We start from the raw sequence: 86,371 nt of genomic DNA, 5'->3' as shown, positions 1-86,371 counted from the left end.
GAGCGACACACGAGGTTCGAACTCGTGACCTCAACCTTGGCAAGGTTGCGCTCTACCAACTGAGCTAGTGTCGCAATCAACAACGTTTTACGTCGTTCAGGGCTGCGAATTATAAGAGCATTTTTTTGTGATGCAAGTCCTTCGTGGAAAAAATCCTTAAATTTTTTCCGTTCGATGAAAAAGCGCACAAAGCAGCTAAAAATTCATCGCCCTAGCGCGTGAAATCAATACTAAATCTTAAAAATGGTTTGGCGATAGAACTTAAGTTCTGCAATAGATTCCCGAATATCATCGAGTGCGAGGTGAGTTCCCTGCTTAGAAAAACCTTTCAACACTTCTGGACTCCATCTTCTGGTCAATTCTTTCAAAGTACTGACGTCGATATAACGGTAGTGAAAATAGCCTTCAAGCTCAGGCATATGGCGGTACAAAAAACGACGATCTTGCCCAATGCTGTTACCGCAGATTGGCGATACTCCTTTAGGTACCCACTTTTCTAAGAAAGCGATGGTTTGTTCAACCGCCTCTTGCTCAGTAATTTGACTACCACGCACTCGCTCTACGAGACCACTACCCGTGTGTGTATTGGTACACCACTCATCCATTTTTGCGAGTTCCTCTTCTGACTGATGAATCGCAAGTACCGGTCCTTCGGCTAAAATGTTTAGCTCGCTATCGGTGACGATAGACGCTATTTCAATAATTTTATGAACGTCAGGATCCAAGCCTGTCATCTCAAGATCGATCCAAATTAAGTTCTGATCGCTAAAGGACATAGATGAGTTGCCTATTTGTTTGCTGCTAAAAGAGGTACTATACCTCAAAATAGTGATAACAAGATACTTCGATAATGTAGCGAAAGTCGTCATACTTAGCTCGTTATCAGCGAACAAATAAAGTAGATATCGTGGCAAAAAAGAAGAAGTTAACTCAGGGTCAAGTACGTCGTGTACGCGACAACCAACAAAAAAGACTGAAGAAACAAGCCGACACCATTCAATGGGATGAAGCAATGTTGGGTGATAGCCGTAGAGGGCTAGTGATCACACGTTTCGGTCAACACGCAGATATTGAAGATGCCGAAACAGGGCTGATTGAGCGCTGTAATTTGCGTCGTGGTATTGAATCACTGGTTTCCGGTGACAAGGTCATTTGGCGCAAAGGCTTAGAGTCAATGGCCGGAATTTCAGGCGTGGTTGAAGCTGTAGAGCCGCGTACTTCAGTGTTAACTCGACCTGACTATTATGATGGTTTAAAACCCGTTGCGGCCAATATTGATCAAATGGTTATTGTCTCATCGGTGCTGCCAGAGTTGTCACTCAATATCATTGATCGCTACTTGATTGCGGCAGAGACCCTTGGTATCGAGCCGCTGTTGGTGTTAAACAAAATCGATTTGTTGCAAGAAGCCGAGCTCGCTACGTATCGTGAGTGGTTGGCTGACTATGAGAAAATTGGCTACAAGATCCTTTATGTGAGCAAACGCTCTGGCGCTGGCATTGCAGAGCTCGAAGCGCAATTGCAAGATCGCATCAATATCTTCGTCGGACAATCAGGCGTGGGGAAATCGAGCTTGGTGAATGCGCTCATTCCTGAGCTGGATATTGAAGAAGGGGAAATCTCCGAGCTATCCGGTTTGGGCCAACATACGACAACAGCAGCACGCCTCTATCACATTCCGTCAGGTGGTAACTTGATCGACTCTCCAGGGGTTCGTGAGTTTGGGCTCTGGCACTTGGAGCCAGAAGAAATCACCAAAGCCTATCTTGAGTTTCGTCCTTACTTGGGCGGCTGCAAGTTCCGAGATTGCAAGCACGCGGATGATCCAGGCTGTATCATTCGTGAGGCTGTAGAAAATGGTGAGATCAGCGAAGTACGCTACGATAATTACCATCGCATTATTGAAAGCATGGCGGAGAACAAAGCCAATCGCCAATATTCGCGCAATAAGAAAGCGGACTTATAACGCGTATTGTTGTGTAAGTTTTCGTCACCGATTACTGACAAGTGGAATAATTTTCAGTAACATCACGCGCCCGAAACAAGAATCAAACAGACATCATCGGTATTTATAATGGATAAGATTAAAGTTGGACTGCAGTATTGGATCCCACAACATGGCCTGACTCGCCTAGTGGGTAAATTGGCTTCCGCCAAAGCAGGCAGCCTGACCACAGCGATCATTCGCTGGTTTATCAAGCAGTACAACGTCAATATGGACGAAGCGAAACACGCCGATCCTAAACACTACAAGACGTTCAATGAGTTCTTTGTGCGTGAGCTAAAAGAAGGCGCACGTCCAATTGCTGAAGGTGATGCGATCATTACCCACCCAGCGGATGCTTGTGTCAGCCAGTTTGGCCCTATTACCAACGGCCAATTGATTCAAGCGAAAGGGCATGACTTCTCCGCTCAAGAGCTGTTAGGCGGTGATGCTGCTCTTGCTGAAGAATTTAAAGACGGTAGCTTCGCGACGTTGTATCTGTCACCTCGTGATTACCACCGTGTACACATGCCATGCGATGGTACTCTGCGCCAAATGATTTACGTTCCTGGTGATCTTTTCTCGGTGAATCCTCTGACAGCAGAGAATGTACCCAACCTATTTGCTCGCAATGAGCGCGTGGTATGTATCTTTGATACTGAGTTTGGTCCTATGGCTCAAGTGCTTGTTGGTGCGACTATTGTTGGTAGTATTGAACAAGTATGGGCGGGTACCATTACCCCACCTCGTGGCAATACGGTATACAAATGGGATTATCCAGCTTCTGGTAACCATGCGGTTATCTTGAAGAAGGGCGAAGAAATGGGTCGCTTCAAACTCGGATCAACCGTCATTAACCTTTTTGCCAAAGACGCGATTCGCTTTGATGAGTCGATGGCCAATGGCCAACCAACGGTAATGGGCACCCCATACGCCCACCAGCAATAAGTTTATTTTTAGCCCCAACAACCGTTGGGGCTTTTTCTTGACGAAAAACAAAACTCTTCATAAAAAATCAACGGAATTCAGAAACTTCAACCCGCCTCTAAGATGTTCTTTGCACAATGAATTAACCTAAGTTTTCACGTGAAATCTTGAGGTGTGATGAATGCAGAAATTGAACATGACTGTGGTATGGAAGCTGCTGGTTTGTTTTGCGCTCCCTATCGGCATTTTGTTAATGCCCATCGATGCGATTCCTATCGATGATTTGACGCTCATTCAGCATCGACTACTGGCCATCTTTCTACTTGCAGCCTTACTTTGGGTTTTAGAGCCCGTGCCCGTTTTTGCCACTTCAATTCTGATCATCGCCCTCGAGCTGATCATGATTTCCGATAAAGGATTACATCTGTTCCGTACCCCGCCCGCCGGACACGATCTCGGTGAGTTGATTGGTTATACCGACATTTTTTCTGCGTTTTCCTCGCCAATCATCATCCTTTTCATGGGCGGATTTGCACTCGCCATTGCCGCATCAAAATACGAGTTAGATAACAACCTCGCTCGGGTACTGCTCAAGCCTTTTGGCCAGCAACCCAAATTCATTATGTTGGGATTGATGCTGATTACCGCCGTGTTTTCGATGTTTATGTCCAATACCGCGACTACGGTCATGATGCTGGCGTTATTGGGGCCCATCGTTGCCTCGGCACCGAAAGGCGATTTGGGCATTAAAGCGCTAGTATTGTGCATCCCAATTGCGGCGAACACGGGTGGTATTGCGACCCCGATTGGTACCCCGCCCAACGCCATTGCATTGCAATATTTAACTGGAGAAAACAGCATCGACTTTCTCAGCTGGATGGCAATGGGTTTACCCTTTGTTCTTGTTCAGTTGACCATTGCTTGGCTTTTATTACAGAAACTCTTTCCTTCTAGCGAAGCGAAAATGACGCTGAAATTAGACGGCAAGTTCAAGAAAAGCTGGCGTGCCGTAGTGGTGTATGTCACGTTTGCCGCCACGATTTTGCTATGGATGACCACGCAATTGCACGGCATGAATACCTATGTAGTGGCCATCATTCCGCTGGCAGTGTTTACATTGACGGGCATTATGGGCAAAGAAGAACTCAAGCTGATCAACTGGGACGTACTTTGGCTGGTCGCGGGGGGGATTGCCATTGGTATCGGCTTGGAAAAAACCGGGCTGGCGAAAGCCTTAGCGCATGCGATCAATTATGAAGCTTTGTCGCCTTTTGCCATCATCGTATCGCTCTCCTTAGTCTGCTGGCTCATGGCGAACTTTATGTCCAATACCGCGACCGCCAACTTGTTGATGCCAATCGCGGCCGCCATCGGTACCTCAATGAGCAGTTTAGAAGCCGTCGGAGGCTTACAAGGCTTGCTGGTGGTGGTGGCATTCTCAGCCTCGCTCGGGATGATTCTTCCTGTGTCAACGCCTCCCAACTCTCTGGCTTACTCTACCGGCCTAATCGAGAGCAAGGACATGGCAAAAGTGGGCTTGCTGATCGGTGTGATTGGCTTAGCCATCGTCTATGGGGCCGTTTTGATTCTCGCTTAATTGAGAGAGGATAATGAGAAAGCACGACCACAAGGCGGAGAAAGTCACGTCTGTGCTTTGCCAAGATGATAACTTGAGGCATATTGTCGATCTCTTCAATTAGGGATCACACAATCAATGGGATTTGAATGGCTTGCACTGGCCGCAGCACTACTGTGGGCGATCGCCAGTTTACTTTCGGTCACGCCGGCTCAACATTTGGGGTCGTTTGCTTACAGTCGTTGGCGAATGGGATGCACGGCGGTCATGCTCTCCAGTATGGCTCTGTTTACCGGAGGCTGGTCGAGTGTCATGGCAGAGCACATCACGCCCATGATGTTTTCAGGCTTAATTGGCATCTTTATTGGCGATACCGCGCTATTTGCTTGCTTAAATCGTATGGGACCTCGCCAAGCGGGCTTGCTCTTCTCTTGCCATGCCGTCTTTTCCGCCATTCTCGGTTACTTTCTATTTAGCGAAAGCATGACGTCAATAGAGCTACTCGGATCGCTGCTGGTGTTTTCCGGCGTTGTTCTGGCGATCTTTTTTGGCCGACGTGGACAAAGTCAGAATGCACTGGAAACCGTCAAAGGTGCAGCTTGGATCGGCATCGCCTTGGGGTTACTGGCGGCTCTATGCCAAGCACTAGGGGGCATTATTGCCAAGCCAGTGATGCAGACTGACATCGATCCTGTCGCAGCATCGGCGATTCGTATGATCAGCGCTTTTGTGGCACATTGCCTCCTACGAGCCACCGGCGCAAAAATTTCTCGGGCAACACAAAAAATGAATGGGCGCATCTTTACCATTACCGCCATTAACGGCTTTCTCGCCATGGCGGTTGGTATGACGTTGATCCTGTACGCTTTGCGCGATGGGAATGTCGGAATGGTCGCCTTGCTCTCCTCGACAACCCCAATCATGTTATTGCCAATACTGTGGATCTACACCAAACAACGCCCCAATCGTTACGCGTGGCTTGGTGCCTTCGTCGCGGTGGCGGGGACAGCCATCTTAGTTCAGTGACGCACAGAGACAAAAAAGCCCGAGTCATGCTCGGGCTTTCATTTAGCTGTTTAGGCTTACTTAACCAATACTTGGCCAGTCATCTCTGCTGGAATCTCTAGACCCGCTAGAGACAGCATGGTTGGTGCTAAGTCAGACAGTTTACCGCCTTCCTTGAACTCAACCGCTTTGTCACCGACGTAGATAAGTGGTACTGGTAGGCTAGTGTGAGCGGTGTGGATACCGCCGGTTTCTGGGTCAACCATCATTTCTGCGTTACCGTGGTCTGCAGTGATCAATAGCTGACCACCCACTTCTTTGATCGCTTCAACCACTTGGCCAACGCTTGCATCCAGCGCTTCAATCGCTTTTTCTGCAGCTTCATAAACGCCAGTGTGGCCAACCATGTCCGCATTCGGGTAGTTACAGATAATGGTGTCGTACTTACCAGATTTGATCGCCGCCACCATTTTCTCAGTCAGCTCAGTTGAGCTCATTTCTGGTTGAAGGTCATAAGTCGCCACTTTAGGAGAAGCGACAAGCTGACGCTCTTCACCTGCAAATTCCGTTTCCACACCACCGTTGAAGAAGAAGGTCACGTGTGCGTATTTCTCAGTTTCAGAAATACGTAGCTGCGTTTGACCCTGCTTAGACAACCACTCACCGTAGGTGTTTTCTAGCGATGCAGGTGGGAATGCGATAGCAAGAGGAATGTCGGCTGCGTATTGAGTCAGCATCACAAAGTTCACTGCTGGGAATGCTGCACGTTCAAAGCCAGCGAAATCAGCGACGAAGGTACGGGTGATTTGACGTGCACGGTCTGCACGGTAATTCATGAAGATCACCGCATCGCCATCTTGCATTGCTGCACTTTCTTGGCCTTCCGTTTTGATTTCTGTCGCTTTAACGAACTCATCGTTTTCACCACGCTCATACGCGGCAGCAAGACCTGCTACTGCTGAGTCATAAGTGAAGTCTGCCTTCGCTTGAGTAAGAAGATCGTAAGCCACTTGAACGCGATCCCAGTTGTTGTCACGGTCCATGGCGTAGTAACGACCCACCAAAGATGCCACGCGGCCTTTACCTAGCTTAGCGAATAGATCTTGGAAGCGTTGTAGAGAACCTTCTGCACTACGTGGTGGTGTATCACGACCATCAAGGAAGCAGTGTAGGTAAATCTTCTCAGCGCCACGCTCTGCTGCCATTTCTACCGCAGCAAGAATGTGGTCTTCGTGTGAGTGAACACCACCAGGAGACATCAGACCCATGATGTGAACCGCTTTTTCCGCTTTCACTGCAGTATCAATCGCTTCAACAAGCGCTGCCGTTTGCTGGAATTCACCATCTAGGATTGATTTCGTGATACGAGTGAGATCTTGGTAAACCACGCGACCTGCGCCAATGTTGGTGTGACCCACTTCAGAGTTACCCATTTGGCCGTCAGGCAGACCGACATCCATGCCAGAAGCAGAGATAAGCGTGTTTGGTTGATTCGCAATCAGCGCGTCCATAACTGGGGTTTTTGCGTTTGCGATAGCGTTGCTTGCTGTGTCTTCACGGTAACCGTAACCGTCAAGGATAACTAGAGCCAAAGGCTTCTTAGCAGACATAGTGATGACCTCGTCAAATTTCAGTAACTTTCGGCACTTAGGGCTCATTCCCTGTTTGCCTTGAAACAAAACTAGCGTAATTTTACTACACTTTTTAAGCAAAACTGTAGGGTAAGATCAAATTATGTTGGCGAACCCCCGTTGTATTCTTACAGGCCATAAAGAAAAAGGCGCTTAACCAACCACCAATTATAGTTTCGCTTGGGCAGAAAGATTTCATTGCCATTATAATCCACCACTTCGACTCTTTTCTAAAGTCGATATCGCCAATCACTTCGATAGCCCAAACCGACATGAGGCGAGATAAGATCCCATTTATTGGTTAGAAAGTTTTAACTCACTCGCCACTCGCGACTAACCTCGTTATACTCCTTGCCACTTTATTTTTCCGCTTATGGTTCGAGAGCAAACAAGATGCAAGAGTACATCGACTTTATTCAGCAAAATATGATCATGTTTTTGGCATGGGTTGGCCTAGTGATCGCCGTGATAATGAGCTTCGTGAAATCGGCTACCGCCGCGTACAAGATCATTACTGTCAACGAACTTACCGCATTGGTAAACCGTGAAAACGGCCAAGTGATCGATATTCGTGCGAAAGACGAGTTCAAAAAAGGTCACATCACCGACGCAGTTCACATTTTGCCATCAGACATCAAGAACGGTAACTTCGGTAGCCTTGAAAACCGTAAATCTGACCCAATCATCGTAGTATGCAAAACAGGCCAAACCGCGCAAGAAAGCGCTAACCTGTTGGCTAAAGCGGGTTTTGAAAACGTCAGCGTATTGAAAAACGGTCTGATTTCGTGGAGCGAAGCGAACTTACCTTTGGTACGTAGCAAACGTTAATCCCCACTAAAACCCGTCAGATAACTGGTTATTATCAAAGCAGTTAATCATCTAAGTTGTGATACTTGGCACGTAATGACGGGTTGATCTGGTCATTGATGAATGGCTCGGTTAGTCTCAGGGCAGACACATTCAAGACTTGAAGCGACAAGTCTGATTTAACGAATATTGAAGGATTTAAAAATGGCTGAAGCAGCACCACAAGATACCCAACAACACTTTGCTATCCAACGTATCTTCCTAAAAGATGTTTCTTTCGAAGCGCCAAACTCACCAGTCATGTTCCAAAAAGAGTGGAACCCAGATGTGAAACTGGATCTCGATACGCAAAGCCGTGAGCTAGGTGAAGGCGTTTACGAAGTCATTCTACGTTTGACGGTCACCGTGAAAAACGCAGAAGAAACGGCATTCCTATGTGAAGTGCAACAAGGCGGTATCTTCACAGCAGAGAAGATGGAAGCAGGTCAATTGGCTCACTGCCTAGGTGCATTCTGTCCAAACATCCTATTCCCATATGCGCGTGAAACCATTTCAAGCCTAGTGGTGAAAGGTACGTTCCCTCAACTGAACCTAGCGCCAGTAAACTTTGATGCGCTGTTCATGAACTACCTACAACAGCAAGCTGCACAACAAGGTGCAGAACAAGCTTAATTCCGTATGGAATTCCCCTCTCACTGGCCACAGTGAAAGGCATTAAAAGAAATGCACATGCATCCTAAAACACGATGTTATGTGCATTTTTTATTGGATCTAACTTAGGTAAGCGATACCCAAGCTCGCTTTAATGAGGGTATACTCTGCCAATCATCATGAAACCAACCATCAGGTAAACGCATGACTCAAACACTGGTTAATAACGCCTACGGCAAAGAGATTTCAATGACTGTGATCGGCGCAGGTTCGTACGGCACATCATTAGCAATCTCACTTTCACGTAACGGTGCCAACGTTGTCCTTTGGGGACATGAACCAGAGCATATGGCTAAGCTCGAGGCGGATCGCGCAAACCACGAATTCCTGCCCGGTATTGAGTTCCCACCGAGCCTGATTGTGGAATCCGATTTAGCAAAAGCCGTGCAAGCGAGCCGAGATCTGTTGGTTGTCGTACCAAGCCATGTGTTTGGTATTGTGCTCAATAGCTTAAAACCCTATCTGCGTGATGATTCTCGTATCTGCTGGGCCACCAAAGGTCTTGAACCTGAAACCGGTCGCCTTCTAAAAGACGTCGCGTTTGATGTACTGGGTGAACACTACTCCTTGGCCGTGTTGTCAGGCCCAACCTTTGCCAAAGAGCTGGCTGCAGGCATGCCAACTGCGATTTCAGTCGCCTCACCAGATGCGCAGTTTGTCGCAGACCTACAGGAAAAAATCCACTGCAGCAAAACCTTCCGTGTTTATGCCAACAGTGATTTCACTGGCATGCAACTCGGTGGCGCGGTGAAAAACGTCATCGCCATTGGTGCAGGGATGTCTGACGGAATTGGCTTCGGTGCCAATGCTCGTACCGCATTAATCACTCGTGGTTTGGCGGAAATGTGTCGTTTGGGGGCTGCGCTTGGAGCACAACCAGAAACCTTTATGGGCATGGCAGGTTTGGGCGATCTGGTGCTGACGTGTACCGACAACCAATCACGTAACCGCCGCTTTGGTCTTGCACTTGGGCAAGGAAAAGACGTCGATACGGCGCAAGCGGATATTGGCCAAGTGGTCGAAGGCTACCGCAACACCAAAGAGGTGTGGATGCTGGCACAACGTATGGGCGTTGAGATGCCTATTGTTGACCAAATCTATCAAGTATTATATCAAGGAAAGGATGCGCGCCTGGCAGCGCAAGATCTGCTGGCTCGCGATAAGAAATCCGAAGGAAAATAAGGACACTTTGGCCCCATTCCAAAGTAGTGAGAATACGCCATGAAACACTGTGAAAAACAAAAAGTCTGGCAGAGCATTGTCAAAGAAGCCCGTGAGCTATCGGAGCAAGAGCCGATGCTTGCCAGTTTTTATCACGCCACCATCATCAAGCATGAAAGCTTGTGTGCTGCGTTGAGCTACATTTTAGCCAATAAGCTGAACACAGCCTCCATGCCGGCGATGGCAGTGCGTGAAGTGGTTGAAGAAGCCTTTGCGGCTGACCCTAACATCACCGATTCTGCCGCCTGCGATATCTGTGCGACGGTGAATCGTGACCCGGCTGTTTCTATGTATTCTATCCCACTGCTTTACCTAAAGGGTTACCATGCCTTGCAAGGCTATCGCGTGGCAAATTGGTTGTGGAAACAAGGCCGCTACGCGCTGGCGACCTATCTGCAGAACCAAATCTCGGTGGCATGCCAAGTGGATATTCACCCTGCTGCTCGTATCGGCAAAGGCATCATGCTGGATCACGCAACAGGTATCGTGATCGGGGAAACCGCTGTCGTCGAAAATGATGTATCCATCCTGCAAGACGTGACGTTAGGTGGTACTGGTAAAGAGTGCGGCGACCGACATCCTAAGATCCGCGAAGGGGTGATGATCGGAGCTGGTGCAAAAATCCTTGGCAATATCGAAGTTGGAGAAGGTGCAAAAATTGGCTCCTGCTCCGTTGTACTTCAACCCGTTCCACCGCATACTACCGTCGCTGGTGTACCCGCACGAATTGTAGGGAGACCGCAATCCGACAAGCCTTCTCTCGATATGGATCAAGGCTTTAACGGGAAATACCCTAACTTCATTGACGGTGACGGCATCTAACAGCGCGCCTAACAAGCGCAATGCTTATTTCATTGATAGCTCAGGAAAGAACGTACGTGGCAAAACAGAAAACCAACAAATCAGGCTTTTTTTTCCTTTCCACCTGCGTTCTTCTTACTTTTCTGAGCTTCCCGACCAATGCGGCGAGTCCAAGTGAGCTACAAGGGGTCAAAAATGAAATTTCTCGCCAGCAAAAAGCCTTATCGAATCAAGAGAAGCAGCTCGACGAGTTGCAAAAATCGCTGCGCAGCCAAGAGACAAGCATCGCGCAATTAGAGAAAGAGATTAAGCAAACTAAGCAAGCGTTGGCCACGGCAAAAGCGAATGTGGGGCAGTTGCAACGCAAAATGGATGAACTTGAAGGTCAAAAGAAAGCGCAAACTGAACGCTTAGAAACCCTAATCCAGACCTACTATGTCACCCAAAGAGCCAATGCCTCTGCCTCATTACTGCAACAGGGCGTCGAAGAAGATCGCATTAGCCAATATTTCCAGCATCTCGCCAAAGCGAGAGCGGAAACCATCAACGAGTTAGAATCCACCAAGAAACAACTTAAACAAAGTCAGCAGCAGTTGCTGAATGAGCAAAGTCAGATCGAATCTTTACTCAAGCAACAATCGACGAAACACGAACAACTGGCGAAAACTCAAGGCCAGCGTAAAAAGACACTCGGTAACATCAAACAAAGTATTTCCAGCGACAAAAACTACCTCGCAGAGCTGCAGCGTAATGAAACTCGTCTGAAAGCAGAAATTGCTAAAGCGGCTAAACGCAATGCCATTCCTATGGACGGTTTGGCCAAACAAGCCGGGAAGCTCCCTTGGCCATTAAAAGGCTCAATACTGCACCAATTCGGAACCAAACAGACAGGACAAATCAACTGGAAAGGCATTGTTATCGCAGCTCGCTATGGTGAACAAGTCAAGTCGGTTTACCCAGGTACGGTGGTATTTGCTGAGTATTTAAGAGGCTATGGCCTCGTGGTGTTGATAGACCACGGCAAAGGCGACATGACCTTGTATGGCTACAACCAAGCATTGTTGAAAAAAGAAGGCGACAAAGTCACCGCTGGCGAAGTGATCGCCCTTGCTGGCGACACGGGAGGGCAAGATCGAGCTTCACTCTATTTCGAAATTCGCCGCAATAGTGAAGCGCAAAACCCGCGTAACTGGCTGGTCCGTTGAGGTGTGAACCTCAATCCTCGCCAGCAAAATAGGAGCCAAGGCTCCCATTTTTCGTTCGCGTTGCCACCTAGTAGTAGGCTTCCACCACCTCAATAAAACGAGGCAATTCTTCTGCGGTTAAGGCATTAATGCCTGCTGCTGCTGCTCGCCCCCCACCCGTGGCAAACGAGCTGCAAATATCACCCGCCCCTTGTTTATTGGTTAACGGAGCACGTAGAGAAACAGTGTAAGTGTCATCTTGATTGCGCGTCAGAACCGCATGAGCTCGCTCTGGTGTCTGATTTGCCAATAAATTACCAAACACCCCACTGATTCGGCGCGACGCTGGCGTATCTGGCAGCTCTATCAAAGCCAACTTGTCACTTTGATGCTTTGGTAACACAGCTTGCGCTACATATAAATCGTGCTCATAGGCTTGTTTTAATCGATGGTAAGGCGAGCTGGCATCGGCAATCACATCGAAAGGAGATGAGTAGGCGAGCAAACTCAAGAACAGCTCAGCGGGGTCAAAATGCAAATCAGCCAACTTCTCGCCATAACCGTTGTAATTGATTAACGTGCCCAACTCGCACAACTGCGCTCTCTGTTGTTCATTCAAACCTGCCTTGATGGCGAGCTCATCAGCGCGCGCGATCAAGTTGTCGCCATACGCGGCGGTAATAGCCCAGTGATGAAAACGTCCGTCCAAAAGCTTATCCACAATCAATGCTGTACAAATGTTGGCATCCAAATCGATATGAGCATCGAGATGGGGGTGAGCCGGAATCTCTCCCGCTTTGTGGTGATCGGCATAAAACAGCTGCGCCCCGGCCACTAAGGCGGCTTGCACTCCAGCAATGTTTTTCTCCATCGAAATATCGAGGATCGTCAAATGATCGCCCGCCTGTGCTGCCACTTTCTCCACCAGCTTGATATCGCGTTTTACACCAGTGACCAACGTCGCGGATCTCGGCTCGGCGAGTCTCAGTTGCAACAAGGCAATAATGCCATCAGCATCGCCATTAAAGATGTCGTAATTCATCGGGGAAGATATCCATATCTGTTTGATTATTTATTGGATATTTTCCGATGTGAGGGAGATAAGTCAACGACCATAAAGTCATGAATGATGCTTTATGGTCATATATAAGAGGGATGTCTTGAATGTGAGATGTTTAGCCGTGCAAGGCGCGCACGCCATCTTCGAGCAGCAGTAACTGCTCCATACCTTGCTCCGTCGCAATCGGCTTCACCACGGCAATCATTTGCAACATGCCTTGCTGTACCATTTGCTCGGTGATCGCAACTTTGGGCGACATAGCGGACTGATACGCTAACCAACTGCACGCAATCAGGTGCAAAGTTCGCACTAAGGACTTGAGTTCATCTTCATTTAATTCAAGTAGTTGAAGGGAAACAAACTCGCGCATAATCGCCACTAGGTTGGCTTGTAGCTTATCTTGAACTTCAATGTATTGTTGATGCAACTCTTCATCGCGAGAGAGGATTTCAGGCAAATTGGCGTAGAAAAAACGGTACTTCCACATCAAGGTGAAGATCGAATCAAGATAGCGCTTCAACAACACCAAACTTTCTTGGTTTTCTTGAACTGGAGTAAAGCGCTCAATCAGTTCTTGCGCATACAAAGCAAAAATTTCGCGCACAATCTCTTGTTTGTTGCGAAAGTGGTAGTAAAGGTTACCTGGGCTAATATCAATATGATCAGCAATATGGTTAGTGGTGATGCTGCGCTCACCGTGCTGATTAAACAGCTCAAGGGCAGCATGCACGATCTTCTCACGTGTTTTCATTATTGTGGTGTAATCCCTTTCTTAGAAAGATAAAACTTGCTCACTGGGCTCGCCTATCTTCCCCTGCTAACCGATCCTATTCCGTGAATAAAATCGTATATTAGGAAAAAGAGAAAAACGACCTAGTCATTGGAGTATATCGATTTCACATTTCGAGATCGATAAACGCAATAGAGCTTATACGTTAGTAAGCCTAGTATAATCCCAGATAAGTTCGCCAACAGATCAAACCACGAGCTTTCCCTACCGACGTAAGCTTGTGCCAATTCGATCCCTCCGCTAAAGAGCAAAATAGCGAAAGCAGCCACACCACGTTGCCACCAATGCCTTACACTGACTGCTGCGAGCAGCGAGAAACAGCTGTACGCCATGAAATGCTGCAGCTTATCTAGGTTCGGAATGTCGCCCCAATCTTGTAATCCGCTCGAAGAACGTAATGATAAAAATGCGATTAAGGACGCATAAATAAGCAACAAATACCGTTTTTTCATAGCGATTCTCACGCAATAGGAAAAGGAAAAGCGGTGATCTCATCAATGTGAGTACAACCAAGCGACAACATAATCAAGCGATCAACGCCCAATGCCACTCCCGCGCAAGCCGGTAAGCCCGACTCCAATGCCGCAATCAGATGGTAATCTATCGGTTGTGGAGTCAGCCCCATGTCAATACGCTTCGCGTTGTCTTGCTCAAATCGTGTCAGCTGTTCTTGTGGGTTGTCGAGCTCATGGAAACCATTGGCTAGCTCAATGCCCTTAAAGTACACCTCAAAACGATCTGCAACACGAGGATCATTCGGGTTAATCTTTGCCAATGCTGCTTGAGAGGCAGGAAAATCATAAACAAATGCCGGCACCTGCTGACCAATCTTTGCTTCCACACCGATGCTAAAGAGCAGTTGTAGCAAGGTATCGCGATCCTCTTCTGGTTCTGCGATATCACTCAAACCCAACCTTGCCGCAACGCTTTTCAGCTCCGCCATGGAGCCTTCTAGCGGACAAACACCCAGCACAGTTAGAAACGCTTGCTGATACGTCATGCGCTCAGCAGTGCCACATTTGAGTATCAGTTGCAGTAAATCATCCATTTCATCCATCAGTTGGTGGTGATCAAAGCCAACGCGATACCACTCCAGCATGGTGAACTCAGGATTGTGGTGACGGCCATTCTCTTCATTACGAAATGCCTTGGCCATTTGGTAAATACAGCCACTTCCAGCCGCCAATAAGCGCTTCATATGGAATTCTGGGCTGGTCATCAAGTGAAGGTGGCGACCTTGAGCATAACCGGGCCCCACAAACTCGGTTTGAAACGTATGCAGATGGATATCGGTAACCGTGGCGTGGCTCATCGCTGGCGTATCCACTTCCAACACCCCTCTCTGGGCAAAAAATTGACGGATATTGGCAATCAAAACGGCGCGTTGACGCAGTTGTTCGATTGATGCGGTCGGTTTCCAATCGGCTTGCATTTTTGACTCTCAACTCAATAACTCTGCGGTGGAACTTACCACCTTCTTCAGCCTTTGCAAGCAACTTCTCAAGCGCCATTGAGCACAAAAACAACGTTGTACAAGCTAAAAACAGCAACAAATTGGTTGCGATTATTGATGATAAAAATCATCGGCAACATCCAATTAACACCTTGCCGCTCAAGCAGTTGAATCCTCAAGACAAGCTGCCGTGACAGTTATCACATAACCTATAAATTCTATGCTCATATTTGCATTTCCGAAGCAAAAACCTAAATACATCAATTTTTCTATCACAAAGCTCTTCTACACTGTCACTACTACTTTTGGGGAGTATGCGTTTGCCTACGCCCCTATCTCACAATAACAAGCGGATTTCCGCACTCACACACTGGAGGATAACTGTGCAAACTATCATCACAGATATCGCAGTCATCGGCGCAGGCGGCGCTGGTCTTCGTACTGCTATTGCAGCGGCTGAAGCAAACCCGGATCTGGAAGTAGCCTTAATTTCTAAGGTTTACCCAATGCGTTCCCATACGGTCGCAGCAGAGGGTGGCTCAGCAGCAGTTATCAAGGATGAGGATAGCCTAGACAATCACTTCAACGATACCGTTGGTGGTGGTGACTGGCTTTGTGAACAGGATGTTGTTGAATACTTTGTTGAAAACGCGACGCGCGAAATGATCCAAATGGAGCAATGGGGGTGCCCATGGAGCCGTAAGGAGAATGGCGAAGTCAACGTTCGTCGCTTTGGCGGTATGAAAGTTGAGCGTACGTGGTTTGCGGCAGACAAAACTGGCTTCCACATGCTACACACCCTATTCCAAACTTCGATGAAGTACTCAAACATCAAACGCTTTGATGAGTACTTTGTGGTGGATCTGCTTGTTGATGAAGGTGAAGTTCAAGGCCTGATCGCCATCCATATGGCAGAAGGTGAGTTGGTCACCATCAAAGCAAAATCAGTGGTACTTGCCACAGGTGGTGCTGGTCGTGTTTACCACTGCAATACCAACGGCGGTATCGTAACGGGCGATGGTATGGCCATGGCTTACCGTCACGGCGTTCCTCTACGTGATATGGAATTCGTGCAATACCACCCAACGGGCCTACCAGGCACTGGTATCCTGATGACCGAAGGTTGTCGTGGTGAAGGCGGTATCATTGTCAACAAAAATGGCTACCGTTACTTGCAAGACTACGGCATGGGCCCAGAAACACCGGTTGGCCAGCCGAAGAACAAATACATGGAACTTGGTCCACGTGACAAAGTTTCTCAAGCATTCTGGCATGAGCAGCAGAAAGGCAACACCATCAAGCACCCACTCGGTGACGTGGTACACCTAGACTTGCGCCACCTAGGCGAAGAGTATCTGCAAGAGCGTCTACCGTTCATTTGTGAACTCGCCAAAGCGTATGTCAACGTTGACCCAGCAAAAGAGCCGATTCCAATTCGTCCAACCGTTCACTACACCATGGGTGGTATTGAAACGGACAAACAGTGTGAAACACGCATTAAAGGCCTGTTCGCGGTGGGTGAATGTGCTTCTGTTGGCCTGCACGGTGCAAACCGCCTTGGTTCGAACTCACTAGCAGAATTTGTGGTGTTTGGCCGCGTTGCGGGTGAGCAAGCGGTGAAACGCGCAGCGGAATTCAAGGGCTGGAACGAAGCGTCTATCGCTGCACAAGTGAAAGCGGTTGAAGAGCGCATCGCAGCACTGATGAACCAAGAAGGTGATGAAAACTGGGCTGATATCCGCACGGAAATGGGTCACACCATGGAAGCAGGCTGTGGTATCTACCGCCAAGAAGATCTGATGCAAGCAACGATCGAGAAAATCACTGAACTGAAAGAGCGTTACAAGAAAATCAGCATCAAAGACAAAGGCAAGGTATTCAATACTGACCTTCTCTACGCAATCGAAGTGGGTTACGGCCTAGAAGTGGCGGAAGCAATGGTTCACTCCGCGATTCTACGTAAAGAATCTCGTGGTGCTCACCAACGTCTTGACGACGGCTGTACCGATCGTGATGACGTGAACTTCCTCAAGCACTCTTTGGCTTTCTTCCAAGAAGATCAAGCACCAAACATCAGCTACAGCGACGTGACCATCACTAAGTCTCAGCCTAAAGCACGTTTGTATGGTGAAGCAGCAGAGAAAGCTGCCGCTGAAGAAGCCGCTAAGGCCGCAGAGAAAAACGCAGAGGAGCAAGCATAATGTCGGCAAACCGCATTCAAAAAGTAGACATTCTGCGTTACGACCCAGCAACAGACGCAGAACCTCGTTTTCAGGCTTTCGAAGTCCCGTTTGATGAAACCATGTCGGTACTTGATGCTCTGGGCTACGTCAAAGATCATCTCGACAAAAACCTCTCTTACCGTTGGTCTTGTCGTATGGCGATTTGTGGCTCGTGCGGCATCATGGTCAACGGCGTGCCAAAACTGGCGTGTAAGAGCTTCCTGCGCGACTACCCAGATGGCGTGAAAATTGAGCCATTAGCAAACTTCCCAATCGAGAAAGATTTGATTGTCGATATGACGCCGTTCATCGAGCGCCTAGAAGCGATCAAACCTTACATCATTGGCAACGACCGCAAGCCAGAAGATGGTACTAACCTACAAACCCCTGAACAGCTGGCAAAATACAAGCAGTTCGCGGGTTGTATTAACTGTGGTCTTTGCTACGCAGCGTGTCCGCAGTTCGGTTTGAACCCAGAGTTCATTGGTCCAGCAGCACTGACTTTGGCACACCGCTACAACCTAGATAGCCGTGACAATGGTAAAGCAGAGCGTATGAAGCTAATCAATGGCGAAAACGGTGCGTGGGGCTGTACGTTTGTTGGCTATTGTTCTGAAGTTTGTCCGAAGAATGTTGATCCTGCTGCCGCGGTTAACCAAGGCAAAGTCGAGTCATCAATGGACTTCGTCATTGCAATGCTGAAACCTGATGGTTCACCAAAGAAAGTGGAGGCATAAGAATGAGCAATCGTAAACCTTACGTTCGTGAAGTAAAACGCACTTGGTGGAAAGATCACCCATTCTACCGCTTCTACATGCTACGTGAAGCCACTGTGCTGCCATTGATTCTCTTCACCTTGTTCCTGACTGTCGGTTTGGGTTCTCTGGTGAAAGGGCCAGAAGCTTGGCAAACGTGGTTGAACTTTATGGCGAACCCAGTGGTGATCGCGATTAACATCGTCGCCTTACTCGGCAGCCTACTGCATGCTCACACCTTCTTCAGTATGATGCCTCAGGTCATGCCAATTCGTTTGAAGGGCAAACCTGTTGATAAGAAAATCATCGTGCTCGCTCAGTGGGCGGCGGTGGCATTTATCTCACTGATTGTACTTATCGTGGTGTAAGGAGCTTTAACGATGAAACCGAATTACAACGTAGATAGAGCGCCAAAACGTTCTGATGAGCCAGTTTGGTGGAGCTTGTTTGGTGCAGGTGGTACTTGGTTTGCCATGATCACACCAGTTACTGTTTTGGTGCTGGGTATTCTCGTGCCAATGGGCGTGATCAATGCAGAAGCACTGAGTTACGACCGAGTGGTGAGCTTTGCCACCAGCATCATTGGCGCATTGTTTATCATCGCGACACTGGCCTTACCAATGTGGCATGCGATGCACCGTGTTCACCACGGCATGCATGATCTCAAATTCCACACTGGCGTGGTCGGCAAAATTGCCTGTTACGCGATTGCTGGATTGATTTCAGCATTGGCGGTGGTGTTCATTTTCATGCTGTAAGCATGGCGCACTGAAAAAGAAAAAGCTGGCTTGTCGCCAGCTTTTTTATTGTCATTGCTTCAAGTGGTTTATTTATTGACCACTTTCTTGGTTTGGTCCATCAAACCAAGTGCGCCGAACCCTGTAATGACGTCTAAGTTTGTTTTCAAACCCGTTTCATCGCTACCACCAATGTAGTTCTGTGGCATCTGCACTTGGAAGTTTTGCAGATTATTGTACAGCGAATTGGCCACATCTCGGTTTAGCTCAGCCAAATACACTTCTCGGTTGGCCCCTAATGCCGCGTATTTCGCTTTAAGCACTTCCGCTTCAGCACGACCTTTTTCTAAAATCGCTTTCGCTTCAAACTCAGCAGAAAGTGAGTTGGCTTTTTGAATCGCAAGGTTGGCTTCCGCTATCGCCAGCTCTTTCTCTTTTTCCACTTCCGCAAGACGCTTGGTCTTCTCCACTTCGACGATCTCTCGTTCAGCGATTTGGCGCGCAACTTCCACCTCTTTCTGCTGAGAAATGATCGCCAACTCTTTTTGACGCTGAGCGTCTTGTACTTCACGAGTACGCTGAATTTCTTTACGAAGTTGTTCAGTTTCCGCCTGCGCTTTCGATGTTTCTTGCTCTTGAATGGCTCGAATACGATCAGCCACTAAGCGCTTCTTATCCGCCAGCAATTGGTCCAGCTGCTTTTCAGGCTGAGGATCGCCAATGGTGACCTGAGTCACCTGAATACCGTATTGCTGTAGTGGATTATCTTGGCGAATTGGCTGACCTGTACTATCCAATACTGGTACCGTTTTCCACACTAATTGGTTGGTACGTTGCAATTGGTTGGCATTTGACTGGTCAACGCCAACCGGAGCCAAATCCAACTCTTCCACTTCGACTTGGCGACGCTCGGTCAGATAAATCCCTTCACGTAATTGATCACCCAGTTTCGACTTGAACTGGTTTAAGCCACCTTGGAAAAACTCTTCACCCGTGTACTGGGTAGCGGTTATCACGGTGACGTTACGCGCGTTTTTCACCAACAGTGCATCAATCAGGTTGCTATTGTTGCGAAACTCGCGGTGCATTTTGATTAACGCCTCCGGATCGGTGCTCAACTTAAAGCGGAACGTCACTGGAATTTGCCCTATATACGTATCGGCAAATCGCACTTGCACCGGGTCCAAACGCTGATAGAAATCCTCACCTGCGTTGTTGCCAAACGACACCGTGATCACCTGATCATACTGGGTGATTTTCGATAAAAATGGCATGCGGAAATGAATACCGGGCTCGGTAAACACATCCAACTCACCAGTAATATTGTTCTGGTGCACGTAGCTATAGCCCGCATCGGTCATTAACACCGAGCTATTGATGGTAAGCCCTAGCGCCAACAACGGCACACCAATAATCGCCGTTTTGATGCCACGACGAAGCAACTGACGTCTTTCTTCCACTTTCAAACTTTGTCCTAGGTTTGAGTTGTTCATTATTATTCTCCTTTGCATGGTTGTTTATGAGATAAAACTAAATAAACCAAGGTGTTATCTACCTCATCAACAACAGGTACAAATGTAACAATTTAAGACAGGAAGGAATAGTCGAAAGATTCACCAAAATAATTAACTTTTTCCGAATATTGGACGGAGTTATTATTTTGAACAAAACGCAAAAAAGGTCGCCAAGGCGACCTTTTTAGAAACTATCAGGCTGATATTACTTCACGCGACCCACGTACTCTGAGCTACGTGTGTCAACTTTGATCACTTCACCGATTTGGATGAATAACGGTACACGAACAACAGCACCGGTTGATAGTGTTGCAGGCTTACCACCTGTACCCTGAGTATCACCCTTTAGACCAGGATCGGTTTCAATCACTTCTAACTCAACAAAGTTTGGTGGTGTTACCGCGATAGGGTTACCGTTCCAAAGTGTCAACATACAAGTGTTGTTCTCAACCAACCACTTAACGTTCTCACCAACAGCTTTTGCGTCTGCTGCAATTTGCTCGAACGTTTCGTTGTTCATAAAGTGGTAGAATTCGCCGTCTGAATATAGATAATCTAGGTCGATATCCATTACGTCTGCCACTTCACAAGTGTCACCAGACTTGAATGTTTTCTCTAGCACTTTACCAGAAAGAAGTTTACGAATTTTAACGCGGTTGAACGCTTGGCCTTTACCCGGTTTTACGTACTCATTTTCCAAGATAACGCAAGGCTCGCTATCGATCATGAGTTTTAGGCCGCCTTTAAATTCATTAGTGCTAACTGTAGCCATTTTGTCCTCTTACATTCTTAGAGCTAAATTCAATGCCGCACATAATAACCCGAAAAGTCGAATCTGTTGAGCAAAACTGGCTCAAACAGCTAGCGAATGGGATCTCTGATCCTGCAACCTTGCTCAAAATGTTGGAAATCGATCCAACACCTTGGCAAGACGGGTTCTCAGCTCGTGGATTGTTCGCACAACGCGTGCCGCAAAGTTTTGTCGAAAGAATGGAAAAACGTAATCCGAATGATCCACTCTTGCGCCAAGTGTTACCCGTTAGCGAAGAGCATGAAATCCATCCGGGTTATTCTGTCGATCCCCTTGAGGAGCAAGACAATGCGATTCCTGGCTTACTCCACAAGTACCACAATCGTGCGCTGATGATCGTCAAAGGAGGATGCGCGATTAACTGCCGCTATTGTTTCCGCCGTCACTTTCCTTATCAAGACAACAAAGGCAGCAAAACGGTTTGGCAGCAAAGCCTCGATTACATTGCACAAAATAGCGCACTGAATGAAGTGATCTTTTCCGGTGGCGATCCCTTGATGGCCAAAGATGATGAGTTACAGTGGTTAATCGAACGTATTGCTGACATTCCCCACATCAAGCGACTACGCATTCACTCGCGTTTACCTGTGGTGATACCCGCGCGCATCACTACAGAACTGTGCCAGCTGCTAGAACAAACGCGTTTGCAAGTCATTTTGGTCACGCACATCAACCATGCCAATGAGATCAACGCCGAATTAACCTCGCAACTGCATCGGTTAAAACGCATAGGTGTGACATTATTGAATCAAGGTGTGCTGCTGAAAGGAGTAAATGATAGCGTCGAGGCGCAAGTGCATCTTAGCGAAGCACTGTTTGACGCTGGCATTTTGCCCTATTACTTACATGTGTTGGATAAGGTTCAAGGCGCGGCACATTTTTATGTTTCCGATCAAGAGGCTAAAGCAATTATGCGCGGCTTGATCACGCAAGTGTCTGGCTATCTTGTCCCAACCCTGACTCGAGAAATCGGTGGCCGTCCAAGTAAAACCCCACTGGATCTCTATCTTGAATAACTCACGCTTGTTCATTGCGTTTTCTCTGTTCTTATTTTAGGAAGCCTTTATGTCATTAACCTTAGATTCCCTACTCAATATTGAGCCGTTTAGTTGGGTCGCCTTATTGTGCTGTGCGGTCAATGGGCTCTTAATCGGTGCCGAGCGGCAAACTCGTGGCAAGCCAGTGGGTATTCGAACTTCTATTTTGATTATTTCTGGTACCTACTTTTTTATGTCTATGGCGGTCTACCTCTCGCCGAATACTCTTGATCAAGCCCGTGTGCTTGGACAAATCATTACCGGTGTGGGCTTTTTAGGTGCAGGTGTGATGATGACTCAAGATGGGAAAATTCACGGAGTGACATCCGCCGCCGTTATCTGGGTGTTGGCGTCGATGGGGATGATGATTGGTTTAGGATTGATGCAGCAATCTGTGATCATGACGGTGCTTGCCCTGACAGTGTTGCTCGGCGTCGACAAAGCAGAAAACCGTATTCAAGCGCTGCGCCGAGGCGTTCATCAAAAAATTCAGCAGCGCCGCAGTTCACGCCTGATTAAATAAACCAGTATATGGCTATCTTTGCTCACTGCTAAAAACAAAAACCCCAGACCGTTATTGGCTGGGGTTTCTTTATGCAATCGAGAACTTAACTCTCGATTGAGCTTACTTCGCAAAGTTAATGATTGGGAAGCAAGGGAAGAAACCGTTGTCCGCACAGTTGATTAGGCCAATTTGCACGCCTTCAATTTTTGCGGTTTTGTTGAATACGCCCACCTGAACAGTCGAAGTATCCGAGAAGTTTGCCGCACCCACATCGACCATGGTGTTGCCTTCCGAGTAGTTCACAAAACTCACGTTTGCGCCTTTAACATCATTGGTCAAGTTCACTGCACCAAGGTTAACACCTGTGGTTTGGCCAGTATTCCAGTTGAAGAAACCCAATGACGCACCAGTCATTTCTTGGTTTACTTTCGATGCACCAAAGATACCTAAGTTAACACCTGTTGTTGTGTCGGTTTCAGAGAGACCAACCACCGCTAGATCAACACCTTTCAAGTTATCGACTTTACCGTAGAGTGCGGCAACACGAACACCCGCCACAGCGCTGTCATCTGGCGCGTTAAAGTTATTGATTGAAGAAAACATTACAGGCGTTGCTGCCATTGCCGCTGTTGACGTTAACGCGGTTACCACTGCTGCTGTTAAGATTTTTTTCATTGGTTGAGTCTCCACTGACTATGAGTTGTTAAGTACCGGCGGCGCGATGCCGACTCCCGTACCCATCGACTTATTATGTACGCCGTTCAATTTTGCCAAGTCATTGTTTTGTCAAATGTCTGAATATTTTTTCATCCATTTGACAAAACCATTTTAAAACATTCTATTTTTCATGTACTTACCAAGTTGCATTCATATGCATCTCAGTAGCAGTGTAGAATATGAATCTCATCTTATATCGGATATTGTTCATATTCTTGAATAAACGACACATTCTCAGCGATAAAAAAAAGCTGAGGATCGCTCCTCAGCTTTTTCAAATATTGACAGCGGGTAGGCTGATTACATCATGCCCATGCCACCCATACCGCCCATACCACCCATATCTGGCATACCAGAGTCTTTCTGTGGTAGGTCAGTCACCATTGCTTCAGTGGTGATCATTAGGCCAGCAACCGATGCCGCAAACTGCAGCGCAGAGCGCGTTACTTTTGTTGGGTCTAGGATACCCATCTCTAGCATATCGCCGTATACACCCGTTGCTGCGTTGTAGCCGTATGAACCTTCACCAGCGCGAACATTGTTCGCAACCACGGACTCTTCATCGCCCGCATTCTTGGTAATTTGACGAAGTGGCGCTTCCATAGCACGCAGTGCTACACGGATACCGACGTTTTGCTCTTCGTTGTCGCCTTGTAGGTCTACAATCTTAGAAGCCGCACGGATGAGGGCAACACCACCACCAGCAACAATACCTTCTTCAACCGCTGCGCGAGTTGCGTGTAGTGCATCTTCTACGCGGTCTTTCTTCTCTTTCATCTCAACTTCAGTCGCAGCGCCAACTTTGATAACGGCAACGCCGCCAGCCAGTTTAGCCACACGCTCTTGCAGTTTCTCTTTGTCGTAATCTGACGTTGCATCTTCGATTTGCTGACGAATTTGAGCAACACGGCCTTGAATCATCGCTTCTTCACCCACGCCATCAATGATGGTGGTGTTTTCTTTGGTGATAGAAACACGCTTCGCCTGACCTAGATCTTCTAGAGTTGCTTTTTCAAGCTCAAGACCCACTTCTTCAGAAATCACCGTACCACCTGTTAGGATAGCAATGTCTTGTAGCATAGCTTTACGACGATCACCAAAGCCAGGCGCTTTCACCGCCGCCACTTTCACGATGCCGCGCATGTTGTTCACAACCAGTGTAGCGAGCGCTTCACCTTCCACATCTTCTGCGATGATCAGCAGTGGACGAGAGGCTTTTGCTACCGCTTCAAGTGCTGGTAGAAGTTCGCGAATGTTCGAGATCTTCTTATCAACCAATAGGATGAATGGGCTCTCTAGTTCAACGCTGCCAGACTCTTGATTGTTGATGAAGTATGGTGATAGGTAACCACGGTCAAACTGCATACCTTCAACAACGTCTAGCTCATCGTGCAGCGCTTGACCTTCTTCTACCGTGATAACACCGTCACGGCCCACTTTTTCCATTGCTTCCGCAATGATTTTACCCACGCTTGAATCGGAGTTCGCAGAGATGGTGCCTACTTGCTCGATTTCAGTGCTGGTTGAGCAATCTTTGGATAGCGCTTTCAGTTCTTCAACTGCAGCCGCCACAGCTTTGTCGATACCACGCTTAAGGTCCATTGGGTTCATACCCGCAGCAACCGCTTTAAGACCTTCATTTACGATAGCTTGCGCAAGTACCGTCGCCGTTGTCGTACCGTCACCCGCGACGTCGTTTGCTTGTGAAGCCACTTGCTTCACCATTTGTGCGCCCATGTTTTGGAACTTGTCTTCAAGTTCAATTTCACGCGCGACCGATACACCATCTTTTGTAATCGTTGGTGCACCGAAAGATTTGTCGAGTACCACGTTACGGCCTTTAGGGCCCAGTGTTACTTTTACTGCGTCAGCTAGAATGTTGACACCTTCTAGCATTTTTACGCGAGCGTCATTACCAAATTTAACGTCTTTAGCAGCCATCTTTGATTTCCTTTCTAAATTCTGTTTTGGATTTCGTTTTGAATCAGAGCAAAAAATTACTCAACGATTGCTATTAGTCGACAATAGCCATAATGTCGTTTTCAGACATGATAAGAACTTCTTTACCGTCGATCTTTTCAGTCTTAGTGCCGTAGCTCTCTGCAAAGATAACAGTATCACCAACTTTAACGTCCAGCGGCTGAACAGTGCCGTTTTCTAGAATGCGGCCTTTACCTACAGCTAGAACAACACCGCGAGTTGATTTTTCCGCAGCAGAACCAGTTAAAACGATGCCACCAGCAGATTTAGATTCAACTTCTTGGCGCTCTACGATAACTCGATCATGTAATGGACGAATGTTCATCGGTCGTCTCTCCTGAAAAATTCCATGTTTATTTGATAATTACCCTGAAGCAGGGCTTCTAGGCCTAGTGCTAACTATATAGGGGGTGATCATGACGATCCCAAGGGGGCGTGAGGATTTTTTTGTGACTAAGTTAAAAGTTCCGAGGCTTTGGCAAAGGATTGCTTAAAAACAGCTCGCTCGCCCCTCGCACACATTTCTTGTATCCTAGCGCTTTTGCACCTTCTGGTGATGCCTTCTGGTGATGATTGATGCTTGATAAACATGGCTTGCTGAGCGCGCCCATCGCGGAAACGCTACGAAAAATGACCGTCCCCATGATATTTGGCATGGTGGCGATCCTGATGTTTAACTTGGTCGACACCTTTTTCATCTCACTACTTGGCACCGAAGCACTGGCGGCGATCAGCTATACCTTCCCCGTCACCTTCGCCGTTAACTGCATTACGATGGGCATCGGGGTCGGACTATCGACCAGCATCGGTCGTCTATTAGGTCAAGGAGAAGCGCATCAAGCCGCACGTTTTACTACCCATGGCTTGCTATTGGCGGTTGTGCTGGTTGCGCTCGCTTCCACACTCGGCTTCTTTACCGTCACCCCCTTATTTACCTTACTTGGTGCGAAAGAGGAACTGATTCCCCTCATCGGTCAATACATGCATGTCTGGTACCTCACCATTCCATTACTGGTGATTCCAATGGCAGGAAACAGTGCCATTCGTGCCACCGGTGATACGAAGACCCCAGCCAAAATCATGATGCTCGCAGGGCTTATCAATGGCGTGCTCGACCCGCTGCTGATTTTTGGTATCGGCCCATTTCCTGAGCTCGGTATTCAAGGCGCTGCGATTGCGAGTGCGTTGAGTTGGCTCGGTGCGCTGATTGGATCTTTCTACGTTTTGATTCAGCGTGAGCGGCTGCTCGGCCTGCCACAATGGCAACGCTTAAAAGAGGATTGGCAGCAGATTCTCAAGGTCGGCACTCCGGCTGCGCTGTCCAACGCAATGAACCCTCTCTCTGGCGCCATTTTAATGATGATGCTGTCCAGCCACGGCACCGCTGCTGTTGCCGCTTATGGGGCGGCACAACGCATTGAATCGATTTTGATTTTGGTCCTCATGGCACTCACCTCTGCTCTGACGCCTTTTATGGCGCAAAACTTTGGCGCGAAAAATCCGCAACGAGCGTTCCAAGGATTGTTCGTCAGCATGCGCTTTTCGGTGCTGTTTCAAGGTTTGGTGTTTTTAATGATGGTGCCACTCAGTATTCCGCTCGCCGCTCTATTCTCCCAAGAGCAAGCGGTAAGAGATTTGCTTTGGCATTACCTACTGGTAGTACCGATCAGCTATGGCTTTTTAGGTATTGTGATGATGCTGGTCAGCGGTTTAAATGCCATGCACCAACCACTCAACGCCTTCCGCTGGAGCGTAATTCGGCTGTTCGTGTTTACCCTGCCAGCGGCATACCTAGGCAGTTGGCTCTACGACATTGAAGGGCTGTTTATTGGCATTGCGGTGGGCAACATTTTGGTCGGGTTATGCAGCTACCTTTACGCCCTCAAACAGCGCAAACAGCAATTGGCCACATTAGTGCCTTAGGTTTGACGTCCGGTAGAAGCCACCGATATGAAAAAGGCTGCGATAACGCAGCCTTTGCTCAGATAATCAGTTTATTCTGCTTAGAATAGCTCTTCTGCTACTTTGAACAGATCATTGCGAACTGGACGCTTCATGTTCTCGATTGCATCGATGATGTCGTGGTGAACAAGTTGCTCTTTCACGATACCAACACAACGGCCACCATGACCTTCCATCAATAGGTGAACCGCGTAGTTACCCATACGAGACGCAAGAACACGGTCAAACGCAGTTGGACGGCCACCACGTTGGATGTGACCAAGAACAGTGGCACGAGTTTCACGACCCGTTCCCGCTTCGATCTCTTTTGCCAGTTCGTTCGCGTCCATCATCAGCTCAGTCAGCGCGATGATCGCATGTTTCTTACCTTTAGAAATGCCGTCTTGGATGTTGCCAATCAGCTTCTCTTTATCTAGGCCAGTTTCTGGTGTGATGATGTATTCACAGCCACCTGCGATAGCAGACATCAGAGTGAGGTCACCACAGTGACGACCCATGATTTCTACGATAGAAATACGCTGGTGAGAAGATGAAGTATCGCGTAGACGGTCGATCGATTCGATAACCGTGTTCAGCGCCGTTAGGTAACCGATGGTGTAATCCGTACCTGCGATATCGTTGTCAATCGTGCCTGGTAGACCGATACATGGGTAACCCATTTCAGTCAGTTTCTTCGCACCCATGTACGAACCGTCGCCGCCGATAACCACAAGCGCATCAATACCGTGTGCTTTTAGGTTTTCAATCGCTTTTTCACGTACCGCAACTTCTTTAAATTCTGGGAAACGAGCTGATCCCAAGAACGTACCACCACGGTTAATCACATCAGAAACGCTTGAACGATCAAGTTGTTTAATACGGCCTTCGTACAAGCCTAGGTAGCCATCATAGATACCATAAACTTCAAGACCAGCACCCAGTGCAGTACGTACCACACCACGGATTGCTGCGTTCATACCAGGGGCGTCACCACCACTTGTCAAAACACCGATCTTCTTAATCATGCTCACCCTCGATCTTTAGAAATCAATATTTAATAATCTTTAAAAAATAGCTGTTAGTCAGCTACCAATATAATCCGAAAAACTGTGCGTAATGTTACATTTCCTCTACAGGAATACCAATGAAAACACACATTTTTATGTAACTTTTCTACTTATGTAAGAGTATTACAGTTTTGCACTCAAACTTTGTTGATTCACATCAGGATCACGAATCTTAATAGAGGCTGTTGGAAAGATAGTCAACAACCGCTTATTTGTCCTGAAGATAAGCGTATTTTTTCGAGCGTTACCACTGTTGTTCTATCTGTTCTTTTTCACTGACAATCACCACAGAATAAGGATCTTGGTGGATTAATACATCGGCATCAGGGAAACACGCCAGCAACCGCTCTTCCACTTCGTCGGCAATTTGGTGCGCTTTGATCAACGGCAGATCATCGTCCAACTCAAGATGAAGCTGAATAAAGCGCGTCGGCCCTGACATTCTAGTGCGCAGTTGATGTACCCCCAGAACATTCTCTACCGCGAGACATTCACAGCGAATTTGTTCTAACTCTTCATCAGGCAGCTTGCGATCGAGCAAGGTTTGGATCGCTTCCATCACCATTTTGAAGGCGCTATACAGAATAAACAGCCCGATTCCGACGGCAAACACCGCGTCGGCTTGGCCAACGCCATAATAGCTTAGCCCCAACGCCACCATAATGGCCGCATTCATGAATAGGTCACTTTGATAATGCAGAGAGTCCGCCGCAATGGCTTGGCTACCGGTCTTCTTCACCACGTATTTTTGGAATGTCACCAAGGCGAATGTCACCACCATAGCAAACAAGCTGACGAATACGCCATATTCTGGAGAGTTCAACTCATGAGGACGGAAGAAGCGATCAATACCATTGAGGATCAAAAAGACCGCGGAACCTGAGATAAACATCGCTTGAGCCAACGCCGCGAGCGATTCCGCTTTGCCATGGCCAAAGGTGTGTTCCTCATCAGCAGGTTGCAGCGCATAACGCACCACAATTAAGTTGACGACAGACGCCGCAATATCGAGGAATGAATCGATCAGCGAGGCAAGTAAGCTCACAGAGCCGGTCACCCACCAAGCCACTATTTTAACGAGGAGAAGTAGAGTTGCGACTGCGGTTGCCGTCCAAGCAGCCATCGTCACTAAACGTGCGTATTGGTGTTTCATAATCATTCGATGAAAAAAGCCTTGCTCGCAGTATAACGCGCTCAAGCGGGAATGAGTACGATACATTTAAGGCGATCCGAAGATCGCCTTTTTGCTCAAGTCAGTGAATACCGCGCAGATCAGTTTTTCGCGTGCTTTTCCATGCGTTTTTGCATTTTATCGCCACACTCTTGCATACGCTCGTTTTGCAATTCAACGAACTTTGCTTTTTGCTCTGGAGTTAAAATGCTCAACATTTGATGTTGTTTTTCCAGCATTTTCACACGGCGCTCGGCCTGTTTCTCCGCCATCTGTTTCGCAAGCTCATTGGCCGTGGCTTGGTCGAAATTGTCCGCCAGTAACAAGGCCTGTACTTTAGCGTGCTGTGCTTGACGCTCCGCCTGGTTTGCTGCGAAGTTGCCTTGATGCATCTCTTTCATTTGTGCACGGTTGCTGCCACGCATCGCATCCAACTGCTCTTTCTGTGCATCGGTCAGGTCAAGTTGACGTAAGATGCCACGATCCATCCCCATGCCACATTCGCCGTCAGGCCCTTTGTGATGACCTTTACCGCCGCCAAAAGCAAAAGCGCTGGCAGTACCAAGTGTTAGTGGAAGGACAACAGCAGCGAGTACCATTTTTTTTGCTAGTTTCATAATCAATTCCTTACTCATGTCGGTGGTTCATTTGAGCTGTTCTCACAGCGCTTGAGTGTAGAATACAAACTGCAAGGTAAAGTGACGTATAGAGAGCGTAAAGTATCGTAAAGAGCGACTTTGCTCCTCTTCCCTGCGGTCATTTCACAGTAATATTAAAGAGAACTGTTAAAGAGAACTGATTGAGAGAAAGGCCCTACTATGGCAAACATCCTGTTGATTGATGACGATACCGAACTGACGAGCTTGCTGACAGAAGTCTTAAGCTATGAAGGCTTTAATGTCACCGAGGCGAACGACGGTGAGCAGGGTTTACAAGCCTTATCGGCAGAGATTGATTTGATCTTACTCGATGTCATGATGCCCAAACTCAACGGCATCGATACGTTGAAGAAGTTACGTGAACAGTGGGATACACCAGTATTAATGCTGACAGCCAAAGGGGAAGAGATCGATCGTGTCATCGGTCTGGAGCTGGGTGCGGATGACTATCTGCCCAAACCTTTCAGTGATCGTGAACTGCTGGCGCGTATCAAAGCGATTTTGCGCCGCACCAGTGCGACGAAAGCCCCGAAAAGCAGCGATTGCATTGAGTATCAAGATCTGAAAATTTATCCGGGCCGCTTGGAAGCGTATTGCGCTGGCACTCAACTTGACCTCACTGCGACCGAGTTCGCCTTGCTGAGCCACTTTATGCAAAACCCAGGGAGCACATTAACCAAAGAGACGCTCAGCTTGGATGTCCTCGGTAAACGCCTAGCGGCTTTTGACCGTGCCATTGATATGCACGTTTCGAATTTGCGGAAAAAACTCCCTGAACGTGCGGATGGCAAATCTCGAATTAAAACCTTACGTGGCCGTGGCTACTTAATGATTGTGGAGTAACCGATGCGCTTGCCGAAAATCACCAGTTTGTATGGGCGAATTTTTGCGATCTTCTGGTTTACCATGTTTTTGGTGCTGATGGCCGTCTTGGCTTTGCCCCACCTTGATCCTCGTAAGGCACGCAATATTCCGGCCGATCAATACGATCGCTTTATTGAAGCCAAGCAGGAGATCGAGAAGCAATATCGTGGCGAAACTGATCTTGGTCGCATTCTCTTTCGCATGGAGCGCCCCGGCGATCGCCATGGGCGAGATGGCCGGCCGCGCTTTTTCATCACCGATTACGATGGCAATATCCTCACCACCTTGAAGCAAGGGGATTTTCAACTCAAGGCGCTGAAAAACTTCGTCACCTCGATTGAACAACCCGATCAACCGAAACAAAAACTCTATGGCCGCTTTATGCTCTCAGGGCCACTGCCAGTGACGCTAGCGAACAAAGAGTACTTACTTTACGTTGGGATGCGCTGGAACCAACCACCGCCTTTTTTACTGCGTATGTTTGATCATCCATTTCAGCTACTACTGGCTGTGATGCTGGTCAGTACCCCTTTACTGCTGTGGCTCGCGTGGGCACTCAGCCAACCCGCACGACGCTTAGAAAAAGCGGCGCAACGTGTCGCCAAAGGGGAATTTGTCACGGATCCCTCTTTAGAAAAAGGCACCTCGGAGTTTCGCCAAGCCGGCGCCAGCTTCAACCGCATGGTCGAAGCGGTCAATCAAATGATTTCAGGTCAGCAAAGGTTGCTGTCGGATATTTCCCATGAACTGCGCTCGCCACTAACCCGCTTGAGAATGGCCAATGCGCTTGCGACACGCAAACAGGGCGAAAGTAATGAGCTGCAACGAATTGATACCGAAGCGCAACGTTTGGAACAGATGATCAGTGAACTGCTGGAGCTGTCTCGCATGCAGATGAACAGCCATTTGGATCGTGAAGAGCAGCCCGTCGCCAGCCTATGGGAAGAGATCATTCAAGATGCGCAATTTGAAGCGGAACAAATGGGCAAAGTATTGCAATACACCCCGTTACCCGAGCGACATATTTCCGGTAATCCTAAGCTGTTGATGAGCGCGATCGAAAACATCATTCGCAATGCCATCTACTACGGCAAAGACCAAGTGATCATCGCCATTCAAGCCATCGACGACACACTCCATATCGTGGTGGATGATAATGGTGAAGGGGTACCTGAAGAGGAACTCGAAGCCATTTTCCGTCCGTTTTATCGAGTCTCTACCGCTCGGGATCGTCATTCTGGAGGAACCGGGCTCGGTTTAAGCATTACCGAAAGCGCGATTCGTCAACACAGCGGCACCATAAACGCTGAACGCAGCGACCTTGGCGGGTTGCGAGTCACCATTACTCTCCCACTGGTGAAAAGGCGTTAATACCCTTACAAAGATCACAGTTGATAATAATTATCATTAAGATTATGGTAAATCCTTCATCACCGGAGGATTTACCATGTCACACACTTTCCCAGAGCTTCCCTATTCCTACGATGCGTTAGAGCCATACATCGATGCGAAAACCATGGAAGTACACTACAGCAAACACCATAAAACCTATTACGATAAGTTTCTCGCGGCGATTCAAGGCAGTGAGCTTGAGCATCAAACGCTCACTGAGATCTTCACAAACATCTCTCAACACAGCCCAGCAGTGCGCAATAATGGCGGTGGCTACTACAACCATATTCTCTACTGGCAGTGCATGTCCCCCAATGGTGGAGGGGAACCTCAAGGCACGCTCGCCCACGCGATTAAGGAAAAGTTTGGCACTTTTGCGGCGTTCAAAGAGGCCTTTTCCCAAGCCGCCGTCAACACCTTTGGTTCTGGCTTTGCATGGCTAGTGGTCAAAGAGGGTGATATTCATATCACCTCCACCAGCAATCAGGATAACCCACTGATGGATATTGCCAGCGTACGTGGCGAACCGATCCTCGCCCTCGATGTTTGGGAGCATGCGTACTACATCCGCTATCAAAATCGCCGCCCAGAATACATTGATGCTTGGTGGAATGTGGTCGACTGGCAAGTGGTGGAGCAAAATTATGCTCAAGCAATAGGCTAAACATCACCGCTCACCGGAGCACCGTCGCTTATCGGGCACTTTTATACCCAAGCCTTCACACTTGGGTATATACTGGCCCCCTCTTTTGACCATATTCGCTCGATACCATGTTTGATATTGCTCTATACGAACCAGAAATTGCGCCAAACACTGGCAACATCATCCGCCTTTGTGCCAACTGTGGCGCAAATTTGCACTTAATTGAACCGCTTGGGTTTGATCTTGAAGAGAAGAAGGTGCGCCGTGCTGGCTTGGATTATCATGATCTTGCTCGTGTCACACGCCATAAGAACTACCAAGCGTTCCTCGACTATCTCGAGCAGCGTGGTGAATATCGTATTTTTGCCTGCACCACCAAAACCACTGGCCATCATGTGGACGCGCAATATCGTCAAGGCGATGTACTGCTGTTTGGTCCAGAATCACGTGGTCTGCCGATGGAAGTGATTGAAAGCCTACCGATGTCGCAACGCATTCGTATTCCTATGATGCCTGACGCGCGCAGCTTAAATTTATCGAATGCTGTCGCGATCATTGCTTTTGAGGCATGGCGTCAGCTAGGGTTCCAAGGGGCGAAATAACATCACCGCCTAGCCAACAAGATCAAAAAAGCCGGAATACTCCGGCTTTTCTATGTCATCAAACTTCATCACACGAGAATTTGTTCAAATTAACGCAGACGATTCTGTTCATCGTCTTGTTTGTCTTTGCTTTCATATTCCCCTTCGAACGTCTGGCCTTGCTTACCATCATTAAAAGGCTGACGATAAAACGGGTCTTGTTCGAACGGGCTGCGGTCGAAGCCTTCGCTATGATAGTGAGAGTGAAACCCACCGCCTGCACCATTTACCACTACCTTGCTCATCAAGTAGCGGGCAATCGCAGCTCTTGGACCTGGAATCAACACAATCATGCCCATGGCATCGGTCATAAAGCCTGGAGTGAGCAACAATACGCCCGACACCGCCAGCATCACACCTTCGACAATCTGTTGCGCTGGTAACTCACCTTGCTGCAAACGTTGTTGCACCGACATCAGAGTTTGCAACCCCTGACTGCGAACCAAAGACGCCCCAACAAACGCCGTAATCAGCACTAAGCCAATTGTCGGCCATAAACCGATAAAGCCACCAACTTGAATGAAGAGAGCGATCTCAACAATGGGTACACAGATAAACAGTAGTAATAATATTGGAAACACGAGCTCCCCCTTAGTTGATTTCAGTGTAATGGCAAATCGTGCTGTGACTCAAATTTATCCTGTAAAAATGCGTGTTTTTTGACTACCCCTTTAGAGTTATTCATATGCTGTTCATACTTTGCAAAATATTGACGAAATAAAAGCGAAAAAGGTGATCCACTTACTATTTTTATGCGCAAGGTACAGTATCATGTGCTACATAAGTCAGGACGGATTTTACAGCCAAATACTCTGATGAATGGATTCTGATTGCAGAAAATGGCTAACCAATCACTTAAATATCAGAATTATTATCTAAGGATCCTGTTATGGCTACCCTAACTGAAGCTCCAAAAGCATCAACTCCGGCCACTCGTATTGAAGAAGATCTATTAGGCCAACGTCACGTTCCGGCTGACGCTTACTACGGTATTCACACGCTGCGCGCCATCGAAAACTTCAACATCTCAAATGTCACTATTTCTGACGTACCAGAATTCGTTCGTGGCATGGTTATGACCAAAAAAGCCGCTGCGCTTGCTAACAAAGAATTGGGCGCAATTCCTAAGAATGTCGCGGATTACATCATTCAAGCGTGTGACCTAATGTTGGAAACTGGCAAATGCATGGATCAGTTCCCATCGGACGTATTCCAAGGCGGTGCGGGCACTTCTGTGAATATGAACACCAACGAAGTACTTGCCAACATTGCTCTGGAATTAATGGGCAAAGAGAAAGGCGATTACGACGTGGTGAACCCAAATGATCACGTGAACAAGAGCCAATCAACCAACTGTGCCTACCCAACGGGCTTCCGTATTGCGGTTTACAACAGCATCCATAAATTGATGGAAGCGATTGAATACCTAAAAGGTGCGTTTGAGCTGAAATCTCAAGAGTTTAACGGCATCCTAAAAATGGGCCGTACTCAGTTGCAAGATGCCGTGCCAATGACAGTCGGTCAAGAGTTCCACGCTTGGGCAGTGACGCTAAACGAAGAGATCCGTGCGTTAGACTACACCTCTAAGCTACTTCTTGAAGTGAACCTAGGTGCAACGGCAATCGGTACTGGCTTAAACACACCTCCTGGTTACCAAGCACTTGCCGTGAAACACCTAGCGGAAGTAACTGGCCTAGAAGTGGTTCCAGCAGAAGACCTTATCGAAGCAACTTCAGACTGTGGTGCTTACGTAATGGCACACGGCGCACTAAAACGCCTAGCGGTGAAATTGTCTAAGATCTGTAACGACTTGCGTCTGCTTTCTTCTGGTCCTCGCGCTGGTTTGAACGAACTTAACTTGCCAGAAATGCAAGCCGGTTCTTCAATCATGCCAGCAAAAGTTAACCCAGTTATCCCAGAAGTGGTTAACCAAGTGTGTTTCAAAGTACTGGGTAACGACAACACGATTTCTTTCGCAGCCGAAGGCGGTCAGCTACAGCTGAACGTAATGGAGCCTGTGATTGGTCAAGCGATGTTTGAATCGATTTCACTACTACAAAACGCGTGTGTGAACCTACGTGACAAGTGTATCGACGGCATCACTGTGAACAAAGAGATCTGTGAAAACTACGTTTACAACTCTATCGGTATCGTTACTTACCTAAACCCATACATCGGCCACCACGAAGGTGACATCGTTGGTAAGATCTGTGCGGAAACCGGTAAGAGCGTCCGTGAAGTAGTGCTTGAGCGTGGCTTGCTGACATCTGAAGAGTTGGATGACATCCTGTCTGTGCAGAACTTCATGCACCCAACTTACAAAGCAAAACGTTACGAATAATCGTAAAGAGAAAGGGCTCCTTAGCGGGCCCTTTTTGCCGTTCTTTATTAATAACCATAATAATAACAAGTATTTATTTTACTTCTGATTATTCAAGCGCTTTAGGCAAAGCGTTTCGCTAATCAGAATCAATAAAATATATGAGGTAACAATCTATGGTAGCGGTCGAGTTATTAGTCGTTCTGCTCTTTATCTATTTAGGGGCACGAATTGGTGGCATTGGTATTGGTTTCGCTGGTGGTGCAGGTGTTATTGTCCTGTCGCTGATTCTAGGCGTACCAACCAAACAAGCATTTATTCCTGTTGACGTTATTTTGATCATCATGTCTGTGATCACGGCCATTGCGGCAATGCAAGTGGCTGGTGGTATGGATTGGCTGGTTCAAATTGCTGAAAACTTCCTGCGCAAACACCCTGAACGTATTACCTTCTACGCGCCTATCGTCACTTTCTTAATGACGTTGATGGCGGGTACTGGTCATACCGCATTCTCAACGCTTCCTGTGATTGCCGAAGTAGCAAAAGGGCAAGGCGTGCGTCCTTCTCGCCCATTATCGATTGCCGTTGTCGCATCACAAATCGCGATTACCGCTTCCCCTATTTCTGCGGCAGTGGTGGCATTTGCGGCCATGTTGGCACCGTTTGGTGTGGACTATTTAACACTGCTTGCGGTTTGTATCCCAACCACATTTGTGGCGTGTATGATCGGCGCTTTGGTGGCGAACTACATGGGTAGCGAGCTGAAAGACGATCCTGAGTATCAAGATCGCCTTGAAAAAGGTCTGATCAAGCTCAGCACTGAAACACAACGTGAAATCCTACCAACCGCAAAAACCGCGACTTACATCTTCCTTGGCGCGATTGCGTTTGTGGTTTGTTACGCAGCGGCTATTTCAAGCTCTGTTGGCCTGATTGAAAACCCAGCGCTTGGCCGTAACGAAGCGATCATGACAGTGATGTTGGCTGCCGCGGCCGCGATTGTGATGTTCACTAAGATTGATGCATCGAAAATCCCTTCGGCAGCGACGTTCCGTTCAGGTATGACGGCGTGTGTGTGCGTACTGGGCGTGGCTTGGTTAGGTTCTACATTCGTTAATGCTCACGTCGATGGCATTAAAGATGTCGCTGGTGCTTTACTGTCTGACTACCCTTGGATGCTGGCATTGGTGCTGTTCTTTGCCTCTATGCTGCTGTACTCACAAGGTGCAACCACGGTTGCGCTTATGCCTGCGGCACTGGCGATTGGCGTTGCGCCACTCACTGCAGTCGCTTCTTTTGCAGCCGTGAGTGCACTGTTTGTTCTACCGACTTACCCAACACTATTGGCTGCAGTAGAGATGGATGATACAGGTTCAACTCGCATTGGTAAGTACGTATTCAACCACCCATTCTTTATTCCAGGTGTGGTGACCATCGCTTCTGCGGTTGCGCTTGGCTTTGCCTTCGGTAGCCTGTTTATCTAAGTAAAACGAGTCTTACTCATGGGAGCTTCGGCTCCCTTTTTTAATTTTCTGCACATAACCTTCCTATCGCTGAAACTTTCTGCACCGTTTCTGGGTCTGATTGGGTTAGACTAACTCCATTCACTCCCATATTTTGTTCACTATGCGCGCATTATTGACTTTCTTTGTTGCTGGATTGCTTGTGCTTTCCTCACCCGCCATGGCGCTGTTTGGCAATAACCAAAACAGCAGTTTTGCTTCTGGCTCGAATGATTTTGTGCCTGTTGATCAGGCTTTTCCTTTTAACTATTTCCAGCAAGATCACCGCATCACCCTAGACTGGCAAGTCAAAGAGGGTTACTACCTCTATCAACAGCGTCTTTCATTTAGCGCAGAAAACGTTGTATTGGGTGACATTCAAATGGAAAACGGTCAGCCCTACCGTGATGAATTTTTTGGTGATGTGAATATTTATACCAACCCATTGTTCGTTAACATCCCAATGCAAGACTGGCAGCCGGGCGCAAAATTGATCGTACAATACCAAGGTTGTGCCAAAGCGGGCTTTTGCTATCCACCTGAAACACGAGTGATCGACATTACCTCGTTTACCAATGGTGACATGGCACCAGCAACAATGCCGACACAAACCGCCAGCCCTCTCGATACATCAACATCAAACGCATCAACGCCTCAACCTCTGACCCAGCCAGATCAGTTGGCTTCGGGCTTAGCGGATAACTGGTGGACACCACTGCTGTTTTTGGCACTGGGTGTTGGCTTGGCCTTTACCCCTTGCGTATTGCCGATGTACCCGATTCTGACCAGCATCGTATTAGGCAGCGGTAAACTGAGTCAGCGACGCGCGCTTGGGCTCTCTCTGGTCTATGTTCAAGGCATGGCATTGACCTATACCTTACTGGGTCTAGTTGTCGCTTCCGCTGGCTTACAGTTCCAAGCCGCCATGCAGCACCCTTATGTGTTGATCGGCCTGAGTATTCTTTTTGTCACCTTAGCGCTCTCGATGTTTGGGGTGTACACCTTACAACTGCCTAGCAGCGTACAAACTTGGCTGAACAATTTGAGCAATAAGCAGCAAGGTGGCAGCAGTGCGGGTGTTTTTGCCATGGGTGCCATTTCCGGTTTGGTGTGCTCGCCTTGTACCACAGCACCGCTTTCTGGGGCACTGCTGTACGTAGCACAAAGTGGTGATCTCTTGACGGGGGGCGTTGCGCTGTATGCCTTAGCCATGGGCATGGGTATCCCTTTGATTTTAGTCGCGGTGTTTGGTAATAAACTGCTCCCCAAAGCGGGCGGTTGGATGGATCGCGTTAAAACGCTGTTTGGTTTTGTATTGCTGGCAGCGCCAATCTTCCTATTGGAACGCATCCTTCCTGAAATGTGGTCAACCGCGCTGTGGTCTGCCTTGGGTATCGCGGCGTTTGGCTGGCTTTACCATGTGAAAAATAGTTTGGAGTTTGGCGGTTGGAAGCAAAGCGCGGTGGGCATCATTGCCGTGCTGGGTCTGTTTGCGTCCGCTCAGCCTGCCCTCAATTATTGGTTTGCCGACAGCACTCAACAGGCTCAAACCAGCGAAGTGAGCTTTATTAAAATCCGCAACGTCGAAGAGCTTCAACAACAATTGGCGTTAGCCAAGCAAGCCAAAAAACCTGTAATGCTCGACTTTTATGCCGATTGGTGTGTGGCGTGTAAAGAGTTCGAGAAATACACTTTCCACGCCCCAGCCGTGGCAGCTCAACTCAAACAATTTGTGTTGCTTCAAGCCGACGTGACGCGTAACCAAGCACAGGACATTGAGCTGCTACAGGCCCAACAAGTGCTCGGCCTACCAACGATCGATTTTTGGGATGCGCAAGGTAATCCGGTTTCAAACGCTCGACTCACTGGCTTTATGCAAGCGGCGCCTTTCTTGGAGCATATTCAACGAATTTCCAACTAACCGATTCAAACGCCAGCAAACCTTGCTGGCGTTTTTTCTTACCACATTCTCACCTTCACAACGGAGGTATATGCAAACTCTCTAATAAAAGTCGATTTACATCAGACTTTTAGCGTATAAAGATTGTCCACACTCTTAAAGCTGCAATAATTCCATTAACGAAATAGTTAAAAGTGTTTAACGTCATGGATTCGACCTACACCATCATCATCGCTGATGATCACCCCCTGTTCCGTAATGCGCTGTTTCAGTCTGTGCATATGGCGGTCAGTGGGGCCAACTTGCTAGAAGCCGACTCACTCGATGCGTTGCTGAACCTGCTTATGCGCGAAGAAGAGCCGGATTTACTGCTGCTTGACCTCAAAATGCCTGGAGCCAATGGCATGTCAGGTTTGATCCATCTCCGTGCAGAGTATCCCGACCTGCCCATCGTTGTGGTCTCCGCCAGTGAAGAACCCGCGGTGGTCACACAAGTAAAAAGCCACGGTGCTTTTGGCTTTATTCCTAAATCGAGTGATATGCGCACACTGGTTTCCGCGCTTAACCAAGTGCTCAATGGCGATCCTTATTTCCCTGAAGGACTGATCACCAATAACGCCGCCTGTAATGACTTAGCCGAGAAAATCGCCGCGTTAACACCACAGCAATACAAAGTACTGGGGATGCTTTCCGATGGTTTGCTCAACAAGCAAATTGCTTATGAGCTGAATGTTTCTGAGACCACCATCAAAGCACATATGACGGCTATCTTCCGCAAACTTGGGGTGAAAAATCGTACCCAAGCGGTGATCTTGTTACAGCAGCTAGAGCCCGAGCAATAACTCAACGCCAAACTCGGTATTCAGAAGTTTTCGTTATATTAGTTCACATTTTAATGACGCAAATTTTTAATACCTTGAGTAAAATACCTCGGCAGCCAAATGGGCTGTCTTTTTCATCCCTCTGTTATTAACTCTGGGAGGCCATACCTTGCTCAGTATTCTCATCACTCAATTTGTTGTTCTTTGGGCCGTGATTGACCCTGTTGGTTCAGTGCCTGTTTATCTTTCGCAAACCCAACATCTGACCGCCAAGCAGCGTCGTCTCGTCGCGCTCAAAGCGGTTGGTATCTCAGCAGGGGTATTGCTGTTTTTCTTAATCGCCGGGCAAATGCTGCTTGAAGCGATGCAGATCCCACTACCCGCCTTTCAGGCTGCGGGTGGGCTGGTTTTATTGCTATTCGCACTGAGTATGATTTTCGGTGAAAGTAAACCTGAGCAAGAGCAGAAGCTAAGCGAAGAGTTGGATAAATCCGCCCTCGCAGATTTGGCCGTCTACCCGCTGGCCATTCCTTCCATCGCGTCACCTGGCGCCATGATGGCGGTGGTGATGCTGACAGACAACCATCGCTATTCCTTTGCTGATCAAGCGATTACCGCGGGCGTCATGTTGGCGGTCTTGCTGATCACACTGGTTCTGTTACTCGGAGCCAACACGATTCAAAAATGGATTGGCAATGTTGGCGCTGCCATCATCAGCCGTGTGATGGGTTTGATCCTCGCCGCCGTCGCACTCAACAATTTGCTGCAAGGAATTAAAGATTTTTACCTGTAGCACGTGCGATGTTTTAGACCTTTGGCTAATTTAACATCAAATTAACATCCTCAAATCTGCTATCCATCTCACTAAACGCCCATTTTTCGGGCGTTTTTGCTTTTTATCGCCCCGACTAAAGTTGCACAGATCCCTTGACTCAACACTGCTATCTTAGGAAACGTAACATTACGTTAACACTTATCTATTCAGACGAGAAACACAAGGAGAAGGCCATGGCGTTCGAATCAACAGAACATGCTCAAGCCTACTGGAAGGAAAACTTGGGGATCATGGGATCACTGCTAGCAGTATGGTTTTTAGTGTCATACGGCGCTGGAATTTTATTTGTCGATGCACTTAATGCCATTCAGTTTGGTGGCTTCAAGCTCGGATTTTGGTTCGCTCAGCAAGGGTCGATCTACACCTTTGTGGCGCTGATCTTTGTCTACGTTGTCCGCATGAATGCGCTGGACAAGAAGTACAACGTGCAGGAAGACTAAGAGGTTTAGGAAATGGATATTCAAACTTGGACGTTTATTCTTGTCGGTATCACTTTTGCTCTGTATATCGGCATCGCAATCTGGGCCCGTGCGGGATCTACCAGTGAATTCTATGTTGCTGGCGGTGGTGTTCACCCAGTCGCCAACGGCATGGCAACCGCAGCGGACTGGATGTCTGCGGCATCATTTATCTCTATGGCAGGTATTATCTCGTTCATCGGCTACGATGGTACGGTATACCTGATGGGTTGGACCGGTGGCTACGTACTTCTCGCCCTTTGTTTAGCACCTTATCTACGTAAGTTTGGTAAGTTCACCGTGCCAGATTTCATCGGAGACCGTTACTACTCAAGAACGGCGCGTTTGGTTGCGGTATTCTGTGCTATTTTCGTATCGTTTACTTACGTTGCTGGTCAAATGCGTGGTGTGGGTGTGGTATTCGCACGCTTCCTCGAAGTTGACATCAACATGGGTATCATCATCGGTATGGCGATCGTGTTCTTCTACGCGGTTATGGGCGGCATGAAGGGCATCACCTATACGCAGGTAGCGCAATACTGTGTGCTTATCTTTGCCTTCATGGTTCCGGCGATCTTCACTTCCTTGATGATGACAGGTAACCCTGTACCTCAGCTTGGCTTTGGTTCAACCATGGCAGGTAGCGATGAGTATCTACTCACGAAACTGGATGGTCTAACGCAGGAGCTCGGCTTCACCGCCTATACCGATGGGTCGAAGAGCATGGTTGACGTCTTCTTCATCTGTGCAGCGCTCATGGTAGGTACTGCCGGTCTTCCACACGTTATTATTCGCTTCTTTACCGTACCGAAAGTATCTGATGCGCGTATCTCTGCTGGTTGGGCATTGGTGTTCATCGCGATTCTTTATACCACCGCACCGGCTGTGGCAGCGTTTGCACGCGTTAACATGATCGACACCATCAATGGTCCAGACATGCAAGGTGTCGCAGGCACAGAAGCACCGAGCTGGTACAAAAACTGGGAAAGCACTGGCCTAGTGGCTTGGGAAGACAAGAATGGCGATGGCAAGATGTTCTACTCTGGCGATGAGCGCAACGAGATGAAGATCAACCGCGATATCATCGTACTGGCTTCTCCAGAACTAGCAAAACTACCAAACTGGGTTGTCGCACTATTGGCAGCGGGTGGTCTGGCAGCAGCACTCTCTACCGCAGCAGGCCTACTATTGGTTATCTCAACCGCCATTTCGCATGACTTGTTGAAGAAAGGCTTTAGGCCCAATATGACCGATAAACAGGAGTTAATGGCCGCGCGGATTGCATCAGCGATTGCCATCGTCGGTGCGGGCTACTTGGGTATTAACCCTCCAGGCTTTGTAGCACAGGTTGTAGCATTCGCCTTCGGATTGGCAGCCTCGTCCTTCTTCCCTGCGATTATCTTGGGTATCTTCTATAAGAAGATGAACAAAGAAGGCGCTATCACGGGTATGTTGGCAGGTATTACCTTTACTGCGGCTTACATTGTTTACTTCAAGTTCATTAACCCAGCTGCGAGCACACCGGATAACTGGTTGTTCGGTATCAGCCCTGAGGGCATTGGTACACTCGGTATGTGTCTGAACTTTGTGGTAGCAATTGTCGTGAACAAGTTCACTGCCGAAGTACCGTCAGATGTACAAGAAATGGTTGAGTCTATCCGCTACCCGAAAGGCGCTGGCGCAGCGCACGACCATTAATCCACACTTTAGAGCTTTATTGTAGGGATTAAGCTCCGAGGAAACGCAAAGCCGATGCAACTGCATCGGCTTTTTGTTGTGTACAAAGTATCAAACTTATTAATTACACAACAAACACGATATTAATCTCAAAAAAAACATTCTTTCTTATCAAGAAAAAAACATCCTATATATTAGTTACCATTTGTTTTCGGACTAAAAATGAAAATCACTAAGATAATATTAACCCTGCTCTTAGTTTCTTTCCCAATAGTAAGCAAAGGTAATATGTTGAGCATTTTTGATTTATTTAAAAAAAATGAGTATGTCTTAAGTCCAGAGGTCTCTGGACACCTGACTCAAGACGGACAAGCATTTGCGAATAGAGACGTTTATCTTGAAGGCGGGTTCTTAAAACATCGATATAACGATAAAACCAAAACTGATCTGAATGGGTATTTTCATTTTGATCCCATGATTCATTCTCAATGGTTGAAGAAATCCCCGTTAAATCAAGCTTATTCTTATATTGGTATTTACATTTTAATTGAAAATGAAAAGACATATCTATGGGAATCCATATTGGGATACGAACAACCATTTAATTTCATTAAAAACAACTTAAATAACCTTAATTGCAACATCAGAACACCTGATTATCTCTACTATTTTAAAAACCCTGTAGTACCTAATGGCGTTGATTTGATGCTACTAAGCAGATGTGAAATTAAGGGATATAAGCGTAGAGAAAAGTATCAAGAGGATTAAAATGGCAATACATCATTTAATAATACTTTTTTCTTAACCGTCTCCTACCAGGTCTACGTCATGGACATATTTAAACAAAAAACATACGACTTAACACCAAAAATTCACGGGAGAATTTTTAATCATGGTATCCTTGCGGCAAATATTGAAGTCACTCTTGAAATCAGTGCTCTGAATGACACAAAAGAATTAAAGGCATATACTAATCAAAATGGTGAGTTCTTTTTTGAAGCTGTCAGTATTTCAACAATAAAGACACCAAGCATTTTTGACCCCAAAATGGTCAGCACATCATTAAGCATAAAACGTGACCTTGAATACAAATACTTATGGCGTTCATATTTACCTGGATATAGCATATTTACTTTCATGTCAGAAAATTTATCCAATCTCACTTGCGACATTAATTCAAAAGAGAAATATTTTATATTTGATGCTAAGAAAAAAGATCATGATGGGTATGAAGTTCATACTATCTGCGACCTTCATGGTGCATTAGAGTCAGGATATATAGAGAATTAAGCAGGTGATCATTATTGGCGTATCAACACAACTTTTTTCTTAGCCAATACATTCACAAAGAGCTGCCATTTTAATACCAACCATGGCAGCTCTTTTTGGAGAAGGCACCTCACGCCACTCGGTTCAACACCGCTCTCAACTTGAGCGGTTTAACGGGTTTGGCTATAAAGCTAAAACCATTGGCTTTGATGCCTTGCATCATGTCATCGGTGCGATCGGCGCTGATGATCACCCCTTCAAAACGGCTGCCCAATCTAAGCTTACATTGCTGGAGCACTTCTAAACCTGTGCGACCTTCATCAAGACGATAGTCGGAGAAAATGACATCCGGATGCCAACCACCGTCCAGTGCTTTCAAACTTTGCACAATGTCAGTAGCGGTTTTCACTTCACACCCCCAACGCGCCAGCAGATTCTCCATGCCAACCAAAATATCGGGCTCATTATCGACACACAAAATACGTAAGTGACTTAACTCAGAGTGCGCTTGGGCAGGCTCTGCCGTCGGCAACGCTTGCACTTGCTGAGCACGATCCAGAGTAATAGAAAACACACTGCCGCGGCCATGCCATGAACGCATCGAAATCTCATGCCCCAACACTTGCGCGATGCCTTTGGAAATAGCGAGCCCTAACCCCAATCCCTGATCAGCGCGCACTTGGGTGCCTCGGTTGAACTCTTCGAAGATCTCTTGTTGCTTATCTTCTTCAATGCCCATCCCGTTATCCCATACATCGATACGCACACGTTCACCGACTCGGCGCACCCCAAGCGCTACCTTGCCATTAGGACTATATCGAAACGCATTGGTCAGGAAGTTCTGCACCACACGGCGCAGCAGTTTGGGATCAGACGTGACATTGAGTGACGACGGGATCATGCAGAACTCGATGCCTTGCTGTTTGGCCAGTGCGCTAAATTCCGCATGCAAATTCGACAACACATCATTGATGGCAAAACCGTGCACGTGTACATCCAACTTACCCGATTCCAGTCGCGAGATATCCAGCAAATCACCAATCAAATCTTCCGCAGCCCCGAGGGCACTTTCAATGTGATGCGCTAGCTTGCGGCTTTCATCGTCCTTGGCCACTTCCGAGAGTAATGAGGCAAACAGACGCGCTGCGTTGAGTGGTTGCATCAAGTCGTGGCTCACGGCCGCCAAAAAACGCGATTTAGAGCGTGATTCCAACTCCGAACGCTGCGTTGCCACCACCAGCTGTTTATTCAACTGCTCAAGCTCTCTTGTACGTAAATGAACGCGCTCTTCGAGCGTTTCATTGGCTTCTTTCAGTGCTTGTTCTGCATCACGGAACACGGTGATATCGGTAAAACTCATCACAAAGCCGCCGCCGGGCATGGGGTTACCTTGCACTTCAATCACGCGTCCATCGGGTCGAATACGTGACGAGGTATGCCGCGTGCCTTGTTCCAAATGGTAGACTCGGCGACGAACATGGTCTTCTGGGTCTCCCGGGCCACATAAACCCTGCTCGGCATTATGGCGAATCACATCGGCAATCGGTCGGCCCACTTGTATCAGCCCCGGCGGAAACTCAAACAGCTCCAAATAGCGTTGGTTCCATGCCACCAGCCGAAGCTGTTTGTCCACCACGGCAATGCCTTGGCCAATATGCTCAATCGCCCCTTGCAATAGACCACGGCTAAAATCATACAACTCAGACGCTTCATCGACGATGGTCGCGACTTCCTCCAGTTGCATGTTTCTGCCTTGCAGCGCCGAAGTAAGGACTAACTTCGCCGACGAAGCACCAAACACCCCCGCCAATACCCGCTCAGTATGACGAATCAAGGTCGAGGGAGCTTGTTGGTTCGGCAATAAGGTTTCTCTTTGCTGCGACCAATAGTGAGCAAAGGCATTTTTCACTCGATTTCGCCCAACAAAGCGGGAGGCCAGCATCTCTAGCTCGCCCACGGTGACGCGGCTTTGATAGAGGCTGATGTTTTCATTTTCGGGCAATGGCGTACCAACAAATGACGCCGATTGTAAGCGCTCACTTAGGCTTGGACGCGTTAGCATCGAGACGACAAGGAAGCAGAGCGCATTGATGGTGACACTGAGGAACATCCCCCAGTCAGAGGCCTTCACGCCCATCTTCCCTAATACCTCTGGTGGTGTAATCAACCAAATCAGCAAGTTGCTCTGCGCATCCCCGGCCAACATGTCGGTTTGGCTCATCAATGTAATCAGCCATAAAGTAAAGCCCGCCGCCAGACCGACATACACCCCTTTGCGGTTACCTTGGCGCCAGTACATGCCGCCAATCAAAGCTGGAGCAAACTGGGTGATCGCAGCGAATGAGAGAAAGCCAATTGCTGAGAGCGAATGAATTGCGTCCAGCGCTTGATAGAAGCCCCATGCGCCAATTAACAACACCAGAATCAACGCTCGACGAATACGCAGCAGTAAACCTGAAAAATGGTGGTGATTACGGTTAGACAGGCGCATGCGGCGCAGCAGTAACGGCATCACCAAATCGTTGGAGACCATGATGGCGAGCGCGATGGTGGACACAATCACCATGCCACTGGCAGCGGACGTGCCACCAAGGAAGGCCAATAAAGCAATGTCATTGGCGCCAAACGCCATCGGCAAGCTGATCACATAAGTATCGGCAGGGCTGCCAGAGAGCAAACTTTGCCCCGCCCACGCAATCGGCAGCACAAAAATGCCCATCAAAATCAAATACAGCGGGAAAAGCCAGCGCGCGGTATGCAGATCTTGCGCGCGTTCATTTTCCACCACCATGGTGTGAAACTGACGCGGCAAACAGACAATCGCCAGCATGGTCAGCAAGGTGTGGATCAACAAGGTCGCGATATTGGGCGATTGGTACGTGGCAGCGGCCACACGGCTGAGATCGACCTCTTGATGCTGCATCGCCAGCCAGACGATAAACATCCCCACCACGAGAAACGCCACCAGCTTAACGATCGATTCAAAGGCGATCGCCATCATCATGCCACGGTGATGCTCGGTGTTGTCGATATGACGGGTGCCAAACAGCATGGTGAATATCGCCAGAGCCCCCACCACAAACCAAGAAACGCCAGAATCTTGATAACCAAAACGGCTTGAGAGATCAGGCGCAATGATCTCAAGCCCCATGGTGATGCCACGCAATTGCAGGGCGATATAAGGCAAAATCCCCACCACAGCGATTAAGGTCACCACCACCGCAAGCCCTTGCGATTTCCCGTAGCGCGCAGCAATGAAGTCCGCAATCGAGGTAATGTGCTCGCGCTTGGCAACGAGAATGAGCCGCGCCAAGACGCGCCAACCAAGAGTAAAGACCAGAATCGGTGCAATGTAGATCGGCAAGAAAGACCAAGGATTATTGCTCGCCTGCCCCACCGTGCCGTAAAACGTCCAAGAGGTACAGTAAACCGCAATCGATAGGCTATAGATCCAAGGCCGCCAACGTGCCAACCAATTTTTTTGCCTATCTCCATACCAAGCGATGAGGAACAACACTCCTAAATACGCTAACGATACGGGTATCACCAACCATCCTTGCATGTGACATCCTTTCTCTTGCTCAATAAAAAACCTCTCCATACGGGAGAGGTTTCATTTAACTAAGGATAGTTTTTAATCTCAATCTCTTAGGATTAATTCTGTGCATTGGGCTCCGCTTTCACCACGCTAACGTCCTGAACCTGGCTGGTGACAGGCGCGACTTTGATAAACAGTGCCACCAGCCCCATGGCCGCCATCACCCAGAATACGTTCGCGCCCCAATGCTCGAAGCCCCAACCACTAAAGGCCGTCATCGCCGCAATAAAGGCCCCCAGTGGCAGCGCATTGTACAGGGCTTGTAGCGCCACCATTTTGTGTTCTTCTGAATTTTGAATGTATTGAATGGCTGCGATGTGCGCCATCGCAAATGTCACGCCGTGCAGCAACTGCACCAACACCAAACCTAACAACAACGTGGTCGAGGCGGTGCTCCCCCAGCGCAACATGACGCCAATCGATGCCGCGACAAACAACGCACGCAGCGACCAGCCCGCAAACAAGCGCTTGCTCAACGCAAACACCGCCACTTCCGATACCACACCAAGGCTCCACAAATAGCCGATGATCTCTTCCGAATGGCCTGCTTGCTGCCAGTAAATCGCACTAAAGCTGTAATAGGCGGCGTGACTGCCCTGAATCAGAGCGGCCAGTAGCAAAAATTTCACCACAGGGCCGTCGGTCAGCAGTTGCGTCAGTTTCGGTCTTTCACTGTGATGTTCGCTGCGCGTCACCGGCATCACATTGGCACTGCGCATACTCAGCAGTAAGGAAATAAACACCCCCACCAAGGCGGTGTACAGAATCATGTCGGTGCCATAGAGGGAAATCAGATACCCCACCACGGTCGAGCCCGCGATAAAGGCGATCGAGCCCCACAAACGGGTGCGACCATAATCGAGCATCTTCAATCTTGCGTAGTAGTTGGCAAGCGCATCGGATAGCGGCACGACTGGGCCACAGCACAAGTTAAACAGTACCGTCGCTAACGCCATCAGCCAAAAGCTGCCACCGGTAAAGAAGTGGAAGCCGACAAAAATCAACGCCGCAAAACTGAGCCAACGTAACGCCGGCATAATGTGCTCGGCCTTATGGATACGTGGTGTGATCACTATGTTCGCCACACAGCGTGTCGCTAAGCCGATACCGACCAGCAAACCGATGTCAGTGGAGGAGACGCCCTGTTCTTTAAACCACAGCGACCAAAATGGCAGATAGACGCCATAGGCAAAAAAGAAACCGAGAAAATACTGCGATATCCATCCATAAGGAGACGGTTTGAACATGATGGTGATCCTAGGGTCTGTTGACCGAAAAACTGACGAGAGAAAAATCGGCGCCATTATGACTTGCCTTGCAGATGAGAAAAAGGGAATTCTCCGCGACAGATTGTTTCCTCTAATCGGCCTAATTGGAGTGAATTAGACCAAAGTCGTCTGGAGAGTCAGGAGAATTTTGTCAGACTTAGAGCATATGCCTTGCTGGTTTTGGATGCTGCCATGCCTGATAAATTTAATATGCAATCTCCCCCGTTTGATCGCTTGAGCGAGGGGCAACAACACCTTTTACGTTCTTCGCTGGATGTGGCTTATTTTCGCACTAAAGATGTGGTGCTCGCCGCGGGGCAACCGTCACCGCATCTGCATATCTTAATCAAAGGCGCGGTCGAAGAGCGTTCCGCCAACCAGCAAGAAGTGTTTGCTCACTACGCCAATGACGACATGTTTGATGTGCGCGCCTTGTTCGAGCCAACCGTACGTCATCAATATGTCGCGCTCGAAGATACCTTAAGCTATTTGCTGCCCAAGGCCATTTTTCTCGAGCTATACAATGAAAATGGCCAATTCGCCGCTTATTTTGATAACAACCTCGCCAAGCGCCAAGAGCTGATAGAGGCGGCGCAGCAGCAGCAAAATCTTGCTGAGTTCATTCTCACCAAAGTTGATAAAGCCATCTATCATCCACCGAAGATTTTGTCGCCTGAGATGCCGATCAATCAGGTCACGCGCACACTTAAAGAGAACGGTATCGATGCCGCCTTGGTACGCCTCCATGATGACGATGGGCGGCTACTCAATCATCCCAATGCACACCCTTATGCGATTGTCACCCGCACCAATATGCTCCACTCGGTGATGCTCGATGATAAGCCGCTCGACACTCCGGTGGGTGATATTGCCACCTTCCCCGTCTTCCACGTCGATGATGGTGATTTTCTCTTTAATGCGATGATCACCATGACGCGCAATCGTATGAAGCGCCTCATGGTGTGCGATGGTCATCAAGCCGTGGGCATGTTGGACATGACGCAAATTCTCAGCGCCTTCTCCACCCATTCCCACGTGCTCACTTTGAGCATCGCGCGCGCCTCCAGTGTTGAAGAGCTGGCCTTAGCGTCGAATCGCCAGCGTCAGTTAGTGGAAAGTTTGCTGAAAAACGGCATTCGCACTCGCTTCATCATGGAGCTGATTTCTGCCGTCAATGAACAGATCATCGAGAAAGCCTTTGAGTTGGTTGTTCCACCCGCCCTTCACGATCACTGTTGTTTGATCGTTTTAGGCTCAGAAGGTCGTGGGGAACAAATCCTCAAAACCGACCAAGACAACGCACTGATCATCAAAGATGGTTTGGAATGGCAACAAAGCGGCGTGGTGATGCAACAACTGACACACACCTTGCAGCAACTTGGCTATCCGCTCTGTCCGGGCAATGTGATGGTCAATAACCCTAAGTGGGTCAAAAGTCAGAGTGATTGGCGCAAAACCCTCACCGCATGGGTACGCAGCGCCAAACCAGAAACGGTGATGGATTTAGCGATTTTTGCCGATGCACATGCCGTTGCGGGCAATAAGGTATTGCTTGAGCCCGTGAAACAGCACCTCTCCGAGTTGATGGCGGATCAAGAACTGATTTTGACCGAGTTCACTCGGCCTGCATTGAACTTTTCAGTTCCCCTCACCCTTTTTGGCAACGTCAAGGCCGACAAAAGCGGCCTCGACATCAAACAAGGCGGCATCTTTCCTATCGTACACGGCATTCGAGCCCTGAGCTTGGAATACGCGCTACATGACAACAACACCTTCGACCGCATTGAGGGGTTAGTGGCACGCAACGTGTTGGAAAAAAGCACGGCCGCAAACCTAAGCGAAGCACTCAAGTTGTTTTTTAAATTGCGCCTAGCACAGCAACTGACAGAGCAGCACAGTAATAACAAACTCAACTTAAAACTGCTGGATCGCACGGAGCGAGATTTACTGCGCCACAGTTTGCACGTGGTGAAAAAGTTCAAACAGTGGCTGGGTTATCACTACCAAATCAAAGATTAACCAACGCAAAACATCGAATCACGACCAAAGGCTATACGGCTAAGGTCTTAATCAAATAGGAATCTCTATGAACTGGTTTCGGCGCAACTACTGGTACTACCGATTGAAAGGCTCGCCCTATCAGTCGCTGTTTTGTGCGCCAAACAATAAAGAGTATGTCTCTCTCGACTGTGAAACCACCAGCCTTGACCCCAACCGCGCAGAACTCGTCACCATTGCGGCCACCAAGATCATCGACAATCGCATCATCACCAGTAAACCGTTCGAGGTGCGTTTGCGTGCGCCACAGTCTCTCGATTCTGGTTCAGTGAAAATTCACAAGATCCGCCACCAAGACTTGGTCGATGGGTTGAGCGAGAAAGAAGCACTGCTCAAACTCATTGATTTCATCGGCAATCGCCCCTTGGTGGGCTACCACATCCGCTACGATAAGAAGATCCTCGATTTAGCCTGCTTACGCCACCTCGGTTTTCCCTTGGCCAATCCACTGGTGGAAGTCAGCCAGATCTACCATGACAAGCTGGAAAAGCACCTACCCAACGCCTATTTCGATTTGAGTTTGGACGCCATTTGTCGCCATCTCGACTTGCCCATCCAAGACAAACACGATGCACTGCAAGATGCGATTGCTGCCGCTTTGGTGTTTGTGCGACTCACTCGTGGCGACTTGCCGAGCCTGTCATTGCCCTATGCTTCTTCGTGATCGTGGTCGGAGAAAAAACACCCCATCAGCACTCGCTATATCCTAAAGTCTAATTGTCGAAAGCCTCCAACTGATTGACAGTTAGAGGCATACGGATTCCCCCTTTCGTGATTGATGACTGTTTTAAACGTCATGGAACTCCATCACGAAGACAAAGGCACAAGGAGAGAGACAATGAGTGAAGCCCACATTTATCCGGTTAAAGAGAACATCAAAGCCCATACCCATGCGGATAATGATACCTACCTAGCCATGTACCAGCAGTCAGTCACTGATCCTGAAGGTTTCTGGAGTGAACACGGCAAAATTGTTGACTGGATTAAGCCCTTCACCAAAGTCAAACAAACGTCTTTTGATACTGGCCACGTAGATATTCGCTGGTTTGAAGATGGCACGCTCAACGTCTCAGCAAACTGTATTGACCGCCATCTAGCAGAGCGCGGCGATGATGTCGCCATCATTTGGGAAGGCGACAACCCAGCGGACGACAAAACTCTGACTTACAACGAGCTCTACACCGAAGTGTGTCGTTTCTCGAATGCTCTGAAAGAGCAAGGCGTACGCAAAGGCGACGTGGTGTGTCTCTACATGCCAATGGTCCCTGAAGCGGCGGTTGCGATGTTGGCCTGTACCCGTATTGGTGCGGTGCACACCATCGTCTTTGGTGGTTTTTCACCAGAAGCACTGGCTGGCCGCATCATCGACTCCGATGCCAAAGTCGTCATCACGGCCGACGAAGGCGTTCGTGGTGGTCGCGCGGTGCCACTGAAAAAGAACGTGGACGAAGCACTGACTAACCCTGAAGTGAAAACCATCAGCAAAGTGGTGGTGTTCAAGCGCACTGGCGGCAACATTGATTGGCACGAACATCGTGATGTTTGGTGGCACGAAGCAACAGCAAAAGTCTCTGACGTTTGCCCACCAGAAGAGATGAAAGCCGAAGATCCGCTGTTCATCCTCTACACGTCAGGCTCAACCGGTACACCGAAAGGCGTGCTGCACACCACGGGCGGCTATTTGGTCTACGCGACCATGACCTTTAAGTACGTGTTTGACTACCAACCTGGCGAAACTTTCTGGTGTACGGCCGACGTGGGTTGGATCACTGGCCACACGTATCTGGTTTACGGTCCACTGGCAAACGGCGCGAAAACCATTCTCTTTGAAGGCGTGCCAAACTATCCAAACACCAGCCGCATGAGTGAAGTGGTCGATAAGCACCAAGTCAACATTCTTTACACCGCACCAACGGCCATTCGTGCGCTGATGGCAAAAGGCAACGAAGCGATTGAAGGTACGGATCGTAGCAGCCTACGCATCATGGGCTCTGTGGGTGAACCTATTAACCCAGAGGCGTGGGAGTGGTACTACAAAACCATCGGCAACGAGAAATCACCGATTGTCGATACTTGGTGGCAAACCGAAACTGGCGGCATTTTGATCACACCACTGCCAGGCGCCACCGCGCTGAAACCGGGTTCTGCAACGCGCCCATTCTTTGGTGTTCAGCCTGCACTGGTGGACAACATGGGTAATGTGATCGAAGACCAAGCCGCAGAAGGTAACCTCGTTATCCTCGATTCTTGGCCAGGCCAAATGCGCACGGTTTATGGTGACCATGAGCGCTTCGAACAAACCTACTTCTCAACCTTTAAAGGCATGTACTTTACCGGAGACGGTGCGCGCCGTGATGAAGACGGTTACTACTGGATCACAGGCCGTGTGGATGACGTATTGAACGTTTCAGGCCACCGAATGGGCACAGCGGAAATTGAATCCGCCCTAGTGGCCCACCCGAAAATTGCCGAAGCAGCGATTGTTGGCATTCCACACGACATCAAAGGCCAAGCAATTTACGCCTACGTCACCCTCAATGCGGGCGAGTATCCAACCGCCGAGCTGCACAAAGAAGTGAAAGATTGGGTACGTAAAGAGATTGGCCCAATCGCAACGCCAGACGTACTGCATTGGACAGATGCACTACCGAAAACCCGTTCAGGCAAAATCATGCGCCGCATTTTGCGTAAGATCGCCACGGGAGACACCAGCAACTTGGGGGACACCTCAACACTGGCCGACCCAAGCGTAGTTGATAAACTGATCGCAGAAAAAGCCGAACTGGTTTAATCCGTTTTAAACCAAACACCCTCAAAGCCACTCTACATAAGAGTGGCTTTTTTGTTTGCCGTTATCATTACCCATACTATAAGAAAGGTTAATCTTGTTTTTTGTTAAGCTGGTTACAGAAAATCCACGGCAAACAGGGAGATTAGACCAGTAAATTGCTGCTAATTGTAATGAATTGGCTATAATCTTGGTCGATTTTGAAAAATTTGCGCGTTTTTTACAAAAATCTCGTGCCGATTTCTCGTATTTTTGGGAATATGCTGGTTCCACTCACGTTAAAGGAAGATAGCGTCAACATGTCTGCAAAATCACGAATTCTGGTCCTTAACGGCCCAAATATTAACCTGCTGGGTTTGCGTGAGCCGGGTCATTACGGTCACCAAACTTTGCCGCAAATCGTCGATACGCTGACACAACAGGCGCAAACTGCAGGCATCGAGCTCGAACACCTGCAATCGAATCGTGAGTATGAATTGATTGAAGCCATCCATGCCGCACACGGCAACGTCGACTTCATCATCATCAATCCGGCGGCTTTTACTCACACCAGTGTTGCGCTACGTGATGCGCTACTGGGTGTTGCCATCCCTTTTATTGAAGTGCACCTCTCCAACGTACACGCTCGTGAGCCGTTCCGACATCACTCTTATTTGTCGGACAAAGCGCTCGGCGTGATTTGTGGCTTAGGGGCGCAAGGCTATGAATTCGCTCTGTCGGCAGCCATTGCTCGTCTGCAGGCAAAGTAAACCCAACACTCTGCAACCCTTTAGGGTTGTCTTACTCACAAGATAAAAGAGAAAGAAAAGATGGATATTCGTAAAATCAAAAAGCTTATCGAACTAGTTGAAGAATCTGGCATTGCTGAGCTAGAAATCTCTGAAGGCGAAGAGTCGGTACGCATCAGTCGTCACGGTCAAATGATGGCAGCGCCTGCTCCAATGCACTACGCTGCGGCACCTGTAGCGCAACCTGCGCCAGTTGCAGCAGCACCTGTCGCAACCGCAGAAGCAGCGCCAGCTGCGGCGGCAGTACCAGCAGGCCACCAAGTTCTTTCTCCAATGGTCGGTACTTTCTACCGCTCTCCAAGTCCAGATGCGAAAGCATTCATCGAAGTGGGCCAATCTGTGACTGCAGGTCAAACACTGTGCATCGTGGAAGCGATGAAGATGATGAACCAAATCGAAGCCGACAAATCTGGCGTGGTAACAGCAATCCTTGTTGAAGACGGCCAGCCTGTTGAGTTTGACCAACCACTTGTAGTTATCGAATAAGCGGAGTTCGCTATGCTAGATAAAGTAGTCATCGCGAACCGAGGTGAAATCGCACTTCGTATCCTTCGCGCGTGTAAAGAACTCGGCATCAAAACCGTTGCCGTGCACTCCACCGCCGATCGCGATCTAAAACACGTACTGCTGGCAGATGAAACTGTGTGTATCGGTCCTGCTCGTGGTATCGACAGCTATCTGAACATTCCTCGCATTATTTCAGCAGCAGAAGTGACTGGCGCGGTGGCGATCCACCCAGGTTATGGTTTCTTGTCTGAAAACGCAGACTTTGCTGAACAAGTAGAACGTAGCGGTTTCATCTTTGTGGGTCCAAAAGCGGACACCATCCGCATGATGGGTGACAAAGTATCGGCTATCACTGCAATGAAAAAAGCGGGCGTTCCATGTGTACCTGGTTCTGATGGTCCACTTGATAACGACGAAGTGAAAAACCGAGCACACGCGAAACGTATTGGTTACCCAGTGATCATCAAAGCCTCTGGTGGCGGTGGTGGTCGTGGTATGCGTGTGGTTCGTAAAGAAGCAGACCTCGTTCAAGCAATTGCCATGACGCGTGCAGAAGCAAAAGCAGCATTCAACAACGACATGGTTTACATGGAGAAATTCCTAGAAAACCCACGTCACGTTGAAGTTCAAGTGATTGCAGATGGCCAAGGCGGCGCTATCCACCTAGGTGAGCGTGATTGTTCAATGCAGCGGCGTCACCAAAAGGTTGTTGAAGAAGCACCAGCTCCAGGTATTACTGAAGAGATGCGTAAGTACATCGGCGAACGTTGTACTCGTGCATGTCTAGAGATCGGTTACCGCGGTGCAGGTACATTCGAATTCCTCTACGAAAACGGTGAGTTCTACTTCATTGAAATGAACACCCGTATTCAGGTTGAGCACCCAGTGACTGAAATGGTGACTGGTGTTGACCTGATCAAAGAACAGCTGCGCGTTGCGGCGGGTCAGCCTCTGTCATTCACGCAGAACGACATTAAGATCCGTGGCCATGCGATTGAATGTCGTATCAACGCGGAAGACCCAGAGCGCTTCCTGCCATCTCCAGGTAAGATTGAACGCTTCCACGCACCAGGCGGTATGGGTGTTCGTTGGGAATCGCACATCTACAGCGGCTACACCGTGCCACCGCACTACGACTCAATGATCGGTAAGCTGATCACTTACGGTGAAAACCGTGACGTTGCGATTGCACGTATGAAGAACGCCCTGGGTGAGATGTTCATTGAAGGCATCAAGACCAACATTCCGCTGCAAGTGAGCATCATGAACGATGAAAACTTCCAGCACGGTGGTGCCAACATCCACTACCTAGAGAAAAAACTCGGCCTTCAGCACTAAGCGCAGCGCACTGGTTACCATGCCCACTTCGGTGGGCATTTTTCATTGAGCGGATTTTTTCGTTTGCAGGGAAAGTCTGCTAAACTCTGCGCCAAATTTAAACATTAAGAGTATGCACTCATGCCTTGGATTCAAATCAAACTCAATGCGACCAACGAAAACGCTGAGCTTATCGGCGATATGCTTATGGAAGAGACTGGCGCGCTATCGGTGACTTTCCTAGATGCGCACGATACCCCTGTCTTCGAGCCACTGCCTGGTGAAACGCGTCTTTGGGGTGATACGGATGTCCTGGCACTGTACGACGCAGAGGCGGACACTCAGCTCATCATGTCGCAAATCAAAGCAAGCAACATGCTGGCTGAAGGCTTTGCTTACAAAATTGAGCAGCTAGAAGATAAAGATTGGGAACGTGAGTGGATGGACAACTTCCACCCAATGAAATTTGGTCAGCGTTTGTGGATCTGCCCAAGCTGGCGTGACATTCCTGATCCCACCGCAGTGAACGTGATGCTGGATCCTGGCCTTGCGTTTGGTACAGGTACTCACCCAACCACAGCACTGTGTCTTGAGTGGCTAGAAGGGCTTGATCTTTCGGGTAAAACCGTTATCGATTTTGGTTGTGGCTCTGGCATCTTGGCGATCGCAGCGATCAAACTGGGTGCAGAAAAAGTCATCGGGATCGACATTGATCCTCAAGCACTTCTCGCTTCGAAAGACAACGCCCAACGTAATGGCGTTGCCGATCAGCTGGATGTTTATCTGCCTCAAGATCAACCGGAAGGTCTGCTTGCTGACGTTGTTGTCGCAAACATTTTGGCGGCACCACTGCGTGAGCTTTCTTCGATCATCAAGGGGCTTGTCAAACCAAATGGCCAATTAGCGATGTCGGGCGTGTTGGATACCCAAGCAGAAGATGTGGCCAACTATTACCGTGATGAGCTTCACATTGATCCAATCGTTGAGCAAAGTGAATGGTGTCGCATCTCTGGTCGCAAGCAAGGCTAGACAAGACTTTCAGGGGTAATTGTTTGAAATTCATACAAATTGCAAAAACAATTTGTCAATGCTCAAATATTAGTCTTTTCACGCAGAAAAAAAATGCGTAAAATGCGCGCCCTTGCTGGTATGAAGCTGTGACGACGTTTTGAAGATCGGAAATTATCAACTTAAGAACAAACTAATCGTAGCGCCGATGGCCGGAGTAACGGATAGACCGTTTCGAGAGTTGTGCCTTCGTTATGGTGCGGGAATGGCCGTCAGTGAAATGATGTCCTCTAATCCGCAGCTATGGAAAACGTCGAAGTCGAAGCAACGCATGGTGCATGAAGGCGAATCGGGCATTCGCTCTGTACAAATCGCGGGCAGCGATCCACAGCTGATGGCAGATGCTGCGCAATTCAGTGTTGAAAATGGTGCGCAAATCATCGATATCAACATGGGTTGCCCAGCAAAAAAAGTGAATAAAAAGCTGGCGGGTTCCGCGCTGCTCAAATACCCGGACATTATCGAACAGATTTTGAAAGCGGTGGTTGACGCAGTGGACGTTCCTGTAACGTTGAAAACCCGCACTGGCTGGGATACAGAAAACAAAAACTGTATTCACATCGCTAAATTAGCCGAAGACTGCGGCATACAAGCTCTTGCTCTGCATGGCAGAACCAAAGCCTGTATGTACAAAGGTGAGGCCGAATACGACAGCATTAAAGCCGTTAAACAGGCAGTTTCCATTCCGGTTATCGCAAACGGTGATATCGATAGCCCGGAAAAAGCCAAGTATGTACTGGAGTACACCGGCGCAGACGCTTTAATGATTGGACGCCCTGCCCAGGGTCGTCCTTGGATTTTCCAGGAAATCCATCACTATTTGGAAAACGGCACCACAATGCCTGAACTTCCGATTGAGGAAGTAAAAAGCATTATGCTCGGTCATGTTCAGGCTCTCCATGAGTTTTATGGTGAGTATTTAGGCCCTCGCATCGCGCGTAAGCACGTGGGTTGGTATCTAAAAGAACATGAGCAAGCGAGTGAGTTTCGCCGTACCTTCAACGCTATCGACGCAGCTATGCTGCAACTTGAAGCGCTCGAAGGTTATTTTGATAACGTTGCATCATAATTAAGAGAAGAGCTAGACCGAATATGTTCGAACAAAATCTGACTTCAGAAGCTTTAACAGTAACTACCGTAACATCACAAGATCAGATCACGCAAAAGCCACTACGTGATTCTGTTAAAGCGTCTCTTAAAAACTACTTGGCTCAACTAAACGGTCAAGAAGTCACTGAACTTTATGAATTAGTTCTAGCTGAAGTTGAACAGCCACTACTAGATACCATCATGCAGTACACTCGCGGTAACCAAACTCGCGCAGCAACCATGATGGGCATCAACCGCGGTACTCTTCGTAAGAAACTGAAAAAATACGGCATGAACTAATCCCTGATTAGTTTGATCGCTTTCAAACCGCCCGCTGGAGTTTCCCGCGGGCGGTTTTCTTTTATCGATTCTTATGCCCTCTTTTCTACGCAGTAGCACATTTCTCCTGTAACGCTACCCAACCTTTGCTTTAAAACCGTCATCACTTTCAAATCTCGCCTTTCGTCGCATATACGAAGCTGTTATCAATTTGTTACATTGAAAAAACAATAACAATCAACAAATGTTTCCCAACCCTTCAAGGAGTGATTGGTATGGTCGGTTCCAGCTTGCGCGTCATTAACATCAAACAGCGACTTTATGTACTCACCTTCGTGATTACATCACTATTGCTGCTTCCATTTATCGCTCTGCTTTACGCCTATCAAAGTGATTTGATGGAAGCCAAGCAGGTCAAAACACGCCATTTGGTCGAAGCGGCCGTGAGTTTGCAGCAGCACTATTATCAGCAAGAACAAGCCGGGCGCTTGTCTCGCGAAGAGGCGCAAACGCAAGCCAAGGCGGCCATTAGCCAGCTGCGCTATGAAAAAGAAGATTACTTTTGGATTAACGATGATCAGCCCAATATGATCATGCACCCGATGAAACCGCAACTGAACGGCAAGAGTTTAAGCGCAGTGAAAGATCCGACTGGCAAGGCGCTGTTTGTTGAAATGATTTCGGTGGCAAAAACATCCGGGGCTGGCTTTGTCCATTACATGTGGCCAAAGCCGGGTTCAGACGTCGATGTGGAAAAAGTCTCTTATGTGCAAATGTTTCAGCCGTGGGGCTGGATTACCGGCAGTGGCGTTTATATCGATGATGTCGAAGCGCTGGTGTGGCAGCGTATTCGCGCCTCCCTTCTCCAGTTGAGCCTTACAGGCGCTGTCATGCTGTTACTGGCTGGATGGATAGGCAACAGCATTACCCAGCCATGTCGAGCGACGCAGCGCGCTTTAGAGGATATTGCACAAGGTGATGGCGACCTGACCAAGCAACTGCCTGCCGACGGCCAAGATGAGTTAGCGCAAATCGCTCGTGCGTTTAACCAATTCACCAGCAAGATCCGCCTCATCGTACAAGGCATTGCCCCTGTCACACGTGATGTCACCGGCTCTGCCTCTGAGCTGACCCAAGTGGCAAGAAATGCACTCGAAAAAGCCACCGCCCAGCAGCACTCGGTCGATTCCGTTGCCAGTGCCATGAAGCAACTGCACGACAGCAATATGCAAGTGGCCGATTCGGCTCAAGAGGCAGCCAGTGCAGCGCAGACTGCCGCAGAGAAAGGCAAAGAAGGCAGTGCCATCATTGAAAAAGCCTCTGGCTACATGCATGCCTTGTCACACACCGTGACCCAAACAGAGCTCAATGTGCAAGAGCTAGCCAAAGAAACCCAAAAAGTAGGCTCAGTGTTGGAAGTTATCCGGGGTGTGGCCGAGCAAACCAATTTACTTGCGCTCAACGCTGCAATAGAAGCCGCCCGAGCGGGTGAGCAAGGCCGTGGCTTTGCGGTGGTCGCTGATGAAGTACGCACATTGGCTACGCGCACCAGCAGCAGTACCGATGAAATTCAACACATCATCGCGCAGTTACAACAACGCGCCAACGATGTCTGTTTATCGATGGAGCAAACACAGCGTCAATCCACCGAAACCCAACAACAAGCCAGCTTGGCACAGCAAGCCCTAAGTGATATCGATGCGCAAATTGCTGTGATTCTGCAGCTCAATCAGCACATTGCTCGTGCCAGCGGAGAGCAAACATCGGCCACTGAGCTCATTAACCACAATCTGCTGCACATTGTCGATCACAGTGAACAGACGGCAGCACAAGCCAATCAAGTCGCTGCGGCGAGCGAGCAGTTGATGGCTAGCGGTCACCAATTGCAAGTCAACTTTGCCGCGTTCAAGGTGTAACGCCAATAGAATGAGCAAACTTACGATCGGCTTAGGTCATTAATGGTCTAAGCCGTCTGTTATTCTAAAGCAGCAAGAATGGAACAGTGGCTGGCATTATCTTCCACATGTCCACAGCACGCGTCGTTAATTTTTTTCAGTGCCCGACGAATTTTGTTTAATTCGGCAATTTTCTCATCGATGAGTGCCAACTTAGCAGAAGTGATCGCTTTCACCTCGGCGCAACTGTGTTCTGTTGCTTCGAGTTTGATCTCCAGCAGCTCTTTGATCTCTTCCAAACTTAAACCGAGTTCTTTGGCTTTTAGAATGAACCCCACCTGCTTCTGGTTTTCATAATTGTAAAGACGGTAGCCGGATTCACTGCGACCAGCTGGCTTGATCAGGGCATTTTTTTCATAAAAGCGCAGCGTATCCGCACTCACACCACAACGTTTCGCCAATTCACCTATCTGAAACATAACTTTCCTTATTAACTATCTCGTTACTTTTTCTCTTAAAGTTCGAGTTTTTTGCAATTATTTTTGAGATGCCAAACGATTGCGCGAGCTTTTATGTAATAAATTGGTTAGAATACGCGCCATCAAATGAGGGAGACTGTCTTCTTACCAGAAAAGCGAGACAAAGGTCTTTTCCAAAACTGGCCAATATTTTACCCCAAGAGGTAAAAACAAGTTCATTTTTGGCAAATATCTTTAGTTTAACTCCGTGAATTTGAGGAAATTGGAAGCATGAACAACGCTCGTCCTATTCGCCGTGCGCTTATCAGCGTATCAGACAAAACCGGTATTGTTGAGTTTGCGCAAGCTCTTGCTGAGCGCGGTGTCGATATCTTATCGACTGGCGGTACTGCTCGTTTACTTGCAGAGCAAGGCATCGCAGTCACTGAAGTCTCTGACTACACTGGTTTCCCAGAAATGATGGACGGTCGCGTTAAAACGCTTCACCCGAAAGTTCACGGTGGTGTGCTCGGTCGTCGTGGCCAAGACGATGAGGTCATGGCAAAACACGGCATTAACCCGATCGACATGGTGGTGGTTAACCTCTACCCATTCGCAGAAACTGTCGCTAAAGAAGGCTGCACACTGGCTGACGCGGTTGAAAACATCGACATCGGTGGCCCAACCATGGTTCGCTCTGCGGCGAAAAACCATAAAGACGTGACTATCGTTGTCAACGCGTCAGACTACCATCGCGTCATCACAGAAATGGACGCCAACGACACGTCGCTTACTCTAGAAACGCGTTTCGACCTCGCTATCGCAGCCTTTGAACACACCGCTGCTTACGACGGCATGATCGCGAACTACTTCGGCACTATGGTTCCTTCATACGGAGAGAACAAAGAAGGTGATGAAGAGAGCAAATTCCCGCGCACTTTCAACCAGCAGTTCATCAAAAAACAAGACATGCGCTACGGTGAGAACAGCCACCAAGCAGCCGCTTTCTATGTTGAAGCCAACCCACAAGAAGCATCGGTTGCTACCGCTCGCCAAATCCAAGGCAAAGCCCTTTCTTACAACAACATCGCAGACACGGACGCAGCGCTTGAGTGTGTGAAAGAGTTTAATGAGCCAGCTTGTGTCATTGTTAAGCACGCTAACCCATGTGGCGTAGCGCTAGGTAAAGACATCCTAGAGGCGTACAACCGCGCTTACCAAACCGATCCGACATCCGCATTTGGCGGCATCATCGCCTTCAACCAAGAGCTAGACGCAGAAACGGCCACCGCTATTGTTGAGCGCCAATTTGTTGAAGTCATCATTGCCCCTTCGGTATCGGCTGAAGCGATGGAAGTGGTGGCAGCGAAGAAAAACATTCGTCTGCTTGAGTGTGGCGAGTGGACAACGAAGACGACCGGTTTTGATGTGAAACGCGTAAACGGCGGTCTACTGGTTCAAGACCGCGACCAAGGCATGGTTAGCCTCGATGACCTTAAAGTCGTCTCTAAGCGCCAGCCAACCGAAGAAGAGCTCAAAGATGCGCTATTCTGCTGGAAAGTCGCCAAGTACGTAAAATCGAACGCGATTGTTTACTCTAAAGGCGACATGACCATTGGTGTGGGCGCTGGCCAAATGAGCCGCGTCTACTCAGCGAAGATTGCCGGAATTAAAGCGGCAGACGAAGGTCTGCAAGTTGAAGGTTGTGTCATGGCATCTGATGCCTTCTTCCCATTCCGTGACGGTATTGATGCAGCAGCAGAAGCTGGCATTAAATGTGTGATTCAGCCTGGTGGTTCGATGCGTGATGACGAAGTGATTGCCGCCGCAGATGAACACGGTATGGCGATGATCTTTACCGGCATGCGCCACTTCCGCCACTAGTTTTTATCAGAGGTGCCTTATCAGGCACCTCTTTTTGCAAGATTTGAGGATGATGAGATGAATGTATTGATAATTGGTTCCGGCGGTCGTGAACACGCACTAGGTTGGAAAGCCGCGCAAAACCCAAATGTAGAGACAATCTTCGTCGCGCCGGGTAACGCTGGTACTGCACTTGAGCCTAAGCTAGAAAACGTCAACATCGCCGTTGAAGACATTGCCGGTTTAGTGGCGTTTGCTAAAGAGAAAGCCATTGAACTGACCATCGTCGGTCCTGAAGTGCCACTCGTACTGGGTGTCGTTGATGCGTTTTATGAAGCAGGCCTGCCAATTTTTGGCCCTACCCAAGCGGCTGCGCAACTTGAAGGCTCTAAAGCATTTACCAAAGACTTCCTTGCTCGTCACCAAATCCCGACGGCGGCGTACGCAAACTTTACGGACATCGAGCCAGCACTGGCCTATGTACGTGAACAAGGCGCGCCAATCGTGGTGAAAGCAGATGGCCTTGCGGCAGGTAAAGGCGTGATTGTCGCGATGACGCTGGAAGAAGCGGAAGAAGCAATCAAAGACATGCTCGCAGGCAACGCCTTTGGCGAGGCAGGCAGCCGCGTGGTGATCGAAGAGTTCCTTGATGGCGAAGAAGCGAGCTTCATCGTGATGGTGGATGGCGAAAACGTACTGCCAATGGCCACCAGCCAAGACCACAAACGTGTCGGCGATAAAGACACCGGTCCAAACACCGGCGGCATGGGCGCTTACTCACCCGCACCAGTGGTGACACCAGAGATCCATAACCGTGTTATGCAAGAGGTGATCTTCCCTACCGTGCGTGGCATGGCAGCCGAAGGTAACCCATACACGGGCTTCCTCTATGCCGGTTTGATGATTGACAAAGATGGCACACCAAAAGTGATCGAGTACAACTGCCGCTTTGGTGACCCAGAAACGCAACCTATCATGATGCGCATGGAATCGGATCTTGTGGAATTGTGCCTCGCGGCCATCGACAAGAAACTGGACCAAGTCGAGTCCAAGTGGGACCCTCGCGCATCGATTGGTATTGTGCTTGCAGCGGGTGGCTACCCAGCAGCGTACAACAAGGGCGACGTGATCTCTGGCCTACCTCAAGTTGAAATTGAAGGCGAAAAAGTCTTCCACGCTGGCACTGAAAATAAAGAGGGCGATATCGTAACAAACGGTGGTCGTGTTCTTTGTGCCACCGCACTTGGCAACAGCGTATCAGAAGCGCAGCAACGCGCGTACGAGCTGGCAAAACAGATCCGTTGGGAAGGCATGTTCCACCGCAACGATATTGGCTACCGTGCTATCGCTCGCGAGCAACAAAAATAACAACAACATCAGTTGGCAAAGAAAACAAAAGGCGCATTTTGCGCCTTTTGTCTTTTCATTCGTCTAACGGAGTAAGTCTTACTCTTCAAGCAACACGGGCTTTTCCACGCAGTCTCGATCGTCTTCATCTAATAACAGTAACGTTTCTACTTCCAAACGACGTGAAGATTTTTTGCCTAAAAACGCCACATAGCTGTCGACGCTGGCCAAGCGGTTAACCACAAATCCTGGGAGGGTCTGATTAAACTCGAGTGTCGAATATTCCTCTCCACTACAGGTTTCAAACGTTTCCCCATCCCAATACCCTTGGACCAACTCCAAGCCCTCGCGCGCTTGCTGCTTGGTCTCTTTAACCAATGCATCCGCTTCGTATTGGTAGCGCTGCAACTGTTCTTTTTGGATAGGGAGAACTTTCCCGTTAAGGCGATACTGCTGATAAACCGCATCCCCTTCAACATTAAATCGAACGTGGATTCGATAAGGTACTAAGCCTAACTTGCTATCAAGCTGCTCACCTTCTCGAATCAACTCTCGTAATGCGCCTTCATCCCAGCGATATTCGCTTTGGTACCAACCGTAATCACCAGAAAAAACATAGTCCGACGCTTTATGCGGCCCCGTCAGTTTGTCCGTCACCCAATAGAAACTCGTCGCATCGCCCATCGTCTGGCCACCAGAGAAATGAGTGAATTGTTCAAGATTTGGTCTTGGTGCTGAAGAACAACCAGCAAGGATTAGGAGGGCAGTCAGGGAGAGCAGTCGTTTTTTCATGATGTCAGGCAATTTAAAAAAGGCACCGGAGAGAATCTCCGGTGCAGAGCAATTAGTTTACTGATTCTTTCAGTGCTTTACCTGCTACGAATGCAGGAACGTTTGCTGCAGCGATTTGGATCTCATCACCCGTTTTAGGGTTACGGCCAGTACGTGCTGCGCGGTGGTTTACTTTGAATGTACCAAAACCAATTAGTTGAACCTGGTCACCCTCTTTTAGTGCGTCAGTCACACCGTTAAGAGTAGCTTCAAGAGCAGCTTTCGCTTGTGCTTTAGATAGGTCTGCTTTCTCTGCGATAAAGTCGATTAATTGGGTCTTGTTCATTAGGTTTCCCTTCTCATAGGTTATCGAATTCATTTCACTCTAAAGCATAAAGCCCCCGTCTGGCAAAGGTTTGTCGTCATTCTTTCGCTTCAATGCCTTACTTTTAACCGTTTTCTGAGTAATAACTCACAAATTGTTACCGAATAACCACATAAAGCTCTTGGATTTCAGCCTCAAAGCACCTATTTATAAGGGGCTGCCATACTCCTATAATACGATTTACCTCACGGCAGATGTGATTGAGGGATTTCTTCAAGGGCAACTATGCTACTGCTTACTATCTATATTTCGATTGCTATTGGTGTTTCCTTTATTTGTTCGGTGCTAGAAGCCGTCTTGCTCAGCATCAGTCCGAGTTACATCGCCCAACTCAGACAACAAGGGCACCCAGCTGCGGCACAACTGACGAAACTCAAAGCGGATATCGATCGCCCACTGGCTTCCATCCTGACGCTGAACACCATCGCTCACACCATTGGTGCTGCGACAGCGGGTGCGCAAGCGGCAGTGGTTTTCGGCAGCGAATGGTTGGGGGTATTCTCTGGTGTCCTAACGCTCGGTATTCTTGTGCTTTCGGAAATCGTCCCTAAAACCATTGGAGCCACTTACTGGCGACAACTGGCGCCTTCAGCCGCCAGCACCTTGCGTTGGATGGTCTGGGCCCTAACACCCTTTGTCTGGTTCTCTGAGCAAATCACCAAGCGTCTTGCTCGCAATCAAGAAACCCCAAAAATGCGCGATGAGCTGTCAGCCATGGCGATTTTGGCGCGTGAAAGCGGCGAGTTTGCTGAGGGCGAGTCTAAAATTCTGAGTAACTTGCTCGGCATTCAAGATGTGCCAGTAACACAGGTGATGACGCCTCGACCAGTGGTCTTTCGCGTTGAAGCAACCATGACCATCAACGAATTTTTGGCACAACATAAGGAAACGCCTTTCTCACGCCCACTGGTTTACAGCGAGCAGAAAGACAACATCATTGGTTTTGTCCACCGCTTAGAGCTATTCAAACTGCAGCAATCTGGGGCAGGAGAGAAACAACTGGGTTCCGTGATGCGCCCTATTCACGTCATCATGAACACGCTTGCTTTGCCTAAAGCGTTTGATCAAATGATGGCAAAACGCTTGCAGCTTTCTATCGTGGTTGACGAGTATGGCACCGTGCTCGGCCTCGTCACCTTAGAAGATATTTTTGAATATCTACTCGGGGAAGAGATCATCGACGAAGCTGACAAGAGCCAAGACATGCAAGAACTGGCTTACCAACGTTGGGAACGCTGGAAAAACAAGCATGGCATGATTGAAAGCCGCGACGACGATGAAGATGAAGGAAGTAACGACAAAACGAAGTCGTAGCTTACTCAAGTGTCAAAACAACAAAAGGCTCCATTGGAGCCTTTTGTTTATCATTACGACAGAGTGATGCCCAAGTTGCTGATCGGATCATCTCTCAACTCTTGGCGTAAATCTTTAATCAAGTCGATATCACGCTCTTGTGCTTCACGTAAAGGACGGAAAATCGCCCACTGCACATCCCATTCAGCACAAACCGCTTCGTTCGCTTTCTGGTTTTCATTGGTGATCGCTTCACTGCCTTGAGCTTGCTCTAAATCCACCACCGTTTGCACCGACTGCTGACTGATCTTAATCATAGAGTCGAACAGATAGTCGCGATCAAGCAAACCGTGCAATAAGGTGGAGAGAGATTGACACGCATCCATGGCCGGATAAACCGCATAAAGATCGAACTCTTCCGCGCTAGGGAAGAGCTCTTCCAACTTCTCAAGTTGACGCTCAAAATTCACCTTAGCGTTTTTCACCGTGAGAATTTCCCATACACTGTCTAAAATGTTGCGATAACCTCTTGGTTCCGCGAAACCAGTGCTATCACAAAACATGGCGTAGTTCGGGTACATACGTTCACACAAACACGTCATGAAGGTTATTTGTTGCCAAGGTTCCAGTTTTTCTAAACGGACCTGTAGGGGATTCTGTAGCATAATCACTCAATCATTGCGGAAAAAGACAGCGGAAGTGTACTTGATTCGCCACAGGGAAAAAAGTTAATGCATCAGTCAAAACACAAGATTTTCATTGTTACCGAAGACAACGAGACCTATCGCCAACTGCTTGCTGATCACGCGTTACCCGATTTAGCACTCACTGAGAACATCGAGCAAGCCAATATCATCCTCGCGGCGCCACCTCACATTGCGCCACGCTTGTCTGAGTGCCACCAGCTCGAATGGCTACAATCGACTTACGCTGGCGTGAACGCGCTCATGCAACCTGAGTTACGACGAGATTACAAGCTAACCAATGTCCGTGGGATTTTTGGCCCCTTGATTGCGGAATACGTCATCGGCTACGCCATTCAACACTATCGCCACTTGGCCCGCTATGCGGAGCAGCAACAGCAACGTCTCTGGCAACCGCATCCCTACTCTTCCCTAGAGGGCAAAACGATCACCATCTTAGGCACTGGGAGCATAGGTAATCATCTTGCGCATGCCTGCTCGGCGATGGGGTTACACACCATTGGCGTCAATCGCACAGGCATTCCGCCAAACGGTAGCCATTTTCAGCAAACCTATCACATCAATGAGCTGGCAGCGGCCTTGAAGCAAGCGCACATCGTGGTCAACACTCTGCCTAGCACAGAACACACTCACCACTTGTTGAACCAAGCGAGCCTCAGCCATTGTCGTCATGCTCTATTATTTAATGTTGGACGTGGGGACGTTATTGACAATGCGGCACTACTTTTGGCGATTAAAAATCACTGGGTTGAACATGCGTTCTTAGATGTATTTGAACAAGAACCCCTCGTCACGGATCATCCATTTTGGGGGCTCAAACAAATCACTATCACGCCGCATATTGCCGCGCTGAGCTTTCCTGAGAAAGTGATGGCGCTGTTTGCAGAAAATTACCATCGTTGGCTTGAAGGGTACCCGCTCAACCATCAAGTCAGCTTCACCAAAGGGTATTGATGCATGCCACTTGAGCCGCTGTTAACTCAAATCCGGGCTTGCCAAGTGTGTGCCTCCGCCTTGCCGCTAGGTGCTAACCCTGTGGTTCAAGCTCACTCAGAGGCGAAAATTTTGATCATCGGACAAGCGCCAGGCACCAAAGTCCACCACACTTCCATTCCGTGGAATGATGCCAGTGGTAATCGCTTAAGAGTGTGGTTAGACATTGAAAAGCCGACTTTTTATGACCCAAAACAGATCGCCATCATGCCGATGGGATTTTGCTATCCCGGACGAGGGCAATCTGGCGATCTTCCGCCACGAAAAGAGTGCGCACCACTGTGGCATGAGGCCTTACTGAAACACTTACCCAATATCGAACTGACACTGTTGATTGGTCAATATGCACAAAACCGTTATCTGTCGAACAAACCAAAAACACTGACTGAAACGGTACAAAATTGGCAAGCTTGGCTACCCGATTACCTGCCACTTCCTCATCCCTCGCCAAGAAATACACTGTGGTTGAGAAAGAATCCTTGGTTTGAAGAACAAACCGTGCCCTACCTTCGCCAACAAGTGCATCAGCTACTTTCCCCGAGCAAGGTTGAGATCTAAAAAGCATTGAGATCATGGCAACCCAAAAGCACCTTTCGCTGTACACCGCTGAGGTAGAACCGACAAACAAAAAACCAGCCGAAGCTGGTTTTTAATGGCTAACAGAGAGTGCTTTTTATTGGTGGTATGGCTTAGAAAGCTCGTGAACCGCCTCAACAAAGACACCTGCGTTTTCTGGTGGAACGTCAAGATGGATACCGTGACCCAAGTTGAACACGTGTCCAGTACCACCATGGCCAAATCCTTCTAGGATAGAGGCCACTTCTTCACGAATGCGATCGTGAGATGCGTAGAGCATCGATGGATCCATATTGCCTTGCAGGGCCACTTTGTCACCGACACGCGCTTTTGCGTCTGCAATGTTGATGGTCCAATCAAGACCAACGGCATCACAACCCGTAGCCGCAATCTGCTCTAGCCACATGCCACCATTCTTCGTAAAGAGCGTCACGGGTACACGGCGGCCATCGTTTTCACGAATCAGGCCATCCACAATCTTATGCATGTATTGCAGTGAGAAGAGGTTGTAGTCACGCGGCGTCAGTACGCCCCCCCACGTATCAAATACCATCACTGATTGCGCACCTGCTTTAATTTGCGCGTTTAGGTATTCGATAACGCTGTCTGCTAGCTTATCGAGAAGTAGGTGCAGAGTTTGTGGTTCTGCGTACATCATTTTCTTGATCTTAGTGAAGGCTTTTGAGCTGCCGCCTTCAACCATGTAAGTGGCGAGTGTCCACGGGCTACCAGAAAAACCAATCAGCGGTACGTCACCGTTCAAGTCTTTGCGGATTTGACGCACAGCGTTCATGACATATTGCAGCTCACCTTCTGGATCCGGCACGCCGATTTTTTCGACGTCTGCTTTGCATGTGATTGGGTTATCGAAGATCGGGCCTTCGCCTGTTGAGAAGCGCAGACCTAATCCCATCGCATCTGGGATAGTCAGGATATCAGAGAACAGAATGGCAGCATCCAGCGGAAAGCGGCGCAGTGGTTGAAGAGTCACTTCAGACGCAAGCTCTGCATTTTTACACAAAGACATGAAATCGCCAGCTTGAGCACGCGTTGCTTTGTATTCTGGTAGGTAACGACCTGCCTGACGCATCATCCATACCGGTGTGCAATCTACAGGCTCTTTCAGTAATGCACGCAGATAACGATCATTTTTTAATTCAGTCATTCCGTAATTCCAGTTGTTAGGCTTTTTTATAAGAGCGCCATTCTAACACTGATTTAGCACAAAATACCGCCTGCTTTGCGCCCTGGATCAAGTTATTAACTTTTAAATCAATGCTTAGTTTGCACCCAACAAGTAACAGTGTTAAAAATTTGTTCGCTAGCGAAAACTATAATTACAAACTGAACACTCAGTGTTCAGCATCTCATAACGACATCTTACTTACCCCCTCCCTCTCGGAGGGTTTTTTTTATTTATTTTTCAACAAATTAAAAGGCCACCAATCTGGTGACCTTTCACATTTAAGTTGCATCTAATCAAGATTCACACACTTGTTTAATGATGCCTTTTACATAGCCTTTGCTGACATAAGTCGGACAAAGAGCCGCTCGAACCGATTTGGATTCGATAACATAATTTTCAAAATTTGCTAAAGCCGTCCCGACACAAACGGTGGTTGCCACTTCTTTTGCCAAGGCAAAATTCGCATTTTGTGGGCGATCTAAAGTGTACAGCAGCGCATTCGCTACTTTTTCATCCGCACAGTATTGAGATGATTGCTTCACCGCAGAAGCAAAAAATGGCACTGATAGAGACTTAGATACGTTCTGGTAAACTTTAACCCCTTCAGCAAAGCTCAACTCCGCTTTGGGCGATAAGGTTGCAAGCAGATTGCCATAATTCTCCACACAGCTTTCAGCAGAGTAACGCACGCACGGTTGCGCCGCTTTGACCAACTGTTCAGAGAAAGTTTGCGTGAAAGCGTCTGACTGACTCAAAAATGGATACACCTGTAGCACTTCTTGCCCAAGATAAATCGCTTTGTCGCTATTTCCCGCTTGGATAGACTGAGTAAAAGAACCCAGTGCTGCTTGCTCCACTAACGCCTTCCACTGAGTGTCACGCTGTGATGGGCGAATGTCGTTCGCATGTGCCAATAATTCTTGCCAACTTTGCGAAGCTTGCAGCGCCTTCAAATCTTCCATACTGTAAGCGTCGCTCGCACTGGCTGAAAAACTTAATGACATGCCTAAGAGAGAGAGAATGGTCTTCTTCATGTCATTAGTTCCAAGCTTGCTTGATGTACTTCAACGTCGAAGAGTCATACGCTGCATTCGGATTCAACGAAACATTCAGCACTTTGCCACCATCTGCTAATGCGAATGAAGACTTGCGAGCTTTAATTGACTCCTGACCTGCAAATTGGATCCTCTCTACTTTTTGGAACTCTGCTTTGTATAATTCGGCATGTTCAGTCGTCGTGCAAAGCTTCACCATATCGTCATAGATGTAGTTGATCAGACCACCAAGCCAACCGGTGGTTTTTACCGGGTCCAATCTTTCTTCCGAAAAGTTGTAGCCATCCCAAGCACTCCAATCGATATTGGCCTGCAGCGTTTGGTTTCCGCATGCACTTTGCACCTTCGCCATATTTTCCGTCATGGTTTTTTCAGTCAGCATCCGCTTCGCTTTGATCTCAATGCTGGCATTTGCGGCTCCTGACAATGTCAGAATGACCAAGGCACCTAACCAATAACTTGCTTTCATAATTCATACTCCATTATTTATAAGATTATCATTACAGAATAACATCCCGATTAGAGTATCAATAAAAGTGTCTCAAAAATGATTAAGTGCTGTTATTTTATACAGTTACGAGTCAGATCTCATATTAAGCAATGTTTGTTCTATTAATGCTCTAGCTATCGTGCCTGTTGGTGCGACGGGGGGCAAATTGTCACTGGTGAACCATTTAGCATCAGCTAACTCGCTGTAGTCTGGTTTCAACTCTCCTGCGTGGTAATCCGCTAAAAAGGCCATCATCATACTGGAAGGAAATGCCCAAGGTTGGCTGCCAAAGTAACGAATATTGGTCACTTCAATACCGGTTTCTTCTTTCACCTCTCGAGCGACGCACTGTTCCAACGTTTCACCGACCTCGACAAAACCAGCGATCACGGTATACATACCACTGCGGTGTCTGGGGTGCTGTGCCAACAAAATATGCTGCTGTTTCCGCACCGCAACAATAATACATGGGAAAATTCTCGGGTAATGCAAGGTCCGGCATTCCCCACACTGCATCGCGAGTTGGTTGTGATTGAGGTGGTTGCGTCCACCACACTGAGGACAAAAACGCATTGTTTGCGTCATATAGCCATATTGAATGGCTTTGCTCATGAGCAAAAAGAGAGGTTCAGGAAAATGCAAACACTCACGCAGCGAGTGCATTTCTAAACTCTGCTCGACATCTGCTTCGTTGAGCCACATGACGGGATGGTTGTTATAACTGCCGATTTTCTGCGCCTTTTCTGCCACTAAGTTGAGCTCATTGCTTGTTGCAAGGGGAAGTTGCCCGTCCACCAGCCAAAGGTCACTGCCCGACACAACGCACCAATATGCTTTCTGGCCATGCTTACTGTCACTATTCGATAACATTCCTATTCCTCATTGCTTGCAGTTGATTCATTTTACTGGCAATCTAATTTCATACCAGAATTTGTAGACGATGTCGTTTCAAGCTATAAATTCTAGGAAGGACAAGAGTTTGTATCCGGTTGGTCAACTTGCCAAGGTACTGGCTTCACTATGCAAAGGAAACGATCACGGTTTCGTGATGAGCTCATGAGGGCATGGTCATGCTAAAAAAATTCAAACAAACACAAGAACAATGGGGTGGCTCTAGTGAAGTCATTGACCATTGGTTAGAAACTCGTCAATCGTTGATTGTCGAATATTGTAAGCTTGCTGCACTGCAGCCCTGTTCAACCAAATCCAACGTTTTAGAACTTCCCTCTCCCCACGAATTACAACAATTCTGTCAGCACTTAGTCGACTATATTTCTGAAGGCCACTTTAAGATTTATGACATGGTCATGGATAAATGGCGCGCGACAGGTTTTGAAGCCACGACAGAGATTAATGAAACCTACGCAAAAATCGTACTCACGACCGAACCTTTGCTCAGTTTCACAGATATGTACGCAAGTGTGGGTGAAGATGATCCTCTTGAAAGCTTCGAACCCGATCTCTCGAAGGTTGGCGAGATCATTGAATTACGCTTTGAGGTCGAAGATCACTTGATTCAACTGATTGCCGATAGCCTTTCCGTCCCGCCAGGCGCTTAGCTATCCATCAAGCCTCCGATTTCGATTGTCTCGATAAACCCGCTGTATGCGGGTTTATTTTGTCGCTAGACAAACGATGTGCAAGCAATAGATAAACAAAAGGCACCTCGAAAGGTGCCTTTTTTATGCTTCAATCAGCGATTACTCGTCTGAAGAGAAACCTGCGTTCAGTAGCGCCGCTAGGTTATCCGTTGCTTGCGCAGCAGATGGGCCTTCTTGCTCTTGAGCACGTTTCGCCTGACGATCTTGGTGGTACGCAAAACCTGTACCAGCAGGGATCAGACGACCTACAATCACGTTCTCTTTCAGGCCACGTAGATCATCACGTTTACCAGAAACTGCTGCTTCTGTTAGTACGCGAGTCGTTTCCTGGAACGATGCTGCAGAGATGAACGATTCAGTCGCAAGAGACGCTTTAGTGATACCTAGTAGCTCACGTTCGAAGCGAGCTGGCTCTTTGCCTTCTGCTTCTAGATTACGGTTAGCAATCTTCACTTGTGAGTATTCTACTGTCTCACCTGGTAAGAACTCAGAGTCACCAGCATGCGTAATAGTACACTTACGTAGCATCTGACGAACGATAGTCTCAATGTGCTTATCGTTAATCTTAACGCCTTGCAGACGGTAAACTTCCTGAACCTCGTTCGCGATGTACTGGGTCACAGCGTGGATACCACGTAGACGCAGGATATCGTGTGGAGCTTCTGGACCATCAGCAATTACGTCACCACGTTCAACACGCTCACCTTCGAACACGTTCAACTGACGATGCTTAGGAATCATCTCTTCGTATGTCTCACCACCCTCACGAGTGATAATCAGACGACGCTTACCTTTGGTCTCTTTACCGAAGCTTACAGTACCAGAGTATTCTGCAAGGATAGCTGGCTCTTTCGGCTTACGAGCTTCAAATAGGTCAGCTACGCGTGGTAGACCACCGGTGATGTCTTTGTTACCGCCCGATTTCTGAGGAATACGAGCTAGAGTGTCACCAATGCCTACTTCAGCGCCATCTTCGATGTTCACGATCGCTTTACCAGGTAGGAAGTATTGAGCTGGCATATCAGTACCAGGGATCATTACATCGTTACCTGCCGCATCAACAAGTTTGATAGCTGGACGCATATCTTTACCTGCTGCTGGGCGAGCCGCGGCATCCGTCACTTCGCTTGAAGATAGACCTGTTAGATCGTCTGTTTGACGAGAAACAGTTACACCATCAATCATGTCAACGAATTGAACACGACCTGCCACTTCAGTGATGATTGGCATGGTGTGCGCTTCCCAGTTTGCTACTGTTTCACCAGCAGTTACTGCGTCGCCATCTGCCTTGCTCAGTGAAGAACCGTAAGGCAGTTTGTGTTTCTCTTTGGTACGACCGAATTCATCAATGATAGTCAGCTCAGAAGCACGAGAAGTGATTACTAGCTTGCCATCTTTATTGATAACGAATTTCGCGTTGTTCAGCTTAACAGAACCGTTGTTCTTAACTTGAACGCTGTTTTCTGCTGCTGCTGTCGATGCCGCACCACCGATGTGGAACGTACGCATTGTTAGCTGTGTACCTGGTTCACCGATAGACTGAGCAGCAATTACACCCACTGCTTCACCTTGGTTCACTAGGTGACCACGTGCTAGGTCACGACCGTAACACTGCGCACAACAACCAAAGTCAGAGTCACACGTTACAACAGAACGTACAGTGATCTTGTCAACTGAGTTGTCATTGATGATCTGACACCATTTCTCATCCAATAGCGTGTTACGCGGGATAAGAATTTCTTCAGTACCAGGCTTAACAATGTCTTCAGCAACCACACGACCTAGCGCAAGCTCAGTCAGTGCTACTTTAACGTCACCACCCTCGATATGAGGCATCATTTCAACGCCTTCTAGCGTGCCACAGTCGTGTTCTGTTACAACCACGTCTTGTGCTACGTCTACTAGACGACGAGTTAGGTAACCCGAGTTCGCTGTTTTCAGTGCCGTATCCGCAAGACCCTTACGAGCACCGTGCGTTGAGATAAAGTACTGAAGTACGTTTAGACCTTCTTTAAAGTTTGCAGTGATCGGCGTTTCGATGATTGAACCATCTGGACGCGCCATCAGACCACGCATACCCGCTAGCTGACGAATCTGAGCTGCAGAACCACGAGCACCTGAGTCCGCCATCATGTAGATGCTGTTGAAAGACTCTTGTTGCTCTTCTTCACCGTCACGGTTGATAACCGTTTCAGAAGAAAGGTTCTCCATCATCGCTTTCGCTACGCGATCGTTGGTTGATGCCCAAATATCGATCACTTTGTTGTAACGTTCGCCCGCAGTTACAAGACCAGACTGGTATTGTTCCTGGATTTCACGTACTTCTTCTTCCGCTTCTGCGATTTCCGTGTACTTCGCTGGTGGTACAACCATGTCGTCGATACCAACAGACACGCCAGAAAGTGCAGCGTAAGCAAAACCGGTGTACATGATTTGGTCAGCGAAGATTACTGTGTCTTTCAGACCTAGCTTACGGTATGCCTCGTTAAGTAGGTTAGAAATCTGCTTCTTACCTAGCTTTTGGTTAACGATGCTGAACGGTAGGCCTTTCGGTACGATTTGCCACAACATTGCACGACCGATAGTGGTATCCACCATCTTGGTTTCTGTTGTGCTATGACCATCTTCATCTACCACTGTCTCAGTGATACGAACTTTTACGCGAGCGTGTAGCGCCGCAGTTTTAGTGCGGTATGCTTTTTCAGCTTCAGCAGGACCTGCTAGGTACATGCCTTCGCCTTTCGCGTTGATCATTTCACGAGTCATGTAGTACAGACCCAATACAACGTCCTGAGAAGGTACGATGATCGGATCACCTGACGCTGGCGACAGAATGTTGTTTGTCGACATCATCAGAGTACGAGCTTCAAGCTGAGCCTCTAGTGTTAGAGGTACGTGAACCGCCATTTGGTCACCATCGAAGTCCGCGTTGTACGCCGCACACACTAGTGGGTGTAGCTGGATCGCTTTACCTTCGATCAGTACTGGTTCGAACGCCTGGATACCTAGACGGTGAAGTGTCGGTGCACGGTTCAATAGTACTGGGTGCTCACGGATTACTTCGTCTAGGATATCCCAAACGACCGCTTCTTCACGCTCTACCATCTTCTTAGCCGCTTTGATTGTCGTCGCTAGGCCACGAGTTTCAAGCTTGCTGTAGATGAATGGTTTGAACAGCTCAAGTGCCATCTTCTTAGGAAGACCACACTGGTGCAGACGAAGGTATGGACCTACTGTGATTACAGAACGGCCAGAGTAGTCTACACGTTTACCTAGAAGGTTCTGACGGAAACGACCTTGTTTACCCTTGATCATATCAGCAAGAGATTTCAGAGGACGTTTGTTCGAACCTGTGATCGCACGACCACGACGACCGTTATCCAGTAGCGCATCAACAGACTCTTGCAGCATACGTTTTTCGTTACGTACGATGATGTCCGGAGCTGCTAGCTCTAGAAGACGCTTCAAACGGTTGTTACGGTTGATCACACGACGGTATAGGTCGTTCAGATCTGAAGTCGCAAAGCGACCGCCATCTAGTGGTACTAGAGGACGTAGATCTGGCGGAAGAACTGGAAGTACAGTTAGGATCATCCACTCAGGGTTGTTGCCTGAAGAGATAAACGCTTCAACCAGCTTCAAACGCTTAGTCAGTTTCTTACGCTTAGTTTCAGAGTTAGTGGTATCTAGCTCTTCGCGCATCTGCTCAACTTCAGCATGCAGATCCATTGAACCTAGTAGGTCCTTGATCGCTTCTGCACCCATTTTCGCAGTAAACTCATCGCCCCACTCTTCTAGACGATCCAGGTACTCTTCTTCAGTGAGCATCTGAGATTTTTCTAGATCCGTCATACCTGGTTCAGTGACTACGTACATTTCGAAGTAAAGAACACGCTCGATATCACGTAGAGGGATATCCATGAGTAGACCGATACGAGACGGTAGCGATTTTAGGAACCAGATGTGAGCAACTGGAGAAGCCAGTTCGATGTGGCCCATACGGTCACGACGAACTTTAGTCTGAGTAACTTCTACACCACATTTCTCACAGATCACACCACGGTGCTTCAGGCGCTTGTATTTACCACAAAGACACTCGTAGTCTTTTACTGGGCCAAAGATACGCGCACAGAATAGACCATCGCGTTCAGGTTTGAACGTACGATAGTTGATCGTTTCAGGTTTTTTAACTTCACCAAAAGACCATGAACGAATCATGTCTGGTGAAGACAGACCGATTTTGATTGCATCAAATTCTTCGGTCTTATGCTGTGCTTTCAGAAAGTTTAATAAGTCTTTCACAATCAGCTCCTGTAAGGAGTTAAAAGCAGCCAGCCGTGTGAAACTGGCTGCTTTCTACCAAATAACCCGGACGGATTACTGTTCGTCTTCTAGCTCGATGTTGATACCTAGCGAGCGGATCTCTTTCAACAGTACGTTGAACGATTCAGGCATGCCAGGTTCCATCGCGTGGTTACCATCTACGATGTTTTTGTACATCTTAGTACGGCCGTTAACGTCATCCGACTTAACCGTTAGCATTTCTTGTAGCGTGTAAGCAGCACCGTATGCTTCTAGTGCCCATACTTCCATCTCACCGAAACGCTGACCACCGAACTGAGCTTTACCACCTAGTGGTTGCTGAGTTACCAGACTGTACGAACCAGTAGAACGTGCGTGCATCTTGTCATCTACAAGGTGGTTCAGTTTCAGCATGTACATGTAACCTACGGTTACAGGACGCTCAAACGCATCACCTGTGCGACCATCAAACAGAGTTAGCTGACCAGACTCTGGCAGATCGCCAAGTTTTAGTAGCTCTTTGATTGATGCTTCAGACGCACCGTCAAATACTGGAGTCGCAATCGGTAAGCCACCACGTAGGTTGCCAATCAGAGTACGAACTTCTTCATCAGACAGAGAAGCGATGTCTACTTTCTGGCGAGTTTCGCCTAGATCGTAAACTTTTTGCAGGAATTCGCGGAATTTCGCGAGTTCTTGCTGCTCTTTAACCATCTGGTTGATCTTGTCACCAATACCTTTCGCTGCTAGACCCAAGTGTACTTCTAGGATCTGACCGATGTTCATACGCGAAGGTACACCCAGTGGGTTAAGTACGATGTCTACAGGCTGACCTTTCTCATCGTATGGCATGTCTTCAACAGGGTTGATCTTAGAGATTACACCCTTGTTACCGTGACGACCCGCCATCTTATCACCAGGCTGGATACGACGTTTCACCGCTAGGTAAACTTTAACGATCTTCAGTACGCCAGGCGCTAGGTCATCACCTTGAGTGATCTTACGACGCTTGGTTTCAAACTTCTTATCGAAGTCTGCTTTTAGCTCGTCGTACTGCTCTGCAAGTTGCTCAAGCTGAGTTTGCAGTGCGTCGTCTTCAAGAGTCAGTTCTAGCCACTTCTTACGATCAGTTGTATCTAGCTTCGCTTCAGAGTAACCACCTGATAGAAGAACCGCTTTAACACGGTTTAGAAGACCGCCTTCCAGAATCTGGAATTCTTCAGTTAGGTCTTTCTTCGCTTCTTTCAACTGCATCTGTTCAATTTCAAGCGCACGCTTGTCTTTCTCTACGCCATCGCGAGTGAAAACTTGAACGTCGATGATGGTACCTGAAACAGAGTTTGGTACACGTAGTGACGTATCTTTAACGTCAGATGCTTTTTCACCAAAGATTGCACGTAGTAGCTTCTCTTCAGGCGTTAGCTGAGTTTCACCTTTTGGCGTTACTTTACCAACTAGGATGTCGCCACCCTTCACTTCAGCACCGATGTAAACAATACCTGACTCGTCTAATTTAGACAGAGCAGATTCACCTACGTTTGGAATATCCGCTGTGATTTCTTCCGAACCCAGCTTGGTATCACGCGCCACACAAGTCAGTTCTTGAATGTGGATAGTCGTGAAGCGGTCTTCTTGAACTACGCGCTCAGATACTAAGATCGAGTCTTCGAAGTTGTAACCGTTCCAAGGCATGAACGCGATACGCATGTTCTGACCAAGTGCAAGTTCACCTAGGTCTGTTGAAGGACCATCAGCAAGCACATCACCACGTAGCACTGGTTCACCCGGCATCACACATGGACGCTGGTTGATACAAGTGTTTTGGTTAGAACGAGTGTATTTGGTTAGGTTGTAGATATCGATACCCGCTTCGCCAGGAATCAACTCTTCTTCATTAACCTTCACCACGATACGAGATGCGTCAACTGACTGGATAATACCGCCGCGTTTAGCAACCGACGTTACACCAGAGTCAACCGCTACGTTACGCTCAATACCTGTACCTACAAGTGGTTTCTCTGCTTTCAGAGTAGGAACCGCCTGACGTTGCATGTTCGCACCCATTAGAGCGCGGTTAGCATCATCGTGTTCTAGGAACGGGATTAGCGATGCTGCGATAGATACTACCTGGTTGGTTGCAACGTCCATGTAATCAACATGTTCGCGTGGGTGCAGACCAGATTCGCCTTTTTGACGAGCAGTGATAAGCTCATCGGCGAAAGTACCATCTTCGTTCAGCTTCGCGTTCGCCTGAGCGATAACGAATTGACCTTCTTCGATCGCTGATAGGTAATCCACTTCGTCTGTCACAACACCATCAACAACACGACGGTATGGCGTCTCTAGGAAACCGTACTCGTTACAACGTGCAAATGCTGATAGAGAATTGATCAGACCGATGTTCGGACCTTCAGGCGTTTCGATCGGACATAGGCGGCCGTAGTGAGTTACGTGTACGTCTCGAACTTCGAAACCAGCGCGCTCACGAGTAAGACCACCAGGACCCAATGCAGAAATACGACGCTTGTGCGTAACTTCTGATAGCGGGTTGTTTTGGTCCATAAACTGAGACAGCTGAGAAGAGCCAAAGAACTCTTTTACTGCCGCAGAAATTGGCTTCGCATTGATCAAGTCTTGTGGCATCACTGCGTCAAGATCGCCTAGGCTCAGACGTTCTTTCACTGCACGTTCAACACGTACTAGACCAACACGGAATTGGTTTTCAGCCATTTCGCCAACAGAACGGATACGGCGGTTACCTAGGTGGTCGATATCGTCCACTTCGCCTTTACCGTTACGGATAGCGATCAGCTTCTTCATCACTTCGATGATATCAGTTTCATCAAGTGTGCCTTGCTCTTCTGCATCATCACGGCCAATGGAGCTGTTGAACTTCATGCGGCCAACAGTCGATAGGTCATAACGCTCTTCAGAGAAGAACAAGCTTTCGAATAGAGCTTCAGCAGCTTCTTTCGTTGGTGGCTCACCAGGGCGCATCATGCGGTAGATTTCTACCAGTGCAGAAATACGATCAACAGAGCTGTCGATGCGTAGTGTTTCTGACATGAATGGACCATGGTCTAGATCGTTTGTAAACAGGACTTCTAGCTGCTTGTGGCCAGCTTGAGATAACTTAGCCAATGCTTCAAGGCTGATTTCCTGGTTCGCTGCAACGATGATCTCGCCAGTCGCTTCATTGATGTAATCTTTTGACGACACTTTGCCTACGATGTACTCAACTGGTACTTCGATCTGATCAACGCCTTCTTTTTCAAGCTGACGGATGTGGCGTGCCGTAACACGACGACCTTTCTCTACATAGACAGTGCCGTTTGCTTCGATATCAAACGTTGCCGTTTCACCACGTAGGCGATCTGGTACCAACTCCATCATTAGCGTCTGGTCTTTCACTTCAAAATTCACTTTTTCGAAGAAAGTATCCAAGATCTCTTCAGTGCTCTTACCTAGTGCACGAAGAATGATGGTTGATGGTAGCTTACGACAACGGTCGATACGTACGTACAGGTTGTCCTTAGGATCAAACTCAAAATCAAGCCATGAACCACGGTAAGGAATGATACGCGCGTTGTACAGAACTTTACCAGAAGAGTGAGTCTTACCTTTGTCGCTGTCGAAGAACACACCTGGGCTTCGATGTAGCTGAGATACGATAACCCTCTCGGTACCGTTAATCACAAAGGTACCATTGTCTGTCATGAGTGGAATTTCACCCATGTAGACTTCTTGTTCTTTAATGTCTTTTACAGTGCCTGCAGGCGCGTCTTTATCAAAAATAACTAGGCGTAGCTTTACGCGAAGTGGTTTTGAATAAGTTACACCACGGATTTGACATTCTTTAACATCAAAAACTGGCTCACCAAGACGGTAGCTAACGTATTGCAGCTCAGAATTACCATTGTAGCTCTGAATAGGGAATACAGAACGGAAAGCAGCCTCAAGACCGTACTGTCCTTCAGGATCCTGTTCGATAAATTTATCGAACGAATCGAGCTGGATCGATAGCAGGTATGGAATGTCCAAAACTTGTGGACGAGTACCAAAGTCCTTACGGATGCGCTTTTTCTCGGTATAAGAGTAAACCATGGGGTTCCTCAGCTCGCTGATAAGTGACCCAAACTGTCCGCCCGCTCCTAGTTTCTTAAGGGGGGTAAGGGACAGAGACTAATATAACTGTTTACTGTAGTGACATTTCATTGCGAATGAATGAAATGTTTTTTGCTTGGATAAAGGCGCTTAAACAGCAGGAAAATTCGCCTATACCCTACAGCGCAAAAAGGCCGGTGGTTAAAAAACCACCAGCCATTAGCCGTTAGGCTAGGAGACTAAGTAATAATTACTTGATCTCAACAGTTGCACCAGCTTCTTCTAGCTCTTTCTTAAGAGCTTCAGCTTCAGCTTTCTCAACGCCTTCTTTCAGTGCTGCTGGAGCGCCGTCAACTAGAGCTTTAGCTTCTTTCAGGCCAAGACCAGTTGCGCCACGTACTGCTTTGATTACAGCAACTTTGTTAGCACCAGCAGAAGCTAGGATAACGTTGAATTCAGTTTGCTCTTCAACAGCTGCACCAGCTGCTGCGCCACCTGCAACTACAGCAGCAGCTGCAGTAACACCGAATTTTTCTTCCATTGCAGAGATTAGTTCAACAACTTGTGTTACAGACATTTCTGCGATAGCGTCTAGGATTTGCTCGTTAGTAATAGACATAACAATTCTCTTTTAAGTCAACAATAAGTTTATTAAGCAACCAGTAAAAAGCAATGCGAATTACGCAGCTTCTTTTTGATCGCGGATAGCAGCGATAGTACGAACCAGCTTGCCTGCAGAAGCTTCTTTCAGACACATCATTAGACGTGCGATTGCTTCGTCGTAAGTTGGTAGCGTTGCTAGAACTTCAGCGTCAGTTAGCGCGCCTTCAAATGCAGCAGCTTTGATCTCGAATTTTTTGTTCTCTTTAGCGAAGTCTTTGAAAAGACGCGCTGCAGCACCTGGGTGCTCGTTAGAGAACGCGATTAGAGAAGGACCAGTGAAAGTGTCAGTTAGACACTCATACTGAGTACCTTCAACCGCACGGCGTGCTAGTGTGTTACGAACAACTTTCATGTAAACACCCGCTTCACGAGCTTGTTTACGTAGAGTAGTCATCGCATCAACAGATACGCCACGAGAGTCAGCTACAACTGCAGAAAGTGCACCAGCGGCAGCTTCGTTGACTTCAGCAACAATTGCTTTTTTGTCTTGAAGATTTAAAGCCATCTTGGATTAACTCCTGGTTGTTGTTACACCACTCACTATTATCACAACAGTGAGAGCTATTGAGGTGCTTTTCCCAGAAGAAAGGTAACTATTTACATAGAGCTTTCTGTCAGTTCGGGCACCATCTACGTAGGAAAATTAAGTCAGTTCGAAAACTGGCACCTACGGTCTTGGACGGAGACTGGGTCTTAATTCATAGAGTAACAAATTACTCAAAGAACCAAAGTTCAGCCCCAACCACAAATATTAGGCGCAAAATTATACATAATTTTTGCGCCTAAGCAAATAGATTATGCTTGAGTGTTCAGGGTACCCTGATCAACAGCAACACCAGCACCCATCGTAGTAGAGATGCTTACTTTCTTCAGGTAAGAACCCTTAGCTGAAGATGGCTTAGCTTTCTTAAGAGCAACTAGAAGTGCTTCTAGGTTCTCTTTGATTTGCTCAGCAGAGAAGTCTACTTTACCGATAGTAGTGTGGATGATACCGTTTTTGTCGTTACGGTAACGAACCTGACCAGCTTTAGCGTTCTTAACCGCTTCAGCAACGTTAGGAGTTACAGTACCAACTTTAGGGTTTGGCATTAGACCGCGAGGACCTAGGATAGTACCTAGTTGACCTACAACGCGCATTGCATCAGGAGAAGCAACAACTACGTCGAAGTTCATTTCGCCTTTCTTAACTTGCTCAGCTAGATCTTCCATACCAACGATATCTGCGCCAGCTTCTTTAGCTGCTTCAGCGTTTGCACCTTGTGCAAATACTGCAACGCGGATGTCACGGCCAGTACCGTGTGGCAGTACAGTTGCACCACGTACGTTTTGGTCAGATTTACGAGCATCGATGCCTAGGTTTACAGCAACATCAACAGACTCAACAAACTTAGCAGTCGCTAGTTCTTTAAGAAGAGCAACAGCTTCGTTGATTTCGTATTCACGAGTTACATCAACTTTTTCGCGGATAACGCGCATGCGCTTAGTTAGTTTTGCCATGATATTAACCCTCTACCACTAGGCCCATTGAACGAGCAGTACCTGCGATAGAACGCTTCATCGCTTCGATGTCAGCACCAGTCATATCAGCAGCTTTAGCTTCTGCGATCTCTTGGATTTGAGCGTCAGTTACAGTACCCACTTTTTCAGTGTTTGGACGACCTGAACCAGACTTGATACCAGCAGCTTTCTTCAGTAGAACTGCAGCAGGTGGAGTCTTAGTTACGAACGTGAAAGAACGGTCGCTGTATACAGTGATAACAACAGGAACAGGAAGACCTTTTTCCATTGATTCTGTTTTTGCGTTGAACGCTTTACAGAATTCCATGATGTTAACACCACGTTGACCTAGTGCTGGACCAACCGGTGGACTTGGGTTTGCCATACCAGCAGCAACTTGCAGCTTGATATAAGCTTCAACTTTCTTAGCCATGATAATACCTAATTCTTGGGTTCAAACGCTAATCTCTGATCAGCTCCCCGTTATCAACAAAACTTTTTGCTCAATAGAAGCAAAAAGGCGCGAAATTATAGTCATAATTCGCGCCTAGTACAAGCCCAATTAAGGTGCTTTTTTAATCAAGTTTTTCAACCTGACCAAATTCAAGCTCTACCGGTGTCGCTCGACCAAAGATCGATACAGACACTTTCAGGCGGCTCTTCTCATAATCCACTTCTTCAACCGTGCCGTTAAAGTCAGCAAATGGACCTTCGTTAACACGAACCACTTCACCCACTTCGTACATAGTACGTGGACGAGGTGCTTCACTTGCTTTCTCTAGGCGATTAAGAATCGCATCCGCTTCTTTATCAGAAATCGGAGCTGGACGGTCAGAAGTACCACCAATGAAGCCCATGACACGCGGCACACTACGAACGAGGTGCCATGATTCATCATTCATAATCATTTGAACAAGGACGTAACCAGGGAAGAACTTACGCTCAGACTTACGGCGTTGACCTGCACGCATTTCTACGACTTCTTCAGTCGGCACTAGAACTTCACCAAAATACTCTTCCATACCGTGCATTTTGATATGCTCACGAAGAGACTGAGCGACACGGCCTTCAAATCCAGAGAAGGCTTGAACCACATACCAGCGTTTTTTAGGAGCTTCACTCATGAATTAAAACCCTCTATACCCCAGTTGCGAAAGCAATTAGACGAACCATGATGCCGTCAATGCCCCACAGAACCAGAGCCATTACAATACTTACAGCCAAAACGATCAACGTTGTTTGCATAGTTTCTTGGCGAGTAGGCCAAACGACTTTGCGCACTTCCATACGTGATTCTTTGGCAAACACAATCGCTTCTTTACCTTTTGTTGTTGTTGCAGCCACACCAAGCGCAGCAGCAATAAGTACAACAACACCTGCAGCGCGAATCACCACAGAAAGTTCACCATACAGGTAATTACCCACAACAGCGGCAGCAAGCAGAACAAAAGTGGTTACCCACTTAAAGGTATCTGCTGCATTAGAGCTATCAGGAGTTTCAGCATTATTTGCTTTCATAAAACCAACCTGTCACAAGTCTTAATATAGACGACAATAACCCCGCTGTTGCAGGGCAAACTCCATATCGCTGCACACAGTTAGCGACAGCGTATTTATTCTGATTAAGCTTCACTTCTCAATCAATTCTTCTTCACTCAAGATAACCCTGCACAATAAAGCAGCAAAAATTATATTGAGCGTAGAAAAAGGGCATCAAATGATGCCCTTTTTACTAGCTGTTCGTCAAATCTTATTCAAAGATTTTAGCAACAACACCAGCACCAACAGTACGGCCACCTTCACGGATCGCGAAACGTAGACCTTCGTCCATCGCGATTGG

At 48.0% G+C, this 86,371-nt stretch carries 78 protein-coding genes, 1 tRNA gene and 1 pseudogene; 45 read left to right on the top strand and 35 right to left on the bottom strand.

All coding sequences use genetic code 11. The features are described from left to right. Position 1: 1 nt before the first annotated feature. Together PQQ36_RS18290 and orn are read right to left on the bottom strand one after the other, a co-directional pair. Positions 2 to 74 (bottom strand) — tRNA-Gly (locus tag PQQ36_RS18290). Between the two features lie 156 nt (positions 75 to 230). Beyond that, a complete protein-coding gene (gene orn, locus PQQ36_RS18285; RefSeq protein ID WP_039554905.1) occupies positions 231 to 776 on the bottom strand; it encodes an oligoribonuclease in 546 nt (181 codons plus the stop codon). 131 nt (positions 777 to 907) lie between these two features. Here orn and rsgA point away from each other — a divergent pair, with 131 nt between their 5' ends. The 4 genes from rsgA to PQQ36_RS18265 all read left to right on the top strand — a co-directional run bounded on the left by rsgA (position 908) and on the right by PQQ36_RS18265 (position 5,513). Then, complete coding sequence (rsgA, locus tag PQQ36_RS18280; protein ID WP_011079269.1) at positions 908 to 1,966, top strand: small ribosomal subunit biogenesis GTPase RsgA; 1,059 nt, start codon at positions 908 to 910, stop codon at positions 1,964 to 1,966. Between the two features lie 108 nt (positions 1,967 to 2,074). Next, entirely contained in the window at positions 2,075 to 2,932 is an 858-nt protein-coding gene (asd, locus tag PQQ36_RS18275; RefSeq protein WP_011079268.1) for an archaetidylserine decarboxylase, read from the top strand. Positions 2,933 to 3,092: 160 nt separating this feature from the next. Then, entirely contained in the window at positions 3,093 to 4,508 is a 1,416-nt protein-coding gene (locus tag PQQ36_RS18270; RefSeq protein ID WP_013570988.1) for an SLC13 family permease, read from the top strand. A gap of 117 nt (positions 4,509 to 4,625) precedes the next feature. Then, positions 4,626 to 5,513 (top strand): DMT family transporter, encoded by an 888-nt coding sequence (locus PQQ36_RS18265; RefSeq protein WP_273662166.1) that lies wholly within the window; start codon positions 4,626 to 4,628, stop codon positions 5,511 to 5,513. Positions 5,514 to 5,569: 56 nt separating this feature from the next. On the opposite strand, the gene gpmM is transcribed toward PQQ36_RS18265, so the two are convergent. Beyond that, complete coding sequence (gene gpmM, locus PQQ36_RS18260; protein WP_039555328.1) at positions 5,570 to 7,102, bottom strand: 2,3-bisphosphoglycerate-independent phosphoglycerate mutase; 1,533 nt, start codon at positions 7,100 to 7,102, stop codon at positions 5,570 to 5,572. 414 nt (positions 7,103 to 7,516) lie between these two features. On the opposite strand from gpmM, the gene PQQ36_RS18255 reads away from it, so the two are divergent. The 5 genes from PQQ36_RS18255 (at position 7,517) to PQQ36_RS18235 (ending at position 11,868) form a co-directional block, all read left to right on the top strand. Then, entirely contained in the window at positions 7,517 to 7,951 is a 435-nt protein-coding gene (locus PQQ36_RS18255; RefSeq protein WP_011151335.1) for a rhodanese-like domain-containing protein, read from the top strand. 183 nt (positions 7,952 to 8,134) lie between these two features. Next, positions 8,135 to 8,602 (top strand): protein-export chaperone SecB, encoded by a 468-nt coding sequence (secB, locus tag PQQ36_RS18250; RefSeq protein WP_011079263.1) that lies wholly within the window; start codon positions 8,135 to 8,137, stop codon positions 8,600 to 8,602. 183 nt (positions 8,603 to 8,785) lie between these two features. Then, entirely contained in the window at positions 8,786 to 9,823 is a 1,038-nt protein-coding gene (gene gpsA / locus PQQ36_RS18245; protein ID WP_011079262.1) for an NAD(P)H-dependent glycerol-3-phosphate dehydrogenase, read from the top strand. A 39-nt stretch (positions 9,824 to 9,862) separates the two neighbouring features. After that, the gene (gene cysE, locus PQQ36_RS18240) at positions 9,863 to 10,684 is read left to right on the top strand and encodes a serine O-acetyltransferase (RefSeq protein WP_011079261.1); all 822 of its coding nucleotides are present in this window, start codon (positions 9,863 to 9,865) and stop codon (positions 10,682 to 10,684) included. A 20-nt stretch (positions 10,685 to 10,704) separates the two neighbouring features. After that, positions 10,705 to 11,868: a murein hydrolase activator EnvC family protein gene (locus PQQ36_RS18235; protein ID WP_273662165.1), complete on the top strand. Its 1,164-nt coding sequence runs from the start codon at positions 10,705 to 10,707 to the stop codon at positions 11,866 to 11,868. Positions 11,869 to 11,935: 67 nt separating this feature from the next. Here PQQ36_RS18235 and PQQ36_RS18230 read toward each other — a convergent pair whose 3' ends face one another. The 4 genes from PQQ36_RS18230 to epmA form a co-directional block, all read right to left on the bottom strand. Continuing rightward, complete coding sequence (locus tag PQQ36_RS18230; protein WP_206626889.1) at positions 11,936 to 12,889, bottom strand: DHH family phosphoesterase; 954 nt, start codon at positions 12,887 to 12,889, stop codon at positions 11,936 to 11,938. A 133-nt stretch (positions 12,890 to 13,022) separates the two neighbouring features. Beyond that, positions 13,023 to 13,658: a TetR/AcrR family transcriptional regulator gene (locus tag PQQ36_RS18225; RefSeq protein WP_011079257.1), complete on the bottom strand. Its 636-nt coding sequence runs from the start codon at positions 13,656 to 13,658 to the stop codon at positions 13,023 to 13,025. Between the two features lie 122 nt (positions 13,659 to 13,780). Beyond that, positions 13,781 to 14,149, bottom strand: a complete 369-nt coding sequence (locus PQQ36_RS18220) for a VanZ family protein (RefSeq protein ID WP_017419739.1) — start codon at positions 14,147 to 14,149, stop codon at positions 13,781 to 13,783. An 8-nt stretch (positions 14,150 to 14,157) separates the two neighbouring features. After that, on the bottom strand, positions 14,158 to 15,129 hold the full coding sequence (gene epmA, locus PQQ36_RS18215; RefSeq protein ID WP_011079255.1) for an elongation factor P--(R)-beta-lysine ligase: 972 nt from the start codon (positions 15,127 to 15,129) through the stop codon (positions 14,158 to 14,160). A gap of 404 nt (positions 15,130 to 15,533) precedes the next feature. Between epmA and frdA the strand changes: the two genes are divergently transcribed. From frdA to frdD, 4 genes are read left to right on the top strand one after another with little or no spacing between them, the layout of a single operon-like run. Next, a complete protein-coding gene (gene frdA, locus PQQ36_RS18210) occupies positions 15,534 to 17,351 on the top strand; it encodes a fumarate reductase (quinol) flavoprotein subunit (protein ID WP_011079254.1) in 1,818 nt (605 codons plus the stop codon). Then, the gene (locus PQQ36_RS18205; protein WP_011079253.1) at positions 17,351 to 18,109 is read left to right on the top strand and encodes a succinate dehydrogenase/fumarate reductase iron-sulfur subunit; all 759 of its coding nucleotides are present in this window, start codon (positions 17,351 to 17,353) and stop codon (positions 18,107 to 18,109) included. Before frdA ends, PQQ36_RS18205 begins: the two co-directional genes overlap by 1 nt. Positions 18,110 to 18,111: 2 nt before the next feature. Further along, positions 18,112 to 18,495 carry a fumarate reductase subunit FrdC gene (gene frdC, locus PQQ36_RS18200; protein ID WP_011079252.1) on the top strand — a complete coding sequence of 128 codons (384 nt, stop codon included), beginning with the start codon at positions 18,112 to 18,114 and terminating at the stop codon, positions 18,493 to 18,495. Between the two features lie 12 nt (positions 18,496 to 18,507). After that, positions 18,508 to 18,885, top strand: coding sequence for a fumarate reductase subunit FrdD (gene frdD / locus PQQ36_RS18195; RefSeq protein ID WP_011151344.1), 378 nt, complete (start codon positions 18,508 to 18,510; stop codon positions 18,883 to 18,885). Between the two features lie 68 nt (positions 18,886 to 18,953). Here the strand turns inward: frdD and PQQ36_RS18190 are convergent, their stop codons facing one another. Together PQQ36_RS18190 and efp are read right to left on the bottom strand one after the other, a co-directional pair. Next, complete coding sequence (locus tag PQQ36_RS18190; protein ID WP_013570981.1) at positions 18,954 to 20,357, bottom strand: SPFH domain-containing protein; 1,404 nt, start codon at positions 20,355 to 20,357, stop codon at positions 18,954 to 18,956. A gap of 226 nt (positions 20,358 to 20,583) precedes the next feature. Then, entirely contained in the window at positions 20,584 to 21,150 is a 567-nt protein-coding gene (gene efp / locus PQQ36_RS18185) for an elongation factor P (RefSeq protein ID WP_011079249.1), read from the bottom strand. 32 nt (positions 21,151 to 21,182) lie between these two features. Between efp and epmB the strand changes: the two genes are divergently transcribed. Both epmB and PQQ36_RS18175 read left to right on the top strand, forming a co-directional pair. After that, positions 21,183 to 22,205, top strand: a complete 1,023-nt coding sequence (epmB, locus tag PQQ36_RS18180; protein ID WP_011151346.1) for an EF-P beta-lysylation protein EpmB — start codon at positions 21,183 to 21,185, stop codon at positions 22,203 to 22,205. A gap of 49 nt (positions 22,206 to 22,254) precedes the next feature. Next, the gene (locus PQQ36_RS18175) at positions 22,255 to 22,749 is read left to right on the top strand and encodes an MgtC/SapB family protein (protein WP_011151347.1); all 495 of its coding nucleotides are present in this window, start codon (positions 22,255 to 22,257) and stop codon (positions 22,747 to 22,749) included. Between the two features lie 102 nt (positions 22,750 to 22,851). On the opposite strand, the gene PQQ36_RS18170 is transcribed toward PQQ36_RS18175, so the two are convergent. The 3 genes from PQQ36_RS18170 to PQQ36_RS18160 form a co-directional block, all read right to left on the bottom strand. Then, positions 22,852 to 23,406 carry a VC2662 family protein gene (locus tag PQQ36_RS18170; RefSeq protein WP_013570978.1) on the bottom strand — a complete coding sequence of 185 codons (555 nt, stop codon included), beginning with the start codon at positions 23,404 to 23,406 and terminating at the stop codon, positions 22,852 to 22,854. Positions 23,407 to 23,748: 342 nt separating this feature from the next. Then, positions 23,749 to 25,389, bottom strand: coding sequence for a chaperonin GroEL (gene groL / locus PQQ36_RS18165; protein ID WP_011079245.1), 1,641 nt, complete (start codon positions 25,387 to 25,389; stop codon positions 23,749 to 23,751). 73 nt (positions 25,390 to 25,462) lie between these two features. Beyond that, on the bottom strand, positions 25,463 to 25,753 hold the full coding sequence (locus PQQ36_RS18160) for a co-chaperone GroES (RefSeq protein WP_011079244.1): 291 nt from the start codon (positions 25,751 to 25,753) through the stop codon (positions 25,463 to 25,465). Positions 25,754 to 26,004: 251 nt separating this feature from the next. Between PQQ36_RS18160 and PQQ36_RS18155 the strand changes: the two genes are divergently transcribed. Continuing rightward, positions 26,005 to 27,351: an MATE family efflux transporter gene (locus PQQ36_RS18155; RefSeq protein WP_011079243.1), complete on the top strand. Its 1,347-nt coding sequence runs from the start codon at positions 26,005 to 26,007 to the stop codon at positions 27,349 to 27,351. 80 nt (positions 27,352 to 27,431) lie between these two features. Here the strand turns inward: PQQ36_RS18155 and pfkA are convergent, their stop codons facing one another. The 3 genes from pfkA to PQQ36_RS18140 form a co-directional block, all read right to left on the bottom strand. Continuing rightward, entirely contained in the window at positions 27,432 to 28,394 is a 963-nt protein-coding gene (gene pfkA / locus PQQ36_RS18150) for a 6-phosphofructokinase (protein ID WP_011079242.1), read from the bottom strand. A gap of 286 nt (positions 28,395 to 28,680) precedes the next feature. Next, on the bottom strand, positions 28,681 to 29,589 hold the full coding sequence (fieF, locus tag PQQ36_RS18145) for a CDF family cation-efflux transporter FieF (protein ID WP_011151351.1): 909 nt from the start codon (positions 29,587 to 29,589) through the stop codon (positions 28,681 to 28,683). Between the two features lie 119 nt (positions 29,590 to 29,708). Beyond that, positions 29,709 to 30,224, bottom strand: a complete 516-nt coding sequence (locus PQQ36_RS18140) for a CpxP family protein (protein ID WP_013570976.1) — start codon at positions 30,222 to 30,224, stop codon at positions 29,709 to 29,711. Between the two features lie 201 nt (positions 30,225 to 30,425). Between PQQ36_RS18140 and PQQ36_RS18135 the strand changes: the two genes are divergently transcribed. The 4 genes from PQQ36_RS18135 (at position 30,426) to PQQ36_RS18120 (ending at position 33,767) form a co-directional block, all read left to right on the top strand. After that, entirely contained in the window at positions 30,426 to 31,109 is a 684-nt protein-coding gene (locus PQQ36_RS18135; protein ID WP_011079239.1) for a response regulator, read from the top strand. A 3-nt stretch (positions 31,110 to 31,112) separates the two neighbouring features. Further along, entirely contained in the window at positions 31,113 to 32,501 is a 1,389-nt protein-coding gene (cpxA, locus tag PQQ36_RS18130) for an envelope stress sensor histidine kinase CpxA (RefSeq protein WP_011079238.1), read from the top strand. Between the two features lie 76 nt (positions 32,502 to 32,577). Beyond that, positions 32,578 to 33,186, top strand: a complete 609-nt coding sequence (locus PQQ36_RS18125; protein ID WP_206638766.1) for a superoxide dismutase — start codon at positions 32,578 to 32,580, stop codon at positions 33,184 to 33,186. A 107-nt stretch (positions 33,187 to 33,293) separates the two neighbouring features. Then, positions 33,294 to 33,767, top strand: coding sequence for a tRNA (cytidine(34)-2'-O)-methyltransferase (locus PQQ36_RS18120; RefSeq protein ID WP_263200999.1), 474 nt, complete (start codon positions 33,294 to 33,296; stop codon positions 33,765 to 33,767). Positions 33,768 to 33,856: 89 nt separating this feature from the next. On the opposite strand, the gene PQQ36_RS18115 is transcribed toward PQQ36_RS18120, so the two are convergent. Then, positions 33,857 to 34,387, bottom strand: coding sequence for an FxsA family protein (locus tag PQQ36_RS18115; RefSeq protein ID WP_011079235.1), 531 nt, complete (start codon positions 34,385 to 34,387; stop codon positions 33,857 to 33,859). 308 nt (positions 34,388 to 34,695) lie between these two features. Here PQQ36_RS18115 and aspA point away from each other — a divergent pair, with 308 nt between their 5' ends. The 9 genes from aspA to PQQ36_RS18070 all read left to right on the top strand — a co-directional run bounded on the left by aspA (position 34,696) and on the right by PQQ36_RS18070 (position 44,609). Further along, positions 34,696 to 36,147, top strand: a complete 1,452-nt coding sequence (gene aspA, locus PQQ36_RS18110) for an aspartate ammonia-lyase (RefSeq protein ID WP_017789706.1) — start codon at positions 34,696 to 34,698, stop codon at positions 36,145 to 36,147. A gap of 155 nt (positions 36,148 to 36,302) precedes the next feature. Next, positions 36,303 to 37,610, top strand: a complete 1,308-nt coding sequence (locus tag PQQ36_RS18105) for an anaerobic C4-dicarboxylate transporter (protein ID WP_011151356.1) — start codon at positions 36,303 to 36,305, stop codon at positions 37,608 to 37,610. A 142-nt stretch (positions 37,611 to 37,752) separates the two neighbouring features. After that, a complete protein-coding gene (locus PQQ36_RS18100) occupies positions 37,753 to 39,549 on the top strand; it encodes a protein-disulfide reductase DsbD (RefSeq protein ID WP_273662154.1) in 1,797 nt (598 codons plus the stop codon). A gap of 185 nt (positions 39,550 to 39,734) precedes the next feature. Beyond that, positions 39,735 to 40,370 carry a response regulator transcription factor gene (locus tag PQQ36_RS18095; protein ID WP_273662152.1) on the top strand — a complete coding sequence of 212 codons (636 nt, stop codon included), beginning with the start codon at positions 39,735 to 39,737 and terminating at the stop codon, positions 40,368 to 40,370. 148 nt (positions 40,371 to 40,518) lie between these two features. Continuing rightward, the gene (locus PQQ36_RS18090) at positions 40,519 to 41,142 is read left to right on the top strand and encodes a MarC family protein (protein ID WP_011079230.1); all 624 of its coding nucleotides are present in this window, start codon (positions 40,519 to 40,521) and stop codon (positions 41,140 to 41,142) included. A 215-nt stretch (positions 41,143 to 41,357) separates the two neighbouring features. Continuing rightward, positions 41,358 to 41,624, top strand: a complete 267-nt coding sequence (locus PQQ36_RS18085; protein WP_011079229.1) for a DUF4212 domain-containing protein — start codon at positions 41,358 to 41,360, stop codon at positions 41,622 to 41,624. Between the two features lie 12 nt (positions 41,625 to 41,636). Further along, entirely contained in the window at positions 41,637 to 43,340 is a 1,704-nt protein-coding gene (locus PQQ36_RS18080) for a sodium:solute symporter family protein (protein WP_011079228.1), read from the top strand. A gap of 201 nt (positions 43,341 to 43,541) precedes the next feature. After that, on the top strand, positions 43,542 to 44,087 hold the full coding sequence (locus tag PQQ36_RS18075; RefSeq protein WP_273662150.1) for a DUF6795 domain-containing protein: 546 nt from the start codon (positions 43,542 to 43,544) through the stop codon (positions 44,085 to 44,087). A 60-nt stretch (positions 44,088 to 44,147) separates the two neighbouring features. Continuing rightward, complete coding sequence (locus PQQ36_RS18070; RefSeq protein ID WP_043920931.1) at positions 44,148 to 44,609, top strand: DUF6795 domain-containing protein; 462 nt, start codon at positions 44,148 to 44,150, stop codon at positions 44,607 to 44,609. Positions 44,610 to 44,718: 109 nt separating this feature from the next. Here the strand turns inward: PQQ36_RS18070 and PQQ36_RS18065 are convergent, their stop codons facing one another. Next, positions 44,719 to 48,150, bottom strand: coding sequence for a PAS domain-containing hybrid sensor histidine kinase/response regulator (locus PQQ36_RS18065; RefSeq protein WP_273662148.1), 3,432 nt, complete (start codon positions 48,148 to 48,150; stop codon positions 44,719 to 44,721). Between the two features lie 92 nt (positions 48,151 to 48,242). Further along, entirely contained in the window at positions 48,243 to 49,433 is a 1,191-nt protein-coding gene (locus PQQ36_RS18060; protein ID WP_273662147.1) for a 3-phenylpropionate MFS transporter, read from the bottom strand. Between the two features lie 213 nt (positions 49,434 to 49,646). On the opposite strand from PQQ36_RS18060, the gene PQQ36_RS18055 reads away from it, so the two are divergent. The 10 genes from PQQ36_RS18055 (at position 49,647) to PQQ36_RS18010 (ending at position 61,264) form a co-directional block, all read left to right on the top strand. Continuing rightward, a complete protein-coding gene (locus PQQ36_RS18055; protein WP_273662146.1) occupies positions 49,647 to 51,473 on the top strand; it encodes a DUF294 nucleotidyltransferase-like domain-containing protein in 1,827 nt (608 codons plus the stop codon). Between the two features lie 67 nt (positions 51,474 to 51,540). Further along, positions 51,541 to 52,176 (top strand): 3'-5' exonuclease, encoded by a 636-nt coding sequence (locus PQQ36_RS18050; RefSeq protein WP_011079224.1) that lies wholly within the window; start codon positions 51,541 to 51,543, stop codon positions 52,174 to 52,176. A 174-nt stretch (positions 52,177 to 52,350) separates the two neighbouring features. After that, positions 52,351 to 54,303: an acetate--CoA ligase gene (gene acs, locus PQQ36_RS18045; protein ID WP_273662145.1), complete on the top strand. Its 1,953-nt coding sequence runs from the start codon at positions 52,351 to 52,353 to the stop codon at positions 54,301 to 54,303. Positions 54,304 to 54,599: 296 nt separating this feature from the next. After that, the gene (gene aroQ, locus PQQ36_RS18040; protein ID WP_011079222.1) at positions 54,600 to 55,049 is read left to right on the top strand and encodes a type II 3-dehydroquinate dehydratase; all 450 of its coding nucleotides are present in this window, start codon (positions 54,600 to 54,602) and stop codon (positions 55,047 to 55,049) included. A 60-nt stretch (positions 55,050 to 55,109) separates the two neighbouring features. Then, complete coding sequence (gene accB, locus PQQ36_RS18035) at positions 55,110 to 55,574, top strand: acetyl-CoA carboxylase biotin carboxyl carrier protein (RefSeq protein WP_011079221.1); 465 nt, start codon at positions 55,110 to 55,112, stop codon at positions 55,572 to 55,574. Positions 55,575 to 55,586: 12 nt separating this feature from the next. Continuing rightward, positions 55,587 to 56,933 (top strand): acetyl-CoA carboxylase biotin carboxylase subunit, encoded by a 1,347-nt coding sequence (accC, locus tag PQQ36_RS18030; protein WP_011079220.1) that lies wholly within the window; start codon positions 55,587 to 55,589, stop codon positions 56,931 to 56,933. A gap of 120 nt (positions 56,934 to 57,053) precedes the next feature. Next, positions 57,054 to 57,941, top strand: a complete 888-nt coding sequence (prmA, locus tag PQQ36_RS18025) for a 50S ribosomal protein L11 methyltransferase (RefSeq protein WP_011151370.1) — start codon at positions 57,054 to 57,056, stop codon at positions 57,939 to 57,941. Between the two features lie 139 nt (positions 57,942 to 58,080). Further along, positions 58,081 to 59,049, top strand: coding sequence for a tRNA dihydrouridine synthase DusB (gene dusB, locus PQQ36_RS18020; RefSeq protein WP_011079218.1), 969 nt, complete (start codon positions 58,081 to 58,083; stop codon positions 59,047 to 59,049). 23 nt (positions 59,050 to 59,072) lie between these two features. After that, entirely contained in the window at positions 59,073 to 59,369 is a 297-nt protein-coding gene (gene fis / locus PQQ36_RS18015; RefSeq protein WP_000462885.1) for a DNA-binding transcriptional regulator Fis, read from the top strand. Positions 59,370 to 59,623: 254 nt separating this feature from the next. Then, entirely contained in the window at positions 59,624 to 61,264 is a 1,641-nt protein-coding gene (locus PQQ36_RS18010) for a methyl-accepting chemotaxis protein (protein ID WP_273661948.1), read from the top strand. A gap of 59 nt (positions 61,265 to 61,323) precedes the next feature. On the opposite strand, the gene zntR is transcribed toward PQQ36_RS18010, so the two are convergent. Next, a complete protein-coding gene (zntR, locus tag PQQ36_RS18005; RefSeq protein WP_011079216.1) occupies positions 61,324 to 61,722 on the bottom strand; it encodes a Zn(2+)-responsive transcriptional regulator in 399 nt (132 codons plus the stop codon). 270 nt (positions 61,723 to 61,992) lie between these two features. On the opposite strand from zntR, the gene purH reads away from it, so the two are divergent. Together purH and purD are read left to right on the top strand one after the other, a co-directional pair. Continuing rightward, positions 61,993 to 63,585 (top strand): bifunctional phosphoribosylaminoimidazolecarboxamide formyltransferase/IMP cyclohydrolase, encoded by a 1,593-nt coding sequence (gene purH / locus PQQ36_RS18000; protein ID WP_273661946.1) that lies wholly within the window; start codon positions 61,993 to 61,995, stop codon positions 63,583 to 63,585. A gap of 57 nt (positions 63,586 to 63,642) precedes the next feature. Beyond that, complete coding sequence (gene purD / locus PQQ36_RS17995; RefSeq protein ID WP_011079214.1) at positions 63,643 to 64,932, top strand: phosphoribosylamine--glycine ligase; 1,290 nt, start codon at positions 63,643 to 63,645, stop codon at positions 64,930 to 64,932. A gap of 78 nt (positions 64,933 to 65,010) precedes the next feature. Here purD and PQQ36_RS17990 read toward each other — a convergent pair whose 3' ends face one another. Together PQQ36_RS17990 and hupA are read right to left on the bottom strand one after the other, a co-directional pair. Next, positions 65,011 to 65,703 (bottom strand): DUF1481 domain-containing protein, encoded by a 693-nt coding sequence (locus PQQ36_RS17990; RefSeq protein WP_043877347.1) that lies wholly within the window; start codon positions 65,701 to 65,703, stop codon positions 65,011 to 65,013. A gap of 52 nt (positions 65,704 to 65,755) precedes the next feature. Beyond that, a complete protein-coding gene (gene hupA / locus PQQ36_RS17985; protein WP_011079212.1) occupies positions 65,756 to 66,028 on the bottom strand; it encodes a nucleoid-associated protein HU-alpha in 273 nt (90 codons plus the stop codon). Positions 66,029 to 66,292: 264 nt separating this feature from the next. On the opposite strand from hupA, the gene PQQ36_RS17980 reads away from it, so the two are divergent. Beyond that, positions 66,293 to 67,381, top strand: a complete 1,089-nt coding sequence (locus PQQ36_RS17980) for a CNNM domain-containing protein (protein ID WP_011079211.1) — start codon at positions 66,293 to 66,295, stop codon at positions 67,379 to 67,381. Between the two features lie 53 nt (positions 67,382 to 67,434). Here the strand turns inward: PQQ36_RS17980 and PQQ36_RS17975 are convergent, their stop codons facing one another. Continuing rightward, the gene (locus PQQ36_RS17975; protein ID WP_026050345.1) at positions 67,435 to 68,025 is read right to left on the bottom strand and encodes a YjaG family protein; all 591 of its coding nucleotides are present in this window, start codon (positions 68,023 to 68,025) and stop codon (positions 67,435 to 67,437) included. Positions 68,026 to 68,091: 66 nt separating this feature from the next. On the opposite strand from PQQ36_RS17975, the gene PQQ36_RS17970 reads away from it, so the two are divergent. Continuing rightward, positions 68,092 to 69,018, top strand: a complete 927-nt coding sequence (locus PQQ36_RS17970) for a D-2-hydroxyacid dehydrogenase (protein WP_045596057.1) — start codon at positions 68,092 to 68,094, stop codon at positions 69,016 to 69,018. A 3-nt stretch (positions 69,019 to 69,021) separates the two neighbouring features. Continuing rightward, positions 69,022 to 69,615: a uracil-DNA glycosylase family protein gene (locus tag PQQ36_RS17965; RefSeq protein ID WP_011079208.1), complete on the top strand. Its 594-nt coding sequence runs from the start codon at positions 69,022 to 69,024 to the stop codon at positions 69,613 to 69,615. Between the two features lie 115 nt (positions 69,616 to 69,730). On the opposite strand, the gene hemE is transcribed toward PQQ36_RS17965, so the two are convergent. The 4 genes from hemE to nudC form a co-directional block, all read right to left on the bottom strand. Beyond that, on the bottom strand, positions 69,731 to 70,798 hold the full coding sequence (gene hemE / locus PQQ36_RS17960; protein WP_011079207.1) for a uroporphyrinogen decarboxylase: 1,068 nt from the start codon (positions 70,796 to 70,798) through the stop codon (positions 69,731 to 69,733). Positions 70,799 to 71,112: 314 nt separating this feature from the next. Continuing rightward, positions 71,113 to 71,853: a hypothetical protein gene (locus tag PQQ36_RS17955; RefSeq protein ID WP_273661941.1), complete on the bottom strand. Its 741-nt coding sequence runs from the start codon at positions 71,851 to 71,853 to the stop codon at positions 71,113 to 71,115. Positions 71,854 to 71,857: 4 nt separating this feature from the next. Next, positions 71,858 to 72,343, bottom strand: a complete 486-nt coding sequence (locus tag PQQ36_RS17950) for a hypothetical protein (protein ID WP_273661939.1) — start codon at positions 72,341 to 72,343, stop codon at positions 71,858 to 71,860. Positions 72,344 to 72,448: 105 nt separating this feature from the next. Further along, entirely contained in the window at positions 72,449 to 73,234 is a 786-nt protein-coding gene (gene nudC, locus PQQ36_RS17945) for an NAD(+) diphosphatase (RefSeq protein ID WP_011151379.1), read from the bottom strand. Between the two features lie 194 nt (positions 73,235 to 73,428). On the opposite strand from nudC, the gene PQQ36_RS17940 reads away from it, so the two are divergent. Then, positions 73,429 to 73,923 carry an Rsd/AlgQ family anti-sigma factor gene (locus PQQ36_RS17940; protein WP_011079203.1) on the top strand — a complete coding sequence of 165 codons (495 nt, stop codon included), beginning with the start codon at positions 73,429 to 73,431 and terminating at the stop codon, positions 73,921 to 73,923. 141 nt (positions 73,924 to 74,064) lie between these two features. On the opposite strand, the gene rpoC is transcribed toward PQQ36_RS17940, so the two are convergent. From rpoC to PQQ36_RS17895, 9 genes and pseudogenes are all read right to left on the bottom strand, one after another. Beyond that, positions 74,065 to 78,267: a DNA-directed RNA polymerase subunit beta' gene (gene rpoC, locus PQQ36_RS17935; RefSeq protein WP_011079202.1), complete on the bottom strand. Its 4,203-nt coding sequence runs from the start codon at positions 78,265 to 78,267 to the stop codon at positions 74,065 to 74,067. A gap of 75 nt (positions 78,268 to 78,342) precedes the next feature. After that, positions 78,343 to 82,371, bottom strand: a complete 4,029-nt coding sequence (gene rpoB / locus PQQ36_RS17930; protein ID WP_273661937.1) for a DNA-directed RNA polymerase subunit beta — start codon at positions 82,369 to 82,371, stop codon at positions 78,343 to 78,345. Positions 82,372 to 82,621: 250 nt separating this feature from the next. Continuing rightward, positions 82,622 to 82,990 (bottom strand): 50S ribosomal protein L7/L12, encoded by a 369-nt coding sequence (rplL, locus tag PQQ36_RS17925; protein WP_011079200.1) that lies wholly within the window; start codon positions 82,988 to 82,990, stop codon positions 82,622 to 82,624. 60 nt (positions 82,991 to 83,050) lie between these two features. After that, a complete protein-coding gene (gene rplJ, locus PQQ36_RS17920; protein WP_011079199.1) occupies positions 83,051 to 83,539 on the bottom strand; it encodes a 50S ribosomal protein L10 in 489 nt (162 codons plus the stop codon). A gap of 290 nt (positions 83,540 to 83,829) precedes the next feature. Further along, the gene (rplA, locus tag PQQ36_RS17915) at positions 83,830 to 84,531 is read right to left on the bottom strand and encodes a 50S ribosomal protein L1 (RefSeq protein WP_011079198.1); all 702 of its coding nucleotides are present in this window, start codon (positions 84,529 to 84,531) and stop codon (positions 83,830 to 83,832) included. Between the two features lie 4 nt (positions 84,532 to 84,535). After that, entirely contained in the window at positions 84,536 to 84,964 is a 429-nt protein-coding gene (rplK, locus tag PQQ36_RS17910; RefSeq protein ID WP_011151383.1) for a 50S ribosomal protein L11, read from the bottom strand. Positions 84,965 to 85,106: 142 nt separating this feature from the next. After that, positions 85,107 to 85,655: a transcription termination/antitermination protein NusG gene (gene nusG / locus PQQ36_RS17905; protein WP_011079196.1), complete on the bottom strand. Its 549-nt coding sequence runs from the start codon at positions 85,653 to 85,655 to the stop codon at positions 85,107 to 85,109. 13 nt (positions 85,656 to 85,668) lie between these two features. Further along, positions 85,669 to 86,049, bottom strand: coding sequence for a preprotein translocase subunit SecE (gene secE / locus PQQ36_RS17900; protein ID WP_011079195.1), 381 nt, complete (start codon positions 86,047 to 86,049; stop codon positions 85,669 to 85,671). 232 nt (positions 86,050 to 86,281) lie between these two features. Next, positions 86,282 to 86,371: pseudogene (locus tag PQQ36_RS17895) on the bottom strand (elongation factor Tu); the annotation flags it as partial.

Origin of the sequence: Vibrio sp. CCUG 15886 (assembly GCF_028570825.1) — a bacterium.
GTDB classification, from domain to species: domain Bacteria; phylum Pseudomonadota; class Gammaproteobacteria; order Enterobacterales; family Vibrionaceae; genus Vibrio; species Vibrio vulnificus_B.
Note: the sequence above shows the minus strand (reverse complement) of the source record. Positions and strands in the feature narration are given on the sequence as shown.

Excerpts from the sequence above, each read along its gene's own strand:
- PQQ36_RS18105 (WP_011151356.1), top strand. The coding sequence starts at position 36,303 with ATGGTAGCGGTCGAGTTATTAGTCGTTCTGCTCTTTATCTATTTAGGG.
- cysE (WP_011079261.1), top strand. The coding sequence starts at position 9,863 with ATGAAACACTGTGAAAAACAAAAAGTCTGGCAGAGCATTGTCAAAGAA.
- PQQ36_RS17950 (WP_273661939.1), bottom strand. The coding sequence starts at position 72,343 with ATGAAAGCAAGTTATTGGTTAGGTGCCTTGGTCATTCTGACATTGTCA.
- purD (WP_011079214.1), top strand. The coding sequence starts at position 63,643 with ATGAATGTATTGATAATTGGTTCCGGCGGTCGTGAACACGCACTAGGT.
- PQQ36_RS18050 (WP_011079224.1), top strand. The coding sequence starts at position 51,541 with ATGAACTGGTTTCGGCGCAACTACTGGTACTACCGATTGAAAGGCTCG.
- pfkA (WP_011079242.1), bottom strand. The coding sequence starts at position 28,394 with ATGATTAAGAAGATCGGTGTTTTGACAAGTGGTGGTGACGCCCCTGGT.
- PQQ36_RS18010 (WP_273661948.1), top strand. The coding sequence starts at position 59,624 with ATGGTCGGTTCCAGCTTGCGCGTCATTAACATCAAACAGCGACTTTAT.
- PQQ36_RS18070 (WP_043920931.1), top strand. The coding sequence starts at position 44,148 with ATGGACATATTTAAACAAAAAACATACGACTTAACACCAAAAATTCAC.
- gpmM (WP_039555328.1), bottom strand. The coding sequence starts at position 7,102 with ATGTCTGCTAAGAAGCCTTTGGCTCTAGTTATCCTTGACGGTTACGGT.
- rplA (WP_011079198.1), bottom strand. The coding sequence starts at position 84,531 with ATGGCAAAACTAACTAAGCGCATGCGCGTTATCCGCGAAAAAGTTGAT.
- PQQ36_RS18055 (WP_273662146.1), top strand. The coding sequence starts at position 49,647 with ATGCCTGATAAATTTAATATGCAATCTCCCCCGTTTGATCGCTTGAGC.
- rplL (WP_011079200.1), bottom strand. The coding sequence starts at position 82,990 with ATGTCTATTACTAACGAGCAAATCCTAGACGCTATCGCAGAAATGTCT.
- gpsA (WP_011079262.1), top strand. The coding sequence starts at position 8,786 with ATGACTCAAACACTGGTTAATAACGCCTACGGCAAAGAGATTTCAATG.
- PQQ36_RS18125 (WP_206638766.1), top strand. The coding sequence starts at position 32,578 with ATGTCACACACTTTCCCAGAGCTTCCCTATTCCTACGATGCGTTAGAG.
- accB (WP_011079221.1), top strand. The coding sequence starts at position 55,110 with ATGGATATTCGTAAAATCAAAAAGCTTATCGAACTAGTTGAAGAATCT.
- PQQ36_RS18190 (WP_013570981.1), bottom strand. The coding sequence starts at position 20,357 with ATGAACAACTCAAACCTAGGACAAAGTTTGAAAGTGGAAGAAAGACGT.
- PQQ36_RS18075 (WP_273662150.1), top strand. The coding sequence starts at position 43,542 with ATGAAAATCACTAAGATAATATTAACCCTGCTCTTAGTTTCTTTCCCA.
- PQQ36_RS18235 (WP_273662165.1), top strand. The coding sequence starts at position 10,705 with ATGCTTATTTCATTGATAGCTCAGGAAAGAACGTACGTGGCAAAACAG.
- PQQ36_RS18100 (WP_273662154.1), top strand. The coding sequence starts at position 37,753 with ATGCGCGCATTATTGACTTTCTTTGTTGCTGGATTGCTTGTGCTTTCC.
- fieF (WP_011151351.1), bottom strand. The coding sequence starts at position 29,589 with ATGAAACACCAATACGCACGTTTAGTGACGATGGCTGCTTGGACGGCA.
- PQQ36_RS18060 (WP_273662147.1), bottom strand. The coding sequence starts at position 49,433 with ATGTTCAAACCGTCTCCTTATGGATGGATATCGCAGTATTTTCTCGGT.
- frdC (WP_011079252.1), top strand. The coding sequence starts at position 18,112 with ATGAGCAATCGTAAACCTTACGTTCGTGAAGTAAAACGCACTTGGTGG.
- groL (WP_011079245.1), bottom strand. The coding sequence starts at position 25,389 with ATGGCTGCTAAAGACGTTAAATTTGGTAATGACGCTCGCGTAAAAATG.
- PQQ36_RS18230 (WP_206626889.1), bottom strand. The coding sequence starts at position 12,889 with ATGAATTACGACATCTTTAATGGCGATGCTGATGGCATTATTGCCTTG.
- hemE (WP_011079207.1), bottom strand. The coding sequence starts at position 70,798 with ATGACTGAATTAAAAAATGATCGTTATCTGCGTGCATTACTGAAAGAG.
- acs (WP_273662145.1), top strand. The coding sequence starts at position 52,351 with ATGAGTGAAGCCCACATTTATCCGGTTAAAGAGAACATCAAAGCCCAT.
- epmB (WP_011151346.1), top strand. The coding sequence starts at position 21,183 with ATGCCGCACATAATAACCCGAAAAGTCGAATCTGTTGAGCAAAACTGG.
- rplJ (WP_011079199.1), bottom strand. The coding sequence starts at position 83,539 with ATGGCTTTAAATCTTCAAGACAAAAAAGCAATTGTTGCTGAAGTCAAC.
- PQQ36_RS17965 (WP_011079208.1), top strand. The coding sequence starts at position 69,022 with ATGCCACTTGAGCCGCTGTTAACTCAAATCCGGGCTTGCCAAGTGTGT.
- PQQ36_RS18265 (WP_273662166.1), top strand. The coding sequence starts at position 4,626 with ATGGGATTTGAATGGCTTGCACTGGCCGCAGCACTACTGTGGGCGATC.
- nudC (WP_011151379.1), bottom strand. The coding sequence starts at position 73,234 with ATGTTATCGAATAGTGACAGTAAGCATGGCCAGAAAGCATATTGGTGC.
- PQQ36_RS18120 (WP_263200999.1), top strand. The coding sequence starts at position 33,294 with ATGTTTGATATTGCTCTATACGAACCAGAAATTGCGCCAAACACTGGC.
- PQQ36_RS18270 (WP_013570988.1), top strand. The coding sequence starts at position 3,093 with ATGCAGAAATTGAACATGACTGTGGTATGGAAGCTGCTGGTTTGTTTT.
- secE (WP_011079195.1), bottom strand. The coding sequence starts at position 86,049 with ATGAAAGCAAATAATGCTGAAACTCCTGATAGCTCTAATGCAGCAGAT.
- cpxA (WP_011079238.1), top strand. The coding sequence starts at position 31,113 with ATGCGCTTGCCGAAAATCACCAGTTTGTATGGGCGAATTTTTGCGATC.
- PQQ36_RS18255 (WP_011151335.1), top strand. The coding sequence starts at position 7,517 with ATGCAAGAGTACATCGACTTTATTCAGCAAAATATGATCATGTTTTTG.
- orn (WP_039554905.1), bottom strand. The coding sequence starts at position 776 with ATGTCCTTTAGCGATCAGAACTTAATTTGGATCGATCTTGAGATGACA.
- PQQ36_RS18085 (WP_011079229.1), top strand. The coding sequence starts at position 41,358 with ATGGCGTTCGAATCAACAGAACATGCTCAAGCCTACTGGAAGGAAAAC.
- rplK (WP_011151383.1), bottom strand. The coding sequence starts at position 84,964 with ATGGCTAAGAAAGTTGAAGCTTATATCAAGCTGCAAGTTGCTGCTGGT.
- aroQ (WP_011079222.1), top strand. The coding sequence starts at position 54,600 with ATGTCTGCAAAATCACGAATTCTGGTCCTTAACGGCCCAAATATTAAC.
- epmA (WP_011079255.1), bottom strand. The coding sequence starts at position 15,129 with ATGCAAGCCGATTGGAAACCGACCGCATCAATCGAACAACTGCGTCAA.
- PQQ36_RS17970 (WP_045596057.1), top strand. The coding sequence starts at position 68,092 with ATGCATCAGTCAAAACACAAGATTTTCATTGTTACCGAAGACAACGAG.
- nusG (WP_011079196.1), bottom strand. The coding sequence starts at position 85,655 with ATGAGTGAAGCTCCTAAAAAACGCTGGTATGTGGTTCAAGCCTTCTCT.
- PQQ36_RS18220 (WP_017419739.1), bottom strand. The coding sequence starts at position 14,149 with ATGAAAAAACGGTATTTGTTGCTTATTTATGCGTCCTTAATCGCATTT.
- purH (WP_273661946.1), top strand. The coding sequence starts at position 61,993 with ATGAACAACGCTCGTCCTATTCGCCGTGCGCTTATCAGCGTATCAGAC.
- accC (WP_011079220.1), top strand. The coding sequence starts at position 55,587 with ATGCTAGATAAAGTAGTCATCGCGAACCGAGGTGAAATCGCACTTCGT.
- PQQ36_RS18225 (WP_011079257.1), bottom strand. The coding sequence starts at position 13,658 with ATGAAAACACGTGAGAAGATCGTGCATGCTGCCCTTGAGCTGTTTAAT.
- PQQ36_RS18140 (WP_013570976.1), bottom strand. The coding sequence starts at position 30,224 with ATGAAACTAGCAAAAAAAATGGTACTCGCTGCTGTTGTCCTTCCACTA.
- frdD (WP_011151344.1), top strand. The coding sequence starts at position 18,508 with ATGAAACCGAATTACAACGTAGATAGAGCGCCAAAACGTTCTGATGAG.
- PQQ36_RS18135 (WP_011079239.1), top strand. The coding sequence starts at position 30,426 with ATGGCAAACATCCTGTTGATTGATGACGATACCGAACTGACGAGCTTG.
- PQQ36_RS18170 (WP_013570978.1), bottom strand. The coding sequence starts at position 23,406 with ATGAAAAAAATCTTAACAGCAGCAGTGGTAACCGCGTTAACGTCAACA.
- aspA (WP_017789706.1), top strand. The coding sequence starts at position 34,696 with ATGGCTACCCTAACTGAAGCTCCAAAAGCATCAACTCCGGCCACTCGT.
- efp (WP_011079249.1), bottom strand. The coding sequence starts at position 21,150 with ATGGCTACAGTTAGCACTAATGAATTTAAAGGCGGCCTAAAACTCATG.
- PQQ36_RS18080 (WP_011079228.1), top strand. The coding sequence starts at position 41,637 with ATGGATATTCAAACTTGGACGTTTATTCTTGTCGGTATCACTTTTGCT.
- PQQ36_RS17975 (WP_026050345.1), bottom strand. The coding sequence starts at position 68,025 with ATGCTACAGAATCCCCTACAGGTCCGTTTAGAAAAACTGGAACCTTGG.
- zntR (WP_011079216.1), bottom strand. The coding sequence starts at position 61,722 with ATGTTTCAGATAGGTGAATTGGCGAAACGTTGTGGTGTGAGTGCGGAT.
- PQQ36_RS18160 (WP_011079244.1), bottom strand. The coding sequence starts at position 25,753 with ATGAACATTCGTCCATTACATGATCGAGTTATCGTAGAGCGCCAAGAA.
- PQQ36_RS17990 (WP_043877347.1), bottom strand. The coding sequence starts at position 65,703 with ATGAAAAAACGACTGCTCTCCCTGACTGCCCTCCTAATCCTTGCTGGT.
- prmA (WP_011151370.1), top strand. The coding sequence starts at position 57,054 with ATGCCTTGGATTCAAATCAAACTCAATGCGACCAACGAAAACGCTGAG.
- PQQ36_RS17980 (WP_011079211.1), top strand. The coding sequence starts at position 66,293 with ATGCTACTGCTTACTATCTATATTTCGATTGCTATTGGTGTTTCCTTT.
- PQQ36_RS18205 (WP_011079253.1), top strand. The coding sequence starts at position 17,351 with ATGTCGGCAAACCGCATTCAAAAAGTAGACATTCTGCGTTACGACCCA.
- secB (WP_011079263.1), top strand. The coding sequence starts at position 8,135 with ATGGCTGAAGCAGCACCACAAGATACCCAACAACACTTTGCTATCCAA.
- PQQ36_RS18175 (WP_011151347.1), top strand. The coding sequence starts at position 22,255 with ATGTCATTAACCTTAGATTCCCTACTCAATATTGAGCCGTTTAGTTGG.
- PQQ36_RS18155 (WP_011079243.1), top strand. The coding sequence starts at position 26,005 with ATGCTTGATAAACATGGCTTGCTGAGCGCGCCCATCGCGGAAACGCTA.
- PQQ36_RS17955 (WP_273661941.1), bottom strand. The coding sequence starts at position 71,853 with ATGAAGAAGACCATTCTCTCTCTCTTAGGCATGTCATTAAGTTTTTCA.
- asd (WP_011079268.1), top strand. The coding sequence starts at position 2,075 with ATGGATAAGATTAAAGTTGGACTGCAGTATTGGATCCCACAACATGGC.
- PQQ36_RS18095 (WP_273662152.1), top strand. The coding sequence starts at position 39,735 with ATGGATTCGACCTACACCATCATCATCGCTGATGATCACCCCCTGTTC.
- PQQ36_RS17940 (WP_011079203.1), top strand. The coding sequence starts at position 73,429 with ATGGTCATGCTAAAAAAATTCAAACAAACACAAGAACAATGGGGTGGC.
- hupA (WP_011079212.1), bottom strand. The coding sequence starts at position 66,028 with ATGAACAAGACCCAATTAATCGACTTTATCGCAGAGAAAGCAGACCTA.
- fis (WP_000462885.1), top strand. The coding sequence starts at position 59,073 with ATGTTCGAACAAAATCTGACTTCAGAAGCTTTAACAGTAACTACCGTA.
- rpoB (WP_273661937.1), bottom strand. The coding sequence starts at position 82,371 with ATGGTTTACTCTTATACCGAGAAAAAGCGCATCCGTAAGGACTTTGGT.
- PQQ36_RS18065 (WP_273662148.1), bottom strand. The coding sequence starts at position 48,150 with ATGCAAGGATGGTTGGTGATACCCGTATCGTTAGCGTATTTAGGAGTG.